This window comes from Exiguobacterium sp. s35 (genome assembly GCF_018617535.1).
Lineage (GTDB): Bacteria > Bacillota > Bacilli > Exiguobacteriales > Exiguobacteriaceae > Exiguobacterium > Exiguobacterium aestuarii.
Map to the genome: position 1 here is coordinate 980,299 of NZ_JACSKI010000001.1, position 115,343 is coordinate 1,095,641.

General features: G+C 46.5%; 120 protein-coding genes and 2 tRNA genes (2 of these 122 only partly in view). 17 read left to right on the forward strand and 105 right to left on the reverse strand.

Translation table 11 applies throughout. The features are described 5' to 3' along the window. From KNO75_RS05100 to KNO75_RS05115, 4 genes are all read right to left on the reverse strand, one after another. Nucleotides 1-492, reverse strand: the 5' portion of a protein-coding gene (locus tag KNO75_RS05100; RefSeq protein WP_214820177.1) for a transporter substrate-binding domain-containing protein. It extends 300 nt beyond the left edge of the window; the window shows 492 of its 792 coding nt (coding positions 1-492); the start codon lies at nucleotides 490-492; its stop codon lies off the left edge, out of view. 182 nt (nucleotides 493-674) lie between these two features. Further along, on the reverse strand, nucleotides 675-1,016 hold the full coding sequence (locus KNO75_RS05105) for a DUF952 domain-containing protein (RefSeq protein WP_214692910.1): 342 nt from the start codon (nucleotides 1,014-1,016) through the stop codon (nucleotides 675-677). A gap of 56 nt (nucleotides 1,017-1,072) precedes the next feature. Beyond that, the gene (locus KNO75_RS05110) at nucleotides 1,073-1,501 is read right to left on the reverse strand and encodes a BrxA/BrxB family bacilliredoxin (protein WP_012726551.1); all 429 of its coding nucleotides are present in this window, start codon (nucleotides 1,499-1,501) and stop codon (nucleotides 1,073-1,075) included. Nucleotides 1,502-1,536: 35 nt separating this feature from the next. Then, nucleotides 1,537-2,721 carry a class I SAM-dependent methyltransferase gene (locus KNO75_RS05115; RefSeq protein ID WP_214820179.1) on the reverse strand — a complete coding sequence of 395 codons (1,185 nt, stop codon included), beginning with the start codon at nucleotides 2,719-2,721 and terminating at the stop codon, nucleotides 1,537-1,539. 99 nt (nucleotides 2,722-2,820) lie between these two features. Between KNO75_RS05115 and KNO75_RS05120 the strand changes: the two genes are divergently transcribed. The 3 genes from KNO75_RS05120 (at nucleotide 2,821) to KNO75_RS05130 (ending at nucleotide 4,326) form a co-directional block, all read left to right on the forward strand. Then, entirely contained in the window at nucleotides 2,821-3,594 is a 774-nt protein-coding gene (locus tag KNO75_RS05120; RefSeq protein ID WP_214820181.1) for a sporulation protein, read from the forward strand. Between the two features lie 119 nt (nucleotides 3,595-3,713). Continuing rightward, on the forward strand, nucleotides 3,714-4,094 hold the full coding sequence (locus KNO75_RS05125; protein WP_214820183.1) for a hypothetical protein: 381 nt from the start codon (nucleotides 3,714-3,716) through the stop codon (nucleotides 4,092-4,094). A gap of 16 nt (nucleotides 4,095-4,110) precedes the next feature. After that, the gene (locus tag KNO75_RS05130) at nucleotides 4,111-4,326 is read left to right on the forward strand and encodes a hypothetical protein (RefSeq protein WP_214820185.1); all 216 of its coding nucleotides are present in this window, start codon (nucleotides 4,111-4,113) and stop codon (nucleotides 4,324-4,326) included. A 44-nt stretch (nucleotides 4,327-4,370) separates the two neighbouring features. On the opposite strand, the gene KNO75_RS05135 is transcribed toward KNO75_RS05130, so the two are convergent. From KNO75_RS05135 to KNO75_RS05170, 8 genes are all read right to left on the reverse strand, one after another. Next, entirely contained in the window at nucleotides 4,371-5,687 is a 1,317-nt protein-coding gene (locus KNO75_RS05135) for a dihydrolipoamide acetyltransferase family protein (protein WP_214820187.1), read from the reverse strand. A 12-nt stretch (nucleotides 5,688-5,699) separates the two neighbouring features. Further along, nucleotides 5,700-6,677 carry an alpha-ketoacid dehydrogenase subunit beta gene (locus KNO75_RS05140; protein ID WP_214820189.1) on the reverse strand — a complete coding sequence of 326 codons (978 nt, stop codon included), beginning with the start codon at nucleotides 6,675-6,677 and terminating at the stop codon, nucleotides 5,700-5,702. Then, nucleotides 6,677-7,684 (reverse strand): thiamine pyrophosphate-dependent dehydrogenase E1 component subunit alpha, encoded by a 1,008-nt coding sequence (locus tag KNO75_RS05145; RefSeq protein WP_483297961.1) that lies wholly within the window; start codon nucleotides 7,682-7,684, stop codon nucleotides 6,677-6,679. Before KNO75_RS05145 ends, KNO75_RS05140 begins: the two co-directional genes overlap by 1 nt. A gap of 12 nt (nucleotides 7,685-7,696) precedes the next feature. Continuing rightward, the gene (gene lpdA, locus KNO75_RS05150; RefSeq protein ID WP_214820191.1) at nucleotides 7,697-9,106 is read right to left on the reverse strand and encodes a dihydrolipoyl dehydrogenase; all 1,410 of its coding nucleotides are present in this window, start codon (nucleotides 9,104-9,106) and stop codon (nucleotides 7,697-7,699) included. Next, the gene (buk, locus tag KNO75_RS05155; protein WP_214820193.1) at nucleotides 9,090-10,181 is read right to left on the reverse strand and encodes a butyrate kinase; all 1,092 of its coding nucleotides are present in this window, start codon (nucleotides 10,179-10,181) and stop codon (nucleotides 9,090-9,092) included. Before buk ends, lpdA begins: the two co-directional genes overlap by 17 nt. A 1-nt stretch (nucleotide 10,182) precedes the next feature. Continuing rightward, entirely contained in the window at nucleotides 10,183-11,304 is a 1,122-nt protein-coding gene (locus KNO75_RS05160) for a Glu/Leu/Phe/Val family dehydrogenase (protein ID WP_214820195.1), read from the reverse strand. Between the two features lie 25 nt (nucleotides 11,305-11,329). Then, nucleotides 11,330-12,226, reverse strand: a complete 897-nt coding sequence (gene yqiS / locus KNO75_RS05165) for a phosphate butyryltransferase (RefSeq protein ID WP_214820197.1) — start codon at nucleotides 12,224-12,226, stop codon at nucleotides 11,330-11,332. Nucleotides 12,227-12,347: 121 nt separating this feature from the next. Then, nucleotides 12,348-13,985: a sigma 54-interacting transcriptional regulator gene (locus KNO75_RS05170; RefSeq protein ID WP_214820199.1), complete on the reverse strand. Its 1,638-nt coding sequence runs from the start codon at nucleotides 13,983-13,985 to the stop codon at nucleotides 12,348-12,350. 135 nt (nucleotides 13,986-14,120) lie between these two features. Here KNO75_RS05170 and KNO75_RS05175 point away from each other — a divergent pair, with 135 nt between their 5' ends. After that, a complete protein-coding gene (locus KNO75_RS05175; RefSeq protein WP_074033291.1) occupies nucleotides 14,121-14,369 on the forward strand; it encodes a DUF2627 domain-containing protein in 249 nt (82 codons plus the stop codon). A gap of 656 nt (nucleotides 14,370-15,025) precedes the next feature. Here KNO75_RS05175 and spo0A read toward each other — a convergent pair. The 15 genes from spo0A to aroQ all read right to left on the reverse strand — a co-directional run bounded on the left by spo0A (nucleotide 15,026) and on the right by aroQ (nucleotide 28,738). After that, the gene (gene spo0A, locus KNO75_RS05180; protein ID WP_214820201.1) at nucleotides 15,026-15,757 is read right to left on the reverse strand and encodes a sporulation transcription factor Spo0A; all 732 of its coding nucleotides are present in this window, start codon (nucleotides 15,755-15,757) and stop codon (nucleotides 15,026-15,028) included. Then, nucleotides 15,758-17,455, reverse strand: coding sequence for a DNA repair protein RecN (recN, locus tag KNO75_RS05185; protein WP_214820203.1), 1,698 nt, complete (start codon nucleotides 17,453-17,455; stop codon nucleotides 15,758-15,760). It abuts the gene before it with no gap. A gap of 13 nt (nucleotides 17,456-17,468) precedes the next feature. Next, on the reverse strand, nucleotides 17,469-17,918 hold the full coding sequence (ahrC, locus tag KNO75_RS05190) for a transcriptional regulator AhrC/ArgR (protein ID WP_214748051.1): 450 nt from the start codon (nucleotides 17,916-17,918) through the stop codon (nucleotides 17,469-17,471). Nucleotides 17,919-18,073: 155 nt separating this feature from the next. Further along, nucleotides 18,074-18,889 (reverse strand): TlyA family RNA methyltransferase, encoded by an 816-nt coding sequence (locus KNO75_RS05195; RefSeq protein WP_214820205.1) that lies wholly within the window; start codon nucleotides 18,887-18,889, stop codon nucleotides 18,074-18,076. Nucleotides 18,890-18,895: 6 nt separating this feature from the next. Then, on the reverse strand, nucleotides 18,896-20,788 hold the full coding sequence (gene dxs, locus KNO75_RS05200; RefSeq protein WP_214820207.1) for a 1-deoxy-D-xylulose-5-phosphate synthase: 1,893 nt from the start codon (nucleotides 20,786-20,788) through the stop codon (nucleotides 18,896-18,898). 123 nt (nucleotides 20,789-20,911) lie between these two features. Further along, the gene (locus KNO75_RS05205) at nucleotides 20,912-21,790 is read right to left on the reverse strand and encodes a polyprenyl synthetase family protein (protein WP_214820209.1); all 879 of its coding nucleotides are present in this window, start codon (nucleotides 21,788-21,790) and stop codon (nucleotides 20,912-20,914) included. Beyond that, a complete protein-coding gene (gene xseB / locus KNO75_RS05210) occupies nucleotides 21,787-22,011 on the reverse strand; it encodes an exodeoxyribonuclease VII small subunit (protein WP_214820211.1) in 225 nt (74 codons plus the stop codon). Before xseB ends, KNO75_RS05205 begins: the two co-directional genes overlap by 4 nt. Beyond that, nucleotides 21,986-23,332, reverse strand: coding sequence for an exodeoxyribonuclease VII large subunit (xseA, locus tag KNO75_RS05215; protein WP_214820213.1), 1,347 nt, complete (start codon nucleotides 23,330-23,332; stop codon nucleotides 21,986-21,988). The genes xseB and xseA overlap by 26 nt, the downstream gene beginning before the upstream one ends. After that, nucleotides 23,325-24,161: a bifunctional methylenetetrahydrofolate dehydrogenase/methenyltetrahydrofolate cyclohydrolase FolD gene (gene folD / locus KNO75_RS05220; RefSeq protein ID WP_214820215.1), complete on the reverse strand. Its 837-nt coding sequence runs from the start codon at nucleotides 24,159-24,161 to the stop codon at nucleotides 23,325-23,327. The genes xseA and folD overlap by 8 nt, the downstream gene beginning before the upstream one ends. A 63-nt stretch (nucleotides 24,162-24,224) precedes the next feature. After that, nucleotides 24,225-24,611, reverse strand: a complete 387-nt coding sequence (gene nusB, locus KNO75_RS05225; RefSeq protein ID WP_214820217.1) for a transcription antitermination factor NusB — start codon at nucleotides 24,609-24,611, stop codon at nucleotides 24,225-24,227. A gap of 112 nt (nucleotides 24,612-24,723) precedes the next feature. Next, nucleotides 24,724-26,067 (reverse strand): acetyl-CoA carboxylase biotin carboxylase subunit, encoded by a 1,344-nt coding sequence (gene accC, locus KNO75_RS05230; RefSeq protein WP_214820219.1) that lies wholly within the window; start codon nucleotides 26,065-26,067, stop codon nucleotides 24,724-24,726. A gap of 7 nt (nucleotides 26,068-26,074) precedes the next feature. Then, complete coding sequence (gene accB, locus KNO75_RS05235) at nucleotides 26,075-26,524, reverse strand: acetyl-CoA carboxylase biotin carboxyl carrier protein (protein ID WP_214820221.1); 450 nt, start codon at nucleotides 26,522-26,524, stop codon at nucleotides 26,075-26,077. Nucleotides 26,525-26,641: 117 nt separating this feature from the next. Then, entirely contained in the window at nucleotides 26,642-27,208 is a 567-nt protein-coding gene (efp, locus tag KNO75_RS05240; protein WP_214820223.1) for an elongation factor P, read from the reverse strand. A gap of 29 nt (nucleotides 27,209-27,237) precedes the next feature. Continuing rightward, nucleotides 27,238-28,305, reverse strand: a complete 1,068-nt coding sequence (locus KNO75_RS05245) for a M24 family metallopeptidase (protein WP_214821688.1) — start codon at nucleotides 28,303-28,305, stop codon at nucleotides 27,238-27,240. Continuing rightward, entirely contained in the window at nucleotides 28,301-28,738 is a 438-nt protein-coding gene (gene aroQ, locus KNO75_RS05250; protein WP_214820225.1) for a type II 3-dehydroquinate dehydratase, read from the reverse strand. Before aroQ ends, KNO75_RS05245 begins: the two co-directional genes overlap by 5 nt. 141 nt (nucleotides 28,739-28,879) lie before the next feature. Between aroQ and KNO75_RS05255 the strand changes: the two genes are divergently transcribed. Together KNO75_RS05255 and KNO75_RS05260 are read left to right on the forward strand one after the other, a co-directional pair. Continuing rightward, a complete protein-coding gene (locus KNO75_RS05255) occupies nucleotides 28,880-29,821 on the forward strand; it encodes a DUF1385 domain-containing protein (protein WP_214820227.1) in 942 nt (313 codons plus the stop codon). A 14-nt stretch (nucleotides 29,822-29,835) separates the two neighbouring features. Then, on the forward strand, nucleotides 29,836-30,246 hold the full coding sequence (locus KNO75_RS05260) for an SA1362 family protein (RefSeq protein ID WP_214820229.1): 411 nt from the start codon (nucleotides 29,836-29,838) through the stop codon (nucleotides 30,244-30,246). A gap of 24 nt (nucleotides 30,247-30,270) precedes the next feature. Here the strand turns inward: KNO75_RS05260 and hpt are convergent, their stop codons facing one another. Then, entirely contained in the window at nucleotides 30,271-30,798 is a 528-nt protein-coding gene (gene hpt, locus KNO75_RS05265) for a hypoxanthine phosphoribosyltransferase (RefSeq protein WP_074033308.1), read from the reverse strand. A 175-nt stretch (nucleotides 30,799-30,973) separates the two neighbouring features. Beyond that, nucleotides 30,974-31,402 (reverse strand): transcriptional regulator MntR, encoded by a 429-nt coding sequence (gene mntR / locus KNO75_RS05270; RefSeq protein ID WP_074033309.1) that lies wholly within the window; start codon nucleotides 31,400-31,402, stop codon nucleotides 30,974-30,976. A 163-nt stretch (nucleotides 31,403-31,565) separates the two neighbouring features. Here mntR and KNO75_RS05275 point away from each other — a divergent pair, with 163 nt between their 5' ends. Further along, nucleotides 31,566-31,946 (forward strand): rhodanese-like domain-containing protein, encoded by a 381-nt coding sequence (locus tag KNO75_RS05275; protein ID WP_083600098.1) that lies wholly within the window; start codon nucleotides 31,566-31,568, stop codon nucleotides 31,944-31,946. Between the two features lie 35 nt (nucleotides 31,947-31,981). Here KNO75_RS05275 and gcvPB read toward each other — a convergent pair whose 3' ends face one another. The 13 genes from gcvPB to KNO75_RS05340 form a co-directional block, all read right to left on the reverse strand. Continuing rightward, nucleotides 31,982-33,457: an aminomethyl-transferring glycine dehydrogenase subunit GcvPB gene (gene gcvPB, locus KNO75_RS05280; protein ID WP_483297962.1), complete on the reverse strand. Its 1,476-nt coding sequence runs from the start codon at nucleotides 33,455-33,457 to the stop codon at nucleotides 31,982-31,984. Then, nucleotides 33,457-34,794, reverse strand: a complete 1,338-nt coding sequence (gcvPA, locus tag KNO75_RS05285; protein ID WP_214821690.1) for an aminomethyl-transferring glycine dehydrogenase subunit GcvPA — start codon at nucleotides 34,792-34,794, stop codon at nucleotides 33,457-33,459. The genes gcvPB and gcvPA overlap by 1 nt, the downstream gene beginning before the upstream one ends. 25 nt (nucleotides 34,795-34,819) lie before the next feature. Further along, entirely contained in the window at nucleotides 34,820-35,896 is a 1,077-nt protein-coding gene (gene gcvT, locus KNO75_RS05290) for a glycine cleavage system aminomethyltransferase GcvT (protein ID WP_214820231.1), read from the reverse strand. A gap of 148 nt (nucleotides 35,897-36,044) precedes the next feature. Beyond that, complete coding sequence (locus tag KNO75_RS05295) at nucleotides 36,045-36,383, reverse strand: hypothetical protein (RefSeq protein WP_214820233.1); 339 nt, start codon at nucleotides 36,381-36,383, stop codon at nucleotides 36,045-36,047. Then, the gene (locus KNO75_RS05300; RefSeq protein WP_214820235.1) at nucleotides 36,380-36,868 is read right to left on the reverse strand and encodes a shikimate kinase; all 489 of its coding nucleotides are present in this window, start codon (nucleotides 36,866-36,868) and stop codon (nucleotides 36,380-36,382) included. The genes KNO75_RS05295 and KNO75_RS05300 overlap by 4 nt, the downstream gene beginning before the upstream one ends. After that, nucleotides 36,861-37,160 (reverse strand): hypothetical protein, encoded by a 300-nt coding sequence (locus KNO75_RS05305; protein ID WP_214692997.1) that lies wholly within the window; start codon nucleotides 37,158-37,160, stop codon nucleotides 36,861-36,863. The genes KNO75_RS05300 and KNO75_RS05305 overlap by 8 nt, the downstream gene beginning before the upstream one ends. Then, nucleotides 37,136-37,648 (reverse strand): prepilin-type N-terminal cleavage/methylation domain-containing protein, encoded by a 513-nt coding sequence (locus KNO75_RS05310; RefSeq protein WP_353047552.1) that lies wholly within the window; start codon nucleotides 37,646-37,648, stop codon nucleotides 37,136-37,138. The genes KNO75_RS05305 and KNO75_RS05310 overlap by 25 nt, the downstream gene beginning before the upstream one ends. Further along, on the reverse strand, nucleotides 37,554-37,790 hold the full coding sequence (locus tag KNO75_RS05315) for a hypothetical protein (RefSeq protein WP_074033316.1): 237 nt from the start codon (nucleotides 37,788-37,790) through the stop codon (nucleotides 37,554-37,556). Before KNO75_RS05315 ends, KNO75_RS05310 begins: the two co-directional genes overlap by 95 nt. Next, nucleotides 37,777-38,208 (reverse strand): prepilin-type cleavage/methylation domain-containing protein, encoded by a 432-nt coding sequence (locus KNO75_RS05320; RefSeq protein ID WP_214693002.1) that lies wholly within the window; start codon nucleotides 38,206-38,208, stop codon nucleotides 37,777-37,779. Before KNO75_RS05320 ends, KNO75_RS05315 begins: the two co-directional genes overlap by 14 nt. After that, entirely contained in the window at nucleotides 38,205-38,507 is a 303-nt protein-coding gene (locus KNO75_RS05325) for a prepilin-type N-terminal cleavage/methylation domain-containing protein (RefSeq protein ID WP_214820238.1), read from the reverse strand. The genes KNO75_RS05320 and KNO75_RS05325 overlap by 4 nt, the downstream gene beginning before the upstream one ends. 14 nt (nucleotides 38,508-38,521) lie before the next feature. Next, the gene (locus tag KNO75_RS05330; RefSeq protein WP_214820241.1) at nucleotides 38,522-39,499 is read right to left on the reverse strand and encodes a type II secretion system F family protein; all 978 of its coding nucleotides are present in this window, start codon (nucleotides 39,497-39,499) and stop codon (nucleotides 38,522-38,524) included. Continuing rightward, entirely contained in the window at nucleotides 39,481-40,287 is an 807-nt protein-coding gene (locus KNO75_RS05335) for an ATPase, T2SS/T4P/T4SS family (RefSeq protein WP_214820243.1), read from the reverse strand. The genes KNO75_RS05330 and KNO75_RS05335 overlap by 19 nt, the downstream gene beginning before the upstream one ends. 58 nt (nucleotides 40,288-40,345) lie before the next feature. Further along, nucleotides 40,346-40,732 (reverse strand): Spx/MgsR family RNA polymerase-binding regulatory protein, encoded by a 387-nt coding sequence (locus tag KNO75_RS05340; RefSeq protein WP_074033321.1) that lies wholly within the window; start codon nucleotides 40,730-40,732, stop codon nucleotides 40,346-40,348. Nucleotides 40,733-40,982: 250 nt separating this feature from the next. Here KNO75_RS05340 and KNO75_RS05345 point away from each other — a divergent pair, with 250 nt between their 5' ends. After that, on the forward strand, nucleotides 40,983-41,246 hold the full coding sequence (locus KNO75_RS05345; protein WP_012726597.1) for a DUF2626 domain-containing protein: 264 nt from the start codon (nucleotides 40,983-40,985) through the stop codon (nucleotides 41,244-41,246). Nucleotides 41,247-41,277: 31 nt separating this feature from the next. Here the strand turns inward: KNO75_RS05345 and KNO75_RS05350 are convergent, their stop codons facing one another. Next, nucleotides 41,278-41,898 carry an MBL fold metallo-hydrolase gene (locus KNO75_RS05350; protein ID WP_074033322.1) on the reverse strand — a complete coding sequence of 207 codons (621 nt, stop codon included), beginning with the start codon at nucleotides 41,896-41,898 and terminating at the stop codon, nucleotides 41,278-41,280. A 157-nt stretch (nucleotides 41,899-42,055) separates the two neighbouring features. Here KNO75_RS05350 and KNO75_RS05355 point away from each other — a divergent pair, with 157 nt between their 5' ends. Continuing rightward, nucleotides 42,056-42,235, forward strand: a complete 180-nt coding sequence (locus KNO75_RS05355) for a DUF2759 domain-containing protein (RefSeq protein ID WP_074033323.1) — start codon at nucleotides 42,056-42,058, stop codon at nucleotides 42,233-42,235. 112 nt (nucleotides 42,236-42,347) lie between these two features. Here KNO75_RS05355 and KNO75_RS05360 read toward each other — a convergent pair whose 3' ends face one another. From KNO75_RS05360 to KNO75_RS05465, 22 genes are all read right to left on the reverse strand, one after another. Next, nucleotides 42,348-44,264: an LTA synthase family protein gene (locus KNO75_RS05360; protein ID WP_214820245.1), complete on the reverse strand. Its 1,917-nt coding sequence runs from the start codon at nucleotides 44,262-44,264 to the stop codon at nucleotides 42,348-42,350. Between the two features lie 223 nt (nucleotides 44,265-44,487). Further along, complete coding sequence (locus KNO75_RS05365) at nucleotides 44,488-45,450, reverse strand: ROK family glucokinase (protein WP_214820247.1); 963 nt, start codon at nucleotides 45,448-45,450, stop codon at nucleotides 44,488-44,490. Between the two features lie 93 nt (nucleotides 45,451-45,543). Then, nucleotides 45,544-45,738 (reverse strand): YqgQ family protein, encoded by a 195-nt coding sequence (locus tag KNO75_RS05370; RefSeq protein WP_012726602.1) that lies wholly within the window; start codon nucleotides 45,736-45,738, stop codon nucleotides 45,544-45,546. Next, entirely contained in the window at nucleotides 45,735-46,757 is a 1,023-nt protein-coding gene (locus tag KNO75_RS05375; protein WP_214820248.1) for a M42 family metallopeptidase, read from the reverse strand. Before KNO75_RS05375 ends, KNO75_RS05370 begins: the two co-directional genes overlap by 4 nt. 12 nt (nucleotides 46,758-46,769) lie before the next feature. After that, nucleotides 46,770-47,819 carry a rhomboid family intramembrane serine protease gene (locus KNO75_RS05380; protein ID WP_251126051.1) on the reverse strand — a complete coding sequence of 350 codons (1,050 nt, stop codon included), beginning with the start codon at nucleotides 47,817-47,819 and terminating at the stop codon, nucleotides 46,770-46,772. Nucleotides 47,820-47,943: 124 nt separating this feature from the next. Then, on the reverse strand, nucleotides 47,944-48,900 hold the full coding sequence (locus KNO75_RS05385; protein ID WP_074033328.1) for an L-lactate dehydrogenase: 957 nt from the start codon (nucleotides 48,898-48,900) through the stop codon (nucleotides 47,944-47,946). 169 nt (nucleotides 48,901-49,069) lie between these two features. After that, nucleotides 49,070-49,840: a DUF92 domain-containing protein gene (locus KNO75_RS05390; protein WP_214820252.1), complete on the reverse strand. Its 771-nt coding sequence runs from the start codon at nucleotides 49,838-49,840 to the stop codon at nucleotides 49,070-49,072. Next, entirely contained in the window at nucleotides 49,819-50,373 is a 555-nt protein-coding gene (locus tag KNO75_RS05395) for a 5-formyltetrahydrofolate cyclo-ligase (RefSeq protein WP_214820254.1), read from the reverse strand. The genes KNO75_RS05390 and KNO75_RS05395 overlap by 22 nt, the downstream gene beginning before the upstream one ends. 54 nt (nucleotides 50,374-50,427) lie before the next feature. After that, nucleotides 50,428-50,592 carry a 50S ribosomal protein L33 gene (rpmG, locus tag KNO75_RS05400; RefSeq protein WP_255313299.1) on the reverse strand — a complete coding sequence of 55 codons (165 nt, stop codon included), beginning with the start codon at nucleotides 50,590-50,592 and terminating at the stop codon, nucleotides 50,428-50,430. A gap of 84 nt (nucleotides 50,593-50,676) precedes the next feature. Then, on the reverse strand, nucleotides 50,677-52,878 hold the full coding sequence (locus tag KNO75_RS05405; protein ID WP_214820256.1) for a 1,4-alpha-glucan branching protein domain-containing protein: 2,202 nt from the start codon (nucleotides 52,876-52,878) through the stop codon (nucleotides 50,677-50,679). A 15-nt stretch (nucleotides 52,879-52,893) separates the two neighbouring features. Continuing rightward, entirely contained in the window at nucleotides 52,894-53,646 is a 753-nt protein-coding gene (locus KNO75_RS05410) for a DUF4912 domain-containing protein (RefSeq protein WP_214820258.1), read from the reverse strand. 115 nt (nucleotides 53,647-53,761) lie between these two features. Further along, nucleotides 53,762-54,424, reverse strand: a complete 663-nt coding sequence (gene phoU / locus KNO75_RS05415) for a phosphate signaling complex protein PhoU (protein ID WP_214820260.1) — start codon at nucleotides 54,422-54,424, stop codon at nucleotides 53,762-53,764. A 16-nt stretch (nucleotides 54,425-54,440) separates the two neighbouring features. After that, complete coding sequence (pstB, locus tag KNO75_RS05420) at nucleotides 54,441-55,202, reverse strand: phosphate ABC transporter ATP-binding protein PstB (protein ID WP_224862754.1); 762 nt, start codon at nucleotides 55,200-55,202, stop codon at nucleotides 54,441-54,443. A 110-nt stretch (nucleotides 55,203-55,312) separates the two neighbouring features. Then, nucleotides 55,313-56,224 carry a phosphate ABC transporter permease PstA gene (gene pstA / locus KNO75_RS05425; protein WP_214693039.1) on the reverse strand — a complete coding sequence of 304 codons (912 nt, stop codon included), beginning with the start codon at nucleotides 56,222-56,224 and terminating at the stop codon, nucleotides 55,313-55,315. Nucleotide 56,225: 1 nt separating this feature from the next. After that, entirely contained in the window at nucleotides 56,226-57,170 is a 945-nt protein-coding gene (pstC, locus tag KNO75_RS05430) for a phosphate ABC transporter permease subunit PstC (RefSeq protein WP_214747955.1), read from the reverse strand. Nucleotides 57,171-57,253: 83 nt separating this feature from the next. Further along, the gene (locus tag KNO75_RS05435) at nucleotides 57,254-58,189 is read right to left on the reverse strand and encodes a PstS family phosphate ABC transporter substrate-binding protein (protein WP_214693040.1); all 936 of its coding nucleotides are present in this window, start codon (nucleotides 58,187-58,189) and stop codon (nucleotides 57,254-57,256) included. A gap of 153 nt (nucleotides 58,190-58,342) precedes the next feature. Further along, the gene (locus KNO75_RS05440; RefSeq protein WP_214820262.1) at nucleotides 58,343-60,406 is read right to left on the reverse strand and encodes a peptidoglycan D,D-transpeptidase FtsI family protein; all 2,064 of its coding nucleotides are present in this window, start codon (nucleotides 60,404-60,406) and stop codon (nucleotides 58,343-58,345) included. Between the two features lie 156 nt (nucleotides 60,407-60,562). After that, a complete protein-coding gene (locus KNO75_RS05445; protein ID WP_074033338.1) occupies nucleotides 60,563-61,171 on the reverse strand; it encodes a superoxide dismutase in 609 nt (202 codons plus the stop codon). Nucleotides 61,172-61,255: 84 nt separating this feature from the next. Next, nucleotides 61,256-62,728 carry an alpha-amylase gene (locus tag KNO75_RS05450; protein WP_214820264.1) on the reverse strand — a complete coding sequence of 491 codons (1,473 nt, stop codon included), beginning with the start codon at nucleotides 62,726-62,728 and terminating at the stop codon, nucleotides 61,256-61,258. A gap of 113 nt (nucleotides 62,729-62,841) precedes the next feature. Continuing rightward, nucleotides 62,842-62,915: transfer RNA gene (locus KNO75_RS05455), tRNA-Ile, on the reverse strand. Nucleotides 62,916-62,922: 7 nt separating this feature from the next. After that, nucleotides 62,923-62,996: transfer RNA gene (locus KNO75_RS05460), tRNA-Met, on the reverse strand. Nucleotides 62,997-63,103: 107 nt separating this feature from the next. Then, nucleotides 63,104-64,747, reverse strand: coding sequence for a Na/Pi cotransporter family protein (locus KNO75_RS05465; protein WP_214820266.1), 1,644 nt, complete (start codon nucleotides 64,745-64,747; stop codon nucleotides 63,104-63,106). Nucleotides 64,748-64,927: 180 nt separating this feature from the next. Here KNO75_RS05465 and KNO75_RS05470 point away from each other — a divergent pair, with 180 nt between their 5' ends. Continuing rightward, nucleotides 64,928-65,386: a hypothetical protein gene (locus tag KNO75_RS05470; protein ID WP_214820268.1), complete on the forward strand. Its 459-nt coding sequence runs from the start codon at nucleotides 64,928-64,930 to the stop codon at nucleotides 65,384-65,386. Nucleotides 65,387-65,402: 16 nt separating this feature from the next. Here KNO75_RS05470 and KNO75_RS05475 read toward each other — a convergent pair whose 3' ends face one another. After that, entirely contained in the window at nucleotides 65,403-67,103 is a 1,701-nt protein-coding gene (locus KNO75_RS05475; RefSeq protein ID WP_214820270.1) for a methyl-accepting chemotaxis protein, read from the reverse strand. A 213-nt stretch (nucleotides 67,104-67,316) separates the two neighbouring features. On the opposite strand from KNO75_RS05475, the gene ispG reads away from it, so the two are divergent. Continuing rightward, on the forward strand, nucleotides 67,317-68,438 hold the full coding sequence (gene ispG, locus KNO75_RS05480) for a flavodoxin-dependent (E)-4-hydroxy-3-methylbut-2-enyl-diphosphate synthase (RefSeq protein ID WP_214693053.1): 1,122 nt from the start codon (nucleotides 67,317-67,319) through the stop codon (nucleotides 68,436-68,438). Nucleotides 68,439-68,514: 76 nt separating this feature from the next. Continuing rightward, nucleotides 68,515-69,099 carry a hypothetical protein gene (locus KNO75_RS05485; protein ID WP_214820272.1) on the forward strand — a complete coding sequence of 195 codons (585 nt, stop codon included), beginning with the start codon at nucleotides 68,515-68,517 and terminating at the stop codon, nucleotides 69,097-69,099. Between the two features lie 38 nt (nucleotides 69,100-69,137). Here the strand turns inward: KNO75_RS05485 and KNO75_RS05490 are convergent, their stop codons facing one another. From KNO75_RS05490 to KNO75_RS05505, 4 genes are read right to left on the reverse strand one after another with little or no spacing between them, the layout of a single operon-like run. Continuing rightward, nucleotides 69,138-70,526 carry an NAD(P)H-hydrate dehydratase gene (locus KNO75_RS05490; RefSeq protein WP_214820274.1) on the reverse strand — a complete coding sequence of 463 codons (1,389 nt, stop codon included), beginning with the start codon at nucleotides 70,524-70,526 and terminating at the stop codon, nucleotides 69,138-69,140. A 36-nt stretch (nucleotides 70,527-70,562) separates the two neighbouring features. Next, nucleotides 70,563-70,988 (reverse strand): Fur family transcriptional regulator, encoded by a 426-nt coding sequence (locus tag KNO75_RS05495; protein WP_214747940.1) that lies wholly within the window; start codon nucleotides 70,986-70,988, stop codon nucleotides 70,563-70,565. Continuing rightward, entirely contained in the window at nucleotides 70,981-71,838 is an 858-nt protein-coding gene (locus tag KNO75_RS05500) for a metal ABC transporter permease (protein ID WP_214782324.1), read from the reverse strand. Before KNO75_RS05500 ends, KNO75_RS05495 begins: the two co-directional genes overlap by 8 nt. Then, nucleotides 71,835-72,596, reverse strand: coding sequence for a metal ABC transporter ATP-binding protein (locus tag KNO75_RS05505; protein ID WP_214820276.1), 762 nt, complete (start codon nucleotides 72,594-72,596; stop codon nucleotides 71,835-71,837). The genes KNO75_RS05500 and KNO75_RS05505 overlap by 4 nt, the downstream gene beginning before the upstream one ends. Before the next feature lie 186 nt (nucleotides 72,597-72,782). On the opposite strand from KNO75_RS05505, the gene KNO75_RS05510 reads away from it, so the two are divergent. From KNO75_RS05510 to KNO75_RS05520, 3 genes are all read left to right on the forward strand, one after another. Then, a complete protein-coding gene (locus KNO75_RS05510; protein WP_214820278.1) occupies nucleotides 72,783-74,312 on the forward strand; it encodes a Ppx/GppA family phosphatase in 1,530 nt (509 codons plus the stop codon). 2 nt (nucleotides 74,313-74,314) lie between these two features. Further along, entirely contained in the window at nucleotides 74,315-76,480 is a 2,166-nt protein-coding gene (locus tag KNO75_RS05515) for an RNA degradosome polyphosphate kinase (protein ID WP_214820280.1), read from the forward strand. 93 nt (nucleotides 76,481-76,573) lie between these two features. After that, nucleotides 76,574-76,744 carry a DUF1427 family protein gene (locus tag KNO75_RS05520; protein WP_074033351.1) on the forward strand — a complete coding sequence of 57 codons (171 nt, stop codon included), beginning with the start codon at nucleotides 76,574-76,576 and terminating at the stop codon, nucleotides 76,742-76,744. A 28-nt stretch (nucleotides 76,745-76,772) separates the two neighbouring features. Here the strand turns inward: KNO75_RS05520 and KNO75_RS05525 are convergent, their stop codons facing one another. The 5 genes from KNO75_RS05525 to KNO75_RS05545 all read right to left on the reverse strand — a co-directional run bounded on the left by KNO75_RS05525 (nucleotide 76,773) and on the right by KNO75_RS05545 (nucleotide 82,424). Beyond that, nucleotides 76,773-77,342: a hypothetical protein gene (locus KNO75_RS05525; RefSeq protein WP_214820282.1), complete on the reverse strand. Its 570-nt coding sequence runs from the start codon at nucleotides 77,340-77,342 to the stop codon at nucleotides 76,773-76,775. A gap of 3 nt (nucleotides 77,343-77,345) precedes the next feature. Beyond that, on the reverse strand, nucleotides 77,346-78,248 hold the full coding sequence (locus tag KNO75_RS05530; RefSeq protein ID WP_214821692.1) for a deoxyribonuclease IV: 903 nt from the start codon (nucleotides 78,246-78,248) through the stop codon (nucleotides 77,346-77,348). Between the two features lie 81 nt (nucleotides 78,249-78,329). Next, nucleotides 78,330-79,673, reverse strand: coding sequence for a DEAD/DEAH box helicase (locus tag KNO75_RS05535; RefSeq protein WP_214693072.1), 1,344 nt, complete (start codon nucleotides 79,671-79,673; stop codon nucleotides 78,330-78,332). Between the two features lie 61 nt (nucleotides 79,674-79,734). Then, nucleotides 79,735-80,673 (reverse strand): sugar ABC transporter substrate-binding protein, encoded by a 939-nt coding sequence (locus KNO75_RS05540; RefSeq protein ID WP_214820284.1) that lies wholly within the window; start codon nucleotides 80,671-80,673, stop codon nucleotides 79,735-79,737. Further along, nucleotides 80,670-82,424, reverse strand: coding sequence for a sensor histidine kinase (locus tag KNO75_RS05545; RefSeq protein WP_251126133.1), 1,755 nt, complete (start codon nucleotides 82,422-82,424; stop codon nucleotides 80,670-80,672). Before KNO75_RS05545 ends, KNO75_RS05540 begins: the two co-directional genes overlap by 4 nt. 129 nt (nucleotides 82,425-82,553) lie before the next feature. On the opposite strand from KNO75_RS05545, the gene KNO75_RS05550 reads away from it, so the two are divergent. After that, nucleotides 82,554-83,507 carry a 4-hydroxy-3-methylbut-2-enyl diphosphate reductase gene (locus tag KNO75_RS05550; protein WP_214820288.1) on the forward strand — a complete coding sequence of 318 codons (954 nt, stop codon included), beginning with the start codon at nucleotides 82,554-82,556 and terminating at the stop codon, nucleotides 83,505-83,507. Between the two features lie 44 nt (nucleotides 83,508-83,551). Here KNO75_RS05550 and KNO75_RS05555 read toward each other — a convergent pair whose 3' ends face one another. The 26 genes from KNO75_RS05555 to KNO75_RS05680 form a co-directional block, all read right to left on the reverse strand. After that, on the reverse strand, nucleotides 83,552-84,664 hold the full coding sequence (locus tag KNO75_RS05555; RefSeq protein ID WP_214820290.1) for a Nif3-like dinuclear metal center hexameric protein: 1,113 nt from the start codon (nucleotides 84,662-84,664) through the stop codon (nucleotides 83,552-83,554). Beyond that, complete coding sequence (locus KNO75_RS05560; protein WP_214820292.1) at nucleotides 84,664-85,380, reverse strand: tRNA (adenine(22)-N(1))-methyltransferase; 717 nt, start codon at nucleotides 85,378-85,380, stop codon at nucleotides 84,664-84,666. Before KNO75_RS05560 ends, KNO75_RS05555 begins: the two co-directional genes overlap by 1 nt. Nucleotides 85,381-85,476: 96 nt before the next feature. Continuing rightward, nucleotides 85,477-85,815, reverse strand: coding sequence for a cytochrome c550 (gene cccA / locus KNO75_RS05565; protein WP_012726639.1), 339 nt, complete (start codon nucleotides 85,813-85,815; stop codon nucleotides 85,477-85,479). Between the two features lie 132 nt (nucleotides 85,816-85,947). Beyond that, on the reverse strand, nucleotides 85,948-87,042 hold the full coding sequence (rpoD, locus tag KNO75_RS05570) for an RNA polymerase sigma factor RpoD (RefSeq protein ID WP_012726640.1): 1,095 nt from the start codon (nucleotides 87,040-87,042) through the stop codon (nucleotides 85,948-85,950). A 35-nt stretch (nucleotides 87,043-87,077) separates the two neighbouring features. After that, nucleotides 87,078-88,889: a DNA primase gene (gene dnaG, locus KNO75_RS05575; protein WP_214820294.1), complete on the reverse strand. Its 1,812-nt coding sequence runs from the start codon at nucleotides 88,887-88,889 to the stop codon at nucleotides 87,078-87,080. Nucleotides 88,890-89,016: 127 nt separating this feature from the next. After that, nucleotides 89,017-89,859 carry a pyruvate, water dikinase regulatory protein gene (locus KNO75_RS05580; protein WP_214820296.1) on the reverse strand — a complete coding sequence of 281 codons (843 nt, stop codon included), beginning with the start codon at nucleotides 89,857-89,859 and terminating at the stop codon, nucleotides 89,017-89,019. After that, nucleotides 89,846-90,475: a transcriptional regulator CcpN gene (ccpN, locus tag KNO75_RS05585; RefSeq protein WP_074033362.1), complete on the reverse strand. Its 630-nt coding sequence runs from the start codon at nucleotides 90,473-90,475 to the stop codon at nucleotides 89,846-89,848. The genes KNO75_RS05580 and ccpN overlap by 14 nt, the downstream gene beginning before the upstream one ends. A gap of 20 nt (nucleotides 90,476-90,495) precedes the next feature. After that, a complete protein-coding gene (glyS, locus tag KNO75_RS05590) occupies nucleotides 90,496-92,550 on the reverse strand; it encodes a glycine--tRNA ligase subunit beta (protein WP_214820299.1) in 2,055 nt (684 codons plus the stop codon). Then, complete coding sequence (gene glyQ / locus KNO75_RS05595; protein WP_214760239.1) at nucleotides 92,543-93,436, reverse strand: glycine--tRNA ligase subunit alpha; 894 nt, start codon at nucleotides 93,434-93,436, stop codon at nucleotides 92,543-92,545. The genes glyS and glyQ overlap by 8 nt, the downstream gene beginning before the upstream one ends. Before the next feature lie 295 nt (nucleotides 93,437-93,731). Next, nucleotides 93,732-94,481: a DNA repair protein RecO gene (gene recO / locus KNO75_RS05600; protein ID WP_214693093.1), complete on the reverse strand. Its 750-nt coding sequence runs from the start codon at nucleotides 94,479-94,481 to the stop codon at nucleotides 93,732-93,734. 3 nt (nucleotides 94,482-94,484) lie between these two features. Then, complete coding sequence (gene era, locus KNO75_RS05605; RefSeq protein WP_214749221.1) at nucleotides 94,485-95,393, reverse strand: GTPase Era; 909 nt, start codon at nucleotides 95,391-95,393, stop codon at nucleotides 94,485-94,487. 30 nt (nucleotides 95,394-95,423) lie between these two features. Then, nucleotides 95,424-95,771 (reverse strand): diacylglycerol kinase family protein, encoded by a 348-nt coding sequence (locus KNO75_RS05610; protein WP_214749223.1) that lies wholly within the window; start codon nucleotides 95,769-95,771, stop codon nucleotides 95,424-95,426. After that, a complete protein-coding gene (gene ybeY, locus KNO75_RS05615; RefSeq protein ID WP_214782295.1) occupies nucleotides 95,768-96,244 on the reverse strand; it encodes an rRNA maturation RNase YbeY in 477 nt (158 codons plus the stop codon). Before ybeY ends, KNO75_RS05610 begins: the two co-directional genes overlap by 4 nt. Further along, nucleotides 96,222-98,309: an HD family phosphohydrolase gene (locus tag KNO75_RS05620; protein ID WP_214820301.1), complete on the reverse strand. Its 2,088-nt coding sequence runs from the start codon at nucleotides 98,307-98,309 to the stop codon at nucleotides 96,222-96,224. Before KNO75_RS05620 ends, ybeY begins: the two co-directional genes overlap by 23 nt. Nucleotides 98,310-98,351: 42 nt before the next feature. Further along, nucleotides 98,352-99,308, reverse strand: coding sequence for a PhoH family protein (locus tag KNO75_RS05625; RefSeq protein ID WP_214821694.1), 957 nt, complete (start codon nucleotides 99,306-99,308; stop codon nucleotides 98,352-98,354). Nucleotides 99,309-99,442: 134 nt separating this feature from the next. Next, nucleotides 99,443-99,865: a hypothetical protein gene (locus KNO75_RS05630; protein ID WP_214820303.1), complete on the reverse strand. Its 423-nt coding sequence runs from the start codon at nucleotides 99,863-99,865 to the stop codon at nucleotides 99,443-99,445. A gap of 5 nt (nucleotides 99,866-99,870) precedes the next feature. Further along, nucleotides 99,871-100,857, reverse strand: coding sequence for a flotillin-like protein FloA (floA, locus tag KNO75_RS05635; RefSeq protein ID WP_074033371.1), 987 nt, complete (start codon nucleotides 100,855-100,857; stop codon nucleotides 99,871-99,873). Next, entirely contained in the window at nucleotides 100,854-101,366 is a 513-nt protein-coding gene (locus tag KNO75_RS05640; protein WP_074033372.1) for an NfeD family protein, read from the reverse strand. The genes floA and KNO75_RS05640 overlap by 4 nt, the downstream gene beginning before the upstream one ends. Before the next feature lie 131 nt (nucleotides 101,367-101,497). After that, entirely contained in the window at nucleotides 101,498-101,947 is a 450-nt protein-coding gene (locus tag KNO75_RS05645) for a GatB/YqeY domain-containing protein (protein ID WP_074033373.1), read from the reverse strand. Between the two features lie 34 nt (nucleotides 101,948-101,981). Next, the gene (gene rpsU, locus KNO75_RS05650) at nucleotides 101,982-102,176 is read right to left on the reverse strand and encodes a 30S ribosomal protein S21 (protein ID WP_029334745.1); all 195 of its coding nucleotides are present in this window, start codon (nucleotides 102,174-102,176) and stop codon (nucleotides 101,982-101,984) included. A 74-nt stretch (nucleotides 102,177-102,250) separates the two neighbouring features. Next, nucleotides 102,251-102,916, reverse strand: a complete 666-nt coding sequence (gene deoC / locus KNO75_RS05655) for a deoxyribose-phosphate aldolase (protein WP_214749232.1) — start codon at nucleotides 102,914-102,916, stop codon at nucleotides 102,251-102,253. A 79-nt stretch (nucleotides 102,917-102,995) separates the two neighbouring features. Then, the gene (rarD, locus tag KNO75_RS05660; protein ID WP_214693116.1) at nucleotides 102,996-103,874 is read right to left on the reverse strand and encodes an EamA family transporter RarD; all 879 of its coding nucleotides are present in this window, start codon (nucleotides 103,872-103,874) and stop codon (nucleotides 102,996-102,998) included. A 108-nt stretch (nucleotides 103,875-103,982) separates the two neighbouring features. Then, nucleotides 103,983-105,140, reverse strand: a complete 1,158-nt coding sequence (locus tag KNO75_RS05665) for a bifunctional cystathionine gamma-lyase/homocysteine desulfhydrase (protein ID WP_214693119.1) — start codon at nucleotides 105,138-105,140, stop codon at nucleotides 103,983-103,985. Beyond that, complete coding sequence (locus KNO75_RS05670; protein WP_214820305.1) at nucleotides 105,106-106,044, reverse strand: PLP-dependent cysteine synthase family protein; 939 nt, start codon at nucleotides 106,042-106,044, stop codon at nucleotides 105,106-105,108. Before KNO75_RS05670 ends, KNO75_RS05665 begins: the two co-directional genes overlap by 35 nt. Nucleotide 106,045: 1 nt before the next feature. After that, on the reverse strand, nucleotides 106,046-106,513 hold the full coding sequence (locus KNO75_RS05675) for an S-ribosylhomocysteine lyase (protein ID WP_074033378.1): 468 nt from the start codon (nucleotides 106,511-106,513) through the stop codon (nucleotides 106,046-106,048). A gap of 16 nt (nucleotides 106,514-106,529) precedes the next feature. After that, nucleotides 106,530-107,153, reverse strand: a complete 624-nt coding sequence (locus KNO75_RS05680) for a class I SAM-dependent methyltransferase (protein ID WP_214820306.1) — start codon at nucleotides 107,151-107,153, stop codon at nucleotides 106,530-106,532. A gap of 308 nt (nucleotides 107,154-107,461) precedes the next feature. On the opposite strand from KNO75_RS05680, the gene KNO75_RS05685 reads away from it, so the two are divergent. Then, nucleotides 107,462-111,115: a S8 family serine peptidase gene (locus tag KNO75_RS05685; RefSeq protein WP_214820308.1), complete on the forward strand. Its 3,654-nt coding sequence runs from the start codon at nucleotides 107,462-107,464 to the stop codon at nucleotides 111,113-111,115. Between the two features lie 44 nt (nucleotides 111,116-111,159). Here the strand turns inward: KNO75_RS05685 and KNO75_RS05690 are convergent, their stop codons facing one another. From KNO75_RS05690 to dnaK, 4 genes are all read right to left on the reverse strand, one after another. Beyond that, the gene (locus KNO75_RS05690; protein WP_214820310.1) at nucleotides 111,160-111,912 is read right to left on the reverse strand and encodes a 16S rRNA (uracil(1498)-N(3))-methyltransferase; all 753 of its coding nucleotides are present in this window, start codon (nucleotides 111,910-111,912) and stop codon (nucleotides 111,160-111,162) included. A gap of 3 nt (nucleotides 111,913-111,915) precedes the next feature. Continuing rightward, nucleotides 111,916-112,854, reverse strand: a complete 939-nt coding sequence (gene prmA, locus KNO75_RS05695) for a 50S ribosomal protein L11 methyltransferase (protein ID WP_214820312.1) — start codon at nucleotides 112,852-112,854, stop codon at nucleotides 111,916-111,918. A gap of 18 nt (nucleotides 112,855-112,872) precedes the next feature. After that, complete coding sequence (gene dnaJ, locus KNO75_RS05700; protein ID WP_214693130.1) at nucleotides 112,873-113,979, reverse strand: molecular chaperone DnaJ; 1,107 nt, start codon at nucleotides 113,977-113,979, stop codon at nucleotides 112,873-112,875. A gap of 110 nt (nucleotides 113,980-114,089) precedes the next feature. Next, on the reverse strand, nucleotides 114,090-115,343 hold the 3' portion of the coding sequence (dnaK, locus tag KNO75_RS05705; protein ID WP_214693135.1) for a molecular chaperone DnaK. 573 nt of this gene lie beyond the right edge of the window; 1,254 of the gene's 1,827 nt are visible here — the last part of the coding sequence; its start codon lies beyond the right edge, outside the window — the gene reads right to left on this strand; its stop codon occupies nucleotides 114,090-114,092.

Genomic DNA, 115,343 nt, shown 5'->3' on the forward strand with positions numbered 1-115,343 from the left:
GATTTGATCCTGTGCGATTCCTTCTTGAATCGAACCAAGCTGGACACCAATCTTTTTGCCTTTCAAATCTTCAAGTGATTGAAGTGAATCATCTTTCGATAAGATCAAGTTCACCGCTGTGAAATAGATATCCGAGAAATCGGCATTTTCTTTACGTTCTTCTGTCGGTGTCATACCAGCCATGACGAAGTCGACACGACCCGCGTTGAGGGCTCCGAGCAAACTTCCGAAATCCATATCTTCAATTTTCAATTCATATCCCATGTTTTCTGCCACTTTTTTGGCGATGTCGATATCAAATCCGACGATCTCGTCGCCATTCGCTGTGTCGACGAATTCATACGGGAAGTAATCGGCACTCGTACCCATGACGATGACTTTGTCATCCTCACCATCGGTCGATGTCGATCCTCCTTCGTTCACGTCTGCTCCACATGCGACTGAGAACGCGGCCAGTCCTGCTAAACATAATGCTAGAAAACCTTTTTTCATCTTCATCTCCCTTTCGTAATTGAATGATAATTATCAGAACTTTAACAAAATTATGACATATGTGTGAACGTAGCTCAACTGTTCTATGACACATCAGTTGTCCGACTTGTGTCTCCAACCACTATATACACATAATTATTACTTGTAAAGTATATTCATGCAATTTATACAAAAAAAGAAGGTCACATCCGCTCGAAAGCGAAATATGTGACCGTTCCGTTGTCGCGAGACCCATATGGTTGGACCTGTTTGACGGATGACATTGGGATGGCACTATACACGTGCGGATAACGTTCCCCGTCCTCATCTAACTCATAATGTAACAGTTGCCCAAGACGATTGACGTAAAGGGAGACGAGAACGACCGCTTCTCCCGCATACGACGCTTTGACGACCTTTCCAATCTGTTGCGGCGTACAACATTTAATCGTTCCTTCCGATTGAAGAGACGGTTCATTGATTTCACCGCGTGACAGGGCAATCATATATTCTGCCTCCGTCATAATTTTGATGACTGGTTCCATATACACTGCCCCTTTTCACAAAAGCGCAAAGGCAATGCCTTTGCGCCGTTGCTTGATTATGCGAAGTAGATATCGAACAATGTTTGTAATTGGTCGACAAGTTCTTCCGCAGTTGACGACTCGATTTCACTACGCTCTACCATCGTCACGATGTTTCCATCCTCGAGGAGGGCAATCGATGGTGAAGACGGTGCATATCCTTCAAAATACTCACGTGCACGATCTGTCGCTTCACGGTCTTGACCTGCAAACACGGTCACGAAATGGTCAGGTTTTACACCTTCCATCTTGTTAACGTAAGCAGCGGCCGGACGAGCGATCCCGCCTGCACAACCACATACCGAGTTAACGAGTACAAGTGTCTTCCCTTCTTTTTTCAGTGCCCCGTCTACTTCTTCCGGTGTCGTGAGCTCTGTGTATCCTGCAGCACGCACTTCGTTACGCGCTTGTTCGACTACATCTTGAAAATATAATTGAAAATCCATGTTGTTTCCCCTTTCGACATTTCGTCTATACTCTCTTATTTTACGTCTTGTTCTACCTCGAGGACAAGTCTATCGCTCAATTCACGTTCTAAGAACGGATCTGCCTGTAACATTTGTTTAAAGGCGAGGTAGCGCGCCTTCGTCTCAGCACTCGCTTTACGATTCGTCAAATACGCACGAATCATGATGTTCTTCGGTGTATGCTCGAGGTCGATGAACTCCAGTAACTGAGCTTCATAACCAACAAGCCCAAGAAGTTCAGCCCGAATCGAATCTGTCGCCAGCGAAGCGAACCGTTCTTTGATCAATCCATGCTGAAGCATCACGTCTAGATTCGGTGCTTGAAGTTGACGATTTAACTCCTTCTGACAGCAAGGAACACTCAAGATGACTTTCGCCCCCCACCGGACGGCACGGGCTAACGCCATATCAGTCGCCACGTCACATGCATGAAGTGTCACGACCATATCAACAGCTGTCTCCCCTTCATATTCATTGATGTCTCCGACTAAGAATTCGAGCCGCTCATATCCTAAGTCTTTTGCAATCGATGCACATTCTTCGATGACTTCTTTTTTCAAATCGAGACCCGTGATATGGACATCATACCCTTTCATCTCGTGTAAAAAGTGATAGAGCGCGAACGTCAAATACGATTTCCCTGAACCGAAATCCAAGATTCGGACGGTACGGTCTGTCGGCAAGTGTTTAAGCGAGTCTTCAATGAACTCAAGGAAGCGGTTGATTTGTTTAAACTTGTCATACTTTTGTCGCTTCACTTTTCCATCACTCGACTGGATGCCGAGTCGAATCAAGAATGGGACTGGTTCGTCGAGTGGTAGCACATATTGCTTTTCCCGATTATGGCTCAACTGAATTTCTTTTTGAGCTGTCTGTCTCTCTTTAAAGGTCACTTTAAATTTTTTGGATAACTGAAATTGAAGGTCAGACTCTTTTAATTGAAACTGTCCTTGTCTGAACGTTTCAAGAAGGTCGAACAATTCTTCTACAGCCTCATCCGGTGATAAGTTTTTATGGTTCATCACCCGTTCGTACTGATATTCAAACTGGATGTGGTATGCATTCCGAAGCATGACCGGTTTCAATTTGACCCGTCTGAGATCACTTGATTTTTGACGGGGTTGACTGATTGTCGCCGACACGAGATGATTTGATTGGATTACGTCTTCGAGACGTTCTTGTAACGCTTTATATTCCAATGGATTCAATCCTTTTTTAGAAATTTTGAAACATATCGTTTCACCTGTCCGTACATACTATTACACGAAGACGACGTTACGTCAAAGGAGGATACACATATGTTTAAAAAGATTTTATCATCAATCGGAATCGGTGCCGCAAAAGTCGACACACGCTTGAATCAAAGCCATTGCACACCCGGTGGTGAACTTAATGGAGTGGTCCATGTAGAGGGCGGTTCAGTCGAGCAGTCGGTCGACAGCATCTATCTTTTCTTCAACACGCTGTATAAACATGAGGTCAACGATAAAACGACTCATTCGACCTTTACAATTGAAAAGATTTTATTGAATGAGGCTCCATTTATGATTGGACCAGGAGAAGTGAAAGAGATCCCGTTCACGGTCAACGTCCCGTTCAATACCCCACTCTCTGTCAGTCAATCGAAATCATGGATTGAGACCGGGCTTGATATCGCCCAAGCCGTCGACCCAAAAGATGAAGATGCGATTACCGTTCAACCGAACGCTTCACAACAAGTCATTTTAGATGCGATGGACGAACTCGGTTTTCGTCTCAAGAAAGCCGACACAGAGATGCTCCCGGCACGCCATCGTTCAGGTCGTCTTCCGATTGCACAAGAACTCGAATATTCAGCGAACGGCTCACGTTTTGGGCGTCAGTTAGATGAAGTCGAAGTCGTCATCTTACAAGAAGAGGATTCGATTGAATTACTCATACAAGTCGACCGCAGTGTCCACGACCTCGGAAGTCTTTTCGCTGATTTGACGGGAACGGACGAGTCGACGCATCGTGTCCGCTATGATGCTGCACGTTTGTCACCAGCTGAAGTTCGTCGCGACATCGAATCGATGATTGAACAATCGATATAAAGAACTTACCGACACGCCATTTCTATGAATGGCGTGTTTTTCTGAGATGTTGAATTTTACCATCCATTATTTTACAATAAACACATAGAATCAACCCTTTTTTTGGAGGTGACTACATCTTGTTCGCTTTAATAATCATCGGGAGTTTAGGTCTTGCGACGCTTGCCTCACCCATTCTAGAAACCAGCTTCTCTGATTCACTCGCCTATTTCACGCTTGGTGGACTCGAGGTGTTGATCGGTTTGATCGCGATGAGTTTAATGCGTAATCCGTCGACAAATGCCTTATCATTCATGAAGTTCGTACCTTATCTTGTACTCTTTATCCATTTCCCGGCCTCTCTCTGCCTGCTTTGGATTTCCTCAGTCAGACATGATGGTGTTCCCGAATTTACATTAGACTATATCTTTGTATATTGGATGTTTCTTCTCGTATTTATTGTAATCAACAAATCGATGTACCGTGTTCATCTACGACAATTTAAGAAGGTTCATGACTAGAAAGGACGATTCAACATTGGATCCATTTTACCTTCTTTACGACCGATCAATCCCGCTCACGCTATTCATGACGCTCGGCATATTTAGTCTTGTGTTTGCGTATGCGCTCTACAAAACCAAACAACGACTCTCGAAAAGACTCGTCATCACCGGCATGTCCATGTCGTTCCTTCTCTTACTCATCTCAGCCGCAAGTTTCTTCTTCACGCTATTCATTGGCTATAACTCATGAAAAATGGAGGCGATCCCACCGGGGGCGCCTCCATTTTTTTTGAATCAATACACTGTATATGTGTTCGGGTCGATCGACTCGAGCGACTGTTTGATTGCTTGCAAGAATTGCCCTGCGACGAGCCCGTCGAGGACACGATGGTCGACCGACATACAAAGGTTGACCATATCGCGTGCCGCGAACATTCCGTTCATCCAGACCGGACGCTTCACAATCGACTCGACTGATAGGATTGCCGCTTGTGGGTAGTTCAAGATTGGTGCCGATTGGATTGAACCAAACGCACCCGTGTTGTTGATGGTGAACGTCCCTCCACGCATCTCCTCCGCCTTCAAACGGTTCTCACGCGCACGTGACGCTACGTCTTGAAGGGCCACAGCGAGTCCTTTGATGTTCTTCTCATCCGCTTGGCGAATGACCGGTACATACAGGGCGTCGTTTGCCGCGACGGCCACAGACAGATGGATGTCTTGGTGAACTTTGATGTGGTCGCCTGCCCATTCTGAGTTCATCATCGGATACTTCTTCAATGCCTCGATGGCTGCTTTCATGAAAAACGGCATGAATGTCAATTTGACGCCTTCCCGTTTCATGAACTCATCTTTCAATTTCGCACGCGCCTCGACGAGATTCGTTACATCGACCTCAATCATGAGCCATGCGTGTGGTGCCTCATGCTTCGAGCGAACCATATTGTTCGCAATCGCTTGACGCACACCAGCTGTCGGAATCGTTTCGTATCGACCTGTAGATGTCGAGGCAGCTGATTGTGAAGGTTCGACGGCAGGACGTGGTGCCTCAGTCGGAACGTCCATTTTTGTTTGTACCATTGTCTCTTGGACAGGTGCTTGTGTCGCTTTCTCAGGAGTTGATGCAGGGCGTCCTTCTGATAAGTAACGAAGAATATCTTTCCGCGTAATCCGACCGCCTAGACCGCTTCCGCTCAATTCATTCAAATCGATGTTGTTCTCATTCGCGAGTCGGATGACGGCAGGAGAATATCGACCGTACCCACTCTGTTTTTTCGGAACCGTCGCGACAGCTTGCTTCGCTGCTGCCGGTTCTGCTGGTTCCGCTTCGGCGACCGGTTCAGTCTTCGTCTCAGTCACAGCTTCCTCTGCACTTTCGACTTCCATCGTCAGGACAGGTGTCCCGACACTGACCGTCTCACCTTCTGGAATGAGAAATTCTTTTACGATTCCTGCACTTGTTGCCGGAATCTCGGCCGTGACTTTATCTGTCATCACTTCGGCAAGTGGTTCATATTCTTCCACACGATCGCCCGGTTTGACGAGATATGTCGTAATCGTGCCTTCCGTCACACTCTCACCGAGTTGGGGCATTGTAATCGTTTGTTCCATGGAGACGCCTCCTTAAAACGCGGCGAGCTGACGCGCCCGCTCGGCAATTTTTTCTGGGGATACGATAAAGAATTTTTCCATCGGTGGTGCATATGGCATAGCCGGAACGTCAGGACCCGCTAAGCGTTCAATCGGCGCATCGAGTTCAAAGAGTGCCTTCTCTGCGATAATCGCCGCTACTTCTCCAATGATGCTTCCTTCTTTGTTGTCTTCTGTCACGAGTAACACTTTACCGGTCTTCTTGACCGACTCGATGATTGCACCCTGGTCGAGCGGATAGACGGTACGAAGGTCGAGAATATGCGTACTGATTCCTTCCTTTTCGAGTGTTTTCGCAGCTTCTTGTGCCATGTGGACACAAAGACCGTACGTGATGATTGTGATATCGTCACCTTCACGTTTGACAGCAGCCTTACCGATTTCAACCGTGTATTCGTCCGTTGGCAAGTCCGCCTTCAAAAGACGATAGGCACGCTTATGTTCGAAGAAGAGGACAGGGTCGTTCGAACGGATTGCTGCTTTCAACAATCCCTTCGCATCGACTGGGTCTGATGGAATGACGACTTTGAGACCTGGCGTCGAACTGAACATCGCCTCGACCGATTGCGAGTGATAGAGTGCCCCGTGAATGCCACCCCCGAAAGGAGCACGGATGACCATCGGACACGTCCAGTCGTTGTTTGAGCGGTATCGAATTTTTGCCGCTTCCGATACGATTTGGTTCACTGCTGGCATGATAAAGTCTGCGAATTGCATTTCTGCAATCGGTCGCATACCGTACATGGCAGCCCCGACTCCTACACCGGCAATCGCACTCTCAGCGAGCGGTGCGTCGATGACACGGTCTTCTCCATACTTCTCAATCAAGCCTTGGGTGGCACGGAATACACCACCACGTACGCCGACGTCTTCCCCGACGACGAAGACGTTTTCGTCGCGCTCCATTTCCTCATGAATCGCTTCATTGATCGCTTCGATAAACGTTTTCATCATTTTTCCTCCTCATAGACGTAATCCAATGCAGATTCAGGTGATGCGTACGGTGCTTTGTCCGCATATGTCGTCGCTTCATTCACTTCAGCATCGATTTGTGCATCGATTTCGGCAAGTGTATCCGCTGTTGCAATACCATCGTTCACAAGTCGTTGACGGAACAATTGAATGCCATCTCGCTCTTTTAATCCGGCCAATTCTTCAGCTGAACGGTATGCTTTGTCATCATCATCTGATGAGTGTGGGACGAGACGTTCGACTTCTGCTTCGATTAGCGTCGGTCCTTCTCCGCGAAGTGCACGTTCGCGCGCTTCCTTCACGACCGCATATACAGCAATCGGGTCTGTCCCGTCGACTGTCACACCTGGCATCCCGTAACCTTTTGCACGGTCTGATACATGCTCACATGCCAACTGTTTCGTAAGTGGTACCGAAATCGCATACTTGTTGTTCTCACAGAACAAGATAACCGGTAATTTATGGACACCTGCAAAGTTTGCCCCTTCGTGGAAGTCACCTTGGTTCGATGAGCCTTCTCCGAACGAGACGAACGTGACGAGTTCTTCTTTTTTCATCTTCGCCGCAAGTGCAATTCCGACCGCATGAGGGACTTGTGTTGTAACCGGAGATGAACCCGTCACGATGCGATGTTCTTTCGAGCCGAAGTGACCAGGCATCTGACGACCGCCCGAGTTCGGATCTTCCGCTTTCGCAAATGCCGACAACATCAAGTCTCTTGATGTTTGACCGAAGTGAAGAACAACCGCCACATCACGATAGTAAGGCAATACGTAGTCGATTCCTTTCTCGAGCGCGAACGCCGCACCGACCTGCGCCGCTTCTTGTCCTTGACATGAAACGACGAACGGGATTTTCCCGGCGCGGTTCAACTTCCACATCCGTTCATCAATCTTACGGGCGCGTACCATCGTTTCATACATTGCCAATAAATCTTGTTTGGTTAAACCAAGCTCTTCATATGAGTTTACAGTCATCTGTTCCATTCTTGTTCCTCCTTAGGCGTGAATCGGTAATCCATCAACGGCAAGTGCCGCTTCCTGGAAGGCTTCGCTCAATGCAGGGTGTGGGTGCACAAGTTGTCCCATCTCCCAAGCCGTCGCGTTCAAGACGAGCGCGAGTCCACCTTCTGTGATGAGTTCAGTCGCTTTCGGTCCGACGATATGAACACCGAGAAGGTCATCTGTTTCTTTGTCCGAAACGAGTTTGACGAATCCGTCTGCTTGTCCTTCAATTCGCGCTTTCCCGAGTCCGTTGAATCGATATGTCCCCGTCTTCACATCATGTCCGGCATCTTTTGCCGCCTCTTCCGTCAAGCCGACCGAAGCGACTTCAGGAACGCTATATACACAACGTGGAATGAGCGCATAATCGAGTGGTGTCGGCTCAAGTCCAAGAATCGTTTCGACCGCCTTCACGCCTTCTGCAGACGCGACGTGAGCGAGTTGTAACTTCCCGATGCAATCACCGATTGCGAAGATATGACGTTCTTTCGTCCGATACTGACTATCGACTTGGATGATCCCGTTTTCTACGACGATGGAAGTGTTTTGAAGTCCTAAGTCTTCCGTGTTGGCAACTCGACCAACCGAGACGAGGACACTGTCTACTTGTAACATCTCTTCCCCGACAGCAAGCTCCACTGTATTTTCGTGAATCAATGTTCGTTCGGCGTCGACCGTCACGCTCTTCTTCACACGGACACCACGCTTCTTCAATAAGCGTTCCACCTCACGAGAGACCGCCTTGTCCTCAAGTGGAAGTAATCGATCTCCTACTTCGATCAACGTCACGTTCACATCTAAATCGACGAGCATGGACGCCCATTCGACTCCGATGACACCTCCACCGACAATCGCAATCGATTCAGGAAGTGTCTCAAAATTGAGGAGGTCGTCCGAGTTTAAGATACGTTCGTGATCGAACGGCAAACCAGGAAGTTCACGCGGAATCGAACCTGTCGCGATAATCAATTGGTTTGGCAAGATGAGCTCTGACTCACCGCTTTCATCTTCAACGGATACGGTCCCAGGTTGTGGCGAGAAGATACTCGGTCCAAGGATCGAGGCTTTTCCGCGAAACACTTCAATTTTCCCTTGTTTCATCAAGTGCTCGATTCCTTTTTCAAGACCAGCCACAAGATCGCGTTTATACGTTTGAGCCCGTTCCATGTTGAACGTCACACTTCCCGTTTCTACGCCGTACGTTGCCCCCTGTTTCGCCGTTTGATAGACATGGGCAGCTTTTAGAAGAGCTTTCGTAGGGATGCAGCCTCTATGTAAGCAGGTGCCGCCTAATTTTCTCGCCTCGACGATTGCGACAGATTTACCAGCCTGTGCAGCCTTGATCGCAGCCACATATCCTCCTGGTCCTCCACCAATGACGACAACATCAAATTCTCGTGCCATGTGTATCCCCCTCATATTCTCTTGCGGTCTCTTCCTTCTCGATGACGCGAAGTGCACCTTCTGCCAAGGCTTTCAATTCATCTTCACCTGGATAAACGTATACCGGCGCGAGGAATGCGACACGCTCTTTAATCTTGTCAGTCAGCCAGTCAGAATAAGCGATTCCACCTGTCAATAAGATGGCATCCACTCGGCCACTGAGCGTCGCACCATGTTTTGAAATCTCTTGTGCGACACGGTATGCCATCGTCTCATAAAGGAGTCTCGCCTCATCATCTCCCGATTCCATCCGTTGCTCAATCTCAATCGCATCGAATGTACCGAGGTGTGCGAACAACCCACCTTGACCGACAATTTTCTTTTTCATTTCCGATTCTTTACACCTGGTACTATAACATAGTTCTACTACCTGTCCAACAGGAATTGAACCTGCCCGTTCTGGAGCAAGTGGTCCATCACCGTCGAGTCCATTGTTCACATCGATGACGCGGCCTTGTGCATGAGCACCGACCGTAATCCCTCCGCCCAAGTGAGCGACAATCAAATTCAGCTCATTGTAATCGCTTCCATTTTCAGTCGCAAAACGTTTGGCGACGGCCTTTTGATTCAGGGCATGAAAGATACTACGGCGATCGATGTCGGCCATTCCGGTCTTTCTTGCCAACTCATGCATCTCATCGACAACGACAGGGTCAACGATGAAGCTTGGGATTCCTTCATTCTCGCCTATTTTGGATGCAATCAATCCACCGAGGTTAGACGCATGCATACCGAATCTTCCGCTCGTCAAGTCCTCTCGCATCAAATCATTGACGGTATACGTTCCTGATGTCATCGGTGCAAGCAAGCCACCACGACCGACAATCGCGGTCAAATCGTTGACCGCGATGCCAGTCTCTTCTAACAAGGCACGTACTTCTTGCTCACGATGAGGTAACTGCTCAGGAAGGGTGAGACCGGTCACATCAATCTCATGGCGGACCGTACGTGTCATCACTTCTTCCTTCCCATCAAACAATCCAACTTTTGTCGAAGTCGACCCAGGGTTGATCGCAAGAATTAGCCGTTTTGTCATCTTAGCGTCTCCCCAGAATACTTTTTTCAACTTTGAGGAACTGACTACGTGAACGTGACATCATATGAATCCGCTCTTCAGCCATCTTGTCAGCCGCCACATGCGTCGGTACTCCATCACGCTCCGCAATTTCAAAGACACGCATCATGTTGTCATAGATGAGTTCGACTTTCTTCATTGCCCGTTCACGGTTATAACCTTCGAGTTCGTCCGCGACGTTGATGACACCACCGGCGTTGATGACGAAGTCTGGCGCGTAAAGGATACCGTTCTCGTCAAGTACATCCCCATGACGATCTTCAGCCAATTGGTTGTTTGCGGCACCTGCAACGATTTGTGCTTTCAATTGTGGAATCGTTTTGTCGTTGATGACTGCACCGAGTGCACATGGAGCAAAAATGTCACACTCGACCGCGTAAATCTCATCTGGTTTGACGATCGTCGCACCAAAGTCTGCTTCTGCACGTTTGAGCGCTTCTTCGTTGATGTCTGTCACAATCAAATGTGCACCTTCTTCATGGAGGTGGCGGCATAAGTTATAGGCTACGTTTCCGACACCTTGCACGGCAACCGTCTTCCCTGCGAGTGAGTCTGTTCCGAACTTCCATTTTGCAGCGGCTTTCATACCGCGGTAGACGCCATATGCCGTTACTGGTGAAGGGTTACCACTTGAACCGAACGCAGGACTGACTCCTGTGACGTAATCCGTCTCCATGTGAATGAAGTCCATGTCAGCTACCGTCGTGTTCACATCTTCAGCTGTGATGTAACGTCCACTTAGTGATTGTACGTATCGACCGAATGCACGGAAGAGAGCTTCTGACTTGTCCGTCTTGGCATTTCCGATGATGACAGCTTTCCCACCACCAAGGTTGAGTCCGGCTGCAGCATTTTTATAAGTCATTCCTTTTGCGAGACGCAACACGTCTGTGAGCGCTTCTTGCTCTGACTCATAATTCCACATACGAAGTCCGCCAAGTGCTGGACCGAGTGTCGTATCGTGGATCGCAATGATTGCTTTTAACCCAGAAGCTTGGTCTTGGCAAAATACGATTTGTTCGTAATCCTCAGATTGTAAGACATCAAAAATACGGAAGCGTGGTTCTGTGTTTGTTTCCATCATGATCAATTCCTCCTGTTAAGTACGATTAGTTTTTGGCATGTAACAAAGCGAATGCGAGGGAATAAAGTTTCGCCTCCGCTGTATCGGCACGACTCGTCAATACGACAGGGGCAGATGCGCCAACGACAATCGCCGCAACGCTCGCCTCTGCAAAGTACATGATTGATTTATAAAGGACGTTGCCGACCTCTATGTATGGTACGACTAATAAATCTGCTTGCCCCGCCACTTCACTATTGATTCCTTTTTGTTTCGCTGCGACCATATCGACTGCGTTATCAAGGGCAAGCGGTCCATCTACGATACAGCCTTTGATTTGTCCTCTACGATTCATCTGACTGAGCAACGCGGCATCGAGCGTCGCATTCATCTGAGGATTAACAACCTCAACAGCCCCAATTGCTGCGACTTTTGGCGATTCGTAACCGATGTCATGCATCGCTTCTACCGCATTATGAATGATTTCGACCTTTTCTTCGAGCGATGGCGCGATATGGATTGCTGCATCGGTCACACCAATCAATTTTTCCCGATTTGGAATTTGAAATAATGCGATATGACTGAGCGTCCGGTTCGTCCGAAGGCCAGCCTCTCGATTGAGGACGGCTTTCATGAATGTCGATGTCGACACCATTCCTTTCATGAGCACATCCGCCTCTTTGTTTTTCACGGCTAGTGCAGCACGTCTGGCAATCTCTACGTCACCTTTTGCATGTAAAATATCGACATCTGACTCATCGATTCCATACTGTTCACATAACTTTCGGATTTCCCGAGCTTCTCCAAATAAAATGAAACGTGACAATCCATGATCCGTGGCAAGTTTTACGGCTCGGATCACTTCTTCATCCGCTGCCCCCGCAATGGATACCGTACAACCCTCTAGTTGTTTTGCGTTCTTCAGCATCCGTTCAAAATTCATCATTGTCCCCCCTTGCTCTCTACACTATAACATAAGCAAGTTTGTTTCCTAAATTGTAAGCGCTTTATTATGCGGATGACTATGCAAAAAAATGCTTACCATGCAATTATTTTCATGCATATTATTTCATGGTTTCTAGTTTATTGTATAAAGTCCGAATCGAAATTTTTAATCGACGGGCAGCTTCTGACTTATTTCCACCAGCCTCTTCGATTGTTCGCTCAATCAAATCACGCTCATATTTCGCCACCGCCTCATGGAGCGTTCCAGACTCGACGACTTTCTGACTCGGCGTACGCGGTGATAATTGAAGGTGATGTGGAGCAATCCATTGTTCCGCGCTCGCCATATAAATCATCGCCCGACCAATGACATTCTCAAGTTCTCGGACGTTCCCTTTCCAATGCTGACTTTTTAGAAGCATCAGGGCATCTTCATCCACACCTTGTACACTCCGTCCATATTCTTGATTCAACTTCCGAATGATACGATCACAGAGTGCCTCGAGTTCATTCAACCGTTCACGAAGTGGAGGGATATGGATTGGCATGCGGTTGATGCGATAGTACAAATCTTCTCGGAACGTCCCATCTGCCACTTTCTGTTCAAGGTCAGCATTCGTCGCGGCGATGATGCGGACATCAATCGGAATCGCCGTCGTCCCACCGACTCGGACAATCTCATTTTCTTGAAGCACACGTAGAAGCTTCACTTGGACATCAAGTGGCAGTTCTCCGATTTCGTCCAAAAAGAGCGAACCGCCATCTGCCTCCTCAAAGTAACCGGTCTTTCCGCCACGCTTCGCGCCACTGAACGCTCCATCTTCATAGCCGAACAGTTCACTTTCGAGAAGCGTGGGTGAAATGGCCGCACAGTTTACCCGGATGAACTTTTTGAATTTCCGAGGGGACTCCCCATGAATGGCATGGGCGAACAGTTCTTTTCCTGTTCCCGATTCTCCGCGAATCAATACTGTTACCGGGGTCACAGCTGCCAATTTCGCTTGATCGATGACGAATCGCATCGTATCACTTGTCGCGATGATATCGGCAAACTGATATTTCGCCTCTAGATTTCGAATGCGTGTTTTCGCTTCTTGTAATTCATCACGCAGCGCACGTATTTGAGACACGTCTCGAATGACGCCGACCGAACCTCTCAACTTCCCCTCAACGATGATGGGTTCGGCATTCACAAGAATGTCACGTCGCGTCGCCCCGATTTGCATCCGAATGTCTCGGACCCCCTGCCCCGTCGATAGTACTTTCAAATGTACACTCTCCTGCATCCCGATGTCGGCAGTGGCGGGTTTATCGACGACATCCTCCTTTTTGAATCCCGTCAACCGTGTGTAAGACGGATTGATTAATATGGTGTTGCCGTGATGATCGGCTACCGAAATTGCCTCACTCGTACACTCGATGATTGCCTCAAGCATTTGCTGATTCTGCTTCAATCGTTCGACAACGATCCGAATAAACTCTCCTGGCAACACAACCGCATCTTGATAATGATCCTTCAACTCTTCAAACGTTTGATGCTGTCCTGTCGTCTCAATGACAAAGTCCAATGATGCATCCGCATATTTTGTCCAATTGTCCGTCACGGCGATGCCATAACTTTTGGCAAGTGCAATCCCTTCAGCCGATGCATCGGAGTCCACGACCGCCACGATCGTAGCAAGCGGAGAGTCCATCAACATGTTCAGGACTTCCGTCCCCCCTTTTCCTGCCCCGACAATCATCAATCGTTTATTCATACGAATTCCCCCATCTTTCTCTCTTCTCATCTTCATGCTACTGAATACAAACATGATGCGCAAGCCGCCTAAAAATAGACAGTGTAGAATGAATGAATTTCTGTTAAAATAATGTATGGTAAAGGAGGAGATTGCATGCGTTTCATCGCGCTTCTAATCTTAATCGTCCCTGGCTTACTCGGTGTTTACGGAATCAAATTACTTCGTGATAGCTTCTTTTTGAAGACGAGTGGACCATTCACATGGATTGATTCACTCGCTGCCGCCTCCATGTTGCAGGGGACTTTTGGACTTCTGCTCGCCATGGGCGGGATCGGATTTGTAGCTGGCTATATATTTAACCGCGATAAAAAAACAGGTAAAGTTCAACGACTCGACTCATAAGCGCACAAAAAAAGGTTCCCTAACTTGACTTCATTTCAAGTGCGGAACCTTTTATTCGTATTGAATTGTGATCACTACGGATGATCTCCTTTCCAACTACTTTACTTCCATTGACATGAGATCCAACGTCTTCTTAATGAAGAAGTATGAAAGAACTTTAGTAACTGCCGTCTTGCGTGAACGGAACGCTTCCATTCGAGTTACTAACTTTTTTTGTTATCGGATCATGTCCAACCATCCATCGTGAAGTCGAACGCTTGCCATAAACTATTCAACGGTTGACAACACTCCTTTTGGTTAACTGAACGATTCGTTTTTCCTATATCAACCCCTAGCTTCGAGTTGATGATAGAATCGTCTCGCGAATGAGCGACTGTCGCGACCTCACGTCGGGACATTAACGACTTGAGATGTCGTTCCCACCTCTGAGCTATTGTCGGATAGCGAACCGAGATGATTTTGTTTCTTCAAACATTGCTCCGGAACAAGTTTGAAAAGCGTTCATCTGACGCTTGTCCAAGTAACTTGGTACACCTTTATTATAACAAACCACACTCGTTTTGCAAGCGCTTTCTTTCATAAAGTAAATAAATTTTTTTATTGATTATTTTACAAAAAGGACTAAACCATCAAACGGCTTAGTCCTTCTGAAAGATTCAATTACTTTTAAACGACAAGTAGGTGACGAAATACGAAATAAACTCCGAGTTCTTCGGACTCCGCTCACGCTCAGGTCGCCCTTCAAACATCTCATGATCGCGCATGCCATTCTCCCACGCCGTCTTGATCGCGTGACGCATCGCCCGCTCTACACGTGAGGAAGTCGTATCATGCTCTTTTGCGACCATCGGATACAATTCCTTTGTGATTAATCCGAGCAAATCTTGACGCTCGCGTACGTAAATGACGGCTTGGCGGATATACTTGAATCCTTTGATTCGAGGGGAAATGCCAAGCTGTTGGAGCAAGATCGAAATTTCAATTTCATCTGGGGACATTCCTTCGAATTCGCGATTCGCACCATCCGACAACTCACGAATTTTCGTCAACAGTTGTTGGATATTGAAAGGTTTGACGAGAAAGTAAGAGGCCCCCAATTGAACCGCTTGTTTCGTCACTTCATCTTTTCCGAACGCACTCAACATGATCACTTCCGGCTTATCATCACCGAACTCTTCATGTAAACGTTGCAATACTCCGATTCCATCCAAATGAGGCATGATAATATCGAGTAAGAGTACATCCGGTTGGTGTGTCTTGACGACCTCCAAGCACGCTTCACCATCGTGCGCTGTTCCAACGACACGGAGATCAGGCTCAGATTCTAGTTGTCGGCTCAACAAATCGACGATTTCTCGATTGTCGTCCGCAATACATAATGTAATCACTTATGACACTCCTTTGATGAACTTCTGTTTTACTTGCTGTGACATTTCGAGCAACTCTTCAACATGTTGCTTCGTCAAGTCTGTCATTTGAATACCAGCAATCATTCGACCTAGCTCGTCGATCCGGCTCTCGCGGTCAAGAGTGGCAACGTTCGTCTTCGTCCGGTCGTCTGTTTCCGTTTTCGTGATGTAAAGGTGTTGATCTGCCATTGCAGCAACTTGAGCTAAATGCGTGATACACAGCACTTGCGACCCGACAGACAGACGGAAGATTTTTTCTCCCATCGCTTGTGCGACACGCCCTGATACTCCTGTATCGACTTCATCGAAGATAATCGATGCGACTCCGACCGTTCGGGAAAAGATTGATTTAAGGGCTAACATGACACGGGAAAGTTCACCACCTGAAGCGACTTTCGCAAGCGGCTTGAACGGTTCTCCGACGTTTGTCATCATATAAAATTCGACATCATCAAAACCGTCTTGTTTCAATGTCGTCGTACTGAATCGAACTTCAAACGCTGTTTTCTCCATATATAATTCTTTTAGTTCTCGATGGATGTCGTGTTGAAGGGACTCGGCCGCCGCTTTACGTGACGCCGACAGCCGTGCACCTGCCTCTTTTGCAACTTTCTCTAGTCGGACAAGGTCCTCAGACAGTGTTTGCAGCAACTCCTCACGATTCGTCATCGATTTCAATTCATCGGATACTTGTTCCCCATAGGCGATGACTTCTTCGATTGTCGTGCCATATTTCCGCTTAAGCTGTTGGAACAGCGCTAGACGCGACTCGATTTCATCCAAACGAATTGGATCAAACTCAAGTGAGTCGAGTTGATCCCGTAACTGAAACTTTGCATCTTCGAGCAAGTAATAAGCGTTCGAGATTGTCTCTGATACTGATGCGAGGGAAGAGGACAATTGAGAAGCTTCTTCCATCTCGCGCATTGCGACCCCGATTTGGTCAAGTCCGTTTGACTCTTCAGAGACTGCCTCATAAGACAGACGAATGTGTTGATGAATGCGTTCAAAGTTCGCTAATTCATCCCGTTCTTCCATTAATGCCTGTTCTTCACCCTCTTTTAGTTCAGCCGCTTCAATTTCTTTCGTTTGAAACGATAATAAGTCCATGCGCTGTGCAAGCTCTTGTTCACTTTGACTGAGTCGCTTCAGTTCATCCGCGACTTGCTTCCAAGCTGCGTACGCTGTCTGATATTCCTCTAATAATGGAGCGATTTCCTTTTCGGCATAATGGTCGAGAATGCCCAAGTGAAATTCTGAGTCCATCAAGTGTTGATGTTCATGCTGACCGTGAATATCTACAAGCAAGCGACCGAATTCACGTAGCGTCGAGAGTGGCATCATCTTCCCATTCACACGGCAGACGCTTTTCCCGCTACTATGTAAGTCTCGGCGCAAAATAACTGTCCCGTCCTCGATTTCGATGCCGTATTGTTCGGCCGCCTCAATGACCGGGTGATCCGATTCAACCATGAACATTCCTTCGATTTCGGCCTTATCCTGACCATAACGAACGAATTCGCTCGATCCACGTCCTCCAACAAGCAACCCAATCGCATCTAACAAAATCGATTTACCGGCACCTGTCTCACCCGTGAGAACGGTCATGCCCCGATTAAACGGAATGTTTAATTCGTCGATAATCGCAAACTGTTTGATTGATAGTTCTGCCAACATACGTACTTTCACCTCATAACATTCCGAGTAGTCGATCGATGATTTGTTTCGCTTTCTCCTCATCGCGAGCAATCATGAGAATCGTGTCATCTCCACAAACTGTTCCAATCAATTCGTCCCATGACAGATGGTCAATCAAGACACCGATTGCATCGGCATTACCTGGTAGCACTTTCATGACAACCAGGTTTTGAGCTGAGTCGACCGAGACGAAGCTGTCACCGAGGATGCGCTTCATTTTTCCGTATGGGTTAAAACGCTGATCCGCAGGCAAGCTGTATTTGTATCGTCCGTCGTTCAAAGGAACTTTCACTAAATGTAATTCTTTAATATCCCGAGATACAGTCGCCTGTGTGACGGGATATCCTAAGCGACGAAGTTCGTCTACTAATTCATCTTGCGTTTCGATTTCACGATTCGTCACGATGTCTCGAATTTTAATCAATCGCTGTCCTTTATTCATAAGCGCTGACACCTCATTCTTCGTTTCACATACACATTATCATTCTAAAGTATTGTCGAAAAAAGGTCTAGCATTCCGGTGGGTATTTCCACCATTCTCCATCTCTTCTTCGTCGATAAGAAAAAGCTACAGACAAAGCTGTCTGTAGCCATTGCTCATCCCTTTAGTTTGGCATGCGCCGCATCCACCACGTCTTCGACTCGAAGGGATGGTTCGACTCCACCTACCCCCGTATAACGAGCGAATAAGAGGAATTCAATGTTTCCGTCCCCACCCGTGATCGGGGAGTAGTCCAATCCTTCGACGAAGAACCCTTCCGATGCAAAATAGCGGACCATATCACTCGCCACTCGCTCATGTACGTCACGGTCTCGCACAATCCCTTTCTTCCCGACATCGGCTTTACCGGCTTCGAATTGTGGTTTGACGAGCGCCATGACGACACCCTCCTGGTTTAAAATCGCTTTTAGAGGTGGCACCATGAGACGAAGTGATATGAAAGAAACATCAATCGTCGCAAAATCTGGTTTGACCGGGAATTGATCGGCTGTCGCATGACGGAAGTTCATCCGTTCCATGACGATGACGCGATCATCGCTACGAAGCTTCCATGCGAGCTGGTTGTAACCAACATCGACCGCATACATTTGCGTCGCCCCGTTTTGAAGCGCACAGTCCGTAAAACCTCCCGTAGAGGAACCGATATCAATCCCCACACGGCCTTGAACGTCGAGCGGGAACACTTGCAGAGCTTTCTCAAGCTTCAGCCCGCCTCGTCCGACGTACGGTAGAACTTGACCTTTCACTTCAAGAGGGATATCATCAAACACTTTATCGCCCGCTTTATCCAGACGTTCGGTCCCGCTGTAGACAAGCCCGGCCATGACAGCCCGTTTCGCCTTCTCTCGTGTTTCAGCGAGACCGCGTTCGACGAGTAGTACATCTAATCTTGTTTTCGTTCTTTTTTCCATAATCCCTCACACATTCTGTCGATTTGTCTCCATCACGAACCGTTCAATCGATTCCGCCATTTGGGCTGGTCGGAGACCAATCTCTTCTAAAAGTTGGTTAACACCGCCGTGCTCGATATATCGGTCTGGAATCCCGAGGCGTTGAATCCGCGGGAACGCTCCTGTTTCATTCGCATGTTCTAACACACTGCTTCCAAAGCCACCTGCGAGTGCTGCTTCTTCAAGTGTCACGAGCGGAATGCCCTCTGCATATAAAGAAGTGAGCATTGCATCATCGAGCGGCTTAATCGTGCGACAATTGATGACGCGCACACTGAGCTTGTCCTCTAATAATGAGCGTACTTCCAACGCGTCTTGAACTTGTGGTCCGAACGTCAAAATGGCGACATCCGTTCCTTCCGCCTCGACTTCCCAATCATCGAGCGAGATTTCTTGGAGCGTATCACTCATCGGCACCCCAATCCCTTCGCCACGAGGGAAACGGATTGCAATCGGTCCATCATCGTAACGAAGCGCTGAGTAAACGAGTTGTTGTAACTCTTCTTCATCTTTCGCCATCAAAATTCGAATATTCGGTACGTGACGCATGAAGGCGATATCGAATACACCTTGGTGCGTCTCTCCATCTGCCCCGACAAGTCCTGAACGGTCAATCGTGAATACAACGTTCAAGTTTTGACGACAAATGTCATGGACGAGTTGGTCGTACGCACGCTGGAAGAATGTTGAGTAAATCGAGACGACCGGTTTCAAACCTTGTGTCGCCTGACCTCCCGCTAGCGTTACCGCATGTTGTTCGGCAATCCCGACGTCAAACATGCGTTCCGGGAATTTTTTCGTGAAGCAGTCGAGTTTTGAACCAACACTCATTGCCGGCGTGATCAAAGTCACCCGCTCATCCGATTCTGCCACTTTCGTGATCGTCTCAGCGACGACTTTTGAGTAGCTCGGTCCTTTCGGCTTCCCTTTGATCACTTCACCTGACTCAATTTTATAAGGTCCTAAACCGTGCCATGTTCCAACACCATCTAACTCAGCGGGACGGTAACCCTTTCCTTTTTTCGTGATGACATGAACGAGAACAGGTCCATCGATTTTTTTCGCATACTCGAGTGTCTCAAGCAAGTCTTTCAAATCGTGACCGTCAGTCGGTCCAAAGTAAGTGAAACCGAGTTCTTCAAAAAATGTGCCTGGAATGAGTGCAGACTTCAACAAATCTTTTACTCGCTCCCCACTTCGTTCGAGTGAATTGCCGACGAGTGGAATATGCTTGATGATTGATTCCATCTCTTCACGTGCATGTTTCAATTTGCGTGACGCACGGATTCGACCGAGCATATTATGCATCGCCCCAACGTTCGGCGCGATGGACATCTCATTGTCATTCAAGATGACAATGACATTCTGCTTCTCGGCACCGATGTGGTTCAGCGCCTCGAGCGCCATTCCCCCTGTCAATGCTCCATCGCCGATGATGGCAATGGCACGATCATTCGCGCGTCCTTTTAACTCATTTGCGATCGCAATCCCCATTGCTGCTGAAAGCGACGTCGAACTGTGGCCAGTCTCCCATACATCATGTTCACTCTCACAACGTTTAGGAAAACCACATAATCCGTTGTATTGTCGAAGGGTATCAAACTGGCTCGTACGTCCTGTCAAAATTTTATGAACGTACGCCTGATGACCGACGTCCCATACAAGTTGGTCTTTCGGACTGTCAAATACACGGTGCAGGGCTAGCGTCAACTCCACAACTCCTAAGTTTGGCGCTAAATGCCCTCCCGTCACTGCCAATTTTTCAATCAAGAATCGTCTAATGTCTGAGCCGAGTGATTCGAGTTCGGTTACAGACATCCTTTTCAGGAATGACGGGTCTTGAATGGATGTCAAGTCCATAATGACCATCCTTTCTCCTCACATTTTACTGATTCGTACCTTACATTTTACAAGAATGTGACGGTAGATGCCACACATTCCCCAAAACAAAGGTGACACGATGTGCTCATCGTGTCACCGGGGTCAATGATTTCGTTTCACCACAAACGCCAACAAGTCTAATAATAGCGGAGCTTGAATCGAAAGTGACTCAATCGCAAAGGTCGCTGCCTCTACTTCTGCATCGAGCGCACGCTTCGCCCCGTCTAATCCGAGCAGTTTCGGATACGTCGTTTTTTCGTTCTCTTCATCCGAACCGACACGTTTCCCGATTGTCTGCTCGTCCCCGACGACATCTAAAATATCGTCTTGGATCTGAAATGCGATGCCAAGGTGTCGGCCGAACTGTTTTAATTGTGTTCGATCTTCCTCCGATACACCGGCAAGGATTCCACCTGCTTCAAGCGCATAGACGAGCAGTGCACCCGTCTTTCGTTCGTGAATCGACTGAAGTTCCTGTAACGTGACGTCACTCCGTTTCTCAGCAAGCATATCGTCCAACTGACCGCCGACCATGCCAGAGCTACCGGCAGCCAGACCGAAAACGCGGATGATTTCGACGATTTCTTCAGCAGGGAGCGACATTTGTGCGAGAATGCGAAACGCATCCGTCAGAAGCGCATCCCCTGCTAAGATGGCAGTCGCCTCATCAAACTGTCGGTGATTCGTCGGTCGACCTCGGCGAAGATCATCATCATCCATCGCCGGCAAATCATCGTGAATAAGTGAATATGTATGGACCATTTCGAGCGTCGCCGCAACCTCACTGCCTCGCTCGAGTGGTACACCGTACGTTTCTAGAACAGCATAGACAAGCGCGGGGCGGATTCTTTTTCCGCCCGCTTCTAAAGAATAGACCATCGCATCGCGAAGTCGCGACGGCATGTCACTCGTCTCAATGAGCGAACGCATCGACTCTTCGACAGTTCGCTTCCACTTGTTCAAATCATCCGTGCGATTCATGCAGATCCCCCTTTTTCACGAAGGGTACCGTCTAACTCTAGTATTTCGTCCATTTTCTTTTCAGCGGCCGAGAGTTTTGTCTGGCACAAAGCAGATAACCGGACACCTTCTTCATATAAAGTCATCGCTTCCTCTAACGGTACGTCACCGGTTTCGAGTTGCGCGACAATCTGTTCGAGTCGTTCAAGTGCCGCTTCAAACGTCTGTTCTTTTTTCGTCACCAACAATCCTCTCCTTCACCTCAGCGACAGCATGACCGTCCCGAAAACGAATCGAGATGTTCCCATCGCGTAATTCTTTCACATTTTGCACATATGCTCCATCTTGTTCAATGAAGGTGTAGCCCCGTGATAGGACGGCGAGCGGACTGACCGCATGCAATCTTCCTACCTGTTGCGCAAATTGTCGTTTTGATTGTTCTAATGGTTTCGTCCGACGAAGTCGATCGACCATTTGATTGACCTGTTCTCCTTGTTGCGACAAGGTTTTTGAGAACCGTTTCACATCAAGGTGTTGTGACAACTGACGGAGCTGATGAGTCGCTTCGGTAAGATGTCGTTTCATCCCTTGCTCGAGGCGGATTTCCGACTGAGCAAACCGTTCTCGTTTTTGAGAAATCGTATATCGTGGTGATTTCAGGCCATAACTGTTGATCATTCGCTCTACACGATTCCGAGAATCATCGAGTTGAATCCTGACGGCTTTATGCAGATGGTTGTCAAGACGCTCTAAATCTTTCCGCTGTGAGTCAATCATCGCTGTGGCGAGTTCAGCCGCCGCTGTCGGAGTTGCCGCCCGAACATCTGAGACAAAATCAGCGAGCGTATAATCCGTCTCATGACCGACAGCAGAGATGATCGGGATGGTCGACGCATAGATGGCTTCGACCACGACATCCTCATTGAACGCCCACAATTCTTCAATCGAGCCGCCACCACGGCCGACGATGAGTACATCACAGTCGGTCCGTTCATTCATCCACCGAATGGCAGATGCCACTTGTGGGGCAGCCATTTCGCCCTGTACGGCCACAGGGGCAAATGTGATGGAAACGTGGGGCGCACGACGCCGAAGTGTAGTCGCGATATCATGTAGCGCTGCACCTTTCGGAGATGTGACAATTCCAATCCGCTCAGGAAACGTCGGAAGGAGTTGTTTTCGGTCTGCATCAAACCACCCCTTCTCCTCAAGTTCACGTTTTCTCGCCTCATACTGTTCGTACAATAAACCGATTCCGTCTTGACGCATCAGTTCGACGTACAATTGAACGTCACCGGTCGCTTCATACATAGTCACTCTTGAGACGGCGATGACCTTCATTCCATCTTTCGGTTCGAATTGAAGCTGTTTCGCATCTCGAGAGAACATGACGGCTTTCATGCGGGACGCATCATCTTTCAAGGTGAAATAACAATGACCAGATGAATAGCGTTTAAAATTCGAGATCTCACCGATGACCGCGACTTGTCGAAGCAAGACATCATCATCGAGTTGTCGCTTCACATATCGAACAACTTCGGAGACCGGAAGTGGATTAGCCACGTGACGCTACCTCGACCGTGTTATGCATAAGCATCGTGATCGTCATTGGACCGACACCGCCAGGAACCGGTGTAATCGCACTCGCCTTCTCTTTGACGGCCTCATAGTCGACATCGCCAACGAGACGTCCTTCGACACGGTTGACGCCGACGTCGATGACGAGCGCACCAGGTTTGACCATTTCTGCAGTAACGAGACTTGCACGCCCAACTGCGACAATTAAGATGTCAGCCTGTCTTGTCATTTCTCCAAGGTCTTTCGTTTTCGAGTGACAGTACGTGACCGTAGCAGATTCATTCAAGAACAACATGCCGACTGGTTTTCCGACGATTTGACTGCGACCGACGACCACGACGTGTTTCCCAGCAATCTCAGTTTGTGTCTTTGCGAGATGCAAAATGCCGTGTGGTGTACATGGAAGCAACGTATCAAGACCGAGCATCATCTTTCCGACGTTCTCAGGATGGAAGCCGTCAACATCCTTCTCAGGAGAGATACGCATGATGACTCGTGATTCGTCAATGTGTTTTGGTAGTGGGAGTTGCACGAGAATCCCGTGTACTTCCTCATCCTCATTCATCAAGTCAATCAAGTCGAGCAATTCTTTCTCGCTAATCGTTTCATCAAAACGGAGCACTTGTGAATCGATTCCGATTTCTTGTGCTGCCCGTTCTTTCCCGCGTACATAGCTATGACTTGCTGGGTCATCCCCAATCAATACTACTTTTAATTTCGGTACGATGTTGCGTGCACGAAGTGCTGTCACACGCTCTTTTAACGTTTCTCGATATGATGCTGCCACTTGTTTCCCGTCGATCACTACTGCCATCTCTCTCATCCCCCGTTGTCTTTAGGTTTTTCTGTAGTTGGTCTGGTGTCTTATCTCTATTTTTTAGTCTTCTCTAATAATGTTGCCGAGTACGCCATTCACGAGCTTACCGGCTTCTTCGTCTCCGAACGATTTCGCGAGTTCGACCGCCTCGTTGATCGTAACGTTCTCTGGGATCGTTTCGACGTATAGCAATTCAAACGTCGCCATTCGTAAAATCGTACGTTCGACATTGCCAAGACGATCCAAACGCCAGTTTTTCAAGTTTTCGACGAGTAAAGCGTCGATATCCTCTTGATGCTCTAGCGTTCCTGTGACGAGCTGTTCGTAAAACGGATCAGACTCTTGACCGTCCAATGCGAATTCGATGGCTTCGTCCACCTCTAATTTAGATACTTCGATTTGAAAAAGCGTTTGAATCGCTTTCTCTCGTGCTTCATGACGTTTCATTCAGTTACTCTCCTTTTACATGCTTTCATTGTGATAGTTTAGCATAAAGCACTCATAAATTCAGTACAAAAAACCAGGAAGCCGAAATAATGTTCGGGCTTCCTGGTTGTTGTTATTTCGCCAATGACATTTCTTTTTCGACAAATTTCGTGTCAAATGTACCGATTCGGAACTGTTCATGTGCCATCACTTGTTGATGGAACGGAATCGTTGTTTTGATTCCCGAAACCGTAAACTCGTCTAAAGCGCGTAACATCTTTAAAATCGCCTCGTCACGCGTCGGCGCATGTACGATCAACTTGGCGACCATCGAGTCATAAAACGGAGGAATCATCGCTCCTGCATATAGACCGCTGTCCACCCGAACGCCCATACCACCTGGGACGATGTATTGATCGATTTTTCCGGCCATCGGACGGAAGTCCATGAACGGGTCTTCTGCGTTAATCCGACATTCAATCGAATGTCCAGAGAACGTGATGTCTTCTTGTGAGATGGCGAGCGGATGTCCGAGCGCAACTTCTAATTGTGCTTGTACGAGATCGAATCCGGTGATCATCTCCGTGACCGGGTGCTCGACTTGAATCCGTGTGTTCATCTCCATGAAATAGAATTCATTGGATTCTGGAACATAGATGAACTCGATTGTTCCCGCTCCAGAATATTGAATCGCTTTCGCCGCCTTGACTGCCGCATCTCCCATCATTTGACGTGTCGCTTCGTCAATCGCAGGTGACGGGGCTTCTTCAACGAGCTTTTGCATCCGTCGTTGAATCGTGCAGTCGCGCTCTCCTAAATGAATCACGTTCCCGAATTGGTCAGCGAGTACTTGCACTTCTACGTGACGGAACGACTCGATAAATTTCTCGAGATACACATCTCCGTTACCGAACGCCTGCTTCGCCTCTTTGCGTGTCGCAATCAACCCTTGAATGAGTTCGTCTTCGTCTCGGGCGACCCGAATACCGCGTCCCCCACCACCTGCCGTCGCCTTGATGATAACCGGATAGCCCATCTCGCGCGCGAGTTCCACTGCCTCTTCATCCGTGACGACACCGCTAGAACCCGGGACGACCGGCACACCTGACTCGATCATCGTTCGTTTGGCCTCATCCTTGATTCCCATCTTGCGGATAGCATAGCTACTCGGCCCGACGAATTGGATACCACACGCCTCACACATCTCCGCAAATTCAGCATTTTCAGCTAAAAATCCGTATCCAGGGTGTACCATTGTCGCATCCACGGCACAGGCGACCGACAGGATGTTCGGAATATTCAAATACGAGTCTTTTGACGGGTTTGGTCCAATACAATATGCCTCATCGGCCATATGAACATGTAACGCTTCACGGTCTGCTTCTGAAAAAACAGCGACCGTCGGAATATTCAATTCTTTTGCAGCACGTATGATTCGAACCGCGATTTCTCCACGGTTAGCGATTAATAATTTCATAACGACCTCACTTCACGCTGAAGAGCGGTTGACCGAATTCGACGAGATCGCCATCTGCGACGAGCACTTCTACGATTTCGCCACTGATTTCCGCTTCGACATCGTTAAACAGTTTCATCGCCTCTAGAATACAGACGATTTGTCCTGACTCCACTCGGTCACCTACATTGACAAAGGCTTCTTTATCCGGAGCTGGGCGGGAATAAAACGTTCCGACCATTGGAGAGGTGATTGTACGATAAGACGCTTCTTCTGGCGTCGATTGTTCTTTATTTTCTTCTGCTTGAGGAGAAGGCGCAGGTGGCGCGATCGCTTGTGTCTGCATCACAGGCGCACTCATGACCGCTTGCGCTTCTTTCTTTAATGACAGTTTGAAATCAGATGTTTCAAGCTCCATTTCATGAACCGTTGATTGGTCCAATAGTTGAATGAGCTCTTTGATTTGATCGATTTGCATCTTTCTTACCCCCTGTTTATACCTGGTACTAATCTCCTCTTCACTATAACTGGTCAGACCAATGAATGCAACGAGAAAAAAAGAGTGCCCATTCATTCGAATGAACACTCTGTCAGATTAACCGTTGTAACGACCCATGAACTCTCCAGTACGTGTATCAACTGTCACTTTTTCACCTGGCTCGATGAAAAGTGGTACTTGAATCACATGACCTGTTTCAACTGTCGCGTTTTTCTTCACGTTCGATGCTGTGTCCCCTTTGACGCCTGGGTCTGCTTCGATGATTGTCAATACGACGCTTGTCGGAAGCTCGATTCCAAGAATCTCACCATTGTAGTCCGCGATGCTGACTTCCATGTTTTCAAGCATGTAAGGAAGCGCTGCTTTCACTTGTTCGCTCGTCAACTCAAGTTGCTCGTATGATTCATTGTCCATGAAGACATACGTGTCGCCCATTGGATAGAGGTATTGCATACGCTTACGCTCGATGTGTGCACGTTCGATTTTTTCTCCACCGCGGAACGTTGTCTCTTGAATCGCTCCGTTGCGCAAGTTACGCATTTTTGTACGTACGAATGCTGCACCTTTACCTGGTTTTACGTGTTGGAATTCGATGACTTGCCAAATCGAACCGTCAGAAGTTTTGACTGTCAATCCTGTTTTTAAATCGTTTACTGATACCATGTTAATTTCCTCCTAAATTCAGATGAGACTCAAGCCTCAATCGTAATTAACTCTTTTGGCGACTGCGTCAGACGGTAACATCCGTCTTCCGTAACGACGACATCGTCCTCAATTCGGCAACCGCCGACACCGTTGATGTAAATACCCGGTTCAATCGTGACGACCATCCCTGGCTCGAGTACTGTTTCCGAGCGGAATGATAATCCAGGTGCCTCGTGCACTTCCATGCCAAGGCCATGACCTGTCGAGTGGCCGAAGTATTCACCATATCCTGCCTCTTTAATGATGTCTCGTGTCAATGCGTCAGCTTCAATCCCTGTGATGCCAGCACGTGTACCTTCCACACCAGCGAGTTGGGCACGAAGCACTGTGTCATAGATTTGACGCAACTCGTCCGAAATCGGTCCGACCGCGAGTGTACGCGTGATATCTGAGCAGTACCCTTTGTAGTATGCACCAAAATCAAGTGTGACGAGTTCGCCAGATTCGATGACCTTATCGCTCGCAACTCCGTGCGGAAGTGCCGAGCGGAGACCAGAAGCGACGATCATATCGAACGATGACGAATCAGCACCTTTTGAGCGCATGAACATTTCGAGTTCGTTTGCGACTTCTCTCTCGGTACGTCCCGGACGAATGAATGTCTGGATATGTGCATACGCTGCATCAGCGATTGCCGCAGCTTCCTTCATAATCTTAATCTCTGATTCATCCTTAATCAAGCGCAGTTTTTCAACGATTCCAGACGTCTCGATTAGATTTGCATCCACTTCTTTTTCATAAGTGCGATATTGTCCGACTGTCATCGCGTCTTGCTCGATTCCAAGGCGTGCGATTGACTCACGTGACACAACATCTGCCACCGATTTGATGAGTGACGTATCAAGTTCAATGATGTCATACCCTTTTACTTGATCGTTCGCCTGTTCCGTGTAACGGAAGTCTGTGATAAAGCTTGCAGATTTCGCCGTGATAACGATCACACCGCTTGATCCGGTGAAGCCTGATAAGTAACGAATGTTCTCCCGTTTTGTGACGAGCAATGCGTCAATCTCGTTTGCCTCTAACTGTGCTTGCAGTTTGTTTACGCGTTCAATCATGTCGATTCCTCCAATGTTCGATTAGTGCATGCAGTGCCAACGTGTAACTCGTCAGTCCAAAGCCGGTAATGACACCTAGACATACGCCTGCGAGTTTTGACTCGTGGCGAAACGATTCTCTAGCATGCACGTTCGAGATATGTACTTCAACGACCGGGGCAGCGATTGCAGATATAGCATCGCGAATCGCGATCGATGTATGCGTATAAGCACCCGCATTCATAATGACACCATCATAGTCGTAGGCATCATGTAGCGCATCAATCAACTCTCCTTCGTGATTAGATTGAACGAAAGTGAGTTCGACGTCATCCGGTGCAGCAAGCATCAATTCGGCAGCTAAACCTTTTAACGACACGTCCCCATACACGTCCGGTTCACGGCGACCCAATAAATTTAAATTCGGACCATTCAACACTAGAATCCGCAATCTTCTTCCCCCTCGTTCGTCAAGTCTTATCTATTGTAACAAATTTATCGAAAGAACGTGAATCGAGCCTTCCGCCCTTTCGTTTTTTTTATAAATCGCGGTATAATTCAAGTACAACTCTGTAAGAATCGAGGAAAGTGAATGAATTCTAAACCAAACATTCCTGTCGGAGGACAGGCACTCGTGGAAGGCGTCATGTTCCAAGGCCGCTCCGAGAGCGCATCCGCCATTCGGCGAAAAGACGGATCAATCGAAACGTTCGAGCAAGCGCGCATCCTCGTCCCGTGGGTCCAATCGTTGAAAAAGGTACCGTTTTTAAGAGGGATTGTCGCACTATATGAATCACTGAAGAACGGGTCAGCGCATATGAATTTTGCAAGTGATCGCTATGACGTCGATCCGAGTGAAGATGTCAGCACGAACGAGGACCAGAAGCAGAGCATGTGGATGATTGCTTTCATCGCCATCATCGGTGTGATTTCTTATGTTTTTGGGAAGTTGATTTTTAACGTGACTCCAGCTCTTCTTGCCTCGATGTTTCAAGACGTGCCGTTATTTTCCGGACACGTGGTTCAAAACCTCCTTGAAGGGGGAATAAAATTAGTATTGTTGCTCAGTTACCTCTATTTGATATCGTTGACGCCTCTTATTAAACGCGTCTTCCAGTATCATGGGGCTGAACACAAGGTCATCAACTGTTATGAGTCCGGACGTCCGATTACGGTCGAACAAGTTCGAAAGAGCTCACGTCTTCATTACCGTTGTGGCTCGAGTTTTATTTTGTTCACCGTTTTCGTCGGGATTGGCGTGTACATGATCGTCCCAATCGATCCGCTTTGGCTACGACTCGTCAGCCGAATCGCGCTCTTACCTGTCGTCATCGGAATCTCATTTGAAGTCCTTCAATTCACCAACCGTTTCCGTGAACATCGCTTTCTTTCATTCCTCGGAAAACCGGGTCTGTCTCTCCAGCTATTGACGACTCGAGAGCCGAGCGATGAACAGATTCAAGTCGCAATCGAAGCATTCGAGACATGGGAACGTAAAGAGTTAGGAGAATCGGTCATTCATAGAGAGGGATAAGAGGAGGAAGCACCATGATCAGACAAAGAATTGGTTCGACCGCTGCAACAATCGTGTTTATCTTAGGCTTCATCGGGGTCGGGCATATGCTCGCCACCGATCCTGGTCGATTATTTAGACAATTGTTGTTCATCGGGATATTCGGGTTAGTCTTTTATGTGATCTATCGCGTTTTCATCGGACGACGTATGTCCCCAGAGGATATGCGCTATCGTAAAACCGCTCAAGCCTCTAAGAAACGTATGCAAGGGAACCGTGGACCTCAGGTCAAACCTTCCTCATCCGTGAAGAATAAGAAGAACAAGAAGCCGGGATCGAACGTCACGAAGTTGTCCAAACGATCGAACGTTCATCGAAGCAATCCCCCGCATCTCACTGTAATCGAGGGAAAAAAAGGGAAGAAGAAAAAGAAAGCCAACATGTAAAAAGGAGCGCCGCGGCGCTCCTTTTTACGTTGTCTCTACATATCCGATGTAGGGTAAGTTGCGATACTGTTCCGCATAGTCGATGCCGTACCCGATGACAAATTCATCCGGAATCTCAAAACCGACATAGTCTGCATCTAATTGTACGAGACGTCGAGCCGGTTTATCAAGAAGCGTACAGATTTTCAGCTGTTTCGGTTGATGTAGTTCCATATGCTTGCACAAGAACTTCAACGTCTGTCCTGTATCGATGATGTCCTCGATGATGACGACATATTTTCCTTCGACATCCAAGTCAAGGTCCTTACGTAATTGTACACTCCCACTCGAAACGGTCTTTTTCCCGTAAGAAGACGTTGCGACTGTGTCGAGTTGTACACTTCCTTTCATATAACGCATCAAATCAGCAGCAAACACCATTGACCCTTTTAAGACCGCAACAATGACAATAGGTGTCCCGTTAGCGTCTTTCTCAATTTCTTCTGCTAATTCTTGTACCCGATTTCGAATTTGTTGCTCATCAAACAGTTTTCCTTTAATTTGAATGTCCATCAGCTCGGCGAATGTTCGCCGTCACCCCCTATTTAGTGAATCCACGATTCATCTTATCATATTATCGACTTAAAAATATACATTAGAAGATAAAATAGGTTTTTCGTTCGTATTTAACCCCTATTCACCCTATAAAAAAACGTCAATCGTAAGAAATTGACGTTTTTCCTATACATTATTCTTCTGCAGCTCGCTCTTGCTCACGAAATTCTCTAAATTGATCCATTAGTTCGGGTTTGTCTTCAAAAAACTCTACAAACTGCGTCATGCAATCGAGCGTATTTGAACTGAGGTGATGTTCGATTCCTTCCACATCCTCATATACATCCGCTTCGTCGACTCCAATCAGACGTAAAAAAGACTCGAGCATCGCATGGCGCTCGACGAGTCGTTTCCCTACTTTTTGACCTTTCTTCGTAAGCATGAGGCCGCGATATTTTTCGTACACCAAATATTCTTCACGGTCCAACTTCTGGACCATTTTGGTGACAGAGGAGGGATGAACTCCTAAATGTTCGGCAATGTCAGAAACACGCGCATATCCTTTTTCTGACATGAGTAAATAAATCCGTTCTAAATAATCTTCCATACTCGGCGTCGGCATGGGCACGACCTCCCCTAATGTTCCGGTTTCCACTTTACATTTTATCCTAACTAAGCTGAAATCGAAAGGGAAAGCCCCAATTCATTCAGTCAATCATTGTCTCGTGACCTTAAATTCATTATAATGAGATATGGTAACTTTGAAAGAGAAGGGAAGAACATCTATGGGAATCGAAACAATCCTCGTCATCCTCCTATGGGTTGCCTTGATCGCCTACATCGTATGGCGCTTCATGCCAGCTCGCGGGTTGAAAAAAATGAAACAAGAAGAATTCCGTGCTTCACTCCGCAAAGGACAATTGATTGACGTACGTGAACCGAATGAATATAAAGGTGGTCACATCGTCGGTGCTCGAAACATCCCGGTCGGTCAACTCAAGATGCGCATGAAAGAATTACGTAAAGACCAACCGATCTTAATCTATTGCCAAGGAAGCTCACGTTCTAACCAAGCGGCCAAACTACTCATGAAAAATGGATATAACAATATCTACATGCTTGAAGGCGGCTTCAAGAACTGGAAAGGCAAAATTAAAAAAGCATAAAAAATGGGCGGGTCGATTGAATCGACCCGCTCCTTTTATTTCACGGATGACGCCTCACGACGTTCATATTTTAAAACAGGCTTCCGTGCAGCGAGCGTCTCATCCATACGTTTAACGACCGTCGTATGCGGGGCCGTCTGTACGATTTCTGGATTTTCTTCCGCTTCTTTTGCAATCTGAAGCATCGCATCGCAGAATGCATCAAGCGTTTCTTTTGATTCGGTTTCAGTCGGTTCCACCATAATACACTCTTCCACATTCAATGGGAAATAGATTGTTGGTGGGTGGTACCCGAAGTCGAGCAATCGTTTCGCGATATCCAGTGTACGAACACCAAGTGCCTTTTGTCGCTTACCTGACAAGACGAATTCATGTTTGCAATACGTATCGTACGGTACGTCGAAGGCATCTTTCAATCGAGCAAACATATAGTTCGCGTTGAGCACGGCTTCACGCGATACACGCGTCAACCCTTCTGCTCCCATCGTTTTAATGTAGCTATACGCGCGAACATTGATTCCGAAGTTTCCATAGAACGGCTTGATTCGACCAATCGAGAGTGGACGATCGTAATCCAAGCCAAACCCTTCGTCTGTCTTCGTGACGATCGGTGTTGGCAAGAACGGAATCAAATCACGTTTTACCCCTACTGGACCAGAACCCGGACCACCACCGCCGTGAGGACCCGTGAATGTCTTATGCAAGTTCAAGTGAACGACATCAAAGCCCATGTCTCCTGGACGCGCGATTCCAAGAATCGCGTTCGAGTTCGCACCGTCATAATAAAGCTTTCCACCAGCCTCATGAACCACTTTTGAAATTTCGAGGATGTCCGCCTCAAACAATCCGAGCGTATTCGGGTTCGTCAGCATGAGAGCAGCCGTATCTGCACCAACTTTTGATTTCAAATCATCCAAATCCACAAGACCACGCTCATCCGACTTGACCGTCACCGTCTCAAATCCAGCAACGACGGCAGAAGCCGGGTTCGTTCCGTGTGCCGAGTCTGGAACGAGTACTTTCGTACGAGCCGTATCCCCATTGCGTTCATGGAACGCTTTGATCAACATGAGCCCCGTCCATTCGCCATGCGCCCCTGCTGCTGGTTGCAACGTCACTTCATCCATCCCCGTGATTTCAGCAAGTTGCTCTTGTAAGTCGACCATGAGTTCAAGCGCACCTTGAATCGTCTCAACGGGCTGTAATGGGTGAATGTGCGCGAATCCAGGAAGGCGTGCCATATCTTCGTTCACTTTCGGATTATATTTCATCGTACAAGAACCAAGCGGATAAAACCCTGAATCTACTCCATGGTTTCGTGTAGAGAGCGCCGTGTAATGACGAACGACGTCGAGCTCAGATACTTCAGGAAGTTCAGCCACTTCTTTTCGAATCATCGTCGCCGGCAATAATGATTCGAGGTCAACTTCCGGAACGGTAGGTGTCGGTAAGTTATATCCTGTTCGTCCTTCACGTGATACTTCAAAAATTAGCGTTTGTTCGTGTTGCATCATTTCATCCCCCCGACCACTTCGACAAACTGATCAATCTCTTCTTTCGTACGTAACTCTGTCGCACAGACTAGCATCTGTGACTGGCGCTCTTCTTCATACGTTCCGAGCGGAAGTCCACCAATCATTCCATGTTCAAGCAAGTGACGAGATACTTCTTCTGCATCGCGTCCGAAATCGACAACGAATTCATTAAACATCGGTCCCTCGTCAACGATTGTAAATCCTGCTGCTTTCAATGCTTCTTTCATGTAATGAGCTGTTTGGATATTTCGAACAGCCATGTCACGAATGCCATATTTCCCTAAAGCGGACATCGTGATCGAGGCGGCCAATGCGTTGAGCGCCTGGTTCGAACAGATGTTTGACGTTGCTTTGTCACGACGAATGTGTTGTTCACGCGCCTGTAACGTCAAGACAAATCCACGTTTTCCATCCTCATCTACCGTTTGCCCTACGAGTCGACCAGGTAGTTTACGCATCAATGACTTCTTCACCGCAAAATAACCACAAGACGGACCACCAAAACTTTGTGGAATCCCGAACGGTTGAGCATCCCCGACCGTAATGTCCGCCCCAAGCGCACCTGGTGATTCCAAAATGCCTAATGCAAGGGGGTTACTTGATACGACAAAAAGTGCACCTGCATCATGCGCTTGCTTCGCCAATTGCTCCAAATTTTCAATTCGACCGTAGAAGTTTGGGTATTGTACGACGAGACATGAAGCGTCTGTTAAATCGAGATCAGCTACATCCGTCACCCCATTTGTGACGTTTGTATATTCGACAGAAAGTCCTGGACCATCCGCATACGTGCGAATGACATCTTTCGCTTCAGGATGTACCGCTCCAGAAACGACGACGCGTTTTTTCTTCGTCTGCGCACTCGCTAGGTAAGTCGCTTCAGCAAGAGCCGTGATGCCGTCATACATCGACGAGTTTGCAACATCCATTCCGGTTAACTCACAAATCATCGTCTGGAACTCGAACATCGCCTGAAGCTCACCTTGTGATATTTCAGGTTGATATGGCGTGTACGCCGTATAAAATTCAGAACGTAAAAGCATATGGTTCATCACGGTTGGTGAGAGATGATCATACATCCCGGCACCGAGGAAACTTGGATAGGACTTCGTGTGTTTGTTTTTATCCGCTAGTTTCGTCATGTGACGAACGAGATCAACTTCCGGAAGTGGTGACCCGATTGCTGCAAGCGACGCTTTTTCGCGAAGCGACTCTGGAATATCCGCGAGCAACGATTCGATGGAATCCACTCCAATCGTTTGAAGCATGTCTCGCTCATCTTGTTCGGTCATCGGTAAATAACGAAATTCCATTCTGTTCATTCTGAATCCCCCTGTTTCATTTCGTTCGTTTATAGAAAGGTGTCGGTACGCGTTCGGCTTCAATCTTTTTGCCACGAATGTCGATGACAAATCGCTCTTCATCTTTGTAACGTGCATCCACACGTGCCCATGCAATCGACTCGTTTACTGTCGGAGGCATCGTACCGGTAGTAACGACCCCAATGACGTTCCCGTCGATTTCTACTTGCGCACCTTGACGTGCGATTCCGCGACCAAGCAATTTCAAGCCCACCATCCGGTTCGGAATGTTTTCTTTTTGTGTAGCGAGCGCCTCTTTCCCAATAAAATCAGTATCTAATTTAACCGCAAAATTAAGGTTCGCCTCGAACGGAGTGACCGACTCATCTAGTTCATGCCCATAGAGCGGAAGGCACGCTTCAAATCGTAGCGTATCTCGTGAACCTAACCCACAAGGTGTAACACCCTCTGCTTCAAGCGCTGCCCAGATTGCCGAGATTCCTTCTGCCCGCGCATAAATCTCGAATCCGTCTTCTCCTGTATAACCACTACGCGAAATGATTGAAGCAACACCGGCCACATCACCGTTTATAAATTTAAAGAAACCAACTTCGTCAAGCGCTACATTCGTAATCGTTTGAAGAACAGCTTCCGCATTTGGACCTTGAATGGCAATTTGGCCATATTCATCAGACTCATTCGTCACAGTGACGTCACCACTAACAAATTGACGAATATGCGCCTCGTCTTTTTCGATATTCGAGGCATTGACGACGAGCCAATAAGCATCTTCATCTAATCGGTAAACGAGTAAGTCATCCACTACGCCACCATTCTCGAGGCAGAGAAGGTTGTACTGAGCTTGACCGACTTTAATCTTTGAGACATCATTCGTCACAAGATTCTGCACTTGTTCTAGAGCGTCCGGTCCTTCAACCCGAATTTCTCCCATGTGAGATACATCAAACATCCCCACGTTTTGACGTACAGCCTGATGCTCTTCTTTGATCGAAGAAAACATAATCGGCATTTCGAACCCCGCAAAATCAACCATCTTCGCCTTCGGTTCAATCAATTCGAACAAAGGCGTACGTTTCAAAGTAACCTTTTCCATAATATCCCCCAATCCCGAACATAAAATGCTTTTGTTTTTGAAATCTTTCGTTTTCCATTCCACTTTAACAATTTTTATTCTTTCTGCATAGTTAAAAAAGCGAAAAAGAAAAAGGATGAAAAACGAAAACGTTTTCATCCTCATTATTTCATATTTTTGGCTCGGTGGAAACGTCAGAGCGTTCGATTCCCGCCGTACGTTTGATTTCATGTGTCAGCCCGACTGCCGCCTGTTTCAACTCAATCGATTCGTCTTTAGCTTTGATGCCGAAATCTTTGATTTGAGTAATAGATCGGTTAACCGCATCCACATGTCCTTTAATTTCAGTGACTTGTTGGTTGATGACGTCAGCACGAATTTTAAATCGTTCCGTCAAACGGTTTAATCTTCCGAACGTCGGCTTCATCTGTTTTTTAAATAACAAATATCCATATACACCAAGTCCAATGATGGCGAATAAAAGAATTGCAAGGTTAATCCAAATCATACTTTTTCCTCCTTCATACGGATAATTTGCTCTGCAATACATTGCGGTGTCCGGGACGCATTAATCGTCTCGTCCGCTTCTTGATAAAGAATGGTCCGTCGGTTGTACAGCGTCCGAACTTCCGCCTCTCCTTTTTTCACAAGCGGTCGATTCGAATCTTTGATCCTTGCCCAGCATTCCTCAAATGGTAAATCTAAATGAATGATTTTACCGTGTTCGCGCATCCAATGAATATTTTCAGAGCGTTCGACAATTCCACCACCCGTGAGAACAAAGTCAGCATCGATTTGCTGAAGTACTTTTGTTTCCACTTCGCGAAACGCTGACTCCCCGTATCGGTCAAAATATGTAGCGATGTCGGTTCCAATCCAGGTTTCGATTTCTTCATCGAGGTCCACGACGTCTCCATGTTCTTGCATAAAAGTGAACAAGGTAGACTTACCTGTACCCATAAATCCCACGATATAAAACGGTTTCTTATTCATAAGCAATCACCTCTTTATGACGTTCACCAGATGTCAACACCATTTCCACTTCCGTTCGATTCGGTGCAATCGGACGACATGTCACCGTCCCCGTCGGTTTGGTGAGTGTTACTGGTTGATTGCCACAACGTTCTTTTGCCAACAACAAGTGGGATTCAAAACGTATGGCCAATATCTCATCTGAGATTCGTCTCGTCGTTCGTTCTACATCAGTATACCAAAATAATGCAGTACCAAGTAACCACACGACGATTGTCAACGTGGTGATTAGAAAGAATCCTCTTTCATACACATGACGTACCGCTCCCTTTCGAAAGTTGAATCTTTCCATGAAATTCGAAATCCCGTACCGACCGTTTCGACGCGATACTGATCGATTCCTCTTAATAATAACAAGTTCCCTCCTCCGTCTCCAACCATGACCAAGTTCCCATTCAACTGTTTGATTGTCCATGGCCACACTTCTTCATCTGCCTTAAGAAAATCGCCTTTTAATCGCCCCTCATCGACGCGACAATTTTTGCTGTTCTGCAAACGACGTACAATGAGTTGGGGAGTCGTATGGTGCTCCCACTTCGGTTGTTCGTAAAGGCGTTGACCAAGCGTGAGCAATTCGACCAACAATAATAAAAAAATGGGGAGGATCAACAATACTGCCGTCATTTCTAGCATAGTAAACCCCGGATCAAAGCGTCGGTAAGCAAAAACCCTTTTCACACACTTCTTCACGCCCAGTCGGTTCAGCGGCTTCAAGCAGCACCTCTCCTTGTAATCGTTCATAAATGAATAACGTGTCACGCAACCGTGCTACTTGTTCATTCCCTTGCGTCACAAACGACGTCAAAATGAGTACCCACCCCATCACGACCGCTAGGCTCACACTCACTTCCCATAACGAGAATCCTTTTTCATCCCCCTTCATGGATGATCACCTCCGGTTCATACGTCCCAAGCCGAAACTTAAACGTGACAGATGTTTTCCCACTGACAAATTTCCACTGTCCTGCATAGGAAGCTGTTGCCTGGGAGAAGGTGATGGTATTGTAGGTTGGAAGATAAACAATGATTCCTTCCGGTACGTCTACTCTTCGCACTAAGGTCATTCCACACATGATTAAATACCTTCTCTGTTTAGCCACCCAAATCAACTTCGGCACGCAACTTCCATTTTCCGAAATGTACGGGTATTGTCCTGCTTCTTGAATGTTCGTCACTAACGTATCTGTAAAATCATATAGTTCAAGTCGCTCAAAAGGCTTCACTACAGGACTACTGATCAGTAGCAGGAAGGAAATGATCACGAGTACCCACGCCATCTCGACAAACGTATAGCCTTTCATTGTTTCTTCAGCGAACCATCAAGTGGAGAATACGTGTAGGCTGACGATTGACAACTATACACAAGTGGATCCGATGCAGAAGCACGCCCAATTACTTCTAATGTGGCAGGGTACGATTTATGTTCGGCATAGTGCAAATTGATTTCTGACTCGACAATTCGGACACTTCCCTCACAACTTACTTGGTCCGCCCGTGACTTTCCTTCTGTCAGCGTCGGTACGAGCAATAACAGTAAAATTGAAATAATAAGTAAGACCGCAGCCATCTCAACGAGAGTGAAACCTTGTTCTTCCTTCATGTGAATTTCCCCTTTCATAATTGAGCCATAATGAGTTTTACCGGCAAGTAAAGCGTATAGAATAAGGTGCCGACCATGACACTGAGCACACCATAAAGTGCCGGTTCTACTTTTTCAATCAATTGACGACTATATTGTTCCATTTCTTCGAATACAAGTTCTCGATGAAGTGACATCAATTCACCAAGTTCTCCACTCATCGACCCTACCCCTAACAAACTGACCACTTCATAGTCAATAAACCGTTCCTGTTTGACTGCCATTTCGATTCCTTCACCAGCAGATAACCGTTTGTGAATCCGATTTGCTATTTCAGCCATCTCCCCTTTTTCATTGGCGAGACGACTGATAATTTGCCTGATGTTCGTTTCCGTCTGTTGTAACAACGACAATTCGCTGACAAACAAATAAGTCAGGTACAGAGTTTTGCCACGGTTCCATATGTAAAACGGTAGCTCTACACCTTGTCGATGTAGCATGTAGACCGTAATCCCTAGCATCACAAATACAGAAAATAGTGTTGGGAAGAACCATTTCGATAGCAAAATTGAACCTGCCCCATCATACGTAGAGACATCAACCATCCCCATCAGCTTCGGGAAAATGTACAATGCATAGACCATCCCAAGACTGAGCAAGATAAAGAATATGATTAAAGGATATCGAATGAGTCGCTTCAATTCTTCCTTCAGCCGCATCCGCATTTCTAAAACTAAAACGACTTGAGATAACCCATCCATGAACCGCCCGTTCCGCTCGGCTGTCATCAATATCTCTTGCATTTGGCGATTTGTGATGATTAGCGAGAACACGTCCGCTAAGGAAGTACCAGATTCGAGTTGTGCCCTCATCTCCTGAACGTCCGCTTTCCTGTTTCCTTTTTCATGATATTCAAGTGTCTCCATCGTGGCTTTCAACGATACGCCTCGGGATTGAAGACGCAGAAAACGGTGAATCAATTGAATCGGTGGTTTTACTGAAGCGTTGCCCATTCACACGTCACCCCCTGATCACGCGTTAGTACACACCAATGTCTTGTCACTGACGATTTTCCGAGCAATTGTTCGATCCGTTTCTCCCCATCTTGAATCGTCGCTGTATGAAACGTAGTAATCGTCAAATGCCCACTGAGTGCAGCATCATAGGCGACGTTCAACTCCTCTTCTGTCCGTACCTCCCCAATCACAATGATGTCCGGGTCGGCACGTAACGTTTCTTTCAATAACTGTCGATGACTCAACCCTGCATTTGCATTCACTTCAAGTTGAATCACCCCATCAATCTTTTGTTCTGGAGGGTTTTCAATCGTGACAATCCGCTCACGCTTTAAGTGATTGAGCAGCGCGTACAATATTGTCGTCTTGCCCGCACCAGTTGCGCCTCCGATTAATAAGAGGCCATGTCGCGATTCTGACATTTCTTTAAAACGTTCAACGTCTTCTGGTCTCAACAAGTGATGAAGCTCAAATGCTTGATTAGGTACCCTCCAGGACATCAATGTTTGCGCAAATGATGGAAGAAATGTTACGCGAATGTCTTCTTGATCAAGTTCGTACACGCCCGACTGAGGCACACGTTGATTCGTGTCCGGTAACGAACACCAATATCGCATATGAAGTGTGAGACGATCGTATTGATTGATATCCATCGACTGAAGATCAAGCAGTCTCATATCTGATCGCATTTGGATCTTCACTTCATGTGTACTCGGTATAAAATGAAGATCGCTTGCACCCGCCTCTCTCGCCACAATCATCAGTTGTTCAATAAGCTCCTTCATTCCGTTCACCTCGAGAACAGCATAAAAAAAAGCCCACTCTGTTGAAAGTGGACTTGTCTTATGAAACTTGTGTCGAAACGACATGATGACGACGTGCATATGTTTCGATTGAAACCTTGTCATAACCGACAATGACTTCTTTTCCATCTGTTAAAATCGGACGTTTTAACAACTTCGGATTTTCACTCATCAGTTTGAGTAGTTCGCTCAGTTTCAAATCCTCAACATCAACGTCGAGTTGTTTGAAGGCTTGGCTTCTAGTAGCAAGAAGAGAATCTACACCTTCTTCACTAATCGCAAGGAGTTGTAGTAATTCATCGACAGTTGGTGCATCTCTGAAAATGTGACGTTCGCTCACTTGAAGTTCTTGTTCCTGTAAAAACGCTTTCGTCTTCCGGCAAGAAGTACAGCTCGGGTACGTGTAAAACATTAATTCTGATGCCATTTTATGTTCCTCCTCATTTCAACTTTTCACTTCGCTCATTTTGTATAAGTTGATTATACATCTCTTATACCCCGTTTGTACATATTTTGTACAACTTTTTTATAAATTTTGTACAACTTTATTTCCCGCATTGATTTCACATATTTTTCACGATTATTTTGCTCAATTCTCACGTTTCCATAGCATTTTTTCGAATGTGTTGGTAAAATAGTGAATGAGAATGGAATAATGCACGTATGGGGGGATTAACATGGCAAGAATGTTTCGTGTCCTAGGCTTCTGGACTGGGTTAGTGGCGGCACTTGCTTTCGTAGGCGCACTAGGCGGCGACCAAAGTAGTAGTGAACATACTGGTGACTTTATCGTTATGGGACTTGTCTTCTTAGCACAAACGATTTTCTTCGTCGCACTTGGCTACTTAAAGCTTACTGAAAAAACATATGTATACGTCTTCGGCGCGTATTTGACAATTTTCTTCGTTGTCTTTACGTATTGGAGCAACTTCCAAATGTAAAAAAGATTGTCTCGTCGGAGACAATCTTTTTTTATTGTTTGAAGAATGGATTCGTTTGCTTTTCTTCTTCGAGCGTCGTCTTCGGACCATGACCTGGATAAAGAACCGTCGCACCCGGAATCAAGTGTTTCATGCGATCAATAGACCCCATCAACGTTGCTTGATCGCCTCCGAACAAATCGGTACGCCCGACTGATTGTTTAAAAATCAAGTCACCACAAAACGCTATCCCTTCATCCGCCATGTATAACACGACACTTCCCGGAGAATGACCCGGGGTGTGATAAAGATGGAATGTAAAATTGCCGATAGTCAACGTATCGCCTTCATATACCTTTTCAGCCGGTTTCATCGCCGGTACAGGAAGATTGAAAGCAGCCGCCCCGTTCTTTTCTCCATTCGTCAACCAATCGCTTTCAAGACGGTGGACATACACAGGAACTTCATAACGTTCACGGAGTGCATCGACTCCTCCAATGTGATCGAAATGGGCGTGAGTCAGCAAAATCGCAGCGGGTGTACCAAGACGATCGATCACCTCGAAAAATCTTGGGTCATCCGTTCCTGGGTCAATGATAACGACACTTCCTTCTTTTTCAAGGACGTATCCATTCTCTTGCGCTAAGCCAGACGTAATCTTCTTCACTTGCATATGATTGATCCCCCTCTCATTCAAAACAATATTGTGGCAAAATTGTATCGATGTCAACCTTTGCTCGACAGCGCCTCAATAATCGGATAAAATAATAATGATATTTCAGTGAAATTTTTATGAATTTCATGACGTATAATTAAAGGGGGAACTCGTCATGCATTTGTATGAACCGTTCGGATGGATTTCTGTCATCGTCGCGATTGTGGCTGTATGGGGAATGATTCGTTCATTCAAAAAACGCCAATTCTTTCCACTCGCAGTTGCAGGCTTAACTGTACTCGTATTCGGATTCTTTGGTGTTGCCACGTTGATCTACGGCGGTATTCCAGGTTAATGGATTCGTATCAAGCAATCATCAAGCGACTTCGGTCGCTTTTTTTGTGCCTATAATTCCTCAACATAAAAAAAACGAACCAAATCACATTGTGGTTTGGTTCGTTTTTAAATTATTCATTCGTTTGTTCTTTAAAGCGGAGAAGGTCGGAATAAATCAAATCATCGTTCATTTGTAAGATTTTTTCCGCTTCTTCCGTCATTGGACCACAAAGCGTTGTGTCCTCAACCACTTCTCCAGAAGTAGCATTGTAACAAGTTGATTGTGTCCATACATATTCATCCGTCACAACCGTACCATCTCGGAAGATTGCACGACTATTTCGGTTTTCAGAGAACAAGTCATTCCCAAAGCCGATTGTGTCCGACGTGTCAATTCCAAGTAAGTGCAAGATTGTCGGTTTCATGTCGACGTGACTTCCGATCGTTTCATGCACTTCACCTTTATCTTGATCCGGCAAGTGAATCGCAAACGGCACCTGTTGTAATTTCGCCACATCATATGGTGTCAACTCTTCTTTACCGAGCAACTCTGCCATCGCATTGTTGTGGTTTGTCGAGATACCGTAGTGGTCACCATAAACAACGAAAATCGTATCCTCCCACATTCCGTTCTCTTTCAATTGATCGATGAAGAGACCGAGTGCATAGTCTTGATATGCAAGCGCCTGCGGGAAGTTGTTTAACGTCGTCGAACTTGTCTCGAACTTCGGTACGAGTTCATAGTCTTCGCTTGGCATCGTATATGGGAAGTGGTTCGTCAATGTGATGAACTTCGCATAGTATGGCTCAGGCAACTCTTGAAGCATCGGGATCGATTGTTCGAAGAAACTATCATCTAGGAGGCCCCATTCTGTCATGTCTTCTGGGTTACCGAGATCGTAGCTCTTTTCATCGAAGAATTGATCGACACCGATATTTTTATACATTTGGTCGCGGTTCCAGAACGATTTATTGTTCGCATGGAAGACGGCCGAATAATAGTTATCTTCTTTAATCAACTCTGGAAGAGCTTGATATTCGTTGTCCGCGTTCGTAAAGTATACAGCACCACGCGGTAAGCCATATAGCGAGTTATCGAGCGCAAACTCGGCATCTGATGTCTTCCCTTGACCTACTGTATGGTAGTAGTTTGGCCAATAGTGAGACTCTTCAATCAGCTTGTTCAAGTTTGGCGTGATATATTCACCGTTCGGCGCTTTCATGTTATGCGTGAAGTTTTGTGCAGATTCGAATGACACAACAATCACGTTTTTTCCTTTATACTTACCAAACAAATCAGGGTTCGGTGCAGCATAGTTTTGACGAGTGAATTGTTCGATTGTTGCAAGCTCTGATTCGTCAGCCATCGCTTTTTGAGCAGATGTTTTCGTTTGAAGCATCGCGTCATACACATGGAAGTTAAATGTTCCGATGTTTTTCACTAATAGCTCACGGTCGAATGAACGAGTCAACAATTCAGGACGTTCTGTTTCAGCCAATGAAAGGTTGAACAAGAATACCGATACAGCTGCAACGAACGTTACGAGCGCGCGACGATGTGAAGCGGCATTCTCTTTCATATTCATACGCCATAAGATAAACGGTAAGACAAAAACGTCACCAAGAATGATCAAGTCTTTCCATTCGAGAAGTGATGTGAACGATGTCGATAGCGTCTCCATGTTCGATGGTTGCATAATGACCGGCATCGTTAAATAGTCCGTAAATTCACGATAATATACGGCATCCGCAAACAAGATGAAGGATGCGAGCGCGTAAAGCGTGTAGAGCACCCATTTTTGTTTGTTTCCTTTAAAGAAGAAATGGAAGGCAAACAAGAATAATGTCGAACTGATCGGGCTGATCAGTAGGATAAAAGCTTGTGCGGTGTTTTCAATCGGAATGTTGAAGAAAAATTGGTAGACGATATACGTCTTCGTCCAAAGCAATAACGTAAAAATCCAAAATAGACGATATTCTTGAAACGAAGCGCGGACCGTATCGTTCAGTCTCGTCGATAGCTTCGAGAAGCGTTGAGATGAATTCATCTGACGGTCTCCTCCTCTTTTCAGTTTTCGGCATGTTTTTATAGCCATTATTTTTATATTTGTTTATACATTGTACAATTCGATCTGAATAGTACACGTCCAGTATCAAGTCCAAATCTTACCCCTTTTTTAATAAAAAATCAACTGTGACGTTACAAATTTTACAATATCCCATACCCTTTCCCATAAGAAAACACGCCTGCAATGTGCAGACGTGTCAGTTTTATACGCGTGTTGGAAGGAAGTGTTTGCGTGCTAACCAGCCACAACCGATGACTCCGGCATCATTTTCAAGTTCAGCGATTTTAAACGTCGTCGACTCATAGACACGTTCGAGTGCAAAGCGCTTGAACTGAGCATCGAGCGGTTCAAGCAATGACGTCCCTGCTTTTGAGACGCCGCCACCGATGACGATCATTTTCGGGTTGAGTGTGTTGGCGATATTCGAGATTGTTAATCCGAGATATTCTGTCATCTCGTCAATCACTTCTGTCGCGATTGTATCCCCAGCTTTATAAGCTTCGAATACGTCACGTGCCGTCACTTCTTTCAATTCGTTCAACGAAGTATCTTGATTTTTCCGTTTTTGCAACGCTAAACGTGAAATACCTGTCGCAGAGGCAATTGTTTCGATACACCCTAATCGGCCACAACCACATTTTACAGCTTTCGCCTCATCTCGCTCGACGGTGATATGACCGATTTCTCCTGCCATGCCAGCCGTACCATGAACGATGTTTCCGTTCGTGATGACGCCACCACCGACGCCTGTACCGAGCGTGATGGCAAGTAATTCTGATGCACCTTCACCTGCACCCTTCCACATTTCCCCGAGGGCAGCGGCATTCGCATCGTTTTCGAGGACCGCGGGGAGTCCGACCGCCTTTTCGAACTCACTCACAAGAGCGAAGTCTTTCCATCCGATGTTCGGTGAATATTCGACAATACCTTCAGAGAAATTGATGAATCCAGGGGCTCCAATACCTGCACCTGCGAAATCTTCTTTCTTCTTACCTGACGTCTCTAAATACGTTTCAAATGAGGCTGCGATGTCTTTTGGAATATGTACACCGTTTTCTCGAATATCCGTTTTAACTTCCCACTTATCAGAAATGATGCCATTCATGTCTAAAACAGCCATCTTCACCGTTGTACCACCGATGTCGATTCCTAATAACCATTTCATACCGTTCACTCCTCATCTCAACTAAATCGCTTTCATTGAATAGTGTACACTATTATCCCCTCAGTGCAACCCTTTGCACTAAGGGGATTTCTGTCAATCTGTTGAATTTTTCAATTCGTGGGTCAAAATGATTTTTGCCGTATCGTATACACGCTGCTCGATGATGCCCCCTTCATACAACTCGTCGAGTTCCATCATCATCAGTGAGATTTCAGCATCCCGCTCCCCGATGTAAATAATGGTACCGAACGACTTTAAAAACTGTTGGACATCATAAAAGTTTTTCATGCTTCTTCCTCCATCGTTGACAAGACATAACGATTTAACAATTCTCTTGTCGCTTCCATAGACGTCACATGTGTCCGTTCGTAACTATGACTTGACTCAATTCCTGGACCAATCAAAGCGTGCTTCACATCGTAGCCAGCCCGAATCGCAGCCGACGCATCCGAACCGTAATAAGGATAGATATCGACTTTATAAGCGATGTCATGTGTCTTACATAATGAAGTAAACTTACGGCGCAAGTTAATATCATAAGGACCAGATGAATCTTTGGCACAAATCGAAACCGTATATTCATCTGAATGTTGCCCATCTCCGAGCGCACCCATATCGACGGCGATGTACTCCACAACATTTTCAGGAATACCGGCATTTCCTCCGAATCCGACTTCTTCGTAATTCGAGATTAGAAAGTGGACCGTGTGGGGTAACTCGTAGCTAACCAAATCTTTAGCTAAGTCTAATAAAATGGCCACAGACGCCTTATCGTCCAAATGACGAGATTTCACGTATCCGGAAGCCGTCACCTTGAATCGTGGATCAAATGATACAAAGTCACCGATTTCAATTCCAAGTGCCGTCACATCTTCGCGAGAATGGACTTTCTCATCCAATCGAACTTCAATGTTTGATGCAGAGCGCTCTGCCGAATTCGTGTCCTTATAAACATGGATACTCGACTGATGGACGAGAATGGTCCCTTCGATTGCCTCACCCTCCTCGCGATGAATGAGACAGTTTTCTCCTTCAATCGCCGTCCAAGCGTATCCACCTACTTGCGTGAGTCGTAAGCGCCCGCTCGGCAAGATGTCTTTGACCATCGCCCCAAGCGTATCGACATGCGCCGTCAAAAGACGCGCCTCCTTCGAACGTCCTGGGAACGTTGCGAGCAACGCCCCTTTATGTAAACGAGACGTCTTCACACCGAGTGCTTGAAGTTCATTTTCTGCAAATCCAATCGCCTCCTCCGTCATGCCAGACGGACTCGGGATTTCAACTAATTTTTTCAGTGTATCAATCATCATATTCTCCCCTTACCAAGATCCATACCCGTATAGTAGACCAAACAACATGGCCGTGAGCACAGAAAATAAGATGCGTTGTGTTCGATTTTTCTCATCAGGCAATCCGACGACACCAGAGACGACGAATCCACCTAGTAAACCACCTGCATGTGCAAAATGGTCCAAGCTCGCGCCTAATACGAACGCGAGTCCCACATTTAATCCTAACATAATAAAGAGCGGAGGTCCGAGCGTCTTCATAAAGAGCGAACGATCCCGTAGTCCAAAATAGAGTAATGCACCGACCAAACCAAATAAGGCTCCTGATGCCCCGGCTGAAATGGATTCACTGAACGCATACGATGCCGTCGTCGCTAGAATCCCACCAACTACGTATATGATGAGAAAGCGGATGGAGCCATACATCCGTTCAACGAGCGGACCGAGTGACCAGAGCGCAAACATATTGATGGCAAAATGGAACCATCCGATATGCAGAAACATTGGCGTAATTAACCGCCACCATTCCCCTTCTTCGATGAGCGGGTTCACTTTCGCACCAAATGCGATCAACGTATTCGGGTCGAATGTCGAACCGACTGATTCAGCTAGCCACATGACTAAAAAGGTGATGAACATTAATCCGTACACTATTTGCGGTTTACCAAAGGAGAATCGTTTCTTTAACTCCGCTTTCTTCTTTCGATCCATTGCGACCGCGAGCAATCGAAAACGGTCGTCCTCCATCGTAGGTGTACAAATCGAGCGAGATAATGTCACTCTCGCCGGAATTGGGAACGTCATGGAGTCGACTCGCTCTTCATCAACGAGACGGTCGCCATATATGTGAATCGTCAAACGCTTTCGTCCAATACGAGATAGACGAAAAGCGCTCAAGATTGCGTTAATGTCAGTACCGACATGATTCGCCCATGCTTTTTCAGTTTGAACGTATAAGTCATAGCGATCACCTGCTTTTGTATCAAACAAGATGACTGCACGAGACGGCTCTAATATCCCTTCAATCCGCCCACCGTTCTCGATCGCTTGATAAATGCCTTCCCAGAAGCAAGTCGCCAACAAAACCCCTCCTCTCTCATTCTATTGTAAATCACGTTGTACCTCACGACAAAGTCACGGCTTGCCCAAAACGTACAAAAAAAACCCACAACCTTTAAGGCTGCAGGTCATTCAAATACGACAATTACAAGACAGGCTCCATCGTTTTCATGAGAACGTTAGCTGAATGTTGCATTTTTTGATGTTCTTCTTCTGACAACTCAATCTCAACGACTTCTCGCACGCCCTGACGGTTAATGATGGCTGGTACCCCGATATGAATATCGTGTAAACCGTATTCCCCATCAAGGTGAGCACCGACTGTCAGCAATGTGTTCTCGTTACGAAGGACCGCTTTGACCAGACGGAGTAATCCGAGGCCGATGGCATAGTATGTCGCACCTTTACGTTCGATGATGTGATAAGCCGCATCACGTACGTTCACATAAATGTCTTCAAGGTCTTGCCAGTTATATTCATCATGCTCTTCAAGCAACTGCTCAACAGACTTTCCGTAAATACGAGCATTGCTCCAAGCAGCAAACTCGGTGTCACCGTGCTCACCCATGATGTAAGCATGACAGTTACGTGGGTCGACATTGAAATAGTCGCCAAGCATATAACGTAAACGAGACGTGTCGAGTACGGTACCTGAGCCGAAGACGCGATGTTTAGGAAGTCCTGAATACTTCCATGCCAAATGCGTCATAATGTCGACAGGGTTTGAGGCGATAATGATAATGCCATCAAAACCAGAATCCATAATATCTGAAATCATCGACTTCATGATCTTCGCATTTTTCTCGACAAGGTCAAGACGAGTTTCCCCTGGACGTTGCGGTGCACCTGCAGTAATGACGACGATGTCTGCTACACCACAGTCTGCATAATCTCCTGCCCACACACGCATCGGTGAAGAAGCGAACGAGACGCCGTGGTTTAAGTCCATCGCTTCTCCTTCTGCTTTTGCCTTGTTGATGTCAATGATGACGAGTTCTTCACAAAGGCTTGCTGTCGTTAACTGGTACGCGAAACTCGCTCCAACTGCCCCTGCCCCTACGAGTGCGACGCGCGTTACTTTAGCATGATTTAATGTTTCCATATTGATTCTCCACCCTTCGATCAATCTGTTTCATGTTTTTGTTATCTCTGTTACAACAAGATTGTAACATCATTCACAAACCCTAACTACAGTGGAAACCGTTTTCACTTTGGCGATATTGTGACAACTTTCACATTCATTTGAAACATCTTCATTTTCTGTACTACCCTCATCCGAACACCAAAAAACAAATAGACGTCGCTCCAAGAACGGATAAAAAATTGACTGCATCATTCCCTAGCACACGCCATCCTGACACATACGTTGTAGGAACTTGATGATGAACTTTCTTTTCCGTCAGCTTTCCACAAACCGTACAGCGAAACTTCCGTTGAACAGTCGCCCCGAGCAATGTATCGATGACGCTCCCGCTCAGTCCGATTCCCCAAAGCGTCAACAGTAATGCCATATCCAATTCGACAAACAGAAGAGAAGAACAGACGATCACGAATGCCCCTAAAATCGACATGACTGTCCCAAACGTTGAGACAGCACCGCTCGTTCCCGGCTCAACTTCTCTAAAAGTGAACATGAAACGCGGTTTACGTTTTGCGAGGACACCGAATTCAGACCCCCATGTGTCACTCGTCGCTGCCGCAATAGACACGATGTACATATAAAGGTAGACGAGATTATCTGTCAGTAAGTAACCGAGGGCACAAAGAATCCCTACCCCACCGTTTGCTAACACTTGAATGGCGTCGCGTGCTCCCGTTTTTTCGACAATCTCATCTACATTTTGCTTATCGCGAGATCGATATTTCGATGCAAGAGAAGACGTCGAGAAAAACACACCGAGTAAATAGAGGCCGAACCAACCAAACGATAACCCGATCAACACCCCTGTCACTATAGTCAAGATGGCTCCCGAGAGCGTCAAAGAGCGCAACCGATACCCGAGAAAGGCGACGATACAAGTTACAACAAAAATGGCGAACATTGAATCATCTCCTTTTCTGTCACAATCCACTGAACAGGTAGATCATGTGGTTCCGTCGGTACTTGATCGACAAGTTGAACCGAGTAAGCCAATGAAACCGTCTCCCCTTCATATGTACGTAAAAAACGGTCATAGTATCCTCCGCCCCAACCGATTCGATATCCTGAACGGTCAAATACTCTTCCCGGCACAAGACAGAGGTCGATGGTTTTCGTTGTTGGCGGGGTCGTCGGCTCCAAAATATTCATGACGCCCGTCTCAAGGTCATCTACCGAATGAATAATATGAAACGTTAACCCCTGCTCCGTTACTTTCGGGACGCACACCGTTTTTCCTGCTTCAAACGCCTCATGAATGATTGGCGACGTATCGATTTCAAGCGGTAGTGACGATGTCACAGCAACCGTCTGGCTTTCTTTCCATATCTCTGTTGCGAACAACCGATGATGGATGACTTGATCCACTTGTTGTCGATTGTTCATTTGTTTAATGTATTGATGGACAGTTCGTCTTAACGCTGCTTTGTCTTCCACAACGCATTCCTCCTTACAAAAAAAGCCGCCACATATGTGACGGCCGGTCCCTCATTACTTCACTTCGCGGTAAAGCGTGTGACGACGGAGACGTGGGTTGTATTTGCGCAACTCAAGGCGCTCTGGGTTGTTACGTTTGTTTTTCTTCGTGATGTACGTGCGATCGCCTGTTTCTGTGCAAGCTAATGTAATTTTAACGCGCATTTCTTTCACTCCCATCTTAATGATGTTGTATCAAGTGCTTTTGCTTTACAGTCTAAGCATACTCAATTATCCTACCAAGTTTCTTATGAAAAAGCAAGGTTATTTCACGTTCTTTTTCATTGATTCCTGTCCGTATGGAGAAGATTCAAGAGGTAGGCATGTGTTGACATTCTCGCTTACTTTATACCATTGTTTCAGGTCGTTCATCGAGAGCTCTTCGCCGACATAGACGTACTCCGCTGACGAGAACACACTGTTTTCAATACGATGGATTGCATCGAATAAACCACCGTGCCCGTGCGGGTTCCGTGTCGCTTCAAAGGACAACATAGTTGAGTATAACGGAAGCGCAAGTGATTGCGCAAGTTCTCTTGCAGCAGGAATTGTCATCCAATCAAAGTGATGAATTACTTTGAATGATACCCGTTTCGAAAGTTCATGAACGAGTTTGACATACGCAATATTTTGCGTGGCAACCTGATTCATGACGTGCTCTAAAAATGGACTAGTCGGACGAACTCGATACACATGAACGTTTCCGTGTCGTTCGTATTCCGGTAACTCATCGTGATACGGCGTCAGCACATAGACGGTTTCTCCCTCATTTGCTCTCGCCTCCACTTCCTCGACGACACGATGACCAAGTCCACCGACGATATGACCGTGATATTCGGGTGTCAGCATAAGAATTGCTGACTCTTCTGCATCTCGTTCAGTCGTCACGTAATAGTCGTGCGGGGAGAGGAATGAATCGACATCAAGGTCTTCGTCTTGAAGGAATGGATACGCCGCATAATGATCATCGAGCAACTTGTTCGAGACAGTGCCTTGATAAAGCGCCGTTTCAAGTTCTGCGAAGAGACGTGTATGCTCCCTGAAGCGTTCAGCCGCATACTGTGCTGTCGTTTGCCCATCTAAGATAAACGCCCAGTCACTCGATACAGCCAACACATAATGGCGAATCAATTGCTTTAACGCACGATTCGTCAAATCCGATTGATCACGATAATCTGCTACGTCTTTGACGAGTTGCATCTCCATCATGTGCAGGTGACGGAGCATCCATTCATTTCGTTCATTGATCCAAACTTCACCGTAGCCTTTTCGTCCCCATGTGTTCATGGAAACATGGACGGTTTGTAAATCTTTGAAGTGACGCTCAAGGAAGATTGCTGGCGTGATCGTTTCGATTCCAAATTCTTCGAGTCGCTCAGCGACTTTCCCAAGAAATTCAGGACCTTCAAACCACCAGTGGCCAAACAATTCCGCATCGAACGGTGCTGTGACCAAGAACGGTGGGAACGTTTGTCCGCCATGTGCCTCCAGGTGCCCTTCTAACGTTTGGGCGAAGTCTGTCGCATGGTTCTCGATTTGATGTTCAGCCCACTCACGTACATAAAAGTCTTTTTGATCGGTGTCACCTGTGATGCGGTGCATTTTTAATCCTGTGTCGAATCGAATGCCTTCCGGATGCATGAACGATTGAATGTAGTCCCAATCTCGGTCGTAGGCCAAATCTCGATAAAACTCTCGATAGTCAGGGTGACCTGGATATCCAATCATCGAACTCCAGATTTTACCCGAGATGATTTGGTCTCGTGGGAACAATGCGACACCGTGTGGAGAATAGACCGGAGCACCAATGCCTTTTTCAGGAGTCGGGTCCGCATCGAGCAATGCATGTTCATCGACAAACGTGTATCGGATTCCTTCCTCGTAGAGAATTCGGTCCACGCCTGGTGTATACGCACACTCTGGCAACCAAATCCCTGTCGGACGGAACCCGTAGTGACGTTCGAAACAGTTGAGACCTGTCCGAATTTCAGTCCGTGCCGCCTGCTCCGTGAAGAGATGCGGGTTGAAGCCGTGGGTCGCTGTACAAGTCACCATATCGATATATCCCGCTTCACGATATGTACGGAACGCTTCATTCAAGTTTTTATTCCAATGAAGGAACGTGTTTTTCAAGTCGTGATAACGCTGTTCATAGAATTGTAACGTCGACGTCTCCTCGTCCGTTCTTCCTTCTGAAAGTTCTAACGCAATCAATTCAAGCATCTCATCGATATGCTCGACATAACGGTCTTGGATGAGCGGGTCTGCGAGCATTTCCACAACTGGTGGCGAAATACTGACTGTCCAATGCAATGGCCGCTTCAAGCGGTCAACTTGCCAAAGGATTGGAATATACGTTTCTGAGATGGCTTCATATACCCATCTTTCTTCTAAACGGTGCTTCTCTTCATGCCTAACGTACGGTAAATGAGCATGAAGGACGAGTGAAAAGTATCCTGGTTTCATGTAAGAATGTCCTCCTTAACGTACGTGACGGTATGCCGCATATTTTGGTAATGTATCTAATAACTCAGGAGAATCTACTTCCCCGTACTGCCAACGTCTCACTGGTTCCGCAAAACGTCCGATGCCGGCTGGTTCTGCACGCGGTGTATCAAGCGGTGCTGATGCCACGATTGGTAAAAATTCTCCCTCCATCGTGCGAATCCCGAATTCGAAGACATATGTCGTATTCGGATCGAGAGGACGAACGAACCAACTATTCGTCATTTCAGGTAGGTCGAACGTATACGATCGATTCGCATGACCACTCGCATAATCCAATAAGGTCACGTCTAAAATACGGAATGCTTTCGGTAGCTCTTCCCATCGTCTCATAAACTGAAGCTCTAACGTCTCTTTAACCAAATCAGACACTTCCCAACACACATAAACCGAGTTCGGAGATTGTACGACCGCATGTAAAAAGTCTACATTGTATCGTTCCGGCAACTGCCAATATCCTTCAGGCCCTTTCGCAAGAAGTGGCGATACGTTCACATCGACCGTTTCTTTCGCTGTGGCGACTTGTTTACGCGAAGTTGCTCCTGGCGCTTTAGCCTTTGCTTTCTTATTACTCTTTTGTTTCACAGGGACAACTTCCTCCAACTCTTGTTGCTGATTTCTCCATTTTCGCCATGCGTATTGGACTTTGCCAATCGGGACGTCTAGTTCTGCCGCAATCTGTTTCAACGTAAGTCCTTGTTGCTTCAAGGATACGATTTTCTCTTCCATCTCTGTATGGCTCCCTTCATGTAAAAATCCATGTAGACTAGTATTCGCTCATTCTTTATAAATTCCTGCCCAAAAAAATAAAGAACAACAGCACTGTTGTTCTTTACCACTAATCTTATTGGTTCAAATCATAATGTTTCCCTTTTTCAAGGAAAATTAAATGTTCACCGAAGTTCGTCACATGGTCACCCATCCGTTCGAGGTATCGAGCGATGTTCGAGAATTCATATACATCGTTCGTTCCAACCGTCATCGCAGGAAGTGAACCGATATATTGTTTGATTACCGTTAAATTGATGTCGTCAATGACACGGTCCATCTCGTTGAGTTCACGAACACGACTTACCTCGCCTTTACGATAAGCGCGCGTCGCAAGTTCGAGCATGTCAATCAACTGTTCAGCCATCTGCTTGAGTGGTTGAATGTCATGTAAATAAGGAACATGTTCAATTCTCGTCACAGCTTTGGCGATGTTCGTCGCGTAATCCGCAATGCGTTCTAAGTCTGTCGCCGATTTCATCGTCACAATCAGACGACGTAAGTCAGTCGCAACTGGCTGTTGCTTTGCAATCAATAAAATCGCTTCGTCGTTGATTGCTAACTCTAAATCATCGAGTTCGTTATCGTTGTCGATTACCGTTTGCGCCAACTCAAGATCATGTTTTTCTAACACTTCGATTGCCGTCGCCGTTTGTCGCATCGTCAAGTTTGCTAAACGGACTACTTTATCTTCTAATTCAGTTAATTTCGTATCAAAAAATGTGCGATTTTGTGCCATCAATCTAGTCTCCTCCTTAACCGAAACGGCCAGAAATATAGTCTTCCGTCCGTTTGTCAGATGGATTCGAGAAAATCTTATCTGTTACATCGAACTCGACAACTTCTCCATTTAAGAAGAAGGCCGTTTTATCCGAAACACGGGCAGCTTGTTGCATGTTATGCGTGACGATGATGATTGAGTATTGCTCTTTCAACTCTTGAACGAGTTCTTCCACTTTCAACGTAGAAATCGGGTCAAGGGCAGAGGTCGGCTCATCCATCAAGATGACGTCAGGTTCAATCGCCAACGTACGAGCGATACAGAGACGTTGCTGTTGTCCACCAGAAAGTCCATAAGCGTTCTCGTTCAAGCGATCTTTTACTTCATCCCAGATGGCAGCGCCACGAAGTGAACGCTCGACAATCTCATCGAGTACTTTCTTATTTTTGATGCCGTGCGTACGAGGACCGTATGCCACGTTATCATATACCGATTTTGGGAACGGGTTTGGTTGCTGGAATACCATACCGACCGACGTACGTAAATCTTCTACTTTATATCCACGATCGAAGATGTTTCGACCATGATACAAGATTTCACCATTCGTCCGAACGGATGGCACGAGTTCTACCATACGATTCAACGTTTTAATAAATGTTGATTTCCCGCACCCAGATGGTCCGATGATGGCCGTGACTTCATTCTTTTTAATGTCGAGGTTGACGTCAATCAAAGCTTGATCTTCGCCATACCATAAGTTCAAATTGTTGACGACATAAGCGCTATCTTTTTTCATCTCAGTAGTTGTCGGTTCTGTCGTTGTTGTGTTCACGTTTTGATCTCCTTTATTGAGCTCTTGTTGTTTCATCATCTCGAGCTTCCTCCTCATTCATCTGCAAGAACGACTTAATGTCGGTTCGTATATTTGTTTCGGATATAAATCGCTACAGAGTTCATCGCAATGAGCATCGTCATGAGTACGATGATTCCTGCCGCGGCCAAGTTTTGGAATTCTGCTTGCGGTCGGCTCGTCCAGTTATAGATCTGGATTGGGAGCGCCGTAAAGTCAGAGAAAATACTGCTTGGTGTTGTTGAAATAAATGTTGCTGCGCCGACCATGATCAACGGTGCTGTTTCACCGATTGCACGAGACACGGCTAGAATGATTCCTGTGATAATCCCAGGAATCGCTGACGGCAAGACGACATTGAACGTGGTCTGCCATTTTGAAGCACCTAGTGCTAAAGAAGCGTGCCGTAACTCCATTTTGACTGCCCGTAAAGCTTCTTGTGAGGCTACAATGACAATCGGTAAACTCATGAGTCCGAGCGTTAACGCACCTGCCATAACCGAGTTGCCTAATTCCATCACACGAACGAATATCGTTAATCCGAGCAATCCGAATACGATCGAAGGCACACCAGCCAAGTTCGAAATATTGACTTCGATAAATGAAGTCATTCGATTCTTCGGTGCGTACTCTTCTAGGTAGATGGCTGCACCGACACCAATGACGAACACCATTGGTACGATCAATAACATTAACCAAAATGATCCGATCAATGCAGGATATAGACCAGCATCTTCAGGACGACGTGACGGGAAGTTACGTAAGAAATCAAGGTCGACCCAGCCCGCACCTTTTGAGACGATGTCATAAATCAAAGTCGATAAGACGACTAATGCAAAGACAAGTCCTGCCAAAAAGACGTATTTGAAAATTTCATTCAGTTGTAAGCGGCGTTTGATTCGTTCAGACACCGTTTCACGATCCATCAGGTTCTTCGTATTCTTGAACTCACTGTTCGGTAAAGCCATATTAGTACTCCTCTCTGAAGCGGCGCGTCACCCAGTTTGCGAGCAAGTTCATCAACAGAGTGAAGACGAACAACAACGCACCGACCGCATAGATACTGTAATATTCGATTGTTCCGTAACCTGCGTCACCTTTTGCGATTTGAACGATATATGCCGTCATCGTCTGAATCGCATTGAGCGGATTGAACTCGAAGTTCGGTTGCGACCCACCCGCAATCGTTACAATCATCGTCTCCCCGATTGCACGGCTCATTCCGAGAACGATTGAGGCAATGATTCCAGACGTCGCTGCTGGCATGACGACCTTTGTCGCCACTTCAAGGCGTGTTGCACCTAGACCGAGCGCACCATCTCGAATTTTCTTCGGCACCGCACTCATCGCATCTTCAGAAATCGAAGCGATCATCGGAATAATCATGATCCCGACGACAATACCAGGACTAAGCGCATTGTAAATTTGAAGTCCTGGAATCAACGCTTGCAAAATCGGTGTGATGAATGACAACGCGAAGAAACCGAATACGATGGTCGGTACACCTGCCAACACTTCTAAGATCGGCTTTAATACTCGACGCGCTCGCTCCGAAGCGTACTCACTCAAATAAATCGCAGACGCCAGTCCAAGCGGCACGGCAACGATCATTGCAATTACAGTAATTTGGAGTGTTCCCATCACAAGGGCCCATACCCCGAAGCGCTGGTCTGCACTAAGCGGGTACCATTCTGTCGTTCCTAAAAATTCAGCGACAGGCACTCGTTCAAAGAACTTAAATAGCTCAAAGCCAAGTGTGAACGCAATACCGATTGTGGTGACGACCGATACGAATGCGCTCAAGAATAATAAGAACGGCATGATTTTATCAAACACGTTCGTCGTACTATATTTCTTTTGTTTATTTTGTTGAATCATCTCTCGAATCGAGAGCTCTTTGTTTGGTTCATTCATCTCGTGTATCGCTCCCTACCTCTTCATACTAGAAAGCATGGCGAGAAGGTGAGAGTTACTCTCACCTTCTGCCACGTATCATTTTATTCTCCAGCGATCTCATCAATCATCTTCATGTTTTCGTCGTAACGCGCTTGCTCCATTTTTACGTAACCAACCTCTTCAGAAAGGTCAGCTGCATTTTCGTTCATGAAGCGTGCGAAGTCAGCTACTTGCTCTTTGTCTTTCAACGAAGCGTTGTTGACATACGTGTAAATTTCACGTGAGAGTGGGTAAGACAAATCGTTGATTGTATCATGCGTTGGCTCTACTCCTTCAACATTCAAGGCACGGAGTGTGTCTTGGTTCTCGAGGTAGTAAGCAAATCCGAAGAATCCGATTGCACCTTCTGTCCCAGCTACACCTGTTACGAGTACGTTGTCATCTTCAGACAATTGTGCGTCTTGACGAATATCTGTCTCATCAAGAACTTTCTCGTCGAAGAAATCGTACGTACCTGAATCTTTTCCTGGTGCGAAGAATGAGATTTCTTCATCTGGCCAGTCTGAACGAACATCTTTCCACGTTTTCACGCTCGTATCTGTCCACATTTTATTCAATTCTTCAATCGTGATATCTTGAGCCCAATCGTTCGCCGGGTTCACAACGAGTGAAAGACCATCAAGTGCGACTGAGAGTTGTGTAAATTCCACACCATTTTTCTCAGCTTCAGCTGCTTCTTCTTCTTTGATTTCACGTGATGCGTTCGAGAAGTCTGTCTCTCCCGTCACGAAGCGTTTGAAGCCACCACCCGTACCAGAGACACCAACTGTCACTTCAACTTCTGGTTGTTCAGCTGAATATTCTTCTGCGACTGCTTCCATGATTGGGAATACAGTTGATGATCCGTCCATGACGACTTTTCCTGAGAGCGCATCGCCTTCAGCAGCGCCACCTTCTTCATTGTTCCCACAGGCTGCACCTACGAGTGCGACCGAAGTGATTGAAGCGAGTAAAGCTGATTTTTTCATCCAAGACATTTGTGACGTCCTCCTTGAGTTTGCTTTGATTTTTGTTGTGGATCTGTTGTTCTGTCCTACAATTAATATCCTAATGAACTTCTATTAACGAGAAATAAACGGAACGTAAAAGAATTGTAAAGACAAAAAAAGAAGCCACCGAAGTGACTCCTTTCATTGAAGCATTGCATTCACATCTTCTAAGTTAAAGTAAGCTTTCATAATATCGTGCGCGACACGTGTATTGATTCCTTCCGCCTCAAGTCCAGGCATAATGATTGCCCACGCGATTTCAGGATCATCATATGGTGCCCAACCGACGTGATTTGAGTTCAGCGTCTCAATCGGCTTCCCACTTGTGTCTCGTTTCGCTCGGCCATCTTCGCCTTCAGCGATGGCCTCTGCCGTTCCTGTCTTACCGGCCGCAGTCATCCCTGTCTGTTGCAAGATTCGAGATGAACCAGACGAAGATTCGACCCCTTGACGATATCCTTCACGAACACGTTCGATGTACTCGTCTTGAATATCGACTTTATTCAACGCGTTCGGTTGGAACGTGCTAACGACTTGTTTATTGTTTTCATCGAGCGAACCCGGCTCAATAATTTCTTTTAGTAAATGCGGCTGAATGCGATAACCGCCATTCGCTAACGTAGACGTATATTGTGCCAATTGGATCGGCGTGTACGAGATATACTGTCCGATCGACATATCCATGAGGAGCGTGACACGATCGGCAACGCTACGGAATCCGGTCGACTCGAACGGTAAATCTATTCCTGTCTCGATTCCGAGACCGAACTGTTTATAGTAATGTTCCATCGTCTCAAAGGCCTGTGTGACGTTTTCCCCGACGATTTGTCCAGTCGAATAATAGTCAGCCAAACGTAACGCGATTTGGAACATATAAATGTTTGACGACATCGCGAGTGCATCTAAATCATTAATGTTCCCCATGTCCCGGTAAGAGGCTTTAGTCTCAGTTCCGACTTTAATCGGCGCATCATAAATATATTCTCCCGGCTCGACGACGCCTTCTTCAAATCCATAAGCGACCGTCGCGCCTTTAATGGTTGACCCGATTTGGCTGGCACGGAGCACAGTTCCAGTCGAGACGTCTTTGAACTCATTCGTCTCTAAATCAAGTTCCTGACCTGACATAGCGAGGAGTTCACCCGTCTGCGGATTCATGACGACAGCGAATGCACGGTCGAAATGAGGACTTCCCGATCGACCAGCACGTATCGCCTTTTTCAAAATCTCGTCGACTTCTTTTTGGAATTCAATATCAGTCGACAATACAATATCTTTCCCCGGGTTCCCGCTCACGCGAGTCGGTTCCCCAACCGGTTCACCTTTATACGTCGTGAACACATCGTATGCTGGCGTTCCGCGAAGGACGTCTTCATATTGTTGCTCCAAATAGGACGTCCCGACACGGTCATTCAATCCATATCCTTTTGCCTGATAAGAAGCACGTTGTTCGGCCGGAATTTGACGATAGCTTCCTAAGAAGCTTCTGAACGTCTCATCGAACGGATAGTCCCGTTGATAGTATGGCTCGACGCTCACTCCTGGCAACATTTCTAAGTTTTCTTCAATGACTGCCATCTCTTTCGGACTTGCGCCGATTTTGATGACTTGTGGGTCGAGCGCATAGCCACTCTCCATGTTATGTTTGATTGCGATGATTTCTTCTGTCGCATCATCGAACGTGATTTCTTCTTCTGTAATGGAGTCGAGTAAGAGCCGGTCCACATCTTGGTTGGACAAGGCAGCCCGCTCATCTTCTGGTAACTCCTCCAACAATGCTTGTGTACGTTCTTGTGCGAGTTCTGGATTCGTTGCAATCCAGTAATCCTTGCGGTCACGTTCCGTCATTTTGCGATCTTCTTTCGGAATATCGACGATTTCCGACAACTTTTTGGCGACATCTAAGCGTTCATCCGCTTTCGTCACTTGCGAACGACGGTACATGATCGAGTAGTTTGAAATCGTATCCGCGAGCACTTGACCGTTACGGTCATAAATCTTCCCTCGTGGTACCTCGTATTTAATCTTACTTGACTCAGTTTTTTGAACTTCACGTGCAATCAATTCCCCATTCACGATTTGAACGACGCCTAATCGAAAGATCAAGGTCGCAAATAGAACGAAGACGATGAAAAATAACAAATTCAAACGTAACGGTAAGTGGTTTCGCCGTTTCTTCGGCACTTTCACACGATTTTTTGCCAAGTCCGTTATCTCCTTCCACAATCGATTCCTTCTATAGTATAGCGTACACGGTCATCTACTATTTTGTCCGTTTTTCACTATATCATAATTTGTTTACAAATTAATGAAAGACACAAAAAAAACCGAGACTCTATGAAGAATCTCGGGACAAACGACTTATTTTGCGTCAGCGTACAATTTCGCAACATAATCCCAGTCGATGACGTGGAAGAATGCATTGATGTAGTCAGGGCGACGGTTTTGGTAGTTCAAGTAGTAAGCGTGCTCCCAAACGTCAAGTCCGAGGATTGGCGTAACGCCTTCCATGATTGGTGAATCTTGGTTTGGTGTAGACGTCACTTCGAGTTTGCCGTTCTTCACGACGAGCCATGCCCATCCTGAACCAAAACGAGTTGTTGCAGCTTTTGTGAACTCGTCTTTGAATGCATCAAAGCTACCGAATGACTCGTCGATTGCAGCAGCGAGATCGCCAGAAGGTGTCCCGTTCTCGTTTTTCTTCAAGAGTTTCCAGAAGAACGAGTGGTTCCAGTGACCGCCACCATTGTTACGGACAGCAGTTTGAATGTCAGCAGGAAGTGAATCGATTTTTTGAAGCAAGTCTTCGAGTGAAGAGTACTCCACGTCTTTTCCTTCGAGTGCATTGTTTACGTTTGTGACGTAAGTGTTGTGGTGTTTCGTGTGGTGGATTTCCATCGTGCGTGCGTCAATGTGTGGTTCGAGTGCATCATATGCGTAATCAAGTTGTGGTAATTCAAATTTAGCCATTACTAAAATCCCCCTTAAAAGTGTTTTGAACAACGTTCGTTATAAATGTAACAGATTTGTGACGGTCGACTCAATTGTAATGCTTCACTCTACATCTTCTTCTGGTAACGCCCAGACTGAAATAGATCCCGCCGCCACTTTAAATACCCCAAATCCTTCATCATCAATCTCAATTTTATCTTCTCGTGTATTCGTCAAGTCGACCCATGTTTCTCCAGCTCGCTCTTCCCCAACGAACATTCGCTTTTCAGCCTCGTCCGAAGTGGAGATGAGAACGGCACATCCTGAACGCTCGATCTCCTCCACACCTTTGCGTACCCAACCGATGACGTTTGCATCATCAAAGTAATCATCCTGTTCCCCATAAGCCTTTTCCCGACGAGCATAAAGAAGCGTGTCAATGGCGAGTTTCATCCCATCAGTCGGGTGGGGACCGTCGATGCCGTAGTAATCCCCGTAGAAGACACATGGATAGCCATCTTTACGAAGCAAGACGAGACCGTATGCGATTTGTTTGAACCAATCTTTTACCCACGACTCAAGCGCCTCTTCCGGTTGCGAATCGTGATTGTCTACAAACGTCACTGAATGGAGCGGGTGTGACTGGACGAGCGTATCATCAAAAATGGTGCGCATATCGAATGCGGCCCCTTCCTCTGACGCCTGATGTAATTTATAGTGGAGCGGAACATCGAATAAATCGACGTGGTAATCGATGTTATCAAGAAATTCACGGCATGCGTCAAGATCTGACTTCCAGAACTCTCCGACGAAATAAAATTCATCTCCCTTTTCTTCACGCATCGTCTGACTGAATTCTTTCACGAAGTCATAGTTGATATGTTTGATTGCATCCAATCGGAATCCGTCACATTTCGTTTCCTCAATGAACCATTTACCCCAGCTCAATACTTCTTCCCGAACTTCAGGATGATGGTAATCGATGTTCGCAAACATCAAATAGTCATAGACACCGAATTCGTCATCGACATTGTCGTTCCATCTTTTATTCTCTCCAACTATAAAGAAAATGCCAGAACGGTCTGTCGCTGCATCATAATCCGTCCCGTTAAAATGTGTGAAGTCCCATTTAAATGTAGAATACTTCCCATCACGAGCTTCATAATCAAACTTTGTCCATCCTTCGATTTCAAAAGGCTCGTCAGACAGCACTTTCGTACGATCGTTCGGATCCACTTCGAGCACGTCAAACTTCTCGGTCGCATCTGCTCCTGCTTTATGATTCATGACGACATCCATATAAATTTGCATCCCGAGTTCTTGCTGACAATAGGTTGTCGCTTCAAGAAGCTCTTTTTTCGTTCCGTATTTCGTGGCAATCGACCCTTTTTGATCGAATTCTCCTAAATCATATAAATCATAAATCCCGTAACCCGTATCTTCGCCACTCTGTCCTTTCGTGACAGGTGGTAACCAAAGCGCCGTAATCCCAGCTTTATTTAAATCTTCCGCTCTCTCTTTTAACCGCTTCCAATGTTTTTGATCCGCTTCGACATGCCATTCAAAAAACTGCATCATGGTGTGATTTCGTTCCATTTTGTCCGCCTCATTTCATATTTTTCAAAAAACAAAATGCTAACGACTATTTACCCACGAATTTTAGATTGAAAACAAAAAAACAACTTTCACAAAATGAAAGTTGTTTTGAATGGACCCTGTAGGACTTGAACCTACGACCGGACGGTTATGAGCCGTCTGCTCTAACCAGCTGAGCTAAGGGTCCTTATAAGTAGCGGCGGAGGGAGTCGAACCCACGACCTCACGGGTATGAACCGTACGCTCTAGCCAGCTGAGCTACACCGCCATGTTGTTATACAGTAATAATATACTGAATATGCTCCATACTGTCAAGGGAAATTCCTTTCCATTGAAAAGAAAAGCACTCCAACGTGGAGTTGGAGTGCCTCATCTTTATACCGTTACTTCGTTTGCATCTTCGAGTGTGATTTCTGTGATGTTCATGGCATGGTCACCGATACGCTCAAGGTTTGAGAGCATGTCGACGAAGAACATACCTGCTTGTCCATCACAAGCACCCGTGTTCAAACGAACAACGTGGTTTTTGCGGAATTGACGCTCGAGCATATCGAGTTTCGCTTCCATTTCGATGACTTTACGTGCTTCGACCATGTCACCGCTCGCTAATGTCTGAAGTGATTTCTCTAACGTTTCGCGTGTGAGGTCATACATTTCAGTCAATTCTTTTTGAGCATCTGCCGAAAGTGTCACTTTCGTAGCAGTCTTATAGTCAATCAACTCAATGATGTTTTCAACGTGGTCACCGATTCGTTCGATGTCGTTGATCGCATGCATGAGCGTCTTGTGCTCTTGTGATTCTTGCTCAGTCAAATCAACCGCAGCCAATTTCACGAGGTAGTCTGTGATTTTCGCATTCAACGAGTTTAACGCTTCTTCGATATGCGCAGACTTTTCAGAGTGTTTCTTATCTCCTGTTGTCAAATAGTTACGCGCTTCGTCGAGACCAAGTTTTGCGAAATCGCCCATACGGATGACTTCGTATTTTGCTTGCTCCACTGCAATCGAAGGCGATTGCTGAATGAAGATTGGGTCCAAGTGCTGTGCTTTCGTATCGACGATTGAATCCTCACCAGGCACCAATTTCGTCACGATCCAAGCAATCGTTCCAATGAACCAGAACTGAATCAATGTGTTGACGATGTTAAACGTACCGTGAGCGAATGCAATTTGCATCTTGTCTTCAATTGCCAAGAAGTCTGTAATCCAATAAATATAGTTTGTGAACGGAATCAACAAGATCATGAAGATCGTCGTTCCGATTAAGTTAAAGATAACGTGTGCTGCAGCTGCGCGACGTGCGGCAACCGATGCACCGATTGATGCCAAAATGGCAGTGATCGTCGTACCGATGTTGTCACCAAACAATACTGGAAGAGCGGCATCCAAGTCGATTGAACCACCTGCATAGAGCTCTTGCAAAATTCCGATTGTTGCAGAAGATGACTGGACGATGACTGTAAATACAGTACCAACGATGACACCGAGGAACGGATTGTCACTCATTGATTGCGTCAAGTCGATGAAATACTCACTTGAGCGGAGCGGACGCATGCCGTCTCCCATCAACTCAAGACCGTAGAACAATGCACCAAGTCCAAAGATGACTTGTCCTAGATGTTGGTATCGCTCTTTCTTAAAGAAGAAGAGTAAGACTGCACCGATTGCAATCATCGGGAGTGAATACTCACCGACATCGAATCCGATGATAAATGCTGTCACCGTTGTTCCGATGTTTGCCCCCATGATAACCCCGATCGCTTGACGGAGTGTCATGAAGCCGGCGCTAACAAGTCCGACCGTAATAACGGTTGTACCTGAAGAAGATTGAATCAATACAGTAACGATAATCCCGGCGAGTACACCAAGGAATGGATTCGTTGTATACTTATCTAGGATGTCACGCAGGCGATTCCCTGCAGACTTTTGGAGTCCGTCTCCCATCGATTTGATCCCGAAGAGGAAGATCCCTAGACCTCCAAAAAACATGAATAACATTTCTTGCAAATTGTATTCCACGATTTTTGTACTCCTTTTAATTAAGAATTGGTTGGATTTGCTTGGTTTTTAATGCCCTACTCATTATGCCTTCATCGGCATCTTCATGTAAACACGTTTTATGTAAAAGTTTTATTAAAACACTGTACTAATTTTATCGTTTATACGCATACTGTAATATAACAGATTGGAGTTTTTAGCATGTTGTCCACCATTTTTACGTTTATTCGAACGAGCGTAGTGCCGTCAAAACGAGCCCTCCGCCTCCGCCTCGCTCCGCTTCACGCCTATATGGGAGCCACTTTTGTGTTGACGTTACTCATTACCGTCTTGGACTTTATTGTGATTCGTCCTGACTTTTTCATTCCGATGTGGCTCTTCTTACACGGATTCGCCATCTTCTTTTTCTATTTAATCTGGGTCGCCTTCATGGCTTTATATGTTCAATTATTTACAAGAGTCTATTCCAAAAACATGTGGGCTTACCGCCAAGCTTGGCCATACGCAGTGTCGATGACACTCGTTCCAACGATTTTATTAGTGATTTTGTATCACATGAACCCTTCATTGATATCGATTGGCTTTGTGATTGGACTTGGATATATCACTTATCCATTAACAAAAGTGCCTCAAAAAAAACAACGACGAACGTTTTCGTGAACGCTCGTCGTTGTTTTTATTTTGGAGAAAGTTCCTTAAGCGTTCGATTTAACGCTTCACTTTGACCTTCTAAGTCTGCGCCTGCTGAACGTAAGGCAGATTGAACGTATGACCATCGATCGACTCCCTCGCTCAGCTCTCCTAATTTTTGTTCAAGTAACGAACTGATTTCTCGTAGTTGCTCATTTGATTCGATTAAGTGTAAAAGCTGTCTACCTGTGTGTGAGGTATGATCCGTAATGGTTTGAAACTCACCTAACTGCACTTTGATTTCGTGATCAATCGTTCCAATTCCGCTCTCTACTCGTGAAACGGCATCTTTTAATCCATGTACTTGATTGATAAAGTCATTGACTTCCACTAACAAATCCTTTCGCTCCTCGTTCAGCGCTTCGATTGCATGTACCGCGAGAAGTGTCGCTTCATTTGTCATTTTCGCTAAGTTCCCCACCTCACTGGCAACAACAGCAAATCCTTTCCCATGCTCGCCCGCTCTTGCCGCTTCGATTGATGCGTTTAGCGATAACATCTTTGTGGCTGCCGAAACCGAGAGGATACTCTTCAGCGCTTCATCCGCTTTTGACGAGTTGGCTTCGCTTTCGATTAGTTTTTGCTGAATATTTCCCACTTGGTGTTCAACATACTCACTTGCGTTTTTGACAGAAGAAAATGTTTCAAGTTCTTCATGTAAAATGGACTTCAAGCGATTCCCCCGCTCATCGACACTGTCCATTTGACGTCCAAGCATTTCGATTTGTTCGGTCACTTCCTTCATTTTTGATGTAGAGTCGCTCGTTACCATCTGATAGGAATCACTCGTATGTTCTACAGTGGTTGCGACTTCTTGGAACTGTTCCACTTGATGATGACTATTCATCAATTCCCGTTTAAAGACAGGAAGACTTTGATGGAACGCATTTGCCGTCTTCCCCATCATTTCCATAGATTGATTCCATAAATGAATGAATATATTGAACTCGGTTTCGAGAATATGAATCTCCTTTGATTTTGCTCCGAGTGACACATCATCGAATCGGCGCGATTCTACGGCATAACGCAATGAATTGGCAAGTATACTCAACGGTCTGACTTCGCGCTGAATCAATCGTGTAAATAGGATTGCCATCCCGATCATCGAAATCAATAAGATATAAATGATCAATCGTCGTAGCTCATTCATCGGACCAAGTGTCGATTCTTTCGTTACGACGAGAACATAATCCGCTTTTAACTCAGGAATGGAGATAGATGCCATTAAGTATCGCTCCGTTTCTGTCACTTCCGGTTTCGTCTTCGATGCGACTTTCTCCAGGCTTTCTGTTCTCTCCATCCCTTTTGGTCCACTCAATTGCTCAATAGACTGTCCACGCACTAAAAATTGTGCGGCTTCGAATTCATCCCCCGATAGAATAGAAGCTTGTTGCATATAAGTAGATTTTAATGAACGATTCAGTTGCTTTTCGTTTGCAACGTATGCACTGTAGGATGTCTTTACCGCTTCTCGCATGACCGTGACTTCCCGGACGAGACGTTGCTCGATTTCTGCGGACAAGAGTTGTTCAGACTTTAATGCGAACCAACCAAACGTCATGATAAAGACTAGTAAAATAAGCGGCATGAGCGTCCATTGGAGGCGGTGTGCCATTTTATAATGTCGATTCGGTCGATTGTTTTCTCTCGCTTCCTTCATTTGATTCCGTTTGAAGCCCCATTTCATATGTTGCCACCTCTTTTTCTATTCTCGCCTTTATATCGGTCTTGAGACGGTGGAAAATTATGAAGTAGATGTTAAGATAACGTTAGAGTTTGTAAAGAGCACACATCCGTTACGCATCCTAGATGCTTTTTCACATTCTTTTCGTTATGATAATGAAGAAACCTTATTTTCTTAAATCGATTGGAATCTTTCCAAAAGAAGGAGATTACGTATATGTCAGAAATTTTGCATCGTTCATTAACTCGTCCGATTCGCGTCGGTAATTTGATTATCGGAGGATCGAACGAAGTCGTCATTCAATCTATGACTACAACAAAAACTCACGACGTCGAGGCAACTGTCGCCGAGATTAAGCGTCTAGAAGAAGCTGGGTGTCAGGTTGTTCGCGTGGCATGTCCAGACGAACGTGCAGCTGACGCACTCGCTGAAATCAAGAGCCGCATTAACATCCCGCTCGTTGTCGATATTCACTTCGATTACAAGCTTGCCCTAAAAGCCATCGAAAGTGGCGTCGATAAAATTCGAATCAACCCAGGTAACATCGGTCGCCGGGAAAAAGTAGAAGCGGTCGTAAACGCCGCGAAGGCAAAAGGAATTCCGATTCGAATCGGTGTTAATGCCGGGTCACTCGAGAAACAATTCCTTGAAAAGTATGGTTACCCGACTGCACAAGGAATGGTCGAGAGTGCGATGCACCACGTGAAAATTCTCGAAGATCTCGGATTCTATAACACAATCATTTCACTCAAAGCTTCTGACGTGAACTTGGCGCTTGAGGCGTATACGCTCGCCGCGAAGACGTTTGATTACCCGCTCCATGTCGGGATCACAGAATCAGGTCCACTTTTCTCTGGTTCACTTAAATCAGCAGCAGGACTTGGGGCAATCCTCTCACTCGGAATCGGTTCAACGGTACGAGTATCACTTTCAGATGATCCAGTCGAAGAGGTAAAAGTTGCGAAAGAAGTGCTCAAGTCATTTGGTCTTGCAGCAAATGCCGCAACATTAATCTCTTGTCCGACATGTGGTCGAATCGAAATCGATTTGATCTCGATCGCGAAAGAAGTAGAGGAATACATCCAAAACATTAACGTCAACATTAAAGTTGCTGTTCTTGGTTGCGCTGTAAACGGTCCTGGTGAAGCACGTGAGGCTGACATCGGTATCGCCGGTGCCCGCAATGAAGGTCTTCTTTTCCGCCACGGTAAGATTATCCGTAAAGTTCCTGAAGCAACAATGGTTGAGGAATTGAAAAAAGAAATCGACGCGATTGCTGCTGAGAAGATCGCTGAACGCGAGCGCGAAGAACAAGAGCTTGCCAATCAATCAAACTAATGAATCACCTTACCCGCACGGTTGCAACCGTGCGGGTTTTTGATAGAATAGAGGGCATGTGAGGAGGAGTGATGAGATGCGAATCGGCATTGATTTAGATGGGACCGTAACAGACCCTAGAAGTTGCTTTATATATATGAATGAATCACTTGGGTATTCCATTGATTATCATCGTGCGACGGAGTATGAGCTGCATACGTACACCACGATGGAACAGCATGAGTTTTGGAAGTTTATGATTGAAGAAGGACATGAGGAAGCAATCTATCGTCGATCCCTTCCCCATTCCGATGTATTGGACGTATTATGGGAGTTGAAACAACAACATCACCTTCACTACGTCACTGCAAGAAGCGAGGCGGTTCGTCCTGTTACAGAAGAATGGATTACGAGTCACCGACTTCCACTCGATTCACTCGTGATGACCGGATCACACGATAAAATCAATGTCGTCAAAGACTTGTCACTCGAATTATTCATGGAGGACCGTTATGAAAATGCGGTATCGATCCACGAAGAAACGTCTATCCCCGTCCTATTGTTCGATGCACCTTACAATCGGAAAGTGCTACCTGAAGGTGTGACACGTATCTCAACATGGCGTGAAGCGCATCACCAGATTGCGCATATCGAAAAACAAATACTTCTTAACCAACGCTAAAAAGACATTCCCGTTCAGCTAACGGGAATGTCTTCTTTTTATATACGACCAAGTTCTTCAATCACGTCGCTTGCGAGTACACTTGCTGGATGAATCGTTTGACTGATCGATTTAGCTGCGAGCGCGTGCCAAAGGACTGCTTGTTCATTTGGTGACCATGACCCACCTTCTCTCGCCCATAATGCGAGCAAAATTCCTGTCAACACGTCGCCGCTCCCTCCTTTGGCTAAGGCAGAAGCATCCACTGTATTGACGGCGCCTGTTCCGTCAGGTGCCACGATGAGGGTATATGTGCCCTTTAGAATCAAATGGACACGGTGCTGTTTCGCAAATTCGGCAGCAATGGTGAAGCGGTCACTTTCAATTTCTTCAACTGATCGACCTGTCAATTTTGAAAATTCACCAGGGTGCGGCGTGAGGATGAGCGGTCCTCGTGCTTCAAGTCGCCTTGTCGATAGTGCACCTGCGTCAACGATGAGGGGGCACGATTGCCGAGTCACTTGTTGCCAAATCAAGTCCAAACCCTCGCCTTCCACCATTCCAGGACCGATTGCAATCGCGTCGTATGTTTTTTCTAAACGGTCCGTATGTTGGTCGTACATCGCTTCGGGTAACGTCGAAATGAGAGGACTTGCCTCCCTTGGAATCGAGAGGTTTAACAAGCCAATCCCGGAACGAAGTGCTGCGCGACCCGCCATAAATGGGGCTCCGAGGAGATGACGACTCCCCCCAATCAATATGCCGTGCCCATAATCCGTTTTATGACTGAATCGGTCTCTCTCTAAAAGCGATTGATCAAAATCAGATTCGGTCAATACGTTCCAGTCCGATGTATGCGGGAGCCCGATATCGATTCGTTCGAGCTGTCCAAAATAAGGGGCAGTGCGGTTTAAAAAAGCTGTCCGCTTATAGCCATGTAAAGAATAAGTACGGGCCGCCTGAACAGCCAGACCATCAAACTCACGAGCGTGGTCACTCGGCATACCGGAAGGAATGTCAATCGACAATACCTCTGCCGATTGTTCATTGATCCATTCAATGACGTCTCTCGCTTTTCCTGAAACGGGTCCTGAGAGTCCGACACCGAACAACGCATCAATGATGACGTCCGTAGCAATCGGTTGCTCAATAATTTGAACGAATGATGCCGCATAAGTCGCGTGTGTCGATGCCGCATCAGATTTACTTTCACCGAGTGGTGACCAAACGCTCACGTTGTGACCTTTCACCGCAAGTTCTCTCGCGACAACCCATCCGTCTCCGCCGTTATTGCCTTTCCCACAAATCACTAGAATTGTTGAAGAGGAATCTATCTGCATCTTCGGCACGATTGCCGAAGCCGCTCGTTCCATCAATACTGTCTCGGGCATCCCGTTTTGACTGGCGGTTTGATCGATCTGTTTGATTTCTTTCGCTGTGTAAATCATCTGACTTCCCCCTTTCGATACAAAAAAGGGATTGAATCAATTCAATCCCTTTTGCTTACATTCTTTACAATACCCATATATCTCAAATTTATGATCGACCACTTCAAATTCAGGATCCACTGTCTCTACAAAACGCATCGGACACAAATCAAGTAGTTTTGTCTTTCCGCAACTTCGACAAATCAAATGGTGATGATGGTGCGATGCGCTACATGTGACGCGAAACGACTTTTCGCCTTCAAGCTCTGTCGCTTCGAGTAGCCCTTCCTCAGCAAAAGATTTGAGGTTTCGATAAACTGTATCAAAACTCATCGTCGGATGCTTATCGCGCATGTATTCCAGTACGTCTTTGGCGCTGACATAGCGATCTTCTTCAGAGAGAAAGGCGTACATCTCAAGACGTTTCGGCGTAACTTTTAAAGAAGATGCACGAAGACGATTCAATTGTTCAGTCTCATTCATGTTGTACCTCCTTTTTCCTGAAACTCATCACTTTCTCAAGAATCATGACACCCGCCAAGATACCGACCGCAATCAATACGATGACTCCACCTGGTGCGACATCAAGGTCGTAAGCGAGGACGAGTCCGCCGATTGTCGCAACTTCACCAAAGATGATGGACCAAAGGATTGTCTGTTTGAAACTTGAAGTGAAACGTAACGCCGCTGCGACAGGTAGCGTAATCAAACTTGATACGAGAAGCGTACCTACGATTCGCATACTGACAGCGATGACAAGTGCCACTATGAACATGAACAACATATGGAGCATTGTGCTCGGAAGTCCCGAGACTTTCGCTTGTTCTTCATCAAATGACAAGAACAATAACTGTTTATAGAAGATAAAGATTACAAGGACCGTTAAAATCGCCACACTGACAATCAAGGTGATATCTGACTGACTCACTGCAGAGATAGATCCGAATAATAACGTCGACAAATCCACGGAGAATCCTCTTGAGAGCGAGATGAAAATAGCACTCAGTCCCATCCCAGCTGACATCATGATGGGAATCGATAATTCTTGAAAGTGAACATATTTACTTCGTAACCAATTGAGCCCGAGCGCCGCCAATACCGAAATCAACGTTCCCATATAGAGCGGGTTGAGATCAGCAAATAAGGCGATGTATTGCCCGAGAAATAAGCTGAATGAAATACCGGCAAGCGTCATATGGGACAGGGCATCAGCAATCAAACTCATTCGTCTGACGACAATAAACGAGCCGATGAGCGGTGCTGTAAAACCAATGACAAGCGCTGCAATGAACGCATAACGTAGAAAACTGTATGTCCAAAGGTCTGCAATCATGTTGTACCCTCATGGACAAGCACTTTCACGGGATATGGCTTAATAGATGACGCCAGTTCACCGAGTTCGCTATATTCTCGAAGACCACAATTACACGCCAAACGCCCACGGTCGAGATGGACGACTTTCGTGACGAGGTCCGTCACGACGTTTAAATCGTGGGTGACGAGGACGAATGTACACGTCGTATGTTCTCTGAGCATATGCAGCACTTCATAAAAGTCTTGTAAGTGTTTCTGGTCCACACCAACCGTAGGCTCATCTAAAATCAATAAATCAGGTTGATTGACCATTGCCCGCGCGATAAAGACACGTTGTTGTTGTCCTCCTGACAAGTCCCCGATTTTACGATGGCGAAACTGCCACATGTTGACTGTCTCAAGCGCATTTTGAATCGCTGCCTGGTCTTCTATTTTTAGACGTCTGAATAAACCGAGGCGGCCATATCTCCCCATCGCCACAACTTCTTCAACGGTAACCGGGAATCCCGAGTTAAATGAAGCCGCTTTTTGGGAAACGTAACTGATACGAGACTTGTCTTTAAACTGCGAAATTGGCTTGCCGAACAGTTCAACGGATCCTTGTTGTGGTTGTAGTAAACCAAGAATCGTTCGAATTAATGTCGACTTCCCAGAACCGTTTTCTCCAACGATGGCGACGAAGTCCCCTTGTCGAATATCAATCGAAACTTGTTGTAAGGCCGGTGTCCCATCATAGTAATAAGACACATCATTTAATTTGACGACGGATGCTGTCATCTAATCCCTTCTCTCATTTTATAAATCGTAATCATTTCTACTTTCTAGGCGTTTGTATTATACAGAATATCCGACACGCCTTCAAGCGAGACCGTTTTCGCAAATCAAAATGTTTTAAATTCACGTAAATCATATGTTCGTTCAAAACCTTGTCGATTACACTAAGGATATGAAGGGGATGGTTTTATGGAAAAGAAACTTGCAGTCATCGATATCGGATCCAACTCGATTCGGAATGTCATCTTTGAAGTCAACGAGGAAGGACAATATTTCGAGCGCCTAAATGTGAAAGAAGTCGCTCGTTTATCTAGTCATATTAGTGACTCGAATGAAATGACAGAGGACGGAATCGCTGCTTTGATCGATACGCTACGCCATTTTAAAGAATTGAACGATTATCACACCGTTACCGATGTGCTTCCTGTCGCGACAGCGGCCATCCGAAATGCAAACAATTCGGATGATATCTTACAGCAAGTGAAAAACGCTACGGGTATGACGATTCGCTTGCTAAGTGATTATGAAGAAGCATTCTATGGGTACTCTGCCATTGTCAATTCGACGTATGTTGAAGACGGTTACTCTGTCGACATCGGCGGGGGATCAATGGAGGTCACCTATTTCCAGAATCGTGAGCTTGTCTTTTATCATAGCTTCCCGTTTGGTGCTGTCACCTTGACGAAAGAGTTCATGAAAGACGATACGATGACAAAAGACGAACGCAAAGCGTTGACCTCATACTTAAAAAAAGCATTTAAGGAAATCGAATGGTTAGAACCTCATGGTGTTCCGCTTGTCGGCGTCGGAGGAACAGCACGTAACTTAGTTCGCGTCGAACAGACCATGTCGAATTTCCCACTTGAAGGAATCCATCAATATACGATTTCATCCGATCAACTCGAAGAAGTCGTGGATGAACTCGTCGGCATGTCGAGTAAGCAACTCGGACGATTAGATGGATTGTCAAAAGATCGGGTCGACATCATCGCCCCGGCTGTCACAGCCATCGGTGAGCTTGCGAAATATTTGAAAGTTCCGGAATTCACGATGAGCAATAACGGACTTCGAGAAGGATTGTTCTATGAGAACTATTTACATGAGCATGATAAAGTGCGGTTCGCCGATGTGAAAGAAGAAAGCTTTCGACATTTTGAAAAGCAATATGATGTGAACCCGACCCGTCACCAACACTTGATTCGATTGGCTCGTCAGCTGTATACCGGACTCATTGAAGAGAAAGCCATCAAACCAAAACCGTTCGAGCCGGGTCTACTCGAGGGTGCTTGTCGTCTCGCCTATGTCGGTGAATATATCGACCATAACAATAAGAGCGATCACACATTCCATTTGATCACGACGAATGATTTTAAAGGGTTGAATAATGAAGACCGGCTCGCACTCGCGCTCGTTACATCATTTAAATCAAAACGCGTGTTAGAACAACATATCGAGGCCTTTCCGAAGTGGTTTGACCACAAGTTGTTGAAGAGTCTTGAATTACTCGGTTCGATTGTCAAACTTGTCGACGCGCTCGATTTGACCGAGCGTCAAATCGTCACGGACATCCACGTCTCTAGCTCAAAGGATGGTCTTACACTCTCACTTGATACGAACGGGTCTGCCCGCTTTGAGTTGCAACGAAGCACTCGACATAAAAAACACTTAGAACGCGCAATCGACCAATCGATTGAGATTGTTTTGAACGAGGAGGAATAAACATGCCCGACTATACGTACGAACATTTCAACAATCGGGAACTTAGCTGGCTCGATTTCAACGAACGTGTCCTCGAAGAAGCGGTGGACGATCGAAATCCGCTCATGGAACGCTTGAAGTTCCTAGCAATCTTCAGTTCAAACTTAGATGAGTTTTATATGGTTCGTGTCGGAGGTTTAAAAGATGAGGTGCTCGCAGGGTTTAACCGTCCGGAAGACAAGACAGGACTCACTCCGAAGCAACAGATTAAAGCCATCTCGATGCGTGCTCAAGAACTTGTCGAGACACAATATGCGACGTATAAGAAAATCACGAAACAATTATCCAATCAAAACGTACGCTTTTTGCGCACGAAACATCTGAACAAGACACAACAAGAATTCGTGAAAGAGTATTTCCGTACACACGTCTTCCCGGTTCTCACACCGATTGCAGTCGATGCCTATCGTCCTTTCCCGATGCTATTATCAAAATCATTGAATATTGCCGTCGAAATCGCTTCGAATGGCGAAGGAAAAAAACGACTCGCCCTTGTGCAAGTTCCTTCCGTCCTTCCACGATATCTTGAACTGCCTACGGACGACGAGGAACATACCGATTTGATTTTACTGGAGGATTTAATTATTCAATTCATCGATTCCTTATTTAAAGGGTTTGTCGTCGAATCGACGATGCCGTTCCGAATCACCCGTAACGCGGATATGCCCTTCCATGAGGAAGGGAGTCGTGATGTGTTGAAACAAATCGAAAAAGAGCTGAAAAAACGGCGTTATGGGGTCGCCATCCGACTCGAAGTGCAGCAGCGCTCATTACGAAAAGAGCTGTTATTCATGCTTCAAGACGTGCTTGATTTGCACGATCGTGACATTTTCATTGTGGATGGTCCGATTGACCTGACCTTCCTGTTCGGTATATATAGTCAAATCGGGATGGAATATGACGACATGATCAATGAGACGTTGATTCCATTTATCCCGGAAGGTCTCGAATCTGGAAAAGATTTATTCCAAAGTATCGCTAAACAAGATTATCTGCTTCACCACCCGTATCACTCGTTCGATCCAATCGTACGATTCATCGTCCAAGCCGCTAAAGACCCGAACGTATTGGCGATTAAACAGACGCTGTATCGGGTCTCTGGAGACTCCCCAATCATCAAAGCATTGACCGATGCAGCCGAGAGCGGTAAACAAGTGACCGTCCTCGTCGAATTGAAAGCACGATTTGATGAAGAGAAAAATATTCAATGGGCCAAACAACTTGAAAAAGCGGGCGCCCACGTCATTTACGGCTATAAAGAACTTAAGACGCATTCAAAAATCACACTCGTCGTACGTATTTTAGAAGGTGGTGTGTTGCAACGATTCATTCACCTCGGAACGGGCAACTATAATGACTCTACAGCAAAACTGTACACGGATATCGGACTCTTGACGACAAACGAAGAGCTTGCCGAGGATGCCACAAACTTTTTCAACTGGCTATCCGGTTATGGAGAACGACCGTCTTGGCACCAATTCGAGACGTCACCTGATGATATGAAAGACTTCTTCCTCAACAAAATTGAAGATGAAATCAAATTACACGAGAAGTACGGGAACGGTAAAATCGTTGCGAAGATGAACTCGATTACAGATCGGGCCATCATCACAAAATTGTATGATGCTTCGTCCGCAGGTGTAAAAATCGACTTAATTATTCGAGGAATCTGTTGCTTACGACCAGGAATCAAAGGCGTCTCTGAAAACATTCGAGTCATCTCCATCATTGATCGGTATCTCGAGCACTCACGTATTTTTTATTTCTATCAAAACGGAAAAGAAGACTTGTACTGTTCTTCCGCAGACTGGATGACACGCAACATGAAGAAGCGAATCGAGATTCTCTTTCCAATCCTCAATGCATCGCATAAAACGTACATCAAAGATATGATGGCACTTCAACTTGTCGATAACGTGAAGGCGAGAAGACAACGTTCTGATGGTCGTTATGTATATGTAAAACGCGAAAATAATGAAGAAGAGATTCAGTCTCAAATTATCATTCATCAATATACCGGAGGGCGTTGGAACAACATTCCTAGCGTATTTGAACGAGAGCCTTCAAATTGGGCTGAGCGGGAAGTTTTACGACTCCGAGCTGAAAATGAGAAAATGACGGATGACTGATGTTAGACTTCTCAAAAAGAGAAAGTCATTGTATAATAAATGCGGTTCAGTCATTATAAAGCGCTTTCATCAGAAGAGACGGAGGAATTATACATGCAAGAAATTCTACTTTCATTACTCGCTGGCTTGATTTGTGGTGCCATCTTCACGGCACTCAAATTGCCATTACCTGCCCCACCGGTGTTGCCAGGTGTCGTCGGAATCTTCGGGGTTTTCCTCGGGATGAAAGTGTATCAATTCGTCGTGGCAAATTGGCCATTCTAAAAAACGATGCCTCACAGGCATCGTTTTTTTAGTCTAACGTATGAATCGCTTTATGACAGGTCGGACACACCCAAATTCCGTGGTCACCTTGCAGATGATATTCCATCAGTTTCGATGCATCGTTTCCGTATCGTTCGAAAAGATTGATTTCACAAACCGAACATGTTGTCACCGGAGCATAGGGAGCGACAAGGTTCTCCCGAAACAAATGCGCTTCATAACCCTCTTTTGTCCATTTCGATGAGGGAACATGGTATCCATCCATCCATTTCTGATGAATCGACTCGTACGGTTCATCCGCCTCATACATCCCTATTTTCAAAAGCGGATGGTGGAAATGAAGTTGGATTAAATCGACCAAGCTATATGTCGCCACCTCTTCCTTCTCAGCGCTAAGCCAGTATGGATCGTCAGGTTGCTCAATCATTTCCTCTAACAATACCTCTGCCTCTGCCACAATCCCATGTCCCACCACTTCGATGAACGCTGTCGGGGTCGTCACGGACCCTTTCACATAAACGGGACTCTGTTCAAGAAAATAGGTCGGGAATGCATTCCAGACATCATATCGATTCGGATCGACCTGAAGGATCGCCATCGCTTATTGATGAGAAAGCGTGAAGCGTTCACGCCATTCAGGATCAAATTGATTCGCACGGAACATCTCGATTTCTTGTTTATATGGTGCCACTTTCGTTTTTTCACTAACCGGGATGTATGGCGTCTCTAAAATTTTTGGAAGATGTGCAAATGCCTCATGATGAATGATTCGATTTAATGTATCGAATCCAATCTCACCATACCCGATATTTTCGTGCCGGTCTTTTCTCGCACCGCGCACGTTTTTTGAATCATTCACATGAATCACACCGAGACGATCAAGTCCGACGATTCGATCGAATTCTTCAATCACTCCGTCTAGGTCACCGACCAAGTCGTATCCTGCATCATGGACGTGACACGTATCAAAACAGACAGAGAGACGGTCATTGTGTGTGACGCCGTCTATGATTGTTGCTAATTCTTCGAACGTCTTTCCGAGCTCGCTTCCCTTCCCTGCCATCGTCTCAAGCGCAATCTTAACCTGTTCGTCGCCAGTTAACACTTCATTCAGTCCTTCAATGATACGAGCAAGACCAATTTCTTCCCCGGCACCAACATGAGCCCCTGGGTGAAGAACGACATGTCGAGCAACCTGGAGTGCTTCAGCACGCTTCAACTCTTGTGTCAAAAATGAAACGGCCAATTCGAACGTTTCAGGTTTTGTCGTATTTCCGAGGTTAATGATATAAGGTGCATGGACGACAATCTCTTCGATATCATGAGCAGCCATATGTGTGAGTGCAGCCTCGATATTCAAATCCTCAATCGGCTTTCGACGTGTATTTTGAGGAGCTCCCGTATACACCATCATCGTGTTCGCCCCATATGAAACAGCCTCTTCACTACCTGCAAGTAGCATTTTTTTACCTGATACCGAAACGTGTGAACCTATTTTTAACATCATCATCTTCCCTTCATAAGCTTCTATCTTCAGTTTACACAAAAAGAAGAACCGACTCCAAGAAGTCGATTCTTCAAACGATTAACGCTTGTTTTTCTTACGAGCGGCACGACGATCCGAGCGCTGCTGTTGCATGTGCTCGCGTGAAGCCGTTTCTTTTAACTTATACTTGAATTTCTTCTTATAGCCAGGTTTGACTTTCTTCTTCGCCTTCTTGATTTCACCGGCCATACGACTGTGTGCCGTATGCGAAACTTTCATCTTCCGGTCCGTTTGGCGACGACGACGTGTTTTGATTGGCTGAATCGAACCATTGCGCAAGTCCACGTGTGTGAATTCGAACCCTCGTTCTTCAAGTCGGTTGATCGGTCCATTTTCATGGTCTTCATACAACGTATACGCCTCACCAGAAGCGCCCGCACGACCTGTACGACCGACACGGTGCGTATAGAAGTCAAGGTCTTTCGGAATCCCATGGTTGATGACGTGAGAAACGCCTGAGATGTCGATTCCTCGAGCTGCCAAGTCTGTAGCAATCACGTACTGATACTTCGCATCGTTAATGTCCTTAATGGCTTGTTTACGGCGACGTGCCTGCATGTCCCCGTGTAACGTACCGACATTCAATCCCGCTTCACGGAATGATGTCTCTAATTCATCCGCTTCTTGCTTCGTATTCGTAAATACGAGACAGACGAACGGATTGATTGCTTTCGCAATTTCGACAGTCAATTCCTTACGATCACGGTGACGTACCGGGATGACATGGTGCTTGATTTTTGGTGCGACACGATGTTCTGGGCTCGCTTCAGCGAAACGTGGATCATGCAAGTATCTCTTCAAGAACGGCTCGAGCTTCTCAGGGATTGTCGCTGAGAAGACCATCGTTTGAAGTTTTTCTGGAAGTGATTGCGCGATGCGGTCAACTTCCGGCAAGAATCCCATATCGAGCATTTGGTCAGCTTCATCGACAACGAAATGCGTCACTTTATGCGGGAACAATGCTTGTGCTTTCATCAAGTCAAGGATTCGTCCCGGTGTCCCGATAATGAGTTGTGGTGGATTTTTCATCTTATCGATTTGACGTTCGCGGTCCGTTCCTCCGACAATCAAACTTGATTTGATGTAATCCGGATTCTTAATGAGGATTGATTTTAATTCTTCATGAATCTGCCATGCGAGTTCACGTGTCGGTGCGACAACAATCGCTTGGACAGATTCCTCTTCTGGGTTGATTGCTTCTACAATCGGTAATAGGAACGCAAGTGTTTTCCCCGTTCCTGTTTGTGATTTCCCAATAATATCTCGACCATTCAGTGCAGCCGGAATAATCCGTGCTTGTATATCGGTCGGTTTCGTGATGCGTTTTTCTGTTAACGCATCGATCATAAACGGTAGCAATTTGAACTGTTGGAAGCTGTTCAATCGATACACCTCCTGTTTCTTTCCACTTTTCCTAGCATAGCGGAATCAAATCATTTGTCAATCAATCTTTTGCCACGCCTTCATATAAATAACTCGACGAATAATAATGCTTGGCAATTTTCTTTCCATTTAAATGTTGTTCGAGCGCTTTAAAGCCGACTTCCATCATCTCATTCGGGGATTGTACGACAGTCGCATTGACCTTTCCATTTTGAATGAGTGGATAAATATCAGAAATGCCATCCACCGATACAATCGTTTTGTCCGTTAAGTCATGACTTTCTAAAGCTCGAACGACACCGAACGTATTATCGTCATTGTGCGAAAAGACGGCATCAAACGGAATTTCTTCTTCTAACCAACGTGACATCTCAATCTCTGCTTGGAACGTATCATAGTTCCCCGTGATGGAGGCAATGATTTCGAATTGGTCGGCATTCGCTTTTTCATACTCCCGAATCCCAAGACTGCGGTCCATCGTGGAGCGTACCTTCGGCGTACCCCTGACTTCGACGACACGAATCGGTCGATCGAGGTCGCTATATTTCGCGGCAATTTGTTCCGCTGCCATCCGGCCGATATCGACATTGTCGGAGACGACCGAAGTCAAGATACTCGGATGATCAATCATCCGGTCAATCGCAATAATCGGAATATTTTCTCGTTTTGCACGTTCTAACGACGGTTGGATGAACGTGTCATCGAGCGTCGTCAAGAAGATGGCCTCGACACCCCGGTCAATCAGGGAGTCCAATTTTTCTTTTTCTAATACGCGTGAATCTTCACTCGTCGTAGGAATCGGGATAAATCCTTTTTGGTTGGCCGTATGAACGAATGAGTCTAACAGCTTGTTCGCATGCTCATGTTTATCGCTGACGAACACGAATCCGACTTCTCTTTCATCTGTTTTTTGCTCCGGTAATTGAATCGATGTGATCAGTAGGATCGTCATGGCCCAAACGATTGGTAACCAGAGCCAATAGTGTTTGAGCGTTTTCATGATGGATCTCTCCTTGGAATTTTGATCAACATCGCCGTTCCTTTGTCGACGACGCTATCAATCTCCATCGATCCGTTCACGCTCTTCAAGTATTCTTGAATCATGTAAATCCCAAGACCGTTTCCGTTGTCTTTCGTCGTGTTGAATGCCGAACCGACTGTCTTGAGTTGTTCTTCCGTCATGCCAATCCCGTTATCTTCAATTAAGAATCGATATTCCTGCTCCGTAAAGAGGACGGTTACGACAACACTTCCCTCTGCGCCTTTTGACTCGACAGCCTCGACCGCATTTTTGAACAGGTTATAGATGATTTGAACGAGCATATCGAACGAGGCATAGAAAGGAGGCATGTCATTCGGAACGAGTAATTCCCACTTGGTCGGACGCTTGTAACATTCAGCATCCATCAAGAATTCGAGTCGTTTCGCAAAGTCTAACATATCAATCCATTCTTCGTCTCTTCCTGCCTGATCGGGTTTAGCGAGTGTCAGCATTGTCGAGATTAAATCATTTGCCCGCTCTAACTCTTTGATGGCGACGTCTACCATGTCTTTATTGCTTTGTCCTTCTCGTGCCAGCTGTAAGGTAATATGCACCGGTGTGAGCGGGTTTCGAATCTCATGGGCAATCCCGGCTGCCAGTTGACCGAGTGACGCTAGCTTTTCTTGATGCAAAATCAATTGTTGTTGGCTCAACTGTTCACGCCTTGACGTTTCCATCCGTTGGGCATAGTCGTTATACGTATCCAGTAACGTCTCGACTTCTTTTGACCCGGTTCTCTCTAACGTGATGGCACCGAGCGACTGTTGCTTCTTGATTTGATTGACAAGTTCGACGAGCGGGTTAGTCAACGTTCGCGAGAGCAACAATCCGACAAGGATGCTCAAGAAAAATGTGACGAGTGCAATCATCAAGTACTGCCAACGAGTATCGTAGACCGTCTCATATACGGAGTCGTTCTGATGTTTTGCAAGCATACTCCAGCCACTGACTCGTGCATCTGGTTCATACATCATCGTGTCTTCTTCCGTACTTAGAATCGTACGTGTACTCCGTCCTAGCACGTCGTCAATGACTTCACGCGATACACGGCGCTCTGCATCTGTGACCAAGTTGAATGAAGTCGTCAACACTTCTCCTTGTTCATCTAACAGGTAAAGAATCATGTCATCATTCGCTGATTCTAACGACCGACGGTACAAATCAGAGTTAAGTACACTGATGCTTCCGCCAAAAATACCGATTGGTCGGTTGTCTTCAATGACAGGAACGTATAAGAACGTTCCCATGTCCCCACTAATCATGATGGGGTCACTCATATATAGTTCTTTTCCGCTCGCAGTCAATACTTCTGCGAACTTGGGATCACGTTTGATGACAGATGAGGAGACTTGACGCTCAGAATACCATTTAAACGAATTCTCGCTGACATCAAAATAAAAAATCGATGTAAAACCAGTTCGTTGATTTAAATACCCTGTTCGGATGCGCTCTTCAATCCACGGTTCGTTTCCGACGTAAGCTCCTAGATAAACCAGGTCCTCATACAATTTTCCAAGTCGGGACTCGACATTTTCAATACTATCGTCAATCGCATAGTCAAATTGCTCTTTCGCGAGCTCTTCTGCACGAGACACCGTGACGCGATCAGCAGAAAAGGCAAGCGACGAGATAACAAGTGCTAAAATGATGATGATGATAAACGTAATTTGGAAAAAATATGATTTTCTTAGTTCACGTAACTGTTTCATTCGATTCACGATGTCCCTCCTTTCCAACCTAAAAATTATAGCATGAATACACGCAAATCTTTTCGTATTTTCGAAACAATGTTAGACTAATACGTATGAAAGCACTTCGAAAGGAGCCTTCGTCTTCATATGAAAGTTAAAAAAATTAGTCCACGCGGATATTGCTATGGTGTCGTCGATGCCATGAAACTCGCAAATGAGGCGGTTGCAAATCCAGATTTGCCACGCCCGATTCATATACTCGGAATGATTGTCCATAACCGTCACGTCACACAGGCGTTCGAGGATCTCGGCGTCAAAACGGTTGACGGTGAGGATCGGATGCAGGCGCTTGAAACAATTGACCGCGGAACGGTCGTCTTCACGGCGCACGGAATTTCCCCACTCGTTCGGAAACGTGCCATTGAAAAAGGTTTGACGATTGTCGATGCCTCTTGTCCTGACGTCCTCGTCACACACGACTTGATTCGGGAAAAAACGGCCGAAGGATATGATGTCATCTATATCGGCAAACATGGTCACCCAGAACCAGAGGGCGCGATTGGGGTCGCCCCGAATCATGTTCATTTGATTCAATACGACCATGAAATCGATCAGTTACCGAGTCGATTATTCGATCGGAAAATTCTCGTGACGAACCAGACGACGATGAGTCAATGGGATGTCTCCGCATTGATTGAGACAATTCAGGCCCGCTATCCACACGTTGAAGTGCATAACGAAATTTGTAATGCGACTCAAGTTCGTCAAGAAGCCGTGGCCGAACAAGCCGGAGACTGCGAATTATTAATCGTCGTCGGCGACCCAAAATCAAATAACTCGAATCGCTTGGCGCAAGTCTCTAAAGAGATTGCCGGCACAAATGCATATCGCATCGGCGATTTGAGCGAACTCGATTTGAACTGGCTCGAGGGTGTGGAGACTGTTGCCGTGACATCTGGTGCCTCTACACCGACACCGATTACGAAAAAGGTTATCGATTTCTTGTCGCAATATGATCCAGACGATTTGAGTACACATGATAAAACACCATATCTCGAACTTCGCAGTATCTTACCGAAAGTAAAGGCATTGCGTAAGTGAAGGAATCCCCCATTCTCAACGAGAAAATGGGGGATTTTTTGATGTCATCTGAATTGGAACGGATTTGTATTCGCTTCGGAGATCATCAGCTCGACATCGATTTTCGCTTTCTGAAACTTCTCTGCAAGCACATCGACTACGCCGTGTTTCATGACACTCTCCACGTGGTGTCCTGGGTCGACGACCGCGAGCCCTAGCGCCATCGCATCATGCGCCACGTGGAAGTATAAATCACCCGTTACGTAAGCATCTGCACCTTTGAAATGTGCAGCGGAGACATATTTGTTTCCGTCCCCTCCAAGTACAGCCACTTTTTCAATCAATCGTTTCGGGTCTCCGACGAAACGGACACCTTCCACTCCAAAGCTCGTCTTCACATGGTCAGCGAACGCTTCAAGTGTTACAGATTGTTCGAGTCGGCCGATGCGCCCTAACCCATATACGTGTCCTTCAATCTCATCTCGAATCAAGTCGTATGCCACTTCTTCGTAAGGATGAGCAACTTTCATCGCTTTCAAGACCCGCTTCTTCTGACTTTCGCGGACGACCGTCTCGATTCGAATCTCATCGACCTGTTCTGTCTCGTGAACTCTACCAATGAATGGAGTCGTTCCTTCGAGAGGAGTGAATTGTCCTTTTCCAGAAACACGGAACTGACAATCCGCATAGTCTCCGATATGTCCGGCACCTGCTTTGCCTAATGCACGTGACACGTCTTCTGCGTGTGATTCCGGCACGAACACCGTTAATTTATAGACTGGCTCCTCATAAGTTGGTACGAGTACTTTTGTGTCGTGCAACCCGATTGCTTCACTCATCCAATCGTTCACACCGCCAACACAGACATCTAAATTTGTATGTGCCACGTAGACCGCGATGTCATGCTGAATACATTTCATCGTGATTTTCCCTGCCGTAGAACGGTCATTGACTTGAGATAACGGACTAAAGATAGGCGGATGATGGGCAATGATCAAATCCACCTTTTTCTCAATCGCTTCATCCACGACCGATTCAAGCACATCGAGTGTCACCATGACCCGCTTCACCTCTTTATTGAGCGATCCGATTTGCAAGCCGATTTTATCTCCTTCGACTGCTAAGTGCTTTGGCGCAAACTCTTCAAACAACTGGATCACTTGATTGCCGTTCGCCATTACTGACTCACCTCTCTCATTTTGTCACGCATCCGTTTGAATTCGATTTGTTTTTGAACTAACGCCTCTGACTGAATGCCATCTGCCATTTGACCGAGTACGTATTCGAGCTTATCCGCTTCACGACTCCACTTCAGTTTGAACGCCTCAGGGCGTTCCTGAATCAAATATGGACCGAATAATAGTTGCCAAGTCCGTTCTGTGAGATTGTCACTATACATCGTCTCAGTCCCTTTTTCGCCGACGAGAATCTCATATACCTTATCATTCTCTTCGACAATCGCTTCTTCAACGAGAATATATCCGTTCTCAAGTAGCCAACTCCGAACGTGTTGTCCGTCGACATTCGGTTGAAGAATCAGACGCTCGACTGCACCAAGCTTCTCCTTGCCTGCTTCAAGAATCGAACGAATCAAGCTGCCTCCCATCCCACAAATCGAAATACATGTCGCTTCGTCTTCTTGTAGTACAGCGAGACCATCACCGAGACGCACATCGATGACTTCTCGGGCTCCAATCAAGTCCACTTGTGCTTTCGCGGCCTCCATCGGACCAACATTTACTTCGCCAGCAATCCCTTTTGAAATGATTCCTTGTTGAAGAGCATAGCATGGCACATATGCGTGATCTGATCCAATATCAGCGAGCACGCTTCCTTTCGGGATATAATCGACAACTTGCTTCAAGCGTCGATCCAAGATGACACGTTCTTGCATGTAAGACAACTCCTTTGTTCTACTTCTTCCCTAGCGTATCGAATTCTTTACACTTCGACAACAAAAAACGCACCCCGCTACGGAGTGCGCCACTTCTTATTGTTCAATCAACCAGTTCGCAAGCACTTCTGCTTCTTCAGCTGATGCAAGACCTGCAGGCATCGCACCTTGTCCGTTGACAATGATGTTTGCGATTTCTTCTGGTGAAAGACGATCGCCAACACCAGTAAGTGCTGGACCAACGCCACCTTCAAGGTTTCCGCCGTGGCAACCTGTGCAACCCTTCGCTGCATATAACTCTTCTGGGTTCATTTCAGTGACTGCTGGACCTTCAGCCGCTTGTTGCGCCTGATTCACACCAAAATACGATAATGATACCATGGCAATAATTGCGACGATTGCGATTGCCGCAAACGGTAACAATGGATTACGCATTGTAGTTCCCCCTCATGTTCATTCCAAATTTCTATCCAACACTATTTTACTCAAAAAATAATAAAGAAGGAAGGAAAATCACTCATTTTCCTTCCTTTCTTCTAAAACTTCACACTTTATTCAAATATGAGCTTAATCGAGGAAGTCTTTCAAGCGTTTGGAACGACTCGGGTGACGTAATTTACGAAGAGCTTTCGCTTCGATCTGACGAATCCGCTCACGCGTGACGCCGAACACTTTCCCGACTTCTTCAAGTGTACGGGTACGACCATCGTCTAAACCGAAACGAAGACGAAGGACGTTTTCTTCACGATCCGTCAATGTATCGAGAACGTCTTCTAACTGTTCTTTTAACAATTCATAGGCTGCCGCATCTTGTGGGGCCATCGCATCTTGGTCTTCAATGAAGTCACCGAGATGTGAATCGTCTTCTTCCCCAATCGGTGTTTCAAGTGACACCGGTTCTTGCGCGATTTTTAGAATCTCACGCACTTTTTCAGGTGTGAGTTCCATTTCTTTCGCAATCTCTTCTGGAGAAGGTTCGCGTCCGAGATCTTGGAGCAATTGACGTTGAACGCGAATCAATTTGTTAATCGTTTCGACCATGTGAACCGGGATTCGGATTGTACGCGCTTGGTCAGCAATCGCACGAGTGATGGCCTGACGAATCCACCATGTCGCATAAGTCGAGAATTTGAACCCTTTCATGTAGTCGAATTTTTCGACTGCTTTGATGAGGCCCATGTTTCCTTCTTGAATCAAATCAAGGAAGAGCATCCCACGACCGACGTAACGTTTCGCAATCGAAACGACGAGACGAAGGTTCGCTTCCGCAAGACGTTTTTTCGCTTCTTCGTCTCCTTGCTCGATTCGTTTCGCAAGCTCCGTCTCATCTTTCGCACTGAGAAGGTCGACACGGCCGATTTCTTTCAAATACATTCGAACCGGGTCGTTGATTTTAATTCCAGGTGGTACCGATAAGTCGTTTAAGTCGACTTCTTCATCTTCTTTTTTCGCAGGTGTTTCTTCTGCGTCAGCTGCGTCCTCTGTGACACGGATATCTTTCGCTTCTAAATCTTCGATGAAGTTATCAATGAAATCCGAGTCCACCTCAAAATGACTGAGGCGGTCTTGAATTGCTTGCATTGAGACGACGCCTTTTTTCTTTCCTAACTTTTCGAGCTCTTCTATGGCGTTAAATAAATCCTCTTTCTTCTTCTCTGCCATTTAGCAGTTCAACTCCTTCCAAACTTCATCCACGTTCATCGTTCTCGTAGACGACGACTACGGGCAATCAATTCTTGTAGCTTAGACGCCTGGTCAACAATACTTTCGGCGTCTTGAGCGATTTCCCTTTTTGCACGCTCGATTTGACGTTGCTCCTCATAACTGTTTATGACCCGAATGTATTCGTCTAAAACCTCTTCAGACAGTTCATCCGGTCCAGTCATCAGTCGGATCTCCGCAAAACGCATCGCATAATCGGGACGTTGGTCGCAGTAACGCTCCATAAACGGTAACGTCACTTGATCGAACTCATCTTGTGTCATCGTCTCAGAGACGATTTCATACAATGCCGAACCTAGCATACGATGTGTCTCATCCTGATAACGTAGCCCTAGACGATCGCGTACAAAGCGGACTTGTTCCGGTCCAGTCAACATGGCACGTAACAAATACTTCTCTGCTTTCATCCAGCGTGGTTCACCCGTTTTACTCGAACGCTTTCGTACAGGTTCCGCAGGCTCCACCGTACGGACGGGTGTCGATTCGCTTGACGTCGGACGAGGGATTCTCGAACGAAGCGTCTCAATCGAAATCTCAAATTCATCCGCCAGCTTTTTCACATATAAATCTCTTCGAATCGAATCATTTGTCTTACCGATCTCTTCAAGCATAGATTCAATAAAGCGAATCCGTTCTCCTTCTCGGTTCAAGTTTTTTCCTCGTCTGAGCATGCGATTCATAAAATCAAGCACACTCAACTGTTCCGTCTCGACAAACTGTTGCCAATGCGACGCCCCGTGTTGACGAATATAATCATCCGGGTCTGTCTTTTCAGGTAACGGTAAAACCTGTACATCGAGCGGGGATGACTCTAATAAGCGAATGACTTTTTGAGTCGCCTCTTGTCCCGCATGGTCTCCGTCATAACAGATGATGACTTCCTCCACGATTCGTGACAATGCTCTTGCATGCTGTGGAGAGAAGGCAGTCCCAAGTGATGCCACAACTTCTTGTGTACCCGCTTGCGCGACTTGTAAGACATCTACGTTTCCTTCTACGAGGAGGACTCGTTTTTTCTTACGCATCAGTGCCCGGGCTTGAGAGAAGCCAAATAGCAATTCACTCTTGTTGAATAGCGGTGTTTCAGCCGTATTCACGTATTTTGGTTGACGGTCATCAATCGCACGTCCGCTGAAGCCAACGATGGTGCCGTCTCGATCCGCAATCGGAAAGACGACCCGTCCTTCAAATCGGTCAAAATATTCACCGGATTTGGACTTTGAGATTAAACCGGCCTCAACCATTACTTCTAAATCGAACCCTCGCCGCTCCAACAACTCGACAGTAAAGCGTCGTTGGTCTGGGGCAAATCCAATCTTGTATTGCGCAATTGTTTCTTCCGTTAAATCACGGTTTCGCAAATACGACAATCCCACTTCGCCAGCTTCCGTTTTCATCAAGACTTCATGGTACAAGTCCGCAACGAGTCGATGTGCATCACGCATTTGTTTGCGCCATACTTGTTCACGTGTGAGTTCTTCGTCCCCTTGTATACCCTCTACTGAAATATTCGCGCGCGTTGCTAAGCGCTCGACTGTCTCAGGAAAAGATAATCCTTCCGTCTCCATCACGAACGTGAACACGTTCCCTCCGGCACCACAACCGAAGCAGTGATACATCCCTTTTTCAGGTGAAACGGAAAAAGACGGTGAGTTTTCGGAATGAAATGGACATAACCCGACAAGCCGATGTCCTTGTTTCTTTAATTCGACACGCTCGCCAATCAATTCGACGATATCGGTCGCTTGCTTCACTTCTGCGATGACTTCATCTGGTATCCGTGGCATCTTGACCACTCCCTGTTTCCAATCTCGCAACGAAACGGAACGCTCATCACGTTCCGTTTCACTGTACTGTCAATACTCTATTATACCCTCTCAAAGCAACGATTACTAATTGAAACACTTATGCACATTAGTCGTCTTTTGATTGTTCAAGATGACGTAAGATGATGCCCGCCGTCTCTTCGACCGCCTTGTTCGTCACATCGATCACATCACAACCGATTCGTTCATAAATCCCGCGAGCATATTCGAGTTCTCGGTTGATTCGTTCAAGTTGTGCATAATCCGCTTCCGGTTTTAAACCGAGTGACTTGAGGCGCTCCATTCGAATCGAAATCAACTTCTCTGGAGAGATGATTAACCCGACACACCGTTCTGCCGGTAGATCAAACAGTTCTTCAGGAGGTCGTGATTCTGGTACGAGCGGGACGTTCGCGACTTTATATCGCTTCAATGCTAAATATTGAGACAGTGGTGTCTTCGATGTTCGTGAGACACCAACGAGTACGATGTCGGCTTTCTTCAGACCACGCGGATCTCGACCATCGTCATATTTAACGGCAAATTCCATCGCTTCGATTTTGCGGAAATAATCATCGTCCAAGCGATAGATGAGTCCCGGTTTTTCACGTGGGGCTTCTTTCAGTTGTCCCGATAAGACATCGAGTAAATCACCAAGCAAGTCAACCGTCTTGACCTGGTGTTCTTCCCCGAGCCTCATGAGAAGCGCGCGATGTTCTTCATTGACGAGCGTGAATGCAATGATTGCTTGTTGCGCCTTCGCTTGTGTGACCACATCGATAATCGTCTGCTCATCCTCAACGAATGGGATTCGGAGCGTTTCGATTGCATTCTCATGGAATTGGATACTCGCTGCTCGGACTACGAGCTCACATGTCTCTCCGACCGAGTCACTTACCACAAAAACGAGTTGTTTCGTAGTCAAATCGGTTTCCTCCTCAAATCGACTCATCGTTCGCTAACGCAATGAGCACTTTCGTCATGTTCGTTTTCGTCATCCGACCGAGAACAATCAATTTACCATCCTTTTCTTCAACGACCGGCATGGCATCGATTTGTTTCTCAATCAATTTCATTCCCGCACGAATCAATGTCTCACTTTTCTCGCAAACCGTGATATTCGGCATGCGTGTCATAATGACGTTGACCGGTAATTGATCCAAATCCTGATTCCCAATGGCGGCGCGAAGGAGGTCTTTACGTGACAATACCCCTACGAGTTCTCTGTCACGTCCGACAACGAACAACGAGCCCACATCTTCTAAGAACAGCGTAACAATCGCATCATATACCGTCATCTCATCCCGAACGACTTTCGCAGAGGACATGAAATCCCCAACGGTCAAGGAATCTAGCTTTTCGCGGAGCATCGACGAATTCCGTTTGCCAACAAACGTGTAGCCGACGCGAGGTCTTGCTTCAAGTATTCCTGTCATCGTCAAAATCGCAAGATCCGGACGCAAGGTCGCACGCGTCAGCGATAATTCCTGCGCGATTTGCTCCCCTGTAATCGGTCCATTTTCTTTTACAATCTCGACGATTTTTTGTTGGCGTTCATTCAGTTGCATAGCCAACCCCCTCTAGTTTGTTAGAGTACGAGCGCGTTGAAGTCTGCGACACTCTTAATCGTCGTAGCAAGTCGGTTCATTTCGTGGAGTCGGTTTTGGCGTACCGCCTCGTCATCACTCATAACCATTGTATGTTCAAAGTACATCATAATTGGTGATTCAAGCGTCTGAAGAAGTTGAAGCGCTTTGTTGTAGTCTCCTGTTTGAACGGCATTCATCGCATCAGGAGCAGTCTGTTCGATCGCTTCATGTAAGGCAACCTCTTGGTCGTTTTCAAACAATGACGGATCGACGTCTCCTGGCTCACCTTTTTTCGAGATATTGACGACGCGTGACAATTGCTCGATCAATGACTTCGCGTCCGCCGTGACGAATTGTTGAATCGCATGTGCACGAGCATCAAGACGGTCAACCGTAAGCGTAGTCGTCAACACGGCATCAATCACATCATAGCGAACCTGCTGTTCTTGCAAACGATATTTCAAACGAAGTGTAAAGAACTCCACGAGCTGTGCCTTGACTTGTTCTTTATCGGCATCATAGAGTCCTGCCTCCAGTTGTAATTCGACAACTTTCGAAAGAAGTTTGTCGATTGAGAGATCAATCTTCCAATCCCCAAGGATTTGTACGACTCCTTGTGCTTGGCGACGAAGTGCGAACGGATCTTGTGAACCACTCGGGATCATGCCGATACCAAAGAACGCAGCAATCGAATCGAGCTTATCTGCGAGAGCAAGCACGGCACCTGTTGCCGTCTCCGGAGACGAATCACCCGCGAAACGTGGCATGTAGTGTTCACGAATAGCCGCAGCCACTTCCTTGTCCTCACCTTGTTGAAGGGCATACTTCTCCCCCATGATTCCTTGAAGTTCTGTGAACTCGTAAACCATCTGGCTGACAAGGTCAAACTTATGAATCGCACCAGCACGATTTACTTTTTCAAGGTCCGCATCAAACAAAGGAGCAAGGGCTTGTGCGATTTCGGTCACACGTCGCGCTTTCGCACCAGTCGTTCCTAATTTTTCGTGGAAAACGATTCGATCGAGACGTGCAAGCTGATCATCAATTTTTGTTTTCTTATCTTCTTCGTAAAAGAAGACCGCATCCGCAAGACGCGCACGGATGACCTTTTCGTTCCCGCGTGCGACGTTTTCGAGATGATCGGCGTTCCCGTTTCGAACGGTAACGAAATAGTTTTTCAACGTTCCATCAACATATACCGGGAAATAGCGTTGGTGCTCTTTCATCGTCGTAATGAGGACTTCTTCCGGTAAGTCAAGATACGTCTCATCAAACTCACCAAAGAGGGCAGTCGGCCACTCGACTAAGTTCGTGACTTCCTCTAACAAGTCGGCATCAAGCGGAATCGTCCACCCTTGATTTGTTGCGAGCGTTTGAATTTGACGTTCGATTTCGGCTTTACGTGTCCCGTAACTTGCCATGACAAATGCAGCCTCTAGCGCTTCTACATATTCAGCAGGTGACTCGACGACGACATCTCCCTTGCTGAGGAAACGGTGACCTCTCGTCACATTACCTGTTTTCACGCCTTCAATCGTAAAGTCGATGACGTCTTGACCGAAGAGGGCGATCAACCAACGAATCGGACGCATGTAGCGTAAACTGCTCGTTCCCCACTTCATGTTTTTTGGGAACGTCAAGCTCCGAACGACATCTTCAAGGCCATTTAATAACGACATCGTATCTTGACCCGCCTCATGGCGTTCTGCGAAGACGTATTCAACACCTTTTTCTTCGGCGAAGTATAAGTCTTCTACTGTTAATCCACGACCACGAGCAAAACCTTCTGCCGCTTTCGACCAGTTCCCTTCAGCGTCTTGAGCAATCTTCTTCGCAGGCCCACGAAGAGTTTCCGTCAAATCTTGTTGTGTTTCTGCCACATCGCGAACGATTACAGCTAAACGACGAGGTGTAGAATACACATCGATTGAACCGAATTCAACACGTGCTTCTTTCAAGAACGCATCGACGCGCTCTGCCAATTGCTTCTCTGAGCGTAAAACGTATTGAGCCGGTAGTTCTTCTAATCCAATCTCTAGTAAAAGGTCACGCATTCAAGTCACCTGCTTTCTCTTGTTTCAAAAGCGGGAAGTCAAGGCGTTCCCGTTCTTCAATAAATTTAGCAGCACATGCACGTGACATATTACGGACGCGTTGGATGAATCCAGTACGTTCTGTCACGGAAATCGCACCTTTTGCGTCTAACAAGTTGAACGTATGTGAACACTTCAAAATGTAATCATACGCAGGGAAGACGAGATTTTCTTCGAGAGCACGTTTTGCTTCCTTCTCATATGTGTCAAATAGCGTGAAGAGCATATCGACGTCTGATAACTCGAACGTATATTTTGAGTGTTCGAACTCAGGCTGGTAGAAGATGTCTCCATACTTGAATCCATCCGTCCAAACGAGGTCGAATACGCTCTCGACTTCCTGAATGTACGAAGCGAGGCGTTCGAGACCGTATGTGATTTCAACCGCAATCGGGTCACACTCGATTCCTCCGACTTGTTGGAAATACGTGAATTGCGTGATTTCCATCCCGTTCAGCCATACTTCCCAACCGAGACCGGCTGCTCCGAATGTCGGATTTTCCCAGTTATCTTCGACGAAACGGATGTCATGCTCGAGAGGGTTGATTCCAATCAACTCGAGACTTTCTAAGTACAACTCTTGGATGTTGCTCGGTGACGGTTTCATGATCACCTGGAACTGATGGTGTTGATACAAGCGGTTCGGGTTTTCCCCATAACGTCCGTCAGCCGGGCGGCGTGACGGTTCCGTGTAACAAACGTTCCAAGGCTCTGGACCAAGGCTTCGAAGGAACGTCATCGGGTTCATCGTCCCTGCTCCTTTTTCCACATCGTACGCTTGCATCGTCAAACAGCCTTTCGATGCCCAAAAGTTTTGTAGCGTGAGAATAATCTCTTGCACAGTCATGTGCTTCATAAATGACACCTCCAATAGTATTGAAACGACAAAAAACGCCCCTATGTGCCTAGCACATAGGGACGGGATTGATTCCCGCGGTTCCACCCTACTTGCCCCAACAACGGGGCCACTCTTAAAAAGATGTGGGCGCTCTGGAATCGCCATTCACTCTCCTCATGACGCTCGGCTCACACCACCCCGAACTCGCTTCATTCATGACAGGAAGAGTTACTTTTTTCCTTCATCGCGCACGCTATTTCATTTGTCTAATCGTAACTCATCGTATCGAATTCGGTTTAAAAAGTCAATCCTCATTCAGATGAAGGCGGATCATTTGGTCGAGCACTCGTTTCGTCTTTAATCGCAGCCCACTATACGACTCCATATACGCATCAAAGAGTTGGCGCAAGAGGAGTCTGGACTCGTTCGACAACGGTACGTTCCGAAATTCTGACAGTTCGTGTTTGCTCATCAAGTAAAGCAATTTGGCAAGACGTTCTGATAATCGAACCGCTCCCTCTTCTCGATGCCGCCCACATAAAAAACCGCCAGAGGCGACCGAGAAATACATCGGGTCCGTCACGTCTCCACAGCGGACACACCCTGTCAGCACCGGGGAAACACCTAGAAGATGCAAGATGCGCAGTTCGAGATGATGGGTAATCACATCTGCATCCATGCCCGCATTCAATGCTTGAAGCGCGTCCTGTAAAATCCGAAAGAGCGGACGATTTTGTACCCGATCCTCGACAGACCGGTCGACGAGCTCCAACCAGTACATGGCGTACGCCATCCGGTCGACATCTTTCCGGATTTCCGGATAGGACGTCATGACATCGGATGATTTTAACTGAGCGAGCCCACGGCTAGAAGGGAAAATATACACACCTTCTACAAACGGCTGGCTCGAGGCATGAAACCGGCTCCCCGGTTTTTTTGCGCCTCGTGCCATAATCGCAACTTTGCCAAGCTCTTCTGAAAACAATGTCACGACTTTATTCGATTCACCATAATTGACGGTACGAATGACGATTCCCGTGACTTTTTGTAACATGGCTTAATACTCGTCGTCGCGGAAACCGAGGTCACGAAGCTGACCCATCTTGTTACGCCAGTCTTTCTGGACTTTGACCCAAAGGTTCAAGTACACTTTCGTGCCGAGAAGCGCTTCGATGTCTTGACGCGCGTCTGTCCCGATTTCACGGAGCATCGCCCCTTTTTTCCCAATGATGATTCCTTTTTGCGAATCACGTTCCACCATGATGACGGCTTCGACATCAATCATCTCCGAGTTATCACGTTTCTTGATCGATTCGATTGCCACAGCGATCGAGTGCGGGACTTCGTCTCTCGTCTTATGCAACACTTTTTCGCGAATCATCTCTGAGATAATAAACCGCTCCGGGTGGTCCGTCACTTGATCGGCCGGATAGTACATCGGTCCCTCAGGTAATAGTTTCTTAATCTCTCCTAGGAGTGGTTCGACGTTATTGCCTTGTAAAGCCGAGATTGGGACGTACGCTGCAAAGTCCAATTCATTTGTATATTGCTCGATCACTTTCGGCAGTTCATCCGGGTGAATCAAGTCGATTTTATTCATCACCAAAATGATAGGTGTGTCGAGTCCTTTCAATTTTTCAATGATGAAGTCATCGCCGGCGCCACGAGGTTCCGTCACGTTCACCATGAAAAGAATTGCATCGACTTCGCGAAGGGCGTTCGTCGCCACTTTCATCATAAAGTCACCGAGGCGGTGTTTTGGTTTATGGATTCCCGGTGTATCGATGAAAATGATTTGGGAATCATCCGTCGTATACACACCTTGTACTTTATTTCGGGTTGTTTGTGGTTTATCCGACATGATGGCAATCTTTTGACCGATTACGCGGTTTAGGAATGTTGATTTTCCGACGTTCGGTCGACCGATGATCGACACGAAACCAGATTTAAAATCTTCTTGATACATAGTGCACCTGCTTTCTCAATTTCAGAACTCTTAGTATAGCACGTTCCATAGCCTTGGACCGAATATAATGAGTGCTGTCACAGCCGCTCCGATTGAAGCGACGAGTACGGCACCCGCGGCCACATCTTTCGCCTGTTTCGCGAGTGGGTGGACATCTTTTGTGACAAGGTCGACCGCCCGCTCGATTGCCGTGTTCATGAGCTCTAAACTTAGGACTAGCGTCACCCAGGCAAGTAGGACGAGGTTTTCCATCCTTGTCGTTTGTAGCCAAATCGCGACAGCAAATACGAGTAAGGCGGATATGAGATGGACACGCATATTCCGTTCTGTCCGAATGGCATGGAGGATTCCCTCACATGCCACACGAAACGGTCTCACACGTTGCCTCGCTTCAACTCGAAATGAGTGAGAACTTCCTCTTGTCTTGCGGTCATTTCCGCCTCTTCCTCTGGTGTCATGTGGTCATATCCTAAAAGATGAAGGAATCCATGGATGGCCAAGAAACCGAGTTCCCGTTCAAAGGAATGTCCGTAGTCCGCTGCTTGTTCACGGCATCGTTCCACCGAGATGACCAAGTCTCCGAGGAGATGCGGTTCGTCTTCATCGAGTGTGAAGTCCATTTCGTCTTCGCCCATCTCATCAAAGGCAAAGCTGATTACATCGGTCGGAGCATCTTTGCCTCTCCACTCCCGGTTCACCTCATGGATTTCTTCATTCGTTAAATAGGTGACCGATAATTCACTCGGCTCTTCGACCTCTTCTAATTGTGCGGCATGTTTTAGAATCGACTCGACAAGCTCGATTTGAGACACCGTCAACAATTCATGTTCATCGTTCGAGATGATTTGCATGTAGTTCTCCCTCTTTCTTTAGTTCTGGATATTCAATTCGCTCGTGGAACAAGCCCGTCAACGTCTCGCATGCGCTCTCACCGACGCGCCAAATTTCTTTTGTCGTCAAGTCGCAGTCTTCAAACTGTCCGTCTGCCAGTTTATCACGGATGATGGCACGGACGAGCATCCGGATTTTCTCCGGTGTCGGTTGTTTTTGCGAACGAACGGCCGCTTCGATTGAGTCGACAATCATGACGACCGCCGCTTCCCGTGTTTGAGGCTTTGGACCAGGATAACGATATCTGGACTCCACCACGTCTTTCTCATGATCTTCTTTCGCTTTGACAAAGAAGTATTTCAATAAAGATGTCCCATGATGTTGCTCAGCAATATCGATGATTTCCTTTGGTAATTTATAGCGTCGCAACAGATCGGCCCCATCATAAGGGTGAGCCATGATGATGTCAGCGGACTCTTCTGGTGTCAGACGATCGTGCGGATTCCCTCCACCTTGTTGATTTTCAATGAAGTGAAGAGGACGTTCCGTTTTCCCGAGGTCGTGGTAATAGCTCGCCACCCTTGCGAGCAAACCGTCTGCTCCAATGGCTTCACAAGCCGATTCCGCCAAGTTTGCCACCATCATACTATGATGATACGTGCCAGGCGCTTCCATCAAGAGCTTTCGGAGCAATGGATGTGTCGGACTCATCAATTCGACGAGTCGACCAGACGACAAGACGCCAAACCATGGTTCTAAGAAAGGCAAGAACCCAAATGTCAATACGATGGATAACAAAGCACTGATGACGGCAAACCCAGAAAGGTACATCGCCATTTCCCAAGTCACTTGGACGTTTCGCAATAAGAGCAATGCGATGACCATGATGATGTTCACGATGCCGAGTAAGACGCCCGACAAGAACAAGCGCTTCCGCTGAATTTTCGGTTCGACCAAAAAGACGGCTAAGAAACTTCCAGTCGCGACATATACCAATGTCATGAAGTTCGTGCTTTGTCCAAATGTGACGACGATACTTCCCGCAATCATAGTAATGAACGCCGATGCGAGGGCGACACGCTCGTCAATCAAGATACGTAGTAATAATACGACGAAGGCGGTCGGTGCCAAGAGATAAGCATATGTCGTGTAGTCGACGCCGATGTATCCGACGCCAAAGAAGATACCGAGTTGTAACAGAAGCAACCCGTAGACGGTCACTAATATTTTCGGGCTTAGTAATAAATCTTTGATTTTCGAGCGAATGAGCATGAACAAGAAACCGCCCGTCAACAACCCGCTCAATAAGAATGATCCGAACAGTGGAGCGAGTGACCGGTTCGGATCGATCGCTCCAGTGAGTTCTAGCTTCCGATAAATCTCACGCGTGACGACTTCCCCTTGACTGACAAGAAGTTGCCCTTCTTGGATGATGACAGGATCGACTGCATCGACGGCTTCTTGTTCTTTTTGACGAGTCGCCTCAGAGTCAAACACATAGTTTGGGACGATGAGTTCATCGCTTAATGTTTTTGCGATTGCACGGAATTCAAACGAGAGTGGTGATTGATCAACGATTGCAGCCGCGCGGTCTCTGGCCGCTGCGACCGCTTCATTACTCGCCTCAATCCGGTCGTCCATCACTTGTTGCAAAGCCGTTACCGTCACGTCTTCAACGGTTTGGCGCGTATCTTCCGTCGCCTCTAGGAGTGAGTTCAGTTCTTCGTCAGCGAGTACCCCGCTCGCTTCTGTCGAGTTCAGACGGTTCTTAATATCTGCAAGTTCCGTCTCTTCATCGGTCTGGTCGAACGCCGCGAACAATTGCTCGACTTTAGCAATCTGTTGGTCGGCAAATTCCCGCCGAAGCGAAAACTGACTGCCGACGCCGTTCGTTACTTCTTGTTTCAACCGTTCAGTCGCCACTCGATCCTCGACCGTAATCGGAGACCGGATGTCCTGTTCGGCAATCCCTAACGGTTCCACACTAATAATGGACGGGCGCACGGTGAAGTATAGAATGGCACCTAGTAAGAGAAAGAAAATCAGCGAAATCGTCGCGACTGTCCAATGTTTGGCTTGCTGCATTCGTGTGCCCCCCTTTCACGATCATTGACCTCACTATCGTCCTTATGTGAGGTCTGTACTATAGGCGTTGATTATTTTCTTAACGAGTGGATGACGGACGACGTCAGACGCGCTGAAGTGTTCAAAATGAATCCCATCCAAGCCCTCTAATAAGCGTAACGCCTCTTGTAAACCTGACGCCTTGCCTTTCGGTAAATCGACTTGTGTCAAATCCCCCGTGACCACCATCTTCGATCCGAAACCGAGTCGCGTCAAAAACATCTTCATTTGTTCTTTCGTCGTGTTTTGTGCCTCATCTAATATGACAAACGCATCTTCTAATGTACGTCCACGCATATAGGCGAGAGGAGCCACTTCGATTGTCCCTCGTTCTAATAAGCGATTCGTCTGTTCAACGCCGTAGACGTCGAATAAGGCATCATATAACGGTCGAAGATAAGGATCCACCTTTTCTTTCAAATCACCTGGTAAAAACCCAAGATTCTCCCCTGCTTCAACGGCAGGTCGCGTCAAGATAATCCGTTTCACCTGACCTTCTTTTAGTGCGCGCGCCGCTAGCACGACTGCCAAATACGTTTTACCTGTTCCAGCCGGTCCGATTCCAAAGACGAGGTCTCGTCGTTCGATTGCGCGAACATAACGACTCTGCCCAACTGTTTTAGCACGAATCGGTTTTCCCTTGTTTGTCGTGAAGACGACACGCTCATAATGTTCGAGCAGTTCGTCACCCTTTCCGACTTGGATATGTTGAATGACACTGATGGCGTCGCTCTCGTTAAGACGTGCACCTTTTTTCACTAACGTCTGTAACGTGAGGATGACTTGCTTTGTCAATTCTAGCGCTTCTCCATTATCAGCTTGGATAATCAATTCCTCGCCTCTTGGAATGAGTGCCACTTTCAATTCTGTCTCAATCGCTTGGAACACTTCATCTTTCGGTCCGAGTAAAGCTTGTGCTTCATTCGCATGTTCCATGACGAAAGGTATTTTATCAGTCATAATCAATGGATACGTTGCCCCCTCTAAATATCGGTTATTCCTCTTTTACTTTAGCACTATCACGCCTATCGTGAAAGAAAGACCGTGTATTTTCCCCATGCAAAAGGCAGTAACGCGAGGTTACTGCCTTTGCCTTACTTCTTTCGTTTCGAGATCGGAGGTTGTAATACCTCGCTCCAAATGACAGCTTCCCGCATTTGTTTTTTCGAAACTTTCAGTTGTCGCGGTTTAATTTCCTCCTGAATTGGAGGGATTTTCACCGCTTGTTCAAACTGCGCACTCACTTTCGGCATCTCGACTTGACGTTCCCGAGGAGCTGGTCGCTCTTCGGTACGCGCTATCCGACGTCTCACCTTTTGTGGTGCTGGCTTTTGTTCTGATTCGGAGTCGTCAAACGCCGATTCAATTTCCTTCATCACGTCTCCGACCGAATCCAAGTAGCGTTTCAGTTCACTGCTTTGAGGACGGTCGCCTGAAGACGATGACTTTTCAAGCCGCTTCATCACCGCCGAGGCGATTCCGAAGGCTGCTAACAAAAGTACCCATAGTCCATCCATATTTATCACTCACTATCTGATTCAGAATCGATAGGTGACCCGATCGCTTTACGCATTTCCGTATCTGCTTGAACGTTCAAGTAATTCACGTAATCCATGACGCCGAGTTTACCGTTACGCAACGCCTCGGCCATCGCGAGTGGGACTTCCGCTTCGGCGCCGACAACTTTCGCACGCATTTCCTCTACAGAAGACTTCATTTCCTGTTCGCGAGCAATCGCCATCGCTCGGCGTTCTTCCGCCTTCGCTTGAGCAATCTTTTTATCTGCTTCGGCTTGGTCAGTCTGAAGGACCGCCCCGATGTTCTTACCGATATCGATATCTGCAATATCAATCGAGAGAATTTCAAACGCCGTACCTGAATCCAAACCTTTTGTGAGTACGGTACGTGAAATCATATCTGGGTTCTCCAGTACGTGCTTATGATTGTTTTGAGACCCGATCGTCGATACGACACCTTCTCCGACACGGGCGATAATCGTTTCTTCTCCTGCACCACCGACGAGACGATCGATATTGGCACGCACTGTAATACGCGCTTTCGCCTTCACTTCAATCCCGTCCATTGCCACACCGGCGATAAACGGTGTCTCGATGACTTTCGGGTTAACCGACATTTGTACGGCTTCAAGTACGTTACGACCTGCCAAGTCAATGGCAGCGGCACGCTCGAACGATAATTCGATGTTTGCGCGGTGTGCCGCAATCAATGCGTTTACGACACGGTCAACATTACCACCCGCTAAGAAGTGACTTTCCAGTTGGTTCGTGTTTAAACCGAGACCGGCTTTGACTGCTTTAATCAATGGGTTAACAATTTTTGATGGTACGACGCGGCGAAGGCGCATCCCGACCAATGTGAAAATCGAGACGTGTACACCTGCTGCGAATGAGCTAATCCATAATCCGATTGGTACAAACGTGAAGAAGACGGCAAGCGCAATCAATCCTCCACCTGTAATGAGTAACGTCGTCAATAGTTCTGGTGTCATTCTGTTACATCCTCCTTCGGTTCTATAAAGGTCCGAACGACAATCCGCCCTGAATCCACTTTATATACCTGAATTTTTGTCTGCTGATCGAGATAGCCACCCTCTGTCACGACGTCAATACGTTCTCCGTCGATTTCGGCAGTACCGGCCGGGCGAAGTGGTGTTAACGTCACACCGACTTTCCCGAGAAGTTGTTTACGGTCATCATGGGACAAGTAACCTTTTTCGGTCGATGTCGAATCCGTCAAAATCAACCCTTTATAAATGAGAGGACGATTCGTACTTAATCGGCGGTATGCCCAGAACCCAAGTCCAGTGAGCACCGCTGCCGCTAAACCGATGGAAAGCCATAGCTGACCGATTGTCGCACCCGCCATAATCAAACTGGCAACAACCGCTCCGATCCCAAGTAAACCGAACAATCCAAACCCTGCAACGAACACTTCAATTCCAAGAAGGACGACTCCGACAAAAAAGACTGTCAGAATCACTCCGAGACCAAATGTCATCGTCTTACTACCCCCTTCCAAATTCAAAGCTATCTCCTATCTCTAGTGTATACGAAACAAGAATGAATGTGGTTTCAGAATACGCAAAAAAAGCAGAAACTTTCGGTTTCCCGAAAAGTTCTGCTTTTTCATCAATTCGTCAATTGTTGTTTGACGATTCGGTTCACAAGACCACCGTCTGCCTTGCCTTTGACTTGCGGCATGACGACGCCCATCACCTTACCCATATCAGATGGAGCGGATGCGTTCGTTTGAGCAATTGCTGCTTGGACGATCGCAGTCACTTCATCTTCTGAAAGTTGTTCAGGCATATAGGCTTCTAGGACGACAATCTCTTCTGCTACTTTGGAAGCAAGGTCTTCACGACCAGCGCTTTCGAATTCTCGGAGGGAGTCTCTGCGCTGTTTCATCTCTCGGTTGAGCACCGTGAGTTCCTCTTCCTCGGTAAGATCTTGACGACCTAGTTTGATAGCCTCATTTTGGAGCGACGCTTTTACCATCCGGATCGTCGTGAGACGATCTTTTTGTTTAGCGCGCATGGCTTGCTTCATGTCGTCCGTCAAGCGTTCTTGAAGACTCATGAGCCAACACCCTCTCTACACAATGAAACTGGAATCAGAATTTCTTACGCTTACGCGCAGCTTCTGATTTCAATTTACGTTTTACGCTTGGCTTTTCGTAGTGACGACGTTTACGAACTTCGGCAAGTGTGCCATCTTTCGAAACACCGCGTTTGAAACGACGAAGAGCGTCTTCAAGCGATTCGTTTTTACGGACACGAGTTTCCACTAGTTTTCCCTCCCTCCGAATTACACGACTAAGGAAACGTGTTTCACACGTCATATCATATTATAGTGAAATTAAGTCGTGTGGTCAACCACTTATTAATAGTCGCTGTCTGAACGTCCGCCTGTGACGATTGCGATACCAGCTGAAGCACCGATGCGTGTCGCACCAGCATCGATCATCGCTTTCGCTCCTTCGAAGTCACGAACACCGCCTGAAGCTTTTACGCCGAGGTCTGGTCCAACTGTTTCACGCATGAGACGAATGTCTTCGACCGTTGCGCCACCAGTTGAGAAACCAGTTGATGTTTTGACGAAATCTGCTCCAGCTTTCACTGAAAGTTCAGCAGCTTTCTTGATTTCTTCTTTTGTAAGCATGCACGTCTCAAAGATGACTTTGACGAGTGTACCGTTTGCCGCTTCGACAACCGCACGAATGTCACGCTCTACGAGGTCGTAGTCGCCGTCTTTGAGTGCTGCGATATTGATCACCATATCGACTTCATCCGCACCGTTTGCGATCGCGTCTTTTGTTTCGAACGCTTTCACTTCAGGCGTGTTCGCTCCGAGTGGGAATCCGATGACTGTACATACTTTGACGTCGTCATCTGACTTAAGTTGCTCCGCAGCATATTTGACCCATGTTGGGTTGACACAGACACTTGCGAACTTATATTCGAGTGCCTCTGCACAAAGTTTTGTAACTTGATCTTTTGTTGTTTCAGCTTTTAAAGCTGTGTGGTCGATATAACGGGCTAATTCCATTATTCATTTCCTCCTCTGACAAATAAGTCTGACATCTAACATATTACCATGTTTTTTCGAGATGTAACAGCTTTCAAATTCAAATGAGCTGACGACGTTTACGAGCGACGACCCAACTGTTCCAACTGAAAAAGAAGATGGCCAGCCAAATACAAGTAAATGCGAAGACATGATACGCTGTGAACGGTTCATGATACATGACGACTCCGATAATCAGACTAAGTGTCGGTGCGATGAATTGAAGGAATCCGACGAGTGTGAACGGGATATGTTGTGCCCCGTAACCAAACAAGAGAAGCGGAAGCGCCGTCACCACACCCGTCCCTAGCAATGCGACCCAAATCATCGGTGACATGTCGAAAGCAATCTGATCCGTGACGACCTGATTGCTGAGAAAGATGAGCGCGACAGGCACGACAGCTAACGTCTCAATCCCGAGACTCACTGTTGAAGCGAGAGGTCGCCGTTTTTTCACCATTCCATAAAAACCGAACGTACTCGCTAATACGAACGAGATCCACGGAAACGAGCCATACCCAAGCGTCAAGACGAGGACGCCGATTGACGCGATCCCGACCGCCATCCATTGGACTCGGTTTAATGATTCCCGAAAGACGAGCACCCCTAACACCATACTGACAAGCGGGTTAATATAATATCCGAGGGATGCCTCGATGATATAACCGTGATTGACAGCCCATATGTACACGAACCAGTTTGCACTGACGATGAATCCATTCAACATGAACGCGTTTCGTGTGGCAGGGTGGCGAAGAGCGTAACCGAACTCTTTCCACTGATTCGTCCATCTTAAGACGAGTAAAATAAATAAAAAGGACCAAACGATACGATGTGCCAAAATTTGCCCACTCGGCACTTCCTGCAAAAACTTCCAATAGATTGGGAGGACGCCCCACATCACGTAGGCCCCGATTGTCGTCCATACTCCCTTGTTCACACGTTCACCCGCTCTCTTTCAAGATAAAAATAGTTTAGTCGATGAATGACTTCTGATACAAGGCTTTTGTTTCATGAAAAAAGGACGCGAAATCGCGTCCCCTACTGTTTATTGCTTTATCTGTTCGATGGCAGATAGAGCTTGTGCTAAATCTTCAACTAAATCATCGATATCTTCTAATCCAACTGAGATTCGAACGAGTCCGTCCGTGATCCCGAGTTCTGCACGTCGCTCAGCCGGAATCGACGCATGTGTCATGCGAGCCGGAACACTGATCAAGCTTTCAACTGCACCTAGGCTCTCTGCGAGCGTGAAATACTTCGTCTTCGCGACCATCATTTCAGCCGCTTCGGCCGAACCGACGTCAAACGCAATCATGCCACCGAACCCACGCGCTTGCGACAAGTGGACGCGTTTCGCTTCTTCACTAGAGACACTTGGGTGGAGTACACGTGACACGTTCTCGTTTGATTGTAAGAATTCAACCAACGCCCGTGCGTTCGATTCAATCTCTTCCATTCGAACGGCAAGTGTCTTAATCCCACGTACGACGAGGAAGCTGTCTTGGGGTCCGAGGACTGCACCGACCGAATTTTGGAGAAATGCCAACGCTTCTCCTTGTTCTTCCGTACGTGCGACGACTAAACCTGCCACGACGTCACTATGACCGCCTAAATATTTTGTGGCGCTGTGTAAGACATAGTCGGCACCAAGGTCGATCGGATTTTGGAAGTAAGGTGTCATGAACGTGTTGTCTACGACGAGCAAGACATCTGCCTCATCCGCAATCGTGCGCATCGCTCGGATATCCGTCACGTTCAAGAGTGGATTTGTCGGTGTCTCCACATAAATCATTTTCGTGTTCGCTTGTAGCGCATCACGAACCGCCGTTTCATCGGATGTATCGACAAAAGTTGCCTCCAAGCCTCGTGACTGAAATACTCGATTGAATACACGGTATGTTCCTCCATATACATCAGACCCAACGATGACGTGGTCTCCAGATTTCAACAACATGAGTACGGTCGAGATGGCAGCCATCCCAGACCCAAATGCAAAACCTTGCACACCGCCTTCGATATCCGCTATGAGTGTCTCAAGTGCGGTACGTGTCGGGTTTGCAGATCGAGAATACTCATATCCTTCCCGTAAGTTACCGATTCCGTCTTGCTTATATGTGCTCGTTTGATAAATCGGTGGTGTGACCGCCCCTGTTAATGGGTCGGTCGTTTTACCGCCGTGAATGAGTGCTGTCTTTGTACGCATGTTCTGCCTCCTTGACAATTCCTTGACTTAAATATCGTTCTGCACTGTCTGGCAAGATCGTCACAATCGTGCCTTCTGACATTTGATTTGCTTCCTTTACACATGCTGCGATGGCAGCACCAGAAGAACTTCCGATGAGCAATCCTTCCTGTTTCGCAAGATGCGCAACGTAATAGAAGGCTTCCTCATCTGTGATGGTATGAATCGCATCGACATAAGACTTTTCCAAAAATGGCGGCCATTTTTCGACGCCAATTCCTTCTGTTTTATGTGGACCTGGCTCACCGCCGTTCAAAATCGAACCGACCGGCTCCACGACAACAGTTTTCGTCCCTTGTGGTTTTAACGTTTTGGCGACACCAGTGAACGTACCTCCTGAACCCGCCCCCGCTACAAACACGTCAATTTGTGGCACGTCTTTCAACAATTCTTGCGAAAGAATATCGACATAGGCATCCGGGTTGTCCGGATTTGAAAACTGTTCCGGCACGTATGCATCATATTCTTCAGCCAACTCGAGCGCATGACTGATTGCGCCTTTCATTCCAAGCTCGGTCGGTGTGTTGACGACGGTCGCTCCTAGAAGACGCATCAATGCTTGCTTTTCTTGACTAAACTTTTCAGGGGTCACGGTAATCAGACGAATGTCGTATCGCTGACAAGCGAGCGCGAGTCCGATTCCCGTATTCCCGGCTGTCGGCTCGATCACCGTACCACCTGGTGCCACGTCTCCACGTTTCATCGCCCGCTCAATCAAATTCATGCCGAGTCGGTCTTTGACACTTCCTCCCGGATTCATCATCTCCATTTTCCCGTATACTTTTACCGTAGCTGGAACAGGTAACGAACGGAGCTCGATGAGCGGTGTGTCCCCGATGAGTTCATAGACGTCACGGACAATCATCTTACGCTTCGTCCTTGAAGACGATATGCCACTCGTCACGTTTTGCAAGCATGTCAGCTGCTAATTTTTTTGCTCCCTCAAAATCATGATGATTCGCATTCCCGCACTGTACCGGATTTTGTGCTGGCAACTCTTCTGCGTTCATCGCATCGCGTAATGTCGCTTCTACGAGGTCGAGCATGCGTTCATAGTCTCCATCATTCAACATCGTCCAATAGAAACCTGTTTGGCATCCCATCGGCGAAATATCCACGATGTCTTCTGAATGATTACGGCTGTTTTCGGCAATCAAATGCTCGAGAGAGTGAACAGCACGCATTGGCATGAGTCCTTCGTTTGGTTGGATGAAGCGAATATCATACTTGTAAATCGTATCCGCCGTTCCTTCTTTCACACCGGCGAGACGAACAAATGGAGCCTGCACTTTTGTATGATCCAAGTTAAAGCTTTCAACGTTATAAGTTTTCATGAGTAATTCCTCCTAATTATTTTGTCGCGACTACAAGCCAAACAAATTTATTTTTCTGCGTCATCGTCACGTTATATCCATTCGCCTCTAACATCGTACGAATGGTTGTCGTATATGGATAATATTCACGATTTAAATCCTCTACCAAGTCTGAATAGCCTTGTGCCGTAGCCCAGTCAATAATCTCTTGGCGCTCGTGTGGAGATTCAAACATCGTATCAAGCAATACGAATTTCGGATGTCCCCAATCGCGAACATATTGACCAATCGCTGTTTCTTTTTCAGAGTCCGTCAAGTGATGGAAAGCGTACGAGGAAACGACCGTATCGACATGTGAGAACTTTGGATAACGGATAAAATCTCCGTGTTCTACCGATATGCCCAACTTCTCAATTGCAATCTGCCTCATTTCTGGAGAAGGTTCGATTGCAATTAAAGGATGTCCCTTTAAAATTCGGGCACTCAAGTTGCCTGTGCCGACACCAAATTCCAAGACCGTTCCTTCAACGTGTAACGCAACGTCATCAAGCATTTGATCATATCCGACAAATACTTCATGATATTGCTCGTCATGTCCCCCGACTGCCGTATCGTAATCTTTCGCCCAATCCTTGAAGATATCCATGAATGGTAAATTCATAGCGCCACCCCATCCTTAATTCTGACTAAATTGATATGTTTTATTGGTATTTAACATTAACGTTACATTAACAGGTTTTTTTGGACATTTCAAGTCATTCGCATGATTCTTCCGATTACCAAAATTTGATATAGGTCTTATGTTTTAGGTCTTTAGTAATTGTCTGAACATTAAAATTTGTGCAAAAACACTCCCCTGATTTACAAAAAAATCCACTCCTTTTTGTCTGAACAACGATATGATAGTTCACAATGCAAGGGAAATCTTTATTTTTTACAAGTAATAACAAATATTAGGGGGTAAACACGTTGTCAAGAAGAAAAGTCTACTTAAACGCTTCACTTGCTACATGTATTGCTTTAACACCTGTGTTGATTCAAGCAGGTACGTCATCTGTTTCAGCAGAAGCTTCTATCAAACCAAAAATTGAGCTCGAAAAGAAACAGAAAAAAGTTCGGGTCGTTGTCGAGCTCGTCGGTGCACCTGCAATCGCAGAAGCAGCGCAAAAAGGGAAAAAATTTAATGAGTTGACGAAATCAGAACAAAACAAGGCGCAACATTCTGTTCAGTCTGAACAGAAACGCGCAAAATCCGCTTTGAAAAAACAAGGTGTGACTGTTACACCGATTGAAGAGTTCACGACCGTCTTTAATGGCTTCTCCACTTTCCTCTCTACAAGTGAAATCGCTAAAGTTGAAGCGCTACCTGAAGTAGCGACTGTACATGTCGTGAATGAATATGAACGTCCTGAAGTGAAACCAGATATGGTTACAAGCAACGGAATGGTACAAGCCGAACAAACATGGGGAGATTACGGATTTGCCGGAGAAGGTACCGTCGTAGCTGTCATCGACTCGGGAATTGATGCCAACCACCGTGATTACCGAATCACAGATTCGAAAACGGCAGAATTGACGAAATCAGAAGTCGATCAGGCGATCACTTCGTTCGGTTTACCTGGTGAATATGTGAATGAAAAAGTTCCATACGCCTATAATTACTATGACGAGAACGATGATATTAAAGATGACTCACCGGGGGCTTCCATGCACGGTCAGCACGTCTCGGGAACGGTCGCTGCAAACGGTGATCTCGAAAACGGCGGGATTAAAGGCGTCGCACCTGAAGCTCAAATCCTTGGTCTCAAAGTATTCAGTAACGATCCGAACTATGCATCTACATACGGAGATATTTATATTAAAGCGATTGACGATGCGATCAAGCTAGGAGCAGACGTCATTAACATGAGCCTTGGTTCAACAGCAGGCTTTGTCGATGCCGACTCTCCTGAACAACAAGCCGTTCAACGCGCTGTAGACAACGGTGTCTTCATGTCCATCTCTGCTGGGAACTCAGCATACTTCGGACATGGATTCGACTTACCAACGGCTTCAAACCCTGATACGGGTGTCGTCGGGGCGCCTAGTGTCAGTCAAGCATCGACATCGGTCGCTTCACTCGAGAACGATCAAATTCAATTGGATGCTTTCCGCGTCGGTGACGAAAAAATCGGATGGAAGAAACAAGATGGACCTGCATTCTCGGAAGGTACATATGACGTCGTTTACGTCGGAGATGGACAACCAGAAAACTATGCCGGGAAAGACGTGAAAGGAAAGCTCGTTCTCGCTGTTCGCGACGGAGGATACTTCTACTCGAAAATTCAAAAAACGGCTGAGGCACAAGGGGCAGCCGGTGTCATCGTACGAGGCGCCGTCTCACACGGAGACTACGTGTCGATGGCTCTCGATCAACCGCTCATCCCGATGGCATCACTCAGCATCCAAGACGGGAACGAGTTAAAAGAGAAATTAACGGAAGGACCACTCCAACTCACGTTTGCCGGTGACCGGATCAGCGTCAACAACCGCTCGGCAGGCGCAATGTCTGATTTCACATCTTGGGGTGTCACACCGAACCTTGACTTCAAGCCGGAACTTTCAGCCCCAGGCGGTCAAATCTTCTCAACGTTCAACGATAACCAGTACGGTTTGATGAGCGGAACATCGATGGCCGCACCTCACGTTGCCGGCGGTGCAGCTCTTGTTCTTGAACGCGTCGATCGCGATTTCGACTTGAGCGGAGCGGCTCGTGTGACGATGGCAAAGAACTTGCTACTCAATACGTCGAAACCTGTCACAGACATCGGACCGTATAACCAGGAATTGAAGCAGTCTCTTCCATATTCACCACGTCGGGCGGGAGCTGGTCTCATGCAACTCCATGCGGCCGTCACATCTCCGGCAGTCGCGTATGAGAAGAAGACGAAAGAAGCGAAAGTCGCTTTAAAAGAATTGTCGAAGAGTAAGGCGAAGTTCACGATTGTCGTTGAAAACATGTCTGACGAATCACTCACATACGATGTGGCCGCTTCCCTCCAGACAGACCTTGCCGTCACTAACAAGGATGGCGTCATTCAGAATGCGATGGAAGCTCAGGCGCTTCAACAAGCAATCATTAAGATCAATGGAAAAAACACAAGTAAAGTCACGTTGATGGCAAAACAAAAGAAAGAAATCACAGTCTCGATTGACGTCTCGAAGGCACAAGTACTTAATCCTGAAACGTTAGAAGGAACGGTATCTGCAAAATCAGTCTTTGAGAATGGTTACTTCGTCGATGGATTCCTACGCTTGACTGACCCACGTGGGACAGACGGCAATCCGTCACTCGTTGTCCCATTCGTCGGATTCGAAGGCGATTGGGGCAAAGCACCAATCTTTGACGAAACGATTTATGAAGATGGTTCATTCTATGGAATCTCTGGATTGGTCGATGCGGCCGGGAACTATTTAGGAGAGAAACTTGATGAGTCTGTAGCTGAAGAGGCGGTAGCGATTTCGCCTGACGGAGACGGTTCAAAAGACACGGCTACCCCGGTCTACTCGCTCTTACGAAATGCGAAAGACATCAAATATCGCATTGTCGATGAGAAAGGAAACGTCCTCCGTACCCTTAAAATCGAAGAGGAATTGAGAAAGAACTACTTTGATGGCGGAAGTGGTGACCCATACTATTACACGTCAGATAACGCTTGGGACGGAAAACTGAACGGAGAAATGGCGCCGAAAGGAACGTACTACTACGAAATTGAAGCGAGCATCGACTACATGAAAAAACAAGCCCAGACGCTACGGATCCCAGTGAAAGTGGATTACACGGATCCTCGCTTCACGATTCGTTGGAACGAAGGTGTGGCTAGTGTCAAAGCATCCGACGACTTTACAGGAATCAACGGTATCGAATTCCTTCTTAATGGGAAAGTCGTTGCGAAAGAAGCAAAAGATACAGCAAACTTCACACTCGATGCACCACTTGAATCAACGGACCAACTATCGGTTCGCGTTTCAGATAATGCGGGTAACGTGATCACACGCGACGTATCTACAGAAAATGACACAGATAAACCAGGAGTTTTTGTCGATGCACCGCTCGCCTTATCGCCATACGGTTCATCGATTGTACCAATCATCGGTCAAATCAAAGATGCCTCTGACGTTGTATCGTTCACTGTCGACGATGTGAACGTACCACTCACGTATGACGCAGCTGCAAAACAATACACGTTCAATACGACACGTTCGTATGAAGATGGATTCCACAAGATTCGTTTCATCGCGGAAGACACGTCTGGTAACGTGACGAACTTCGTCCGTCCAATCTTTGTCGACTCGACAAAAGCCGCGCTGTTGATCAGCAACGTTCCGAAAAACGTTTCGGCGAAGCAAAACTCTGTGAACGTGAAAGTTCAAGTGACGGATAACTTCGACGACATCAAACTTCGTGTCAACGGAGATTTGAAATGGAGTCATACGTTGAAAGAACCTTATGCGATGCGCGCATTCTCACGTACCGAAACCATCTCACTTCCTGTAACGAAGGGACAAAACACTTTCACATTTGAAGTGACTGACCTCGGTGGCAACGTGACGAAGAAAGTCATCACGATCAATAAAAAATAATTTTTTCACGAAAAAACGGCTGCCCACGTGGGTCAGCCGTTTTCTTATCCTTTCGCCAATTCAAGCGCGTACGAGATGGCAGACAGTGCATAAAGAGGAGCCGTCTCCGATCTGAGAATTCGAGGTCCGAACGCGCAAGCGATCGCACCAGCCTCTATCCATTGCGTGACTTCCGCTGTGTCAAATCCGCCTTCCGGTCCCGTGATAACGAGGAGACGTTGTTTTGATTGAAGTCGATTCAATGTGTTGGCAAGTGCCGACTGCTCGCCTTCTTTTGCCGATTCTTCATATGCGATGATGACTTCGTCATACTCTTCGAACTGCTTCGAAAGCTGTTTCGAAGTGAGGAACGTACATGAAGGGACAACGGCTCTATACGATTGCTCAGCCGCCTCCTGCATGATTTTTTGAATACGTTCTACTTTTTTCGGCACTTTTTTCGAGTCCCATTTGGCGACTGATCGGGAAGATTCGAACAATAGAAGATGATGAACGCCGAGCTCGGTCGCTTTTTGAGCGACAAGTTCGACTTTGTCTCCTTTTGGCAACGCATAAGCGAGCGTCACTTCAATCGGCAGTTCGGTCTCTGATTGACGAGTCGACAATACTTTAGCCTCTCCACGCTTCTTTTCAAGTGACGTCACGACACATGCGTACTCATTTCCCGTCCCGTCGAGAAGCACCATTTCGTAACCCGGTCCTTGTCGTAGGACCGTTCCAATATGATGAACGACATCTGAAGGAAGTGACACAGTATCTCCTGTAAAAGCTTCTGGTGTCAGAAAATAACGTTGCATAGCTTACCCTTTCTTGGCGATGATTGCGACCCAGTCTTCCATCACGCGTGTCTCTTCAATCTCGAAACCTGCAGCCATCAGAGCGTTCGTAACTTCCGCCCGTTTCTCTCCAATGATACCGGATGTGATGAAGCGACCACCCGTTTTTGTACGAGCATATGCATCTTCGATGAAGAGAAGAATGACATCGGCAAGGATGTTTGCCACGACTAAGTCATATTCTCCATCTACACCTTTTAATAAATCTCCCGTATCCACTTGAACAAGTGATTCAACACCGTTCGTCTCTACGTTTTGACGAGCAGCTTCAACAGCAACCGAATCCAAGTCTAGCGCTTTTACGCTCGTCGCTCCAAGTTTTGCAGCCGCGATCGACAATACGCCCGATCCTGTACCGACATCAATGACGCGGTCGCCTTCCTGGATGTAGTTCTCAATCGCTTGAATGCATAGCATCGTCGTTGGGTGTGTACCTGTACCAAACGCCATGCCCGGGTCAAGCAAGATGACATTTTCTTCCGGTTGTGGTGTGTACTCTTCCCACAAAGGGACAATCGTCAGCTGTTGTGAGATTTTGACCGGCTTGTAATACTGCTTCCAAGAATGCGCCCAATCTTCCTCATCAATCTCTGCGACCGTGACCTCACCTGATCCGATATCAAGCATGTTCCGGAGTCGCTCGATTTCTTTTTTCAAGTTTGCGAGCACATCTTGGAAATCACCTGAGGCCGGCACGTACGCTTTGACGTGTACTCCAGAAGTTGGATACGTTTCACGATCCGAAACGTCCCAAATCTCTCCGAAATGGTCTTCCGCCATCATTCGGTCGAAGTCTTCAACGTCCTCGATGACGACACCTTGTGCGCCCACTTCGTGTAATAAGTTCGATACGGCTTCCACCGCAAGCTGTGTCGTGTGGACACAAATTTCAGACCATTTCATCGTTTGTACACACTCCTTTTAGTGACTAAAGAACTTTTTCATTTTTTGGAACATGCCGTGTTCCTCTTCGACACCCGATTCGCCACTGATTTCTTCGAATTCGCGAAGCAATTCTTTTTGACGGTCTGTCATATTTTTCGGTGTCATGACGATGACGCTCACGTACTGGTCGCCATTCGCGCCACCACGTACACTTGGCATCCCTTTTCCGCGTAAGCGGAACTTCGAGCCAGTTTGTGTCCCGGCTGGCACTTTCAAACTCACGTTCCCGTGAACCGTCGGAACTTCGATCTCTGCGCCGAGTGCCGCTTGTGCGAACGTGACCGGCATTTCCATCGCAATGTGCTGGTCGACACGTTCAAAGATTTCATGAGCTTTCACGCGTACGACGACGTATAAGTCTCCCGCTGGTCCTCCGTTCACACCAGGACCGCCTTTTCCAGATAGACGAATCTGTTGACCGTTATCGATACCGGCTGGAATTTTTACCTCGACGGTCTGCTTCTTCTTCACATGACCTGAGCCGTGACAAGTCGGACATTTTTCTTTGATTGTCTTACCGCTACCATGACACTTGCTACAAGGACGTTGATTGACCATACGACCGAGAATTGTGTTTTGCTCAACCGTTTCAACGCCACTGCCGCCACATTGGTTACACGTTTCTGGTTTCGTTCCAGGTTTCGCACCGTTCCCCATGCACGTGTCACACTCGACTTCAATTTCGAGCTCGATTGTTTCCGTTTTGCCTGTCACACTTTCCATGAAGTCAAGGTCGACTACATATTGATAATCTTCCCCACGACGCGGTGCGTTCGGGTCTTGACGGCGTCCACCGCCACCGAAGAACATGTCAAAGATATCTCCGAATCCACCTTGGAAGTCGCCGCCGCCTCCGAATTGGTTCGCCCCTTCAAAACCGAATCGGTCATACTGGGCACGTTTTTGTTCGTCAGAAAGCACTTCATAGGCTTCACCGATTTCTTTAAACTTATCCGCCGCATCTGCCTCTTGGTTGATATCCGGGTGATATTGACGGGCCAACTTCCGGTATGCCCGCTTGATTTCTTGTGCTGAGGCCGACTTGTCGAGCCCGAGCACTTCATAATAATCTCGTTTCGCCACTATTCTCGCTCCTATCCTTACAATCTACGTATCGATTTTACCGATTCTACCTTAACATGGAAAGAGCCAAAGCAGAAACCTGCTTTGGCGCTCTCCTTTACAACGGCTGTTTATTTACGGTCGTCGAGATCCTCAAACTCTGCGTCCACGACATCATCGTCCTGTTTCGCTTCTGTTTGTGGTTCTGCGCCTTCAGCACCTTGCTGTTCAGCCATTTTAGCATATACTTTTTGCGTCAACTCTTGAACGACAGCTGACAATTCGTCTTTGGCTGTACGGATCGCCTCAAGGTCTGAACCTTCGAGAGCAGTTTTTGCTTTTTCTTTCGCAGCTTCTGCTTTTTCTTTGTCCGCCTCTTCCACTTGCTCACCAAGGTCTTTGATTGCCTTGTCTGTCGCGAAGACGAGTTGGTCTGTTTCGTTGCGAAGTTCCGCTTCTTCTTTACGTTTGTTATCTGCGTCTGCGTTCGCTTCAGCTTCTTTCACCATACGCTCGATTTCTGCCTCATCGATACCTGAAGAAGATTGGATTGTGATCGATTGTTCTTTGTTCGTACCGAGATCTTTCGCTGATACGTGAACAATTCCGTTTGCATCGATATCGAATTTAACTTCGATTTGTGGCACACCACGTGGTGCTGGCGGAATGTCAGTCAATTGGAAGCGACCAAGTGTCTTGTTGTCTGGTGCCATCGGGCGTTCCCCTTGAAGGACGTGGATGTCAACAGCAGGCTGGTTATCTGCAGCAGTTGAGAACACTTGTGATTTCGATGTCGGGATTGTCGTGTTACGATCAATCAATTTCGTCATCACGCCACCCATTGTCTCGATACCGAGCGAGAGTGGAGTAACGTCGAGAAGAACGACGTCTTTTACGTCTCCAGCAAGAACTCCACCTTGGATTGCCGCACCGAGTGCAACAACTTCATCCGGGTTTACCCCTTTGAATGGCTCTTTCTTCGTGAAGTCGTGGATTGCTTTTTGGACGGCAGGGATACGTGTCGAACCACCGACGAGAATGATCTTATCGAGGTCAGATGGTGTAAGTCCTGCATCTTTCAAGGCACGACGAGTTGGTTCCATTGTGCGTTCGACAAGGTCAGCCGTCAATTCTTCAAACTTCGCACGCGTGAGTGTCATCTCCAAGTGGAGTGGACCTGCTTCACCTGCTGTGATGAACGGAAGGCTGATGTGTGCGCTTGTGACGCCTGAAAGGTCTTTCTTCGCTTTTTCAGCCGCATCTTTCAAACGTTGAAGTGCCATCTTGTCTTTCCCGAGGTCGATGCCGTTCTCTTTTTTGAATTCTGCAACGAGGTAGTCGATGACTTTTTGGTCGAAGTCATCTCCACCGAGACGGTTGTCACC

Excerpts from the sequence above, each read along its gene's own strand:
- KNO75_RS05105 (WP_214692910.1), bottom strand. The coding sequence starts at position 1,016 with ATGGAACCAGTCATCAAAATTATGACGGAGGCAGAATATATGATTGCC.
- KNO75_RS05110 (WP_012726551.1), bottom strand. The coding sequence starts at position 1,501 with ATGGATTTTCAATTATATTTTCAAGATGTAGTCGAACAAGCGCGTAAC.
- KNO75_RS05120 (WP_214820181.1), top strand. The coding sequence starts at position 2,821 with ATGTTTAAAAAGATTTTATCATCAATCGGAATCGGTGCCGCAAAAGTC.
- KNO75_RS05135 (WP_214820187.1), bottom strand. The coding sequence starts at position 5,687 with ATGGAACAAACGATTACAATGCCCCAACTCGGTGAGAGTGTGACGGAA.
- KNO75_RS05140 (WP_214820189.1), bottom strand. The coding sequence starts at position 6,677 with ATGAAAACGTTTATCGAAGCGATCAATGAAGCGATTCATGAGGAAATG.
- KNO75_RS05145 (WP_483297961.1), bottom strand. The coding sequence starts at position 7,684 with ATGGAACAGATGACTGTAAACTCATATGAAGAGCTTGGTTTAACCAAA.
- lpdA (WP_214820191.1), bottom strand. The coding sequence starts at position 9,106 with ATGGCACGAGAATTTGATGTTGTCGTCATTGGTGGAGGACCAGGAGGA.
- buk (WP_214820193.1), bottom strand. The coding sequence starts at position 10,181 with ATGACAAAACGGCTAATTCTTGCGATCAACCCTGGGTCGACTTCGACA.
- KNO75_RS05160 (WP_214820195.1), bottom strand. The coding sequence starts at position 11,304 with ATGATGGAAACAAACACAGAACCACGCTTCCGTATTTTTGATGTCTTA.
- yqiS (WP_214820197.1), bottom strand. The coding sequence starts at position 12,226 with ATGAATTTTGAACGGATGCTGAAGAACGCAAAACAACTAGAGGGTTGT.
- KNO75_RS05170 (WP_214820199.1), bottom strand. The coding sequence starts at position 13,985 with ATGAATAAACGATTGATGATTGTCGGGGCAGGAAAAGGGGGGACGGAA.
- KNO75_RS05175 (WP_074033291.1), top strand. The coding sequence starts at position 14,121 with ATGCGTTTCATCGCGCTTCTAATCTTAATCGTCCCTGGCTTACTCGGT.
- recN (WP_214820203.1), bottom strand. The coding sequence starts at position 17,455 with ATGTTGGCAGAACTATCAATCAAACAGTTTGCGATTATCGACGAATTA.
- ahrC (WP_214748051.1), bottom strand. The coding sequence starts at position 17,918 with ATGAATAAAGGACAGCGATTGATTAAAATTCGAGACATCGTGACGAAT.
- KNO75_RS05195 (WP_214820205.1), bottom strand. The coding sequence starts at position 18,889 with ATGGAAAAAAGAACGAAAACAAGATTAGATGTACTACTCGTCGAACGC.
- dxs (WP_214820207.1), bottom strand. The coding sequence starts at position 20,788 with ATGGACTTGACATCCATTCAAGACCCGTCATTCCTGAAAAGGATGTCT.
- KNO75_RS05205 (WP_214820209.1), bottom strand. The coding sequence starts at position 21,790 with ATGAATCGCACGGATGATTTGAACAAGTGGAAGCGAACTGTCGAAGAG.
- folD (WP_214820215.1), bottom strand. The coding sequence starts at position 24,161 with ATGGCAGTAGTGATCGACGGGAAACAAGTGGCAGCATCATATCGAGAA.
- nusB (WP_214820217.1), bottom strand. The coding sequence starts at position 24,611 with ATGAAACGTCATGAAGCACGAGAGAAAGCGATTCAAACGCTTTTTCAA.
- accC (WP_214820219.1), bottom strand. The coding sequence starts at position 26,067 with ATGAAATTATTAATCGCTAACCGTGGAGAAATCGCGGTTCGAATCATA.
- accB (WP_214820221.1), bottom strand. The coding sequence starts at position 26,524 with ATGCAAATCGATCAAATCAAAGAGCTCATTCAACTATTGGACCAATCA.
- efp (WP_214820223.1), bottom strand. The coding sequence starts at position 27,208 with ATGGTATCAGTAAACGATTTAAAAACAGGATTGACAGTCAAAACTTCT.
- KNO75_RS05255 (WP_214820227.1), top strand. The coding sequence starts at position 28,880 with ATGAATTCTAAACCAAACATTCCTGTCGGAGGACAGGCACTCGTGGAA.
- KNO75_RS05260 (WP_214820229.1), top strand. The coding sequence starts at position 29,836 with ATGATCAGACAAAGAATTGGTTCGACCGCTGCAACAATCGTGTTTATC.
- hpt (WP_074033308.1), bottom strand. The coding sequence starts at position 30,798 with ATGGACATTCAAATTAAAGGAAAACTGTTTGATGAGCAACAAATTCGA.
- mntR (WP_074033309.1), bottom strand. The coding sequence starts at position 31,402 with ATGCCGACGCCGAGTATGGAAGATTATTTAGAACGGATTTATTTACTC.
- KNO75_RS05275 (WP_083600098.1), top strand. The coding sequence starts at position 31,566 with ATGGGAATCGAAACAATCCTCGTCATCCTCCTATGGGTTGCCTTGATC.
- gcvPB (WP_483297962.1), bottom strand. The coding sequence starts at position 33,457 with ATGCAACACGAACAAACGCTAATTTTTGAAGTATCACGTGAAGGACGA.
- gcvPA (WP_214821690.1), bottom strand. The coding sequence starts at position 34,794 with ATGGAATTTCGTTATTTACCGATGACCGAACAAGATGAGCGAGACATG.
- gcvT (WP_214820231.1), bottom strand. The coding sequence starts at position 35,896 with ATGGAAAAGGTTACTTTGAAACGTACGCCTTTGTTCGAATTGATTGAA.
- KNO75_RS05295 (WP_214820233.1), bottom strand. The coding sequence starts at position 36,383 with ATGATTTGGATTAACCTTGCAATTCTTTTATTCGCCATCATTGGACTT.
- KNO75_RS05300 (WP_214820235.1), bottom strand. The coding sequence starts at position 36,868 with ATGAATAAGAAACCGTTTTATATCGTGGGATTTATGGGTACAGGTAAG.
- KNO75_RS05310 (WP_353047552.1), bottom strand. The coding sequence starts at position 37,648 with ATGAACGATTACAAGGAGAGGTGCTGCTTGAAGCCGCTGAACCGACTG.
- KNO75_RS05315 (WP_074033316.1), bottom strand. The coding sequence starts at position 37,790 with ATGAAGGGGGATGAAAAAGGATTCTCGTTATGGGAAGTGAGTGTGAGC.
- KNO75_RS05320 (WP_214693002.1), bottom strand. The coding sequence starts at position 38,208 with ATGAAAGGCTATACGTTTGTCGAGATGGCGTGGGTACTCGTGATCATT.
- KNO75_RS05325 (WP_214820238.1), bottom strand. The coding sequence starts at position 38,507 with ATGAAGGAAGAACAAGGTTTCACTCTCGTTGAGATGGCTGCGGTCTTA.
- KNO75_RS05330 (WP_214820241.1), bottom strand. The coding sequence starts at position 39,499 with ATGGGCAACGCTTCAGTAAAACCACCGATTCAATTGATTCACCGTTTT.
- KNO75_RS05335 (WP_214820243.1), bottom strand. The coding sequence starts at position 40,287 with ATGAAGGAGCTTATTGAACAACTGATGATTGTGGCGAGAGAGGCGGGT.
- KNO75_RS05340 (WP_074033321.1), bottom strand. The coding sequence starts at position 40,732 with ATGGCATCAGAATTAATGTTTTACACGTACCCGAGCTGTACTTCTTGC.
- KNO75_RS05345 (WP_012726597.1), top strand. The coding sequence starts at position 40,983 with ATGGCAAGAATGTTTCGTGTCCTAGGCTTCTGGACTGGGTTAGTGGCG.
- KNO75_RS05350 (WP_074033322.1), bottom strand. The coding sequence starts at position 41,898 with ATGCAAGTGAAGAAGATTACGTCTGGCTTAGCGCAAGAGAATGGATAC.
- KNO75_RS05355 (WP_074033323.1), top strand. The coding sequence starts at position 42,056 with ATGCATTTGTATGAACCGTTCGGATGGATTTCTGTCATCGTCGCGATT.
- KNO75_RS05360 (WP_214820245.1), bottom strand. The coding sequence starts at position 44,264 with ATGAATTCATCTCAACGCTTCTCGAAGCTATCGACGAGACTGAACGAT.
- KNO75_RS05365 (WP_214820247.1), bottom strand. The coding sequence starts at position 45,450 with ATGAAATGGTTATTAGGAATCGACATCGGTGGTACAACGGTGAAGATG.
- KNO75_RS05370 (WP_012726602.1), bottom strand. The coding sequence starts at position 45,738 with ATGAAAAACTTTTATGATGTCCAACAGTTTTTAAAGTCGTTCGGTACC.
- KNO75_RS05375 (WP_214820248.1), bottom strand. The coding sequence starts at position 46,757 with ATGATTGATACACTGAAAAAATTAGTTGAAATCCCGAGTCCGTCTGGC.
- KNO75_RS05385 (WP_074033328.1), bottom strand. The coding sequence starts at position 48,900 with ATGGAAACATTAAATCATGCTAAAGTAACGCGCGTCGCACTCGTAGGG.
- KNO75_RS05390 (WP_214820252.1), bottom strand. The coding sequence starts at position 49,840 with ATGTTCGCCATTTTTGTTGTAACTTGTATCGTCGCCTTTCTCGGGTAT.
- rpmG (WP_255313299.1), bottom strand. The coding sequence starts at position 50,592 with ATGGGAGTGAAAGAAATGCGCGTTAAAATTACATTAGCTTGCACAGAA.
- KNO75_RS05405 (WP_214820256.1), bottom strand. The coding sequence starts at position 52,878 with ATGAAACCAGGATACTTTTCACTCGTCCTTCATGCTCATTTACCGTAC.
- KNO75_RS05410 (WP_214820258.1), bottom strand. The coding sequence starts at position 53,646 with ATGGAAGAGAAAATCGTATCCTTGAAGCAACAAGGACTTACGTTGAAA.
- phoU (WP_214820260.1), bottom strand. The coding sequence starts at position 54,424 with ATGGCACAAAATCGCACATTTTTTGATACGAAATTAACTGAATTAGAA.
- pstB (WP_224862754.1), bottom strand. The coding sequence starts at position 55,202 with ATGAAAAAAGATAGCGCTTATGTCGTCAACAATTTGAACTTATGGTAT.
- pstA (WP_214693039.1), bottom strand. The coding sequence starts at position 56,224 with ATGGCTTTACCGAACAGTGAGTTCAAGAATACGAAGAACCTGATGGAT.
- pstC (WP_214747955.1), bottom strand. The coding sequence starts at position 57,170 with ATGAATGAACCAAACAAAGAGCTCTCGATTCGAGAGATGATTCAACAA.
- KNO75_RS05435 (WP_214693040.1), bottom strand. The coding sequence starts at position 58,189 with ATGTCTTGGATGAAAAAATCAGCTTTACTCGCTTCAATCACTTCGGTC.
- KNO75_RS05445 (WP_074033338.1), bottom strand. The coding sequence starts at position 61,171 with ATGGCTAAATTTGAATTACCACAACTTGATTACGCATATGATGCACTC.
- KNO75_RS05450 (WP_214820264.1), bottom strand. The coding sequence starts at position 62,728 with ATGGAACGAAATCACACCATGATGCAGTTTTTTGAATGGCATGTCGAA.
- KNO75_RS05470 (WP_214820268.1), top strand. The coding sequence starts at position 64,928 with ATGTTGTCCACCATTTTTACGTTTATTCGAACGAGCGTAGTGCCGTCA.
- KNO75_RS05475 (WP_214820270.1), bottom strand. The coding sequence starts at position 67,103 with ATGAAATGGGGCTTCAAACGGAATCAAATGAAGGAAGCGAGAGAAAAC.
- ispG (WP_214693053.1), top strand. The coding sequence starts at position 67,317 with ATGTCAGAAATTTTGCATCGTTCATTAACTCGTCCGATTCGCGTCGGT.
- KNO75_RS05485 (WP_214820272.1), top strand. The coding sequence starts at position 68,515 with ATGCGAATCGGCATTGATTTAGATGGGACCGTAACAGACCCTAGAAGT.
- KNO75_RS05490 (WP_214820274.1), bottom strand. The coding sequence starts at position 70,526 with ATGATTTACACAGCGAAAGAAATCAAACAGATCGATCAAACCGCCAGT.
- KNO75_RS05495 (WP_214747940.1), bottom strand. The coding sequence starts at position 70,988 with ATGAATGAGACTGAACAATTGAATCGTCTTCGTGCATCTTCTTTAAAA.
- KNO75_RS05500 (WP_214782324.1), bottom strand. The coding sequence starts at position 71,838 with ATGATTGCAGACCTTTGGACATACAGTTTTCTACGTTATGCGTTCATT.
- KNO75_RS05505 (WP_214820276.1), bottom strand. The coding sequence starts at position 72,596 with ATGACAGCATCCGTCGTCAAATTAAATGATGTGTCTTATTACTATGAT.
- KNO75_RS05510 (WP_214820278.1), top strand. The coding sequence starts at position 72,783 with ATGGAAAAGAAACTTGCAGTCATCGATATCGGATCCAACTCGATTCGG.
- KNO75_RS05515 (WP_214820280.1), top strand. The coding sequence starts at position 74,315 with ATGCCCGACTATACGTACGAACATTTCAACAATCGGGAACTTAGCTGG.
- KNO75_RS05520 (WP_074033351.1), top strand. The coding sequence starts at position 76,574 with ATGCAAGAAATTCTACTTTCATTACTCGCTGGCTTGATTTGTGGTGCC.
- KNO75_RS05525 (WP_214820282.1), bottom strand. The coding sequence starts at position 77,342 with ATGGCGATCCTTCAGGTCGATCCGAATCGATATGATGTCTGGAATGCA.
- KNO75_RS05530 (WP_214821692.1), bottom strand. The coding sequence starts at position 78,248 with ATGTTAAAAATAGGTTCACACGTTTCGGTATCAGGTAAAAAAATGCTA.
- KNO75_RS05540 (WP_214820284.1), bottom strand. The coding sequence starts at position 80,673 with ATGAAAACGCTCAAACACTATTGGCTCTGGTTACCAATCGTTTGGGCC.
- KNO75_RS05545 (WP_251126133.1), bottom strand. The coding sequence starts at position 82,424 with ATGAAACAGTTACGTGAACTAAGAAAATCATATTTTTTCCAAATTACG.
- KNO75_RS05550 (WP_214820288.1), top strand. The coding sequence starts at position 82,554 with ATGAAAGTTAAAAAAATTAGTCCACGCGGATATTGCTATGGTGTCGTC.
- KNO75_RS05555 (WP_214820290.1), bottom strand. The coding sequence starts at position 84,664 with ATGGCGAACGGCAATCAAGTGATCCAGTTGTTTGAAGAGTTTGCGCCA.
- KNO75_RS05560 (WP_214820292.1), bottom strand. The coding sequence starts at position 85,380 with ATGCAAGAACGTGTCATCTTGGATCGACGCTTGAAGCAAGTTGTCGAT.
- cccA (WP_012726639.1), bottom strand. The coding sequence starts at position 85,815 with ATGCGTAATCCATTGTTACCGTTTGCGGCAATCGCAATCGTCGCAATT.
- rpoD (WP_012726640.1), bottom strand. The coding sequence starts at position 87,042 with ATGGCAGAGAAGAAGAAAGAGGATTTATTTAACGCCATAGAAGAGCTC.
- dnaG (WP_214820294.1), bottom strand. The coding sequence starts at position 88,889 with ATGCCACGGATACCAGATGAAGTCATCGCAGAAGTGAAGCAAGCGACC.
- KNO75_RS05580 (WP_214820296.1), bottom strand. The coding sequence starts at position 89,859 with ATGAGTCGATTTGAGGAGGAAACCGATTTGACTACGAAACAACTCGTT.
- ccpN (WP_074033362.1), bottom strand. The coding sequence starts at position 90,475 with ATGCAACTGAATGAACGCCAACAAAAAATCGTCGAGATTGTAAAAGAA.
- glyS (WP_214820299.1), bottom strand. The coding sequence starts at position 92,550 with ATGCGTGACCTTTTACTAGAGATTGGATTAGAAGAACTACCGGCTCAA.
- glyQ (WP_214760239.1), bottom strand. The coding sequence starts at position 93,436 with ATGACTGTGCAAGAGATTATTCTCACGCTACAAAACTTTTGGGCATCG.
- recO (WP_214693093.1), bottom strand. The coding sequence starts at position 94,481 with ATGTTACAAAAAGTCACGGGAATCGTCATTCGTACCGTCAATTATGGT.
- era (WP_214749221.1), bottom strand. The coding sequence starts at position 95,393 with ATGTATCAAGAAGATTTTAAATCTGGTTTCGTGTCGATCATCGGTCGA.
- ybeY (WP_214782295.1), bottom strand. The coding sequence starts at position 96,244 with ATGCAAATCATCTCGAACGATGAACATGAATTGTTGACGGTGTCTCAA.
- KNO75_RS05620 (WP_214820301.1), bottom strand. The coding sequence starts at position 98,309 with ATGCAGCAAGCCAAACATTGGACAGTCGCGACGATTTCGCTGATTTTC.
- KNO75_RS05625 (WP_214821694.1), bottom strand. The coding sequence starts at position 99,308 with ATGACTGATAAAATACCTTTCGTCATGGAACATGCGAATGAAGCACAA.
- KNO75_RS05630 (WP_214820303.1), bottom strand. The coding sequence starts at position 99,865 with ATGGATGGACTATGGGTACTTTTGTTAGCAGCCTTCGGAATCGCCTCG.
- floA (WP_074033371.1), bottom strand. The coding sequence starts at position 100,857 with ATGACACCAGAACTATTGACGACGTTACTCATTACAGGTGGAGGATTG.
- KNO75_RS05640 (WP_074033372.1), bottom strand. The coding sequence starts at position 101,366 with ATGACATTTGGTCTCGGAGTGATTCTGACAGTCTTTTTTGTCGGAGTC.
- KNO75_RS05645 (WP_074033373.1), bottom strand. The coding sequence starts at position 101,947 with ATGAGTCTTCAAGAACGCTTGACGGACGACATGAAGCAAGCCATGCGC.
- deoC (WP_214749232.1), bottom strand. The coding sequence starts at position 102,916 with ATGGAATTAGCCCGTTATATCGACCACACAGCTTTAAAAGCTGAAACA.
- KNO75_RS05665 (WP_214693119.1), bottom strand. The coding sequence starts at position 105,140 with ATGCGTACAAAGACAGCACTCATTCACGGCGGTAAAACGACCGACCCA.
- KNO75_RS05670 (WP_214820305.1), bottom strand. The coding sequence starts at position 106,044 with ATGATTGTCCGTGACGTCTATGAACTCATCGGGGACACACCGCTCATC.
- KNO75_RS05675 (WP_074033378.1), bottom strand. The coding sequence starts at position 106,513 with ATGAAAACTTATAACGTTGAAAGCTTTAACTTGGATCATACAAAAGTG.
- KNO75_RS05680 (WP_214820306.1), bottom strand. The coding sequence starts at position 107,153 with ATGAATTTACCATTCATGGATATCTTCAAGGATTGGGCGAAAGATTAC.
- KNO75_RS05690 (WP_214820310.1), bottom strand. The coding sequence starts at position 111,912 with ATGCAACGTTATTTTCTGACACCAGAAGCTTTTACAGGAGATACTGTG.
- prmA (WP_214820312.1), bottom strand. The coding sequence starts at position 112,854 with ATGAAATGGTCTGAAATTTGTGTCCACACGACACAGCTTGCGGTGGAA.